The sequence below is a fragment of the Streptomyces sp. NRRL F-5122 genome, assembly GCF_001507435.1.
Taxonomy (GTDB): Bacteria; Actinomycetota; Actinomycetes; order Streptomycetales; family Streptomycetaceae; genus Streptomyces; species Streptomyces lannensis.
Genome location: NZ_LMWH01000278.1, coordinates 112,554 through 224,485, shown reverse-complemented (window position 1 = coordinate 224,485; position 111,932 = coordinate 112,554). Strand labels below are relative to the sequence as shown.

At 68.4% G+C, this 111,932-nt stretch carries 108 protein-coding genes and 8 pseudogenes (2 of these 116 cut by a window edge); 54 read left to right on the top strand and 62 right to left on the bottom strand.

Translation table 11 applies throughout. The features are described from left to right. Window positions 1-262 carry the 3' portion of a DUF3618 domain-containing protein gene (locus ADL25_RS39360; RefSeq protein WP_059132705.1) on the top strand. It extends 212 nt beyond the left edge of the window, so 262 of the gene's 474 nt are visible here — the last part of the coding sequence; its start codon lies off the left edge, out of view; its stop codon occupies window positions 260-262. Window positions 263-352: 90 nt separating this feature from the next. Further along, window positions 353-511, top strand: a pseudogene (locus tag ADL25_RS47305) (SDR family oxidoreductase); the annotation flags it as partial. 63 nt (window positions 512-574) lie between these two features. Here the strand turns inward: ADL25_RS47305 and ADL25_RS39355 are convergent. Both ADL25_RS39355 and ADL25_RS39350 read right to left on the bottom strand, forming a co-directional pair. Next, window positions 575-1,057, bottom strand: coding sequence for a nuclear transport factor 2 family protein (locus ADL25_RS39355; protein ID WP_059132704.1), 483 nt, complete (start codon window positions 1,055-1,057; stop codon window positions 575-577). 388 nt (window positions 1,058-1,445) lie between these two features. Next, the gene (locus tag ADL25_RS39350; protein WP_199839290.1) at window positions 1,446-2,456 is read right to left on the bottom strand and encodes an NADP-dependent oxidoreductase; all 1,011 of its coding nucleotides are present in this window, start codon (window positions 2,454-2,456) and stop codon (window positions 1,446-1,448) included. 111 nt (window positions 2,457-2,567) lie between these two features. Here ADL25_RS39350 and ADL25_RS39345 point away from each other — a divergent pair, with 111 nt between their 5' ends. Then, window positions 2,568-3,161 (top strand): TetR/AcrR family transcriptional regulator, encoded by a 594-nt coding sequence (locus tag ADL25_RS39345; RefSeq protein WP_059132703.1) that lies wholly within the window; start codon window positions 2,568-2,570, stop codon window positions 3,159-3,161. Window positions 3,162-3,319: 158 nt separating this feature from the next. Here the strand turns inward: ADL25_RS39345 and ADL25_RS39340 are convergent, their stop codons facing one another. After that, a complete protein-coding gene (locus tag ADL25_RS39340; protein WP_059132702.1) occupies window positions 3,320-3,907 on the bottom strand; it encodes a response regulator in 588 nt (195 codons plus the stop codon). Beyond that, window positions 3,904-8,073 carry a HAMP domain-containing protein gene (locus tag ADL25_RS39335; protein WP_234381230.1) on the bottom strand — a complete coding sequence of 1,390 codons (4,170 nt, stop codon included), beginning with the start codon at window positions 8,071-8,073 and terminating at the stop codon, window positions 3,904-3,906. The genes ADL25_RS39340 and ADL25_RS39335 overlap by 4 nt, the downstream gene beginning before the upstream one ends. Window positions 8,074-8,351: 278 nt before the next feature. Here ADL25_RS39335 and ADL25_RS39330 point away from each other — a divergent pair, with 278 nt between their 5' ends. Both ADL25_RS39330 and ADL25_RS39325 read left to right on the top strand, forming a co-directional pair. Next, window positions 8,352-10,229 (top strand): SpoIIE family protein phosphatase, encoded by a 1,878-nt coding sequence (locus ADL25_RS39330; RefSeq protein WP_059132700.1) that lies wholly within the window; start codon window positions 8,352-8,354, stop codon window positions 10,227-10,229. A gap of 147 nt (window positions 10,230-10,376) precedes the next feature. After that, on the top strand, window positions 10,377-10,958 hold the full coding sequence (locus ADL25_RS39325) for a TetR/AcrR family transcriptional regulator (protein ID WP_059132699.1): 582 nt from the start codon (window positions 10,377-10,379) through the stop codon (window positions 10,956-10,958). Window positions 10,959-11,057: 99 nt separating this feature from the next. Here the strand turns inward: ADL25_RS39325 and ADL25_RS39320 are convergent, their stop codons facing one another. The 4 genes and pseudogenes from ADL25_RS39320 to ADL25_RS39305 form a co-directional block, all read right to left on the bottom strand. Then, on the bottom strand, window positions 11,058-11,915 hold the full coding sequence (locus ADL25_RS39320) for an alpha/beta fold hydrolase (RefSeq protein ID WP_059132757.1): 858 nt from the start codon (window positions 11,913-11,915) through the stop codon (window positions 11,058-11,060). Between the two features lie 126 nt (window positions 11,916-12,041). Beyond that, window positions 12,042-12,746, bottom strand: a pseudogene (locus ADL25_RS39315) (alpha/beta hydrolase); the annotation flags it as partial. Between the two features lie 468 nt (window positions 12,747-13,214). Next, window positions 13,215-14,363, bottom strand: a complete 1,149-nt coding sequence (gene solA, locus ADL25_RS39310; RefSeq protein ID WP_059132698.1) for an N-methyl-L-tryptophan oxidase — start codon at window positions 14,361-14,363, stop codon at window positions 13,215-13,217. Window positions 14,364-14,624: 261 nt separating this feature from the next. Next, window positions 14,625-16,787, bottom strand: coding sequence for a phosphocholine-specific phospholipase C (locus ADL25_RS39305; protein WP_059132697.1), 2,163 nt, complete (start codon window positions 16,785-16,787; stop codon window positions 14,625-14,627). 293 nt (window positions 16,788-17,080) lie between these two features. Here ADL25_RS39305 and ADL25_RS39300 point away from each other — a divergent pair, with 293 nt between their 5' ends. Continuing rightward, window positions 17,081-17,530, top strand: a complete 450-nt coding sequence (locus ADL25_RS39300) for a hypothetical protein (protein WP_147317795.1) — start codon at window positions 17,081-17,083, stop codon at window positions 17,528-17,530. Between the two features lie 74 nt (window positions 17,531-17,604). Continuing rightward, a pseudogene (locus ADL25_RS52015) lies at window positions 17,605-18,120 on the top strand (hypothetical protein); the annotation flags it as partial. Window positions 18,121-18,420: 300 nt separating this feature from the next. Here ADL25_RS52015 and ADL25_RS39295 read toward each other — a convergent pair. From ADL25_RS39295 to ADL25_RS39275, 5 genes and pseudogenes are all read right to left on the bottom strand, one after another. Further along, a complete protein-coding gene (locus ADL25_RS39295) occupies window positions 18,421-18,753 on the bottom strand; it encodes an ANTAR domain-containing protein (protein ID WP_234381228.1) in 333 nt (110 codons plus the stop codon). A gap of 634 nt (window positions 18,754-19,387) precedes the next feature. Then, window positions 19,388-19,591, bottom strand: a complete 204-nt coding sequence (locus tag ADL25_RS39290; RefSeq protein ID WP_059132695.1) for a hypothetical protein — start codon at window positions 19,589-19,591, stop codon at window positions 19,388-19,390. A gap of 463 nt (window positions 19,592-20,054) precedes the next feature. Next, entirely contained in the window at window positions 20,055-21,314 is a 1,260-nt protein-coding gene (locus ADL25_RS39285; RefSeq protein ID WP_059132694.1) for a cation:proton antiporter, read from the bottom strand. 5 nt (window positions 21,315-21,319) lie between these two features. Next, complete coding sequence (locus ADL25_RS39280; RefSeq protein WP_059132693.1) at window positions 21,320-21,790, bottom strand: cation:proton antiporter regulatory subunit; 471 nt, start codon at window positions 21,788-21,790, stop codon at window positions 21,320-21,322. Between the two features lie 323 nt (window positions 21,791-22,113). After that, window positions 22,114-22,773: pseudogene (locus ADL25_RS39275) on the bottom strand (ion transporter); the annotation flags it as partial. Window positions 22,774-22,952: 179 nt separating this feature from the next. On the opposite strand from ADL25_RS39275, the gene ADL25_RS39270 reads away from it, so the two are divergent. The 3 genes from ADL25_RS39270 (at window position 22,953) to ADL25_RS39260 (ending at window position 24,621) form a co-directional block, all read left to right on the top strand. Beyond that, window positions 22,953-23,174 carry a twin-arginine translocase TatA/TatE family subunit gene (locus ADL25_RS39270; protein WP_059132692.1) on the top strand — a complete coding sequence of 74 codons (222 nt, stop codon included), beginning with the start codon at window positions 22,953-22,955 and terminating at the stop codon, window positions 23,172-23,174. A gap of 127 nt (window positions 23,175-23,301) precedes the next feature. Beyond that, on the top strand, window positions 23,302-23,682 hold the full coding sequence (locus ADL25_RS39265; protein WP_059132691.1) for a BlaI/MecI/CopY family transcriptional regulator: 381 nt from the start codon (window positions 23,302-23,304) through the stop codon (window positions 23,680-23,682). A gap of 6 nt (window positions 23,683-23,688) precedes the next feature. Continuing rightward, window positions 23,689-24,621 (top strand): M56 family metallopeptidase, encoded by a 933-nt coding sequence (locus ADL25_RS39260; RefSeq protein ID WP_059132690.1) that lies wholly within the window; start codon window positions 23,689-23,691, stop codon window positions 24,619-24,621. 54 nt (window positions 24,622-24,675) lie between these two features. Here the strand turns inward: ADL25_RS39260 and ADL25_RS39255 are convergent, their stop codons facing one another. The 4 genes from ADL25_RS39255 to ADL25_RS39240 all read right to left on the bottom strand — a co-directional run bounded on the left by ADL25_RS39255 (window position 24,676) and on the right by ADL25_RS39240 (window position 29,102). Further along, a complete protein-coding gene (locus tag ADL25_RS39255; protein WP_059132689.1) occupies window positions 24,676-25,131 on the bottom strand; it encodes a tellurite resistance TerB family protein in 456 nt (151 codons plus the stop codon). Window positions 25,132-25,340: 209 nt separating this feature from the next. After that, window positions 25,341-27,068 (bottom strand): ATP-binding cassette domain-containing protein, encoded by a 1,728-nt coding sequence (locus ADL25_RS39250; protein ID WP_234381235.1) that lies wholly within the window; start codon window positions 27,066-27,068, stop codon window positions 25,341-25,343. Between the two features lie 621 nt (window positions 27,069-27,689). After that, window positions 27,690-28,490 (bottom strand): GNAT family N-acetyltransferase, encoded by an 801-nt coding sequence (locus tag ADL25_RS39245; protein WP_059132687.1) that lies wholly within the window; start codon window positions 28,488-28,490, stop codon window positions 27,690-27,692. 117 nt (window positions 28,491-28,607) lie between these two features. After that, window positions 28,608-29,102, bottom strand: coding sequence for an inorganic diphosphatase (locus ADL25_RS39240; protein ID WP_059132686.1), 495 nt, complete (start codon window positions 29,100-29,102; stop codon window positions 28,608-28,610). Window positions 29,103-29,453: 351 nt separating this feature from the next. Here ADL25_RS39240 and crcB point away from each other — a divergent pair, with 351 nt between their 5' ends. The 7 genes from crcB (at window position 29,454) to ADL25_RS39205 (ending at window position 34,855) form a co-directional block, all read left to right on the top strand. Beyond that, entirely contained in the window at window positions 29,454-29,939 is a 486-nt protein-coding gene (gene crcB, locus ADL25_RS39235) for a fluoride efflux transporter CrcB (protein WP_059132685.1), read from the top strand. Then, a complete protein-coding gene (locus ADL25_RS39230; protein ID WP_059132684.1) occupies window positions 29,936-30,286 on the top strand; it encodes a DUF190 domain-containing protein in 351 nt (116 codons plus the stop codon). Before crcB ends, ADL25_RS39230 begins: the two co-directional genes overlap by 4 nt. Continuing rightward, window positions 30,283-30,657, top strand: a complete 375-nt coding sequence (locus tag ADL25_RS39225; RefSeq protein ID WP_059132683.1) for a fluoride efflux transporter FluC — start codon at window positions 30,283-30,285, stop codon at window positions 30,655-30,657. Before ADL25_RS39230 ends, ADL25_RS39225 begins: the two co-directional genes overlap by 4 nt. A 291-nt stretch (window positions 30,658-30,948) precedes the next feature. After that, complete coding sequence (locus ADL25_RS49435) at window positions 30,949-31,827, top strand: hypothetical protein (RefSeq protein ID WP_147317794.1); 879 nt, start codon at window positions 30,949-30,951, stop codon at window positions 31,825-31,827. Between the two features lie 40 nt (window positions 31,828-31,867). Further along, window positions 31,868-32,737: a hypothetical protein gene (locus tag ADL25_RS50080; protein WP_059132681.1), complete on the top strand. Its 870-nt coding sequence runs from the start codon at window positions 31,868-31,870 to the stop codon at window positions 32,735-32,737. 30 nt (window positions 32,738-32,767) lie between these two features. Beyond that, window positions 32,768-33,559 (top strand): hypothetical protein, encoded by a 792-nt coding sequence (locus tag ADL25_RS50075; RefSeq protein WP_059132680.1) that lies wholly within the window; start codon window positions 32,768-32,770, stop codon window positions 33,557-33,559. A 249-nt stretch (window positions 33,560-33,808) separates the two neighbouring features. Continuing rightward, window positions 33,809-34,855: a Gfo/Idh/MocA family protein gene (locus ADL25_RS39205; RefSeq protein WP_199839289.1), complete on the top strand. Its 1,047-nt coding sequence runs from the start codon at window positions 33,809-33,811 to the stop codon at window positions 34,853-34,855. A gap of 64 nt (window positions 34,856-34,919) precedes the next feature. On the opposite strand, the gene ADL25_RS39200 is transcribed toward ADL25_RS39205, so the two are convergent. Together ADL25_RS39200 and ADL25_RS39195 are read right to left on the bottom strand one after the other, a co-directional pair. Further along, window positions 34,920-36,017 (bottom strand): ornithine cyclodeaminase family protein, encoded by a 1,098-nt coding sequence (locus ADL25_RS39200; RefSeq protein WP_059132679.1) that lies wholly within the window; start codon window positions 36,015-36,017, stop codon window positions 34,920-34,922. Between the two features lie 63 nt (window positions 36,018-36,080). Continuing rightward, the gene (locus ADL25_RS39195; protein ID WP_323874558.1) at window positions 36,081-36,833 is read right to left on the bottom strand and encodes a class II aldolase/adducin family protein; all 753 of its coding nucleotides are present in this window, start codon (window positions 36,831-36,833) and stop codon (window positions 36,081-36,083) included. 112 nt (window positions 36,834-36,945) lie between these two features. Between ADL25_RS39195 and ADL25_RS39190 the strand changes: the two genes are divergently transcribed. Further along, the gene (locus ADL25_RS39190; RefSeq protein ID WP_079050888.1) at window positions 36,946-37,734 is read left to right on the top strand and encodes a FadR/GntR family transcriptional regulator; all 789 of its coding nucleotides are present in this window, start codon (window positions 36,946-36,948) and stop codon (window positions 37,732-37,734) included. Between the two features lie 120 nt (window positions 37,735-37,854). Next, on the top strand, window positions 37,855-38,865 hold the full coding sequence (locus ADL25_RS39185) for a cupin domain-containing protein (protein WP_059132677.1): 1,011 nt from the start codon (window positions 37,855-37,857) through the stop codon (window positions 38,863-38,865). A 71-nt stretch (window positions 38,866-38,936) separates the two neighbouring features. Here the strand turns inward: ADL25_RS39185 and ADL25_RS39180 are convergent, their stop codons facing one another. The 10 genes from ADL25_RS39180 to ADL25_RS39135 all read right to left on the bottom strand — a co-directional run bounded on the left by ADL25_RS39180 (window position 38,937) and on the right by ADL25_RS39135 (window position 51,277). Next, entirely contained in the window at window positions 38,937-39,824 is an 888-nt protein-coding gene (locus ADL25_RS39180; protein ID WP_059132676.1) for an AAA family ATPase, read from the bottom strand. Between the two features lie 16 nt (window positions 39,825-39,840). Continuing rightward, window positions 39,841-40,908: a cupin domain-containing protein gene (locus tag ADL25_RS39175; protein WP_059132675.1), complete on the bottom strand. Its 1,068-nt coding sequence runs from the start codon at window positions 40,906-40,908 to the stop codon at window positions 39,841-39,843. A 42-nt stretch (window positions 40,909-40,950) separates the two neighbouring features. After that, the gene (locus ADL25_RS39170; protein WP_059132674.1) at window positions 40,951-42,180 is read right to left on the bottom strand and encodes an MFS transporter; all 1,230 of its coding nucleotides are present in this window, start codon (window positions 42,178-42,180) and stop codon (window positions 40,951-40,953) included. A gap of 3 nt (window positions 42,181-42,183) precedes the next feature. After that, window positions 42,184-43,320 (bottom strand): ABC transporter ATP-binding protein, encoded by a 1,137-nt coding sequence (locus ADL25_RS39165; protein ID WP_059132673.1) that lies wholly within the window; start codon window positions 43,318-43,320, stop codon window positions 42,184-42,186. 18 nt (window positions 43,321-43,338) lie between these two features. Continuing rightward, window positions 43,339-45,144: an ABC transporter permease gene (locus ADL25_RS39160; protein ID WP_059132672.1), complete on the bottom strand. Its 1,806-nt coding sequence runs from the start codon at window positions 45,142-45,144 to the stop codon at window positions 43,339-43,341. Between the two features lie 6 nt (window positions 45,145-45,150). Beyond that, entirely contained in the window at window positions 45,151-46,260 is a 1,110-nt protein-coding gene (locus ADL25_RS39155; protein WP_059132671.1) for an ABC transporter substrate-binding protein, read from the bottom strand. A 40-nt stretch (window positions 46,261-46,300) separates the two neighbouring features. Continuing rightward, entirely contained in the window at window positions 46,301-47,404 is a 1,104-nt protein-coding gene (locus tag ADL25_RS39150; protein ID WP_059132670.1) for an ABC transporter substrate-binding protein, read from the bottom strand. 254 nt (window positions 47,405-47,658) lie between these two features. Then, window positions 47,659-49,254, bottom strand: a complete 1,596-nt coding sequence (locus tag ADL25_RS39145; RefSeq protein ID WP_059132669.1) for an ethanolamine ammonia-lyase reactivating factor EutA — start codon at window positions 49,252-49,254, stop codon at window positions 47,659-47,661. Between the two features lie 25 nt (window positions 49,255-49,279). Then, a complete protein-coding gene (locus ADL25_RS39140; protein ID WP_059132668.1) occupies window positions 49,280-50,413 on the bottom strand; it encodes a hypothetical protein in 1,134 nt (377 codons plus the stop codon). A gap of 99 nt (window positions 50,414-50,512) precedes the next feature. Beyond that, entirely contained in the window at window positions 50,513-51,277 is a 765-nt protein-coding gene (locus tag ADL25_RS39135) for a 2,3-bisphosphoglycerate-dependent phosphoglycerate mutase (protein ID WP_059132667.1), read from the bottom strand. Between the two features lie 143 nt (window positions 51,278-51,420). On the opposite strand from ADL25_RS39135, the gene ADL25_RS39130 reads away from it, so the two are divergent. From ADL25_RS39130 to ADL25_RS39110, 5 genes are all read left to right on the top strand, one after another. Beyond that, window positions 51,421-51,744 (top strand): 2Fe-2S iron-sulfur cluster-binding protein, encoded by a 324-nt coding sequence (locus ADL25_RS39130; protein ID WP_059132666.1) that lies wholly within the window; start codon window positions 51,421-51,423, stop codon window positions 51,742-51,744. Window positions 51,745-51,834: 90 nt separating this feature from the next. Further along, window positions 51,835-53,121, top strand: coding sequence for a Rieske 2Fe-2S domain-containing protein (locus ADL25_RS39125; RefSeq protein WP_059132753.1), 1,287 nt, complete (start codon window positions 51,835-51,837; stop codon window positions 53,119-53,121). 16 nt (window positions 53,122-53,137) lie between these two features. Continuing rightward, a complete protein-coding gene (locus ADL25_RS39120; RefSeq protein ID WP_234381226.1) occupies window positions 53,138-53,614 on the top strand; it encodes a 3-methyl-2-oxobutanoate hydroxymethyltransferase in 477 nt (158 codons plus the stop codon). A gap of 172 nt (window positions 53,615-53,786) precedes the next feature. Continuing rightward, the gene (locus ADL25_RS39115) at window positions 53,787-54,620 is read left to right on the top strand and encodes a 3-methyl-2-oxobutanoate hydroxymethyltransferase (protein ID WP_059132664.1); all 834 of its coding nucleotides are present in this window, start codon (window positions 53,787-53,789) and stop codon (window positions 54,618-54,620) included. Window positions 54,621-54,672: 52 nt separating this feature from the next. Beyond that, window positions 54,673-55,527 carry an alpha/beta fold hydrolase gene (locus ADL25_RS39110; protein WP_181922937.1) on the top strand — a complete coding sequence of 285 codons (855 nt, stop codon included), beginning with the start codon at window positions 54,673-54,675 and terminating at the stop codon, window positions 55,525-55,527. Window positions 55,528-55,575: 48 nt separating this feature from the next. Here the strand turns inward: ADL25_RS39110 and ADL25_RS39105 are convergent, their stop codons facing one another. Then, on the bottom strand, window positions 55,576-56,028 hold the full coding sequence (locus ADL25_RS39105) for an RpiB/LacA/LacB family sugar-phosphate isomerase (protein ID WP_199839288.1): 453 nt from the start codon (window positions 56,026-56,028) through the stop codon (window positions 55,576-55,578). 32 nt (window positions 56,029-56,060) lie between these two features. After that, the gene (locus ADL25_RS39100) at window positions 56,061-57,008 is read right to left on the bottom strand and encodes an ABC transporter substrate-binding protein (protein ID WP_079050887.1); all 948 of its coding nucleotides are present in this window, start codon (window positions 57,006-57,008) and stop codon (window positions 56,061-56,063) included. An 84-nt stretch (window positions 57,009-57,092) separates the two neighbouring features. Between ADL25_RS39100 and ADL25_RS39095 the strand changes: the two genes are divergently transcribed. Genes ADL25_RS39095 through ADL25_RS39080 form a run of 4 tightly spaced genes read left to right on the top strand, consistent with a single transcriptional unit; the run spans window position 57,093 to window position 60,915 of the window. Continuing rightward, window positions 57,093-58,208 carry a zinc-dependent alcohol dehydrogenase gene (locus ADL25_RS39095; protein ID WP_059132662.1) on the top strand — a complete coding sequence of 372 codons (1,116 nt, stop codon included), beginning with the start codon at window positions 57,093-57,095 and terminating at the stop codon, window positions 58,206-58,208. Further along, complete coding sequence (locus tag ADL25_RS39090) at window positions 58,205-58,900, top strand: 4-carboxy-4-hydroxy-2-oxoadipate aldolase/oxaloacetate decarboxylase (RefSeq protein WP_059132661.1); 696 nt, start codon at window positions 58,205-58,207, stop codon at window positions 58,898-58,900. Before ADL25_RS39095 ends, ADL25_RS39090 begins: the two co-directional genes overlap by 4 nt. Further along, the gene (locus ADL25_RS39085) at window positions 58,890-59,912 is read left to right on the top strand and encodes an amidohydrolase family protein (protein ID WP_059132660.1); all 1,023 of its coding nucleotides are present in this window, start codon (window positions 58,890-58,892) and stop codon (window positions 59,910-59,912) included. The genes ADL25_RS39090 and ADL25_RS39085 overlap by 11 nt, the downstream gene beginning before the upstream one ends. Window positions 59,913-59,922: 10 nt before the next feature. Further along, window positions 59,923-60,915, top strand: coding sequence for a hypothetical protein (locus ADL25_RS39080; RefSeq protein WP_059132659.1), 993 nt, complete (start codon window positions 59,923-59,925; stop codon window positions 60,913-60,915). An 89-nt stretch (window positions 60,916-61,004) separates the two neighbouring features. Here ADL25_RS39080 and ADL25_RS39075 read toward each other — a convergent pair whose 3' ends face one another. Then, entirely contained in the window at window positions 61,005-62,273 is a 1,269-nt protein-coding gene (locus ADL25_RS39075; RefSeq protein ID WP_059132658.1) for an NAD(P)/FAD-dependent oxidoreductase, read from the bottom strand. Between the two features lie 173 nt (window positions 62,274-62,446). Between ADL25_RS39075 and ADL25_RS39070 the strand changes: the two genes are divergently transcribed. Together ADL25_RS39070 and ADL25_RS47295 are read left to right on the top strand one after the other, a co-directional pair. Further along, the gene (locus ADL25_RS39070; protein ID WP_059132657.1) at window positions 62,447-62,866 is read left to right on the top strand and encodes an ester cyclase; all 420 of its coding nucleotides are present in this window, start codon (window positions 62,447-62,449) and stop codon (window positions 62,864-62,866) included. Between the two features lie 245 nt (window positions 62,867-63,111). Next, entirely contained in the window at window positions 63,112-63,576 is a 465-nt protein-coding gene (locus tag ADL25_RS47295) for an SUKH-4 family immunity protein (protein WP_234381225.1), read from the top strand. Window positions 63,577-63,729: 153 nt separating this feature from the next. Here ADL25_RS47295 and ADL25_RS39060 read toward each other — a convergent pair whose 3' ends face one another. After that, a complete protein-coding gene (locus tag ADL25_RS39060; protein ID WP_059132656.1) occupies window positions 63,730-64,536 on the bottom strand; it encodes an SDR family NAD(P)-dependent oxidoreductase in 807 nt (268 codons plus the stop codon). A gap of 251 nt (window positions 64,537-64,787) precedes the next feature. On the opposite strand from ADL25_RS39060, the gene ADL25_RS39055 reads away from it, so the two are divergent. Continuing rightward, entirely contained in the window at window positions 64,788-65,150 is a 363-nt protein-coding gene (locus ADL25_RS39055) for a DUF488 domain-containing protein (RefSeq protein WP_059132655.1), read from the top strand. A 206-nt stretch (window positions 65,151-65,356) separates the two neighbouring features. Here the strand turns inward: ADL25_RS39055 and ADL25_RS39050 are convergent, their stop codons facing one another. Next, on the bottom strand, window positions 65,357-66,283 hold the full coding sequence (locus ADL25_RS39050) for an alpha/beta hydrolase (RefSeq protein WP_059132654.1): 927 nt from the start codon (window positions 66,281-66,283) through the stop codon (window positions 65,357-65,359). A gap of 182 nt (window positions 66,284-66,465) precedes the next feature. Between ADL25_RS39050 and ADL25_RS39045 the strand changes: the two genes are divergently transcribed. The 4 genes from ADL25_RS39045 to ADL25_RS39030 all read left to right on the top strand — a co-directional run bounded on the left by ADL25_RS39045 (window position 66,466) and on the right by ADL25_RS39030 (window position 70,053). After that, window positions 66,466-67,344, top strand: a complete 879-nt coding sequence (locus ADL25_RS39045) for a helix-turn-helix domain-containing protein (RefSeq protein ID WP_059132653.1) — start codon at window positions 66,466-66,468, stop codon at window positions 67,342-67,344. A 514-nt stretch (window positions 67,345-67,858) separates the two neighbouring features. Then, on the top strand, window positions 67,859-68,869 hold the full coding sequence (locus tag ADL25_RS39040) for an aldo/keto reductase (protein ID WP_059132652.1): 1,011 nt from the start codon (window positions 67,859-67,861) through the stop codon (window positions 68,867-68,869). Window positions 68,870-68,931: 62 nt separating this feature from the next. Further along, window positions 68,932-69,351, top strand: coding sequence for an SRPBCC family protein (locus ADL25_RS39035; protein ID WP_059132651.1), 420 nt, complete (start codon window positions 68,932-68,934; stop codon window positions 69,349-69,351). A gap of 348 nt (window positions 69,352-69,699) precedes the next feature. Beyond that, window positions 69,700-70,053, top strand: coding sequence for a VOC family protein (locus tag ADL25_RS39030; protein ID WP_059132650.1), 354 nt, complete (start codon window positions 69,700-69,702; stop codon window positions 70,051-70,053). 185 nt (window positions 70,054-70,238) lie between these two features. On the opposite strand, the gene ADL25_RS39025 is transcribed toward ADL25_RS39030, so the two are convergent. Beyond that, entirely contained in the window at window positions 70,239-70,661 is a 423-nt protein-coding gene (locus tag ADL25_RS39025) for a MerR family transcriptional regulator (RefSeq protein ID WP_059132649.1), read from the bottom strand. 239 nt (window positions 70,662-70,900) lie between these two features. On the opposite strand from ADL25_RS39025, the gene ADL25_RS39020 reads away from it, so the two are divergent. Then, complete coding sequence (locus ADL25_RS39020) at window positions 70,901-71,464, top strand: SDR family NAD(P)-dependent oxidoreductase (protein ID WP_059132648.1); 564 nt, start codon at window positions 70,901-70,903, stop codon at window positions 71,462-71,464. Window positions 71,465-71,554: 90 nt separating this feature from the next. Then, window positions 71,555-72,496, top strand: coding sequence for a polysaccharide deacetylase family protein (locus ADL25_RS39015; protein ID WP_059132647.1), 942 nt, complete (start codon window positions 71,555-71,557; stop codon window positions 72,494-72,496). Window positions 72,497-72,724: 228 nt separating this feature from the next. On the opposite strand, the gene ADL25_RS39010 is transcribed toward ADL25_RS39015, so the two are convergent. The 6 genes from ADL25_RS39010 to ADL25_RS38985 form a co-directional block, all read right to left on the bottom strand. Further along, the gene (locus ADL25_RS39010) at window positions 72,725-73,498 is read right to left on the bottom strand and encodes an SDR family NAD(P)-dependent oxidoreductase (protein ID WP_059132646.1); all 774 of its coding nucleotides are present in this window, start codon (window positions 73,496-73,498) and stop codon (window positions 72,725-72,727) included. Window positions 73,499-74,022: 524 nt separating this feature from the next. Further along, window positions 74,023-74,883 carry an alpha/beta fold hydrolase gene (locus ADL25_RS39005; protein ID WP_059132645.1) on the bottom strand — a complete coding sequence of 287 codons (861 nt, stop codon included), beginning with the start codon at window positions 74,881-74,883 and terminating at the stop codon, window positions 74,023-74,025. Between the two features lie 9 nt (window positions 74,884-74,892). Beyond that, window positions 74,893-75,324, bottom strand: a complete 432-nt coding sequence (locus ADL25_RS39000) for a hypothetical protein (RefSeq protein ID WP_059132644.1) — start codon at window positions 75,322-75,324, stop codon at window positions 74,893-74,895. A 160-nt stretch (window positions 75,325-75,484) separates the two neighbouring features. Beyond that, a complete protein-coding gene (locus ADL25_RS38995) occupies window positions 75,485-76,531 on the bottom strand; it encodes an aldo/keto reductase (RefSeq protein WP_059132643.1) in 1,047 nt (348 codons plus the stop codon). A gap of 299 nt (window positions 76,532-76,830) precedes the next feature. After that, a complete protein-coding gene (locus tag ADL25_RS38990) occupies window positions 76,831-77,247 on the bottom strand; it encodes an SRPBCC family protein (RefSeq protein WP_059132642.1) in 417 nt (138 codons plus the stop codon). Between the two features lie 43 nt (window positions 77,248-77,290). Next, complete coding sequence (locus ADL25_RS38985; protein ID WP_059132641.1) at window positions 77,291-78,301, bottom strand: aldo/keto reductase; 1,011 nt, start codon at window positions 78,299-78,301, stop codon at window positions 77,291-77,293. 659 nt (window positions 78,302-78,960) lie between these two features. Between ADL25_RS38985 and ADL25_RS38980 the strand changes: the two genes are divergently transcribed. Continuing rightward, window positions 78,961-79,899 carry a tetratricopeptide repeat protein gene (locus tag ADL25_RS38980; protein ID WP_059132640.1) on the top strand — a complete coding sequence of 313 codons (939 nt, stop codon included), beginning with the start codon at window positions 78,961-78,963 and terminating at the stop codon, window positions 79,897-79,899. A gap of 170 nt (window positions 79,900-80,069) precedes the next feature. Here the strand turns inward: ADL25_RS38980 and ADL25_RS38975 are convergent, their stop codons facing one another. Beyond that, a complete protein-coding gene (locus ADL25_RS38975) occupies window positions 80,070-80,720 on the bottom strand; it encodes a hypothetical protein (protein WP_159045111.1) in 651 nt (216 codons plus the stop codon). Window positions 80,721-80,801: 81 nt separating this feature from the next. Then, complete coding sequence (locus tag ADL25_RS38970; protein WP_159045110.1) at window positions 80,802-81,482, bottom strand: class I SAM-dependent methyltransferase; 681 nt, start codon at window positions 81,480-81,482, stop codon at window positions 80,802-80,804. A gap of 70 nt (window positions 81,483-81,552) precedes the next feature. Between ADL25_RS38970 and ADL25_RS38965 the strand changes: the two genes are divergently transcribed. After that, window positions 81,553-82,485 (top strand): helix-turn-helix transcriptional regulator, encoded by a 933-nt coding sequence (locus ADL25_RS38965; RefSeq protein ID WP_159045109.1) that lies wholly within the window; start codon window positions 81,553-81,555, stop codon window positions 82,483-82,485. A gap of 93 nt (window positions 82,486-82,578) precedes the next feature. On the opposite strand, the gene ADL25_RS38960 is transcribed toward ADL25_RS38965, so the two are convergent. Then, window positions 82,579-84,114, bottom strand: a complete 1,536-nt coding sequence (locus tag ADL25_RS38960) for a CYTH and CHAD domain-containing protein (protein WP_059132636.1) — start codon at window positions 84,112-84,114, stop codon at window positions 82,579-82,581. 308 nt (window positions 84,115-84,422) lie between these two features. Beyond that, window positions 84,423-84,827: a hypothetical protein gene (locus ADL25_RS38955; protein ID WP_059132749.1), complete on the bottom strand. Its 405-nt coding sequence runs from the start codon at window positions 84,825-84,827 to the stop codon at window positions 84,423-84,425. Between the two features lie 501 nt (window positions 84,828-85,328). On the opposite strand from ADL25_RS38955, the gene ADL25_RS38950 reads away from it, so the two are divergent. From ADL25_RS38950 to ADL25_RS38930, 5 genes and pseudogenes are all read left to right on the top strand, one after another. Then, window positions 85,329-85,781: a DUF5707 domain-containing protein gene (locus ADL25_RS38950; RefSeq protein WP_059132635.1), complete on the top strand. Its 453-nt coding sequence runs from the start codon at window positions 85,329-85,331 to the stop codon at window positions 85,779-85,781. A 600-nt stretch (window positions 85,782-86,381) separates the two neighbouring features. Next, window positions 86,382-86,897: a hypothetical protein gene (locus ADL25_RS38945; RefSeq protein WP_199839287.1), complete on the top strand. Its 516-nt coding sequence runs from the start codon at window positions 86,382-86,384 to the stop codon at window positions 86,895-86,897. 4 nt (window positions 86,898-86,901) lie between these two features. Next, window positions 86,902-87,930 (top strand): peptidase, encoded by a 1,029-nt coding sequence (locus ADL25_RS38940; protein ID WP_199839286.1) that lies wholly within the window; start codon window positions 86,902-86,904, stop codon window positions 87,928-87,930. A 326-nt stretch (window positions 87,931-88,256) separates the two neighbouring features. After that, entirely contained in the window at window positions 88,257-88,976 is a 720-nt protein-coding gene (locus tag ADL25_RS38935) for a DUF11 domain-containing protein (protein ID WP_159045108.1), read from the top strand. Window positions 88,977-89,014: 38 nt separating this feature from the next. Beyond that, window positions 89,015-89,268: pseudogene (locus ADL25_RS38930) on the top strand (IS982 family transposase); the annotation flags it as partial. Between the two features lie 65 nt (window positions 89,269-89,333). On the opposite strand, the gene ADL25_RS38925 reads toward ADL25_RS38930, so the two are convergent. From ADL25_RS38925 to ADL25_RS51185, 3 genes and pseudogenes are all read right to left on the bottom strand, one after another. Then, on the bottom strand, window positions 89,334-90,275 hold the full coding sequence (locus ADL25_RS38925) for an NAD(P)-dependent oxidoreductase (protein ID WP_059132631.1): 942 nt from the start codon (window positions 90,273-90,275) through the stop codon (window positions 89,334-89,336). A gap of 31 nt (window positions 90,276-90,306) precedes the next feature. Next, a complete protein-coding gene (locus ADL25_RS38920) occupies window positions 90,307-90,885 on the bottom strand; it encodes a suppressor of fused domain protein (RefSeq protein ID WP_059132630.1) in 579 nt (192 codons plus the stop codon). Window positions 90,886-91,115: 230 nt separating this feature from the next. Next, window positions 91,116-91,721, bottom strand: a pseudogene (locus ADL25_RS51185) (TetR/AcrR family transcriptional regulator C-terminal domain-containing protein); the annotation flags it as partial. Here ADL25_RS51185 and ADL25_RS38910 point away from each other — a divergent pair. The 4 genes and pseudogenes from ADL25_RS38910 to ADL25_RS38895 all read left to right on the top strand — a co-directional run. After that, window positions 91,718-92,261, top strand: a pseudogene (locus ADL25_RS38910) (FAD-dependent oxidoreductase); the annotation flags it as partial. The pseudogenes ADL25_RS51185 and ADL25_RS38910 sit on opposite strands and share 4 nt — an antisense overlap. 274 nt (window positions 92,262-92,535) lie before the next feature. Next, window positions 92,536-92,721 carry a hypothetical protein gene (locus ADL25_RS38905; RefSeq protein ID WP_059132629.1) on the top strand — a complete coding sequence of 62 codons (186 nt, stop codon included), beginning with the start codon at window positions 92,536-92,538 and terminating at the stop codon, window positions 92,719-92,721. Then, a complete protein-coding gene (locus ADL25_RS38900) occupies window positions 92,718-93,029 on the top strand; it encodes a hypothetical protein (protein ID WP_107116822.1) in 312 nt (103 codons plus the stop codon). The genes ADL25_RS38905 and ADL25_RS38900 overlap by 4 nt, the downstream gene beginning before the upstream one ends. 243 nt (window positions 93,030-93,272) lie before the next feature. Next, window positions 93,273-93,725 (top strand): MarR family winged helix-turn-helix transcriptional regulator, encoded by a 453-nt coding sequence (locus ADL25_RS38895; RefSeq protein ID WP_059132628.1) that lies wholly within the window; start codon window positions 93,273-93,275, stop codon window positions 93,723-93,725. 158 nt (window positions 93,726-93,883) lie between these two features. Here the strand turns inward: ADL25_RS38895 and ADL25_RS38890 are convergent, their stop codons facing one another. The 4 genes from ADL25_RS38890 to ADL25_RS38875 form a co-directional block, all read right to left on the bottom strand. Then, a complete protein-coding gene (locus tag ADL25_RS38890) occupies window positions 93,884-94,651 on the bottom strand; it encodes a GNAT family N-acetyltransferase (RefSeq protein ID WP_115974370.1) in 768 nt (255 codons plus the stop codon). 75 nt (window positions 94,652-94,726) lie between these two features. Further along, complete coding sequence (locus tag ADL25_RS38885; protein WP_234381224.1) at window positions 94,727-95,221, bottom strand: TetR/AcrR family transcriptional regulator; 495 nt, start codon at window positions 95,219-95,221, stop codon at window positions 94,727-94,729. Window positions 95,222-95,409: 188 nt separating this feature from the next. Next, a complete protein-coding gene (locus ADL25_RS38880; RefSeq protein ID WP_059132625.1) occupies window positions 95,410-95,973 on the bottom strand; it encodes a carboxymuconolactone decarboxylase family protein in 564 nt (187 codons plus the stop codon). Between the two features lies 1 nt (window position 95,974). Further along, a complete protein-coding gene (locus ADL25_RS38875; protein ID WP_059132624.1) occupies window positions 95,975-96,367 on the bottom strand; it encodes a nuclear transport factor 2 family protein in 393 nt (130 codons plus the stop codon). 447 nt (window positions 96,368-96,814) lie between these two features. On the opposite strand from ADL25_RS38875, the gene ADL25_RS38870 reads away from it, so the two are divergent. The 3 genes from ADL25_RS38870 (at window position 96,815) to ADL25_RS38865 (ending at window position 97,999) form a co-directional block, all read left to right on the top strand. Next, a complete protein-coding gene (locus ADL25_RS38870; protein ID WP_234381223.1) occupies window positions 96,815-97,345 on the top strand; it encodes a hemerythrin domain-containing protein in 531 nt (176 codons plus the stop codon). Continuing rightward, window positions 97,297-97,500, top strand: a complete 204-nt coding sequence (locus ADL25_RS51180; protein ID WP_234381222.1) for a hypothetical protein — start codon at window positions 97,297-97,299, stop codon at window positions 97,498-97,500. The genes ADL25_RS38870 and ADL25_RS51180 overlap by 49 nt, the downstream gene beginning before the upstream one ends. 121 nt (window positions 97,501-97,621) lie before the next feature. Beyond that, window positions 97,622-97,999: a hypothetical protein gene (locus ADL25_RS38865; RefSeq protein WP_234381221.1), complete on the top strand. Its 378-nt coding sequence runs from the start codon at window positions 97,622-97,624 to the stop codon at window positions 97,997-97,999. A 31-nt stretch (window positions 98,000-98,030) separates the two neighbouring features. On the opposite strand, the gene ADL25_RS38860 is transcribed toward ADL25_RS38865, so the two are convergent. Both ADL25_RS38860 and ADL25_RS38855 read right to left on the bottom strand, forming a co-directional pair. Next, window positions 98,031-98,357, bottom strand: coding sequence for a hypothetical protein (locus ADL25_RS38860; protein WP_059132623.1), 327 nt, complete (start codon window positions 98,355-98,357; stop codon window positions 98,031-98,033). Beyond that, window positions 98,354-98,587: pseudogene (locus ADL25_RS38855) on the bottom strand (sugar ABC transporter permease); the annotation flags it as partial. The pseudogene ADL25_RS38855 and the gene ADL25_RS38860, both read right to left, overlap by 4 nt. A gap of 39 nt (window positions 98,588-98,626) precedes the next feature. Between ADL25_RS38855 and ADL25_RS38850 the strand changes: the two are divergent. Continuing rightward, window positions 98,627-99,658 carry an aldo/keto reductase gene (locus tag ADL25_RS38850; protein WP_063805830.1) on the top strand — a complete coding sequence of 344 codons (1,032 nt, stop codon included), beginning with the start codon at window positions 98,627-98,629 and terminating at the stop codon, window positions 99,656-99,658. A gap of 50 nt (window positions 99,659-99,708) precedes the next feature. Here the strand turns inward: ADL25_RS38850 and ADL25_RS38845 are convergent, their stop codons facing one another. From ADL25_RS38845 to ADL25_RS45455, 4 genes are all read right to left on the bottom strand, one after another. Beyond that, window positions 99,709-100,632 carry a LysR family transcriptional regulator gene (locus tag ADL25_RS38845; protein ID WP_059132621.1) on the bottom strand — a complete coding sequence of 308 codons (924 nt, stop codon included), beginning with the start codon at window positions 100,630-100,632 and terminating at the stop codon, window positions 99,709-99,711. Between the two features lie 10 nt (window positions 100,633-100,642). Next, a complete protein-coding gene (locus ADL25_RS38840) occupies window positions 100,643-102,409 on the bottom strand; it encodes an FUSC family protein (protein WP_234381220.1) in 1,767 nt (588 codons plus the stop codon). Window positions 102,410-102,546: 137 nt separating this feature from the next. Continuing rightward, window positions 102,547-104,250, bottom strand: a complete 1,704-nt coding sequence (locus ADL25_RS38835; protein WP_059132620.1) for an NAD-dependent malic enzyme — start codon at window positions 104,248-104,250, stop codon at window positions 102,547-102,549. A gap of 205 nt (window positions 104,251-104,455) precedes the next feature. Next, window positions 104,456-106,336 carry a PP2C family protein-serine/threonine phosphatase gene (locus ADL25_RS45455; RefSeq protein WP_416070680.1) on the bottom strand — a complete coding sequence of 627 codons (1,881 nt, stop codon included), beginning with the start codon at window positions 106,334-106,336 and terminating at the stop codon, window positions 104,456-104,458. On the opposite strand from ADL25_RS45455, the gene ADL25_RS51175 reads away from it, so the two are divergent. Then, complete coding sequence (locus ADL25_RS51175) at window positions 106,232-106,588, top strand: hypothetical protein (RefSeq protein WP_234381218.1); 357 nt, start codon at window positions 106,232-106,234, stop codon at window positions 106,586-106,588. The two genes, ADL25_RS45455 and ADL25_RS51175, sit on opposite strands and share 105 nt — an antisense overlap. A 67-nt stretch (window positions 106,589-106,655) precedes the next feature. On the opposite strand, the gene ADL25_RS38825 is transcribed toward ADL25_RS51175, so the two are convergent. Then, complete coding sequence (locus ADL25_RS38825) at window positions 106,656-109,097, bottom strand: SpoIIE family protein phosphatase (protein ID WP_059132743.1); 2,442 nt, start codon at window positions 109,095-109,097, stop codon at window positions 106,656-106,658. Window positions 109,098-109,592: 495 nt separating this feature from the next. Here ADL25_RS38825 and ADL25_RS38820 point away from each other — a divergent pair, with 495 nt between their 5' ends. Continuing rightward, window positions 109,593-110,861, top strand: coding sequence for a PucR family transcriptional regulator (locus tag ADL25_RS38820; RefSeq protein ID WP_115974363.1), 1,269 nt, complete (start codon window positions 109,593-109,595; stop codon window positions 110,859-110,861). Between the two features lie 166 nt (window positions 110,862-111,027). Here the strand turns inward: ADL25_RS38820 and ADL25_RS38815 are convergent, their stop codons facing one another. The 3 genes in view from ADL25_RS38815 to ADL25_RS38805 are tightly spaced (at most 50 nt apart) and all read right to left on the bottom strand, a layout consistent with a single transcriptional unit that may run on beyond the window. Next, window positions 111,028-111,492, bottom strand: coding sequence for a hypothetical protein (locus ADL25_RS38815; RefSeq protein ID WP_063805827.1), 465 nt, complete (start codon window positions 111,490-111,492; stop codon window positions 111,028-111,030). A gap of 50 nt (window positions 111,493-111,542) precedes the next feature. Further along, entirely contained in the window at window positions 111,543-111,827 is a 285-nt protein-coding gene (locus ADL25_RS38810) for a hypothetical protein (protein WP_059132618.1), read from the bottom strand. 11 nt (window positions 111,828-111,838) lie between these two features. Beyond that, window positions 111,839-111,932 carry the final stretch of a quinone oxidoreductase family protein gene (locus ADL25_RS38805; protein WP_059132617.1) on the bottom strand. 869 nt of this gene lie beyond the right edge of the window, so only the last 94 of its 963 coding nucleotides appear in the window; the start codon falls outside the window, past its right edge — the gene reads right to left on this strand; its stop codon occupies window positions 111,839-111,841.

Below are 111,932 nucleotides of genomic sequence, written 5' to 3'. Positions count from 1 at the left end.
CGGGGAGCTGAAGGAAAGGGCAGCGCAGGCCGCCCAGCACCTTGAGGACAAGCTGCCCGCTCCGGTGAAGGACAGGACTGCACAGGCCGTCGGTCAGTCCCGCGCGGTGGCCACCGATCTGTGGCAGCACAAGGCCCCCGAACCGGTGCAGCAGAAGACCGCTCAGGGCGCACGGATGGCGCGGGACAACCGCAACCTGCTGCTGGCGACCGCAGGTGTGGCCCTCACGGCGTGGTTGGTCGGCCGCGGTCGCAAGGGGTGAGCCGTCTCGCGATGCCGTTGTCGTCGGCGGGGCCGCCCTGGGAGTGCGCGTCGCAGAGGCGTACGGCGACGGAGCCGAAGGGGCGCGCAGCCCCTCCGAGATCGCCTCAGTTCCCTCGCCGCCTTCGGTCGCCCCGGCCGACCGGACGAGATCGCAGAGGGTGCCGCCTGGTTCCTGAGCGACCGCGCCGGCTACGTCACCGGCATGACCCTCGGTGTCGACGGCGGCACCGCCCCCTGGCCGCACTGAGTCATCCTGTGCGGCGCCGCCACCTTGGGCCGAGGGCCCGTCGCGCGCACCAGCCGATGCACTTCATACGGCGTTGTCCAGGCCGACGAACAGCTTCTTGATGCGCCACATGTCTTCGGTGTGTCGCAGCGTGCACGTGTAGAAGCCGGTCGATATGACGGTCGGGCTCCCACCTGCGTTCGACGTCAGCATCAGGTAGGCCCACACCACTGCCGTGTCGGTGTCCGCACGGTGGAAGACCATGTTGGTGAGGTTGTGCCTTCGCTGCTCGATTTGTTCTTTCGTCGCACTCCGCACGAGGTCGAGAATCGCCGCGCGTCCTACGAAGGGGCCTTGCTCGACCTCATCGGCGATCGTGGCCGTCCAGGTGGCGTCTTCTGTCAGGATGCCCTCCAACGCCACCAGATCTCCGTGATCCAGGGCGAAGGCGTAGCGGGCCAGGGTCTGCTGGACGGCGAGCCGCTCTGCAGGGTCGAGATCCACCTCGTCCGCAGGTGTTGTCTTGAGGTGGCTGCTTCCCCAGGCGAAAGCCGCAGTTGTCGTCATGTCAAACCTCGCACGTGCTCGGTTGTCGGGTGAAGGATGTGGCGCAGTCAGCAAAAGCGGCCGCGTGGCGTGCGATGAGAGGGCGGAGCGTGCGGCGTGCGGGTCTGCGATCGGCCGCTTGACCGTCAGAACGCCGTAGGGCTGCCGCCGGCGACGGTGGTGTGGTGGCCGGTGATGGACGGGGCGCCGTCGGGCGCCAGGATTGCGACCCTCTCGGCGATTTCCGGCGGCGAGCCGAACCGAATCGACAGAACGGCCTGCTCGGTTCTTCGCTACCAGCATCGCGGTCACTGGCCCGGAGACGCGCCCCAAGGTCTCCGCGTCGGCGTCTCCGCAGCTGCAAGTGCCCCGGGACGAGTGCCGGACGCATCGATGACACGGGTCGTCCCTATGCGACCGTGAGCACGATCTTGCCTTGGATATGTCCTTGGGCGGCGCGTTCGTGCGCCGCCCGGGCGTCCGCCAGCGCAAACGTGCTGTCGATCGCGACGTGCACCGTGCCTGCGTCGAGCAGGCGTCCCAGTTCGGCAAGCTGCGCGCCGTTCGAGCGGACCTGAGTGCCCGAGACCGTGACGCCCAGCTTCGCGATCTCTTCGTCGTCGTATTCGCCGAAGAAGACGGGGAACAGGGCGCCGCCGCGCTTGAGTGTGCGCAGGAAGTGTTTGCTGTCGCGGCCACCGACGGCGTCGAGAACAAGATCGATGTTGTGTACGACTTCCTCGGGACGAACCTTGGTGTAGTCGACGAACTCGTCGGCGCCCAGCTCGTGCAGGAACGACTCGTGCGCGCCCGATGCCACCGCGATGACATGCGCGTCCTTCCACTTCGCCAGCTGCACCGCGAAGTGCCCCACGCCGCCCGCGGCGCCGTTGACGAGCACCGTCGTGTCCGCGGCGAGGGCCACCGGACGATGCTGCGACGCCTGGAACGGCGACGGGTGATCGTGTCCGAGTTCGATCAGGAACTGCCACGCCGTCAGCAGGGCCATGGGTGCCCCGGCGGCGTGTACGTGATCGATGCCGGCCGGCTTGTGTGCGAGGTCCGACGCGGGCGCGGCCACGTACTCGGCGTATGCGCTGCCGTCGAAGCTGGGAAAGCGAAGGAGACCGAAGACCTCGTCACCGACGGAGAAGCCCTCCACATCCGCGGCGACGGCGTCGACGACCCCTGACACATCCGTCCCCGGGATCACGGGCAAGTGGAAGTTCGGCCTCGTCTCCGGAGGTATGTTGGTCAGCCCGTCGCGCAGGTACCAGTCCGGGGGATTGATGCCGACCGCGTGTACGCGGACAAGTACCTCGCCCGGCCCCGGCTCGGGAATCGGCACCTCGTCGTAGCGCAGAACCTCAGGGCCGCCGTGTGCATGGATCCGGACTGCCCTCATCGTGTGTGTCGGCATCGTTTTCTCCTGCCCGCGCTGCGGGATACGCTGATCTGGACCAGCGATCCACATAAATGGACCACTGATCCGAATATATGGACCACTGATCCGGATAGTCAAGAGGGACACATGAGGGCCGACGCCAGGAAGAACCGCGACCACCTGCTCGCTGTAGCGGACACCGCCATCACCGAGCAAGGGGTGGACGTGTCACTGCGCGACATCGCGCGCCGGGCCGACGTCGGGCTTGCGACCCTGCTGCGTCACTTCCCGACACGCGAGGCACTGCTCGACGCCCTGCTCCGCACGAGCTTCGACGACCTGACGGCACAGGCGAGCGCGCTCGAGACATCGGGCTCGCCCGAGTTTGCTCTCGTTACGTGGTTGCGCGACTGCGTGGCGTGGACAACCGAGTACCGTGGCGTGACCGTGTTGATGGCAGCCGCCATCGAGGACACCGAATCCGCGCTCCACGCTTCGTGCGTCACCCTGCGCGCAGCCGGTGCGCGGCTGCTCACCCGCGCCCAGGCCGCGGGCATGGCGCGGAGCGACATCGATGGCGCCGATCTGTTTGCGCTGGTGGCCATGCTTGCTTGGCTCGGCGATCAACCCTCGCTGGCACCGCGCGCCGATCACCTCTTCGAGGTCGTCGTGAGCGCGATCCTGGCGGGCGAAGGGGGCAGCGATTCCGAGGCCGAACGCCCGCTTCGGGCCCGTAGCTGACATCGGACACGTGGACCCGGCCGCGCGCCCGCCAGGGGGCAACGCCAAGTTCGCCCTTGATCGCTTGCGGTTGCGGCAGCGGCACGGCAGACGGTGGAGGCTTCCGGACGCCCGGGGCCGGTTACAGGCAGGCGGTCTCCCGAGCCGACCGGGTGGGCCTACTCGGTTTCCACGGGGCCGGGCAGGAGGCCCCCCACCGTTCGCTCCAGTTCCCCGATGCGGTCGGCGAGGCCGTCGGTGTCGGCTTCCGTCCGGTTGCGCAGCAGCAGTTCGATCTGGGTCAGTCGCTCGGTGATGTCCGTGAGTCGATCGGTGTCGGCCGCCACTGCGCGCAGGGCCAACTGGCGGTTCTTGCGGTGCAGATCGAGAAAAACGCTGATCTTGGTGCGCAGTACCCAGGGGTCGATGGGCTTGGTGATGAAGTCGGCGGCGCCGATGGCGTATCCCCGGTAGGCGTAGTCCGTACCAGCCTCGGTTCCGGTCACCAGGATGATGGGCACGTCCTTGGTCTGGTCGAGACGCTTGATGTTGGCAGCCGTCTCGAAGCCGTCCATGTCGGGCATCCGGACGTCCAGGAGAACCACCGCGAACTCCTGGCGCAGCATGGCCTTGAGTGCTTGCTCACCCGACCGTGCGCGCACGAGGCGCTGGTGCAGAGGGCCGAGTACGGCCTCGAACGCGACGAGGTTCTCCTCCATGTCGTCCACGATGAGGATGCTGCACTGGTCGGCCGGATTGATGCTCATGATGCGTCCCTCGGTGGGTCGTCGGTACGGTCGTCCGTGGCCTCCGGTTCATCGTCGGCACCGGGATCCCGCGCCGACTGCGGGGCGTCGTCCTGCGGGTCGAACAGATCACAGATGACGGACAGCAGGCGGTCGACGTTCACCGGCTTGGTTACGTAGTCGTCGGCACCGCTGTTGATCGCCTTGTCACGGTCTCCGGGCATCGCCTTGGCGGTGATCGCGATGATCGGCAGATGGGAGAGACGTGGCGTGTTCCTGATGCAATGGATGGTCTCGTATCCATCCATCTCGGGCATCATGATGTCCATGAGGACCAGGGACACCTCAGGAGACCTTTCCAGGACCTCGAGGCCTTCCCGGCCGTTCTCCGCGTACTTCACGGTGATGCCGACCCGTCCCAGCACATGGGTCAGGGCGAAGACGTTGCGGATGTCGTCGTCGACGATGAGGATGTGACGACCCCCGAGGACGCGGCCCGGGCGTCCGCTGAGCCATTCCTTGAGCCGGTTCGTCTTGGGCCAGGAGTCCTCGCGTCCGTCGAGGGCTGCGGTGACGCCCAATCCCGCCAGGTCTTCTGCGAGGGGCTCCGGAACCGGCAAACCGGCGTCGATGTCCTCCGCACGATCGAGGGCCTTCTCGGTCGATGTGTCGTCGTCGGTGACCGCCGCTTCTGCCCGGGCTTCTGCGGGGAGCACCGGCGTGACGCCGGCAGCACGCAGTTCCGTCAGGGCCTGCGTGGCGGCGGCGCCGGGGTAGTGCGAGGGGACGTACAGGGTGAATCGGGAGCCCGCGCCCGGCTCGCTCTCGGCGACGATCTTGCCGCCGAGCATCCCGGCGATCTCCCGGCTGATCGACAGGCCCAGTCCGGTGCCGCCGTACTTGCGGTTGGTGGTGCCCTCGGACTGCTGGAACGCTTCGAAGATGATCGGAAGCTTCTCGGGCGCGATGCCGATCCCGGTGTCCTTCACGGAGAACGCGACGACGGCTTCCGCGTCCCTGAGGGTCTCCTCGCTGAACTGCTCGGTCGGCACCCGGGTGACACGAAGCTCCACACTGCCCGAGTGAGTGAACTTCACCGCGTTGGACAGCAGGTTGCGCAGGATCTGCTGCAGCCTCTGCTCGTCGGAGTACAACTCGGCCGGCACGTCCTCGCCGACCCCGATCTCGAAGCCCAGACCGCGGTCGATGGTCATCGGCCGGAAGGTGGCATGAACGTAGTCGAGCAACTTGATCAGTGGCAGTGTCTTGGGACGTACATCCATGCGTCCGGCCTCGATCTTCGACAGGTCGAGGATGTCGCTGATCAGCTGGAGCAGGTCCGAGCCCGAGCGGTGGATGGTGGTCGCGAACTGCACTTCCTGGTCGTTGAGATGCCCGTCCGGGTTGTCGGCGAGCAGCCTGGCCAGGATCAGCAGCGAGTTGAGCGGCGTACGCAGCTCATGGGACATGTTCGCGAGGAACTCGGACTTGTACTGCGAGGCGGTGGCGAGCAGTGCGGCCTTCTCCTCCAGCTCCGCGTTGGAGCGCTGGAGCTCGTCCGACCGTTCACGCAACTCGGAGGTGAGCCGTTGGGACTCCGACAGCAGTGACTCCGTACGGGAGTTGGCGATGATCGTGTTGATCGACACGCCGATCGTGTTGGCGAACTGGTCGATGAAGGCCAGGTGCACATCGCTGAACTTGCTGAGTGAAGCCAGCTCGATCACTCCGAGCACCTGGTCCTCGAACAGGATGGGGATGATGACGATGCTGGCCGGACGGGCCGTGCCCAGTCCGGAGTTGATGGTGATGTAGTCGGGGGGCACGTCCGTGATGGAGATGCGCTGCTGCTCCTGCGCAGCCTGAGCGATCAGTCCGCGCCCCGGGGTGCCGGTGCCGGGCAGTGGACTGCCTCCGCCGGGCTGGTCGGTGCCGTACCCGGCGATGAACTGCAGGCCCTCCCCGGGAGGTGCACCTGCCTCGGAGAGGAAGAACGCGCCGTACTGCGCGTTCACCAGTGGGGTCAGCTCCCGCAGGATCAGGTCGGCGACCTCCACCAGGTCGCGGTGGCCCTGCATCAGCGCGGCCATACGGGTGAGGTTCGACTCCAGCCAGTCCTTGGCCCGGGTGGTCTCGCGGAGGTTGGAGACCATGAGGTTGATGTTGTTCTTCAGTTCGGCGACCTCGCCCTGTGCCTCGACCGTGATCGAGCGGGACATGTCGCCCTGGGTGACCGCGGAGGCGACCTCGGCGATCGCGCGGACCTGGGTCGTGAGGTTGAGGGCCAGTTCGTTGACGTTGGTCGTCAGGCGCTTCCAGGTGCCGTAGACGCCCTCGACGCGTGCCTGGCCGCCGAGCTGGCCTTCGCTGCCGACCTCGCGGGCCACGCGGGTGACCTCGGAGGAGAAGGACGAGAGGGTGTCGACCATCGTGTTGATGGTGGTCTTCAGCTCCAGGATCTCTCCGCGGGCGTCCACGTCGATCTTCTTCGACAGGTCGCCCTGGGCGACGGCGGTGGCGACCTGGGCGATGTTGCGGACCTGGGAAGTGAGGTTGTCCGCCATGTAGTTGACGTTGTCGGTGAGGTCCTTCCAGACCCCGCTGACGCCGCGCACCTGCGCACGGCCGCCCAGCCGCCCCTCGGTTCCGACCTCGCGGGCCACGCGGGTGACCTCGTCTGCGAAGGCCCGCAGCTGTTCCACCATGGTGTTGACGGTGTCCTTGAGCTCGAGGATCTCACCGCGGGCGTCGACGGTGATCTTCTTGGAGAGGTCGCCGTTTGCGACCGATGTGGTCACCTGGGCGATGTTGCGGACCTGCGAGGTCAGGTTCGACGCCATGAAGTTGACGTTGTCCGTCAACTCCTTCCACACGCCCGAGACACCGCGCACCTGGGCCTGCCCGCCCAGGTTGCCCTCGGTGCCGACCTCGCGGGCGACCCGGGTCACCTCGTCGGCGAACGCGGAGAGCTGGTCGACCATCGTGTTGATGGTCGACTTCAGCTCCAGGATCTCGCCCTTCGCCTCGACCGTGATCGTCTTGCCGAGGTCGCCCTGGGCGACGGCGGTGGCGACTTGGGCGATGTTGCGGACCTGCGAGGTCAGGTTGTCCGCCATGAAGTTGACGTTCTCCGTCAGGTCCTTCCACACCCCCGACACGCCCCGGACCTGGGCCCGGCCGCCGAGCCGTCCCTCGGTGCCGACCTCGCGGGCGACCCGGGTCACCTCGTCGGCGAACGCGGAGAGCTGGTCGACCATCGTGTTCACGGTGCTCTTGAGCTGAAGGATCTCGCCCCGGGCATCCACCGTGATCTTCTGGCTGAGGTCGCCGTTGGCGACCGCCGTGGTGACCTGGGCGATGTTGCGGACCTGCGAGGTCAGGTTCGAGGCCATGAAGTTGACGTTGTCGGTGAGGTCCTTCCAGACCCCGGATACCCCCGGTACCTGCGCCCGTCCGCCGAGCTGGCCTTCCGTGCCGACCTCGCGGGACACCCTCGTCACTTCGTCCGCGAACGCACGCAACTGGTCGACCATCGTGTTCACGGTGAGCTTCAGCTCCAGCAGCTCGCCACCCGCCTCGACGGTGACCTGTCGCGTCAGATCGCCGCGAGCGACCGCAGTGGTCACCATCGCGATGTCGCGCACCTGCGCGGTCAGCCGGGAGCCCATGGTGTTGACGGCCTCGGTCACATAGCGCCAGTCGCCGGCCAGCCCCTGCACCGTGGCACGCCCGCCGAGGCGGCCCTCGATGCCTTCCCGGGCGACGCGGTTCAGCTCGCCGGTGAACAGCGACAGCTGCTCCACCATGCGGTTCGCCCCACGTCCCAGGCGCCGTAGATCACCGCGGAGCTGGCGCTTGCCGTCGTGCAATTCGGCCCGCTGGGTCAGATCGCCGTCCGCCACGGCATTGAGTACGCGGGTGGCATTGACGACCGGGACAGCCAGTGCTTCCAGCAGAGTGTTGGCCGCCTCCACACTCGCGGTCCACCCTCCCTGCCCGGGACTGGCCGCCAGGCGCTCATCGAGCCGTCCCTGCCGGACCACTTCCCGGCGCACCCTGTCCAGCTCCGAGGCCAGGTGGGCATTTCGCGTGACGATCTGGTTGAACACCCCCGCCATTTCGGCGAGGACCCCCTCAGGGAGTTTCCCGGCACGGACGGTGAAATCGCCGTCACACAGGGAATTCATGGCTGCGAGCAGCGGGCGCAATTCGGCTACGCGTATCCACTCGCCGTCCCGAGCGGGGGCGGGCGGTGCGGCCTCGGGTTTGGTCTCAGTGGGCTGCTCCCGGAGCTCGGGCCCAAGATGAGCGAGATCAGGGTGGGTGGCAGATTCCATGGCAACCCACTTCCAGGCAGACGATTACCTCCCGTTTAGACTACATTCGTCTTATATGCCTCGATAGCGAGCTTGATCTGGAGTCGCCAGTGAGGTCGTCCCCTGATCCACGTCTGGCCGTCGCACGGATGCGCATTCCTGCCAACGAGCTAGCGGCCTCGGCAGCACGCAAATTTGTGCGCGCCGTACTCGCCGAGCGGACCGCTCTGCAGTTCCCCGGGGCGCCGACCGTCAACGACCGGCTGGTGGATGACGCCGTCCTGCTCGCCGACGAACTGGTGACCAGCGCCGTTACGCACACGGGTTACGAGGTCGAGGTGGCATGCCGCCTGGAAGCGGGCCACTGCTCCCTGGCCGACTTCTCCGAGGGCGCCACCGGGCGTGTGGGCCTTGTGGTCGAAGTGCTGGAGCACGACCCCTCTGCTCCCCCCGGCGACCCGGCCTCCGCCTCCTCTGGCGAAGGAATGAGCGTGCAAAGCCACGTACGAGGCTATGGCCGGCAGCTCGTGCGATCGCTCGCCGAGTCGTGGGGCGTGACATACCGGTGCTCGGGGAAGGCCGCCTGGTTCCGTCTGGAGTGCGCCCTGGCGAGCCCGCTCGCCACCATGGGTCAGACGGACATCGAGTCCCTCACCGAGGCCGTCCGGCGCGAGCCGTCGGCCTTCGAGCCCCTTTCGGCCGGACCGCCCCCCGACCGCCGGGCCCGCAGCACCGACTGGGCAGAGCGCGAGGGCCAGTCGTTCCTCGCCGAGGCCGGAGAACTTCTGGCCGGGCAGTTGGACGAGGACATGGTCGCCGCGCTCGCCGGGCAATTGCTGGTCCCCCGGCTTGCCGACTGGTGCGCTGTCTGGCTGACCACGGAGACCGACGACATTCGGATGTCCCATGTCTGGCACTCGGACGAACGCCGGATCCGCGAGCTGCGCCGGTCGCTGGAGAAGGAACGCCCGCCCATCCGGCTGAGCACCACCGGTGTCCCATGGCCGTGGCCCGACTGTCTGGGCACCGAGAACGCGGCCGGTTCGGCTTTGGCGTTTCCACTGGTGGTGGGAGGGCGCTGCCAGGGCGCTCTGCTGATCGGCCGGGCAGGTCGGACCCGGATGACCGACGCCGTCGTACGACTCGTCGAGGACGTGGCCCGGCGCGTCGCCCAGGCGGTCGTCACGGCGCGCCACTACACCCGGCAGGCGAGCATCAGCCGGACCCTCCAGCGCGGTCAGCTCCCCACCTGCCTCGCCCCGATTCCGGGCGTGGACACGGCGCTCGTCTACGAGCCCTGGGGCGAGGGGCAGACCGTGGGCGGTGACTTCTACGACCTGTTCCCGCTGGGAGAGCGGCGGTGGTGCTTCCTGCTCGGCGACGTGTGCGGCCACGACCTGGAAGCGATGTCGGTCACCGGCCTGGCACGGCACCTCGTACGACTGCTGGCGCGCGAGGGCCACGGCATCGAGTCCTTGCTGAACCGGCTGAACCTGGCCATGGCAGAGGAGGCCGCCGAAGCCGTGACGTATCGCGGCGAGCGGGAGGGATCACGGTTCCTGAGCCTCCTGTACGGGGAGCTGGAACCCGATCTGGCCGCAGGTGGCGCGCGCTGCACGATAGCGAGCGCCGGGCACCCGCCCCCGCTGCGGCTGGCGACCGACGGCTCGGTCACACCGGCCACGAACCCGCAGATGCTGCTCGGCGTCGATGAGCACGCGGAGTTCCGCGCCAACACCTTCACCTTCGCACCGGGCGAGACGCTGCTGTGCGTGACCGACGGAGTCACCGAACGCCGCAGGGGATCACGGCAGCTGGACGACAACGACGGCCTGGCGGAGGTCCTGCGGGGATGCATGGGACTGGGCGCGAAGGCGGTGGCGGAACGGGTCAGGCAGGCCGCGCACGACTTCAGCACCGAGCCCCTGGGCGACGATCTGGCCGTGCTGGTCCTGGAGGCCGTGCCCGTGCTGAGGAGTGCGGGGTTCAGAAGGGCGACGTCGTTGCGCGAGGATCGGGCCTGTTGATGTCAGGAGGCCTTTTACAGGGGGCGACTGAGTCGATTACGGGGTGGCGCCCCGCTCAGCGGGCACGCACATACCCGAAGTCGCCGTCCCGGATGCGCGCACATACCGCCGGGATTGTGTAGAAGGAACGTTCCATATAATGGGTATGTGTCAAAGCCAACGTCTGCATCGGGTCGCCGCTCGGAAGCGCGTGAGCGGCTGTTGAACACCGCGAGCCGGCTCTTCTACACCGAGGGCATCCGGGCCGTCGGCGTCGACCGGGTCATGGCGGAAGCGGATGTCGCCCGGGGGACCTTCTACCGGCACTTCGAGGGCAAGGACGATCTCGTACGGGCCTACCTCGAGGCAACCGATCAGCAGATCCGCGCCCGCATCGCCGCCGCCCAGAAGGAGATCGACGACCCGGCGGTCTTCCTGCAGGCCGTCGCCCAGGGCGTTGGGGAGGAACTGTGCGGTGTGGGCTTCCGCGGTTGCCCGTTCATCAACGCCGCCGCCGAATACCCGGACCAGGACAGTGCCATCCATCAGGCGGTGCTGACGCACCGCTCCTGGTTCCATCAAGTGCTGCGGGACGCCTTCGCACAGACGGGCGCGGCCGACGCCGTGCGGTCGGCGGACGTCATGGTGGCGCTGCGGGACGGCGCCATGGTGGCCGGCTATCTCAGCGATCCGCAGAAGGCGAACGACACCCTGGTGCACGGCGTCGCATCCCTCGTGGCCGCGGGCTGAATACGGGCGCTTCGCCCTCGGAACCGGAGGCCGGCCCCGCGTCATGGGTCCGGCCTCCGCCCCGTTGAGCAGTCGGGCGGAGGCCGGTGGGAAGTGATGTCACTTGGCGGTCGCGGCGCGCTCCACGAGCTTCGTCACCGTGCCGGGGTTGGTCAACTGGACGCCGTGGGGGGCGTCGATCTCGGTGGTGTGGGCGTGGGCGCGCGATGCCATGAACCGTTCGGCGGCGGCAGGGATGGCATGGTCGGCGCGGGCGACGAGGTACCAGGAGGGAATGGTCTTCCAGGCAGGCGTGCCGGAGGGCTCGCCCAGGCCCTCTGCGCTGGCGGGGCGCTGGGTGGCGGAGAGTTCGGCGGCCTCGGCCTTGCCGAGCCGGTTGCTGAGGAAGACGTCGCGGAATTTGTCGGACTTCAGGTACAGGTCGGTGCCCGTGCTGCCGTCGGGCTGAGTGAACGGAACGGCGTTGAGAGCCGTGGGTACCGGCGCGTCGGGGTCGTCGCTGAGGTGGCTGCCCGGGAACTTCACGCTGAGAGCCGTGGCGCTCTCGCCCTTGTCGGGTGCGAAGGCGGCGATGTAGACGAGCGCCTTGACGTTCGGGTTGCCGGTGGCGGCGTTGGTGATGACCGCGCCACCGTACGAGTGGCCGACCAGGATGATCGGGCCGTGGATCGACTTGAGGTAGTCGGCGAGGTAGGCGGAGTCACTGGTGAGACCGCGCAGCGGGTTGGCCGGTGCAGTGACCGGATAACCGTCGGCCTGAAGTCGCTTGACGACACCACTCCATCCGGCCGAGTCGGCCCAGGCGCCGTGGACGAGGACGACGGTCGGCTTGGCTGCGGTGTGGTGGCCGGCGTGGTGGGTCGGGTCGGCTGAGGCGGTCGTGGCGAGGCCTGCGGCGAGTGCGAGGCCGGTGGCACCGAGCACGGCAAGTCGGACGGGGCGTTTGAACACCGGGATTCTCCTTGGATCGTTGGGCGACGGACGGCTGGTGCTGTCCGTCGAAGGTGGGCGCGGGGCGGTATCGGTCACGGGAGGGGGAACCGCCCCGTGCAGTTCGAGGGCGGCAGCGCGGACAGTGGTCGGTCAGGTACGGCTGTGGCGCGTCGCCCAGTCGAGGGCGTGGTCGGCGACTTCTTCCCATCCGTTCTGACCGACGATGAAGTGCGAGCGGCCGGGGAACTCGTGGTATTCGGTGACGGCCGGGGACTTCCGGTAGAGGCGCCAGTTGGCCTTGTTGACCTTCGGCGGCACGATGTGGTCCTTCTCGCCGGCGATCAACAGCAGGGGAGCACGCCGCGGGTTGCGGGCGTCGATCTTCGTGACGGCTCGGGGGTTGAAATTGGCGAACGCCCCCTGGAAGAGCACACGGGCCGATCCCGGCACCTGGTAGCGCTCATGGACGGCGGCGGACTCCTCCTCACTGAGGGTGTTGGCGAAGGCGTAGTGGAACTGCCGCGGTGTCAGGGCGATGGCCTTGTTCCTGTTGGCGGGGTTGCCCAGGACCGGCCAGGCCGATTTCAGCGTCGAGTACGGCAACGGAAGGACCCCCTTGACGGGTGCCGAGTCGATGGCCACACCGGCACTGCCGAGGCCGCGGTCCAGCAGGATCTGCGTGATGGCCCCGCCGAAGGAGTGCCCGATGATGACGGGCGCCTCATCCAGGCTGCGGACGACCTCCTCGTAGCGGGCGATCACTTCACCCAGACCCACCCCGGCGATACGGGAGGGGTTGCGCCGCATCTCCTCGACCTCGCCGTCGAGCCCGGGCCAGGCGGGTGCGATGACCCGATGTCCCTGCGCCTGTTAGCGCTCGGTCCATCGCTCCCAGCTGCGCGGGGTCATCCAGAGCCCGTGGATCAGCACGACAGTGCGGGCGGGTGAGGTGCCAGTCATCGCCACTCCGTTAGATAGAACGTTCTGTTCACTTGGAACGATATGGGGGACTCGTTGCCCGGGGCAAGCGAGCCGGGGGACGGCTGCGTCACATTCGAGGGCGCCGGGCACACGGCCGCGCGCGGTGCCGGAGCCGGCCCGGCGTGGATGGAGGGCGGATGTGCTCTGGCGGACCGGGGCCACCGAGCTTCCTGAGCCGATGGGCAATGGTGCGCGGGCGCCCCGGGGATTCCGCCCGTGGCGCACGCGGGAGCGTGCAGCGCGCGCCGCAGCGCATGGCATGCCGCTACTCGGAGCGGGGGAGTGGTCCAGTTCCGCGATCGGCCCTCGCCGGTGCCGCCGCTCCCGGGCGGTCCGAACCGACTACCTGGCGAAGCGGCTGAGCGCGAAAGGCGTGAGGTCGAGGGTGGAGGTGCCGTCCGTGACCGATTCGGCGAGCGCCTCGCCGATCGCCGCGGAGTGCTTGAAGCCGTGGCCCGAGCAGGGGGAGGCGATCAGTACCCGCTCACGGCCCGGCAGGCGGTCGATGACAAAAGCCTCGTCCGGTGTGACGGTGTACATACACACTTCCGAGCGCGCGGCGCGAGCGGACATCTGCGGCAGCCGACCGTCGATCATGGTCCGGTGGAAGGCAGCCGCCTCCCCGGGAGCGACGCTGCGATCGAGCCGGTCCGGGCCGGGCGTGCGGTGATCGAGTTGCCCGGTGGCCACCTTGAGCGTCGCGCCGTCGACGGACGGGAACCCGTAGAAGTACTCCTCCGGACGGCTCACCCCTTCCCAGATGTAGGTGGGAAGACGCTCGGGGGCGAAGTCCTGCCCGGAGCCCTCGAGCTCGAACCAGTGCAGGACCTGGCGGTAGACACCGAAGAGCGCGGCGAGGCCGGGATCGTCGAGTAGGCCCGCCAGCCAGCCACCCGCGCACAGCACGACCTGGTCGGCGGTGTACGTGGCCGCGTCGGTGCGGACGGTGACGGCCGACCCCGTGGCCTCGACCCCGAGGACCCGTTCCCCGCGACGAAGCTGGGCGCCGTACCGCTCCGCCAGGTCCAGTTGCGCGCCGATCGCCGCCTCGGGCCGGACGAAACCGCCGCCGGGCTCCAGCAGACCCACGCGGCTGGCCTCCACACGGAACTGCGGGAACCGGTCCCGCAACGCGGCCGCGTCCAGGAGTTCGTAGTCGATGCCGAAGGCGGCCGCAGCCCTTTCGTGGACGGCGAAAGCGCCCGGGGCGACGGCAAGGTCGGACAGGCTCAGTACGCCGCACTCGGTGAGCACCGAGGCTCCGGCCTCCGCCTCGATCCGCCGCCACCACTCGTGGGAGCGCACCGCCAGTGGCACGTACTCCGTGCCCTCCAGGGTCAACCGGCGGGTGATCCGCGTCTCGCCGTGACTGGAGCCGAACGAGTGCGGCGGGCTGTGGCGGTCGATACCCAGCACCTCTACACCGCGACGCGCAAGCTGATGGATCGTGGCGCTGCCCATGGCCCCCAGGCCGACCACGATCACGTCCATGTCGCACTGCCTCCGGCGCTCGCTCCCCAGCCTTGCGTTCACCCTACACATCGGGGTCAACGGCAAGATCGGCGACGGTGCGGGCTTTGATCAGCCGCTCCGGACGCGGGCAATGGAGGGTCGTCGAGGGCGTGGGAGCCGTTCGCGCGCGGATCGGCGGGCGCCACCGCCCCGGCCACGATCTGCTCGTGGTCCGGGGCGGTGGGGACGGCCGCCGTCACCGAAATCGGCGGCAAGCACGGGTGCTCGCCGCGGGACGGGTCAGCCGGTGATGCTGGCCCGGCCCGTCTCCAGGTGACCGGTGAACCGCTGGGACCAGCCGTGGTCGCAGTCGGCCGTGACGGTCACGTCGTACCAGCCGTTGCTGATCTCCAGCGCATCGACGGCCCACGCCTCGCTGCTGCGGGAGGCCACCCGCACCTTCTTCGGTGCGCCGGAGATGTAGTGGTTGTGGGTGATGGTGAACGTCACCGGCTTGTGGCCGTTGTTCCGCAGCGACAGCTTCAGCTTCGGGTGCGCAGTCGACCGGCCCTCGTAGTAGCTCGCCACGACGACGAGGTCCTTGCCGGCGCTGCCCGCGTCACCGATGAAACGGCGCAGGAACCGGTTCGGGCCCGTGATGGTGAGGTCGTACGCGGTGTCGCTCTCGGAGGAGCCCACCGGGCCGACGCCGTTGACCGTGCCCTTGGCCTCGACGGTGTACTGACCCGGGAACTTGGCCGGGTACTCGGCCAGCGTCGGAAGGCCGCCCAGGTTGTTGTAGACGGCGAAGTGGCTCGCCTTGGTGACGAACTGAGCCTCGTTGGAGAACTCCAGCTTGGCCGTGCCGTGGGCGAACCCGGTCAGGTTGGCGTTCGGCTGGTACGGCAGCGGGCGGGCCGGCTTGGTGCCCTTCTCCTGCGTGGGCATCGTGTTGTCGCCCGGCAGCGGGGTGTAGCGGGTCTCGGGGATCAGATCTCCGGTGTCGGGCAGGTGGGGCAGCCCGTAGACCGGTGAGGTGAAGTCGAAGGCGCCGGTGAGGTCACCGCAGACCTTGCGGCGCCACTTGCTGATGTTGGGGCTGACGGCCGGCTTGCCGATCGCGGTGGTCCACTTCTCCATGAACTGGATCACCGAGGTGTGGTCGGAGACCTCGGAGGTGACCCAACCGCCACGGGTCCACGGCGATATGAGGACCAGCGGCACGCGGAAGCCGAGACCGACCGGCAGCGGCTCCGTCACTCCGTACTGGCTCATGGTGCCGGCGACGAACTCGTCCTCCTCGCCCGGCGCCGGCAGCGGCGGCGGGACGTGGTCGAACTGGCCGTCGTTCTCGTCGTAGTTGATGACCACCAGGGTCGAGTTGAAGACCTCCGGGTCAGCGTTCAGCGCCTCGAGAACGCCGCGCAGGAAGTACGCGCCGTTGCTCGGGGAGGTGACGGGGTGCTCCGAGAAGAACTGGTTGTTGACGACCCAGCTGACCTGCGGCAGCGTGCCGTTCACCACGTCCTGGCGGATCGCGGCGTTGATGTTGTCGGCGTTGCCCGCGAGGCCGGTGGCCGGCTCGGGGACGTTCTTGACACCGTTGTCGTAGTAGACGTTGCCCGGAGCTGCCGTGCCGCCCTGGCTCGGATCGAGCTTGGCGAAGGTGTTGAAGTACTCCAGGCCGTTGTCGCCGTAGTCGTCGGCGCACTGGTAGACCCGCCAGCTGACGCCCGCATGCTGGAGCGTCTCGGCGTAGGACTCCCAGGGCAGGAACTTGCCGAGCTCGTCACCGCCGTCGTTGGCCGTGAAGGTGCCGTGCTTCTTGGCGGCGTTGATCGTGCCGCTCCACAGGTAGGTGCGGTTCGGACCGGTCGCACTGAGCACCGAGCAGTGGTACGCGTCACCGACCGTGTAGGCGTCGGCGAGGGCGTAGTGGAACGGAAGGTCCTTGCGGTCCAGGTAACCGAGCGTGGTCGGGCCGCCCTTGGCGTAGTACCAGCCGTTCATCAGGCCGCCGTACCAGGCACCGTGCTGGTCGGTCCAACCGTGACTGGTGCCGCCGTAGTTGGCCGCACCCATCTCCGGGCTCGGCGGTGTGGCGCCGTCCCAGGACTTCGCACCGCTCAGCCGCCACGGGTACTGCGTCTCGGAACCCTCGGTCAAGGTCTTCGGCTGCTCCCAGACGGACTTGCCGCCGGGAAGCTGGATCGTCGCGTGGTCGCCGAAGCCGCGCACACCCTTGAGCGCACCGAAGTAGTGGTCGAAGCTGCGGTTCTCCTGCATGATCACGACGATGTGCTTGATGTCGCGGATGTCACCGTGCTTGGGGCCGTGATGACCGTGCTCGTGGCCGTGCTCGGGGCTCGCGGCGGCGACGCCGGGCATCGCGGCACCCATGGCGGCCGCACCGGTGACGGTGGCGGCGGTGCCCAGGAATTTTCTACGGGACAGTGCGGACATTCTCGATTCCTCCAGATCCGGTGGCAATCGAGACACTGGTGGCGCGATCTTGCGGTAGGGCGTCCGGAATCCGACATCCGAGTAGCTGGACGCCCAAGAACGACTGTGTGTTACACAGACTTCTCGACGAGCCGGGCGCATGCCGAGGGGCCCTCTGCGGTCCGCATGGCCCCCGGCCGGTCCTGATCGGGGCTGTGTGGTGTGGTGAGCGCGAGAGCGGATTGTCCGCCGGTGAGAAGCGGAGGCTCGCCAAGGCCCGGCAGAAGTCATCCACTCCGTTGTTCCAGCGCCGTATGGACAGCCTCGCCAACCAGGCCCGCACCGTGTCCCGCCTGCTGTCCGTACGGGCCGTGTCGATCGCCGTGATGGTCGGCCCGCTGCAGAGCGGCATGCATATCCGCCTCAACACCATTCGGATCGTTTCGGCCGAGGACCTGTGCGACGTCCTCCGCCTCCTCGACCGCCAGTACCTCCCGCACGGGGGACAGGCTCGGCTCGTCGATACCGCGACCCGCCTGCTGCCGCCCACCCCGTTCGCTACGCCCCCTGTCCTGTCCGCGCTGCCCGTCGACCCCGATCCTGAAGACGACGAGCGAACGGTGACGGCCGCGGTGGAGGAGGTGACCACCTGGTACGCCGTCGTGCGGGTGTGGCGGACGCGCCCGCGACGCGGCCAGGGCGTCGCCTCCCCGGCCGGCGACGTCGTGCGGGTGCACCTGGTCGCGGTCGACGCCGCCTCCTGACGCCCGGCTACCCTGCTAGGTGTCGCCGCTGGTTGTGGGCCGGGCCGAAGTCTCCTCCAAGGAGCGGCCCAGCCATGGCCAGTTCAGTTTGTGTCTGCGACGACTACGGTTCGCTCTGCCTCATCCCCGGACAGCAGGGCCTGCGAGAGGTCCTGTACTTCAAGACGGCGGGTACCTTCCAGTTCAAGAAGGCCGACTACCCGTGGCTCGCCCGCGTGCGGGTCAAGGTCCAGGTCGGTGGCGGCGGGGCTCCGGGCGCGGCATCCGCCGCGAACCAGCTGGTGGCGCAGATCGGCGGCGCTGCAGGCAGCCACTCCGAGTCCCTCATCGACGTCTCCGCCCTCGGCGCGGTCGAGACCATCGTGGTCGGCGCAGGCGGCGCCGCCGGATCGGCCAACACGGACGGCGGCGCAGGCGGCAACTCGAGCTTCGGCGGCCTCGTCTCCGCCAACGGAGGAGGCGGCGCCCCCCAGACCATGGAGTCCGGCACGGACGCCGGCGCGTTCTCCGGTATCGCCGGTGCCCAGCCCGGGACCGGGCAGCTCACCATCGGAGGCGGCCCGGGCGGCGGCTCGCTCCGCCTCTCCGGCTTCCAAGGTCAGTCCGGCGAGGGGGCGACAGCCAGCTCGGGCACGGCGGCCAGCAGCGGTTGTCGTCCAACGCCGGTGGAGCTCCGCGCGGATACGGGGCCGGTGCGGCGGGAGCGCTGGCGCGTGCCGGGGACAGCGTGGGCGGAACCGCGGGCAGCGGAGGCATCGTCATCATCGAGCTGCACGGATGATCCGGACACTGTCCTTGCAGGTCCGAGGCTGTGTAGCCGAGCCGCCCGGACACGGCCGGATCGCTGTCCGGGCGGTGTCCGGACAGCGATCCGTGGCGTGCCGAACGGGTCACCAGACGATTCGGTCGTTCAGTCTTCGGTAGATTTCCTCACGGATGTCGGCCGCGAGGGCGCCGGTCGTGCCCCAGGCGACGATCAGCTCGGCTACGTGGCGCAGCTTGATGTTGGTGCACATGGATGTCTCGCGAATCAGGTCCCAGGCCTGGGCCGGTGTCATGCGTGCCACTGCAACGATGACTCCGATTGCCTGGTCGATCACGGCATGCGAGTCCACTGCCCGCTCTAGCTGGGCGACCTTGGTCTCTAGCTGCTTGATGTGATCAACGGTGTCGGTTTCCGGCTCCTGGACCGCGCCAGGGAGCCCATCCTCGTGGATTTCCACGACATCTCCATGGTGGTGGGTCGTTTTCCCGTGGGTTCGTCTGTCCTGCTTTGGGACATGCACGCACGCGGGTTGCAGTCCTTGATCCGGCGCTGGCCGGTAATCGCCGCCCAGGTCGGGAGAACGCCCGCATAGCGGCCTGACGAGCGCCTATGTCAGCGTGACGCGGCCAGCCTGCGTCCGCAATGTCGATCGTGCGAGCCCGCCTCTCACCCGCTCCTCATGGCGACGGTCTACCAGGTGAGAGGCGTGCTCTGCGTGGACGCAGCCTGGTCTGAGAGGGGACCCCAGGCAGTGCGGCTCCGAGGTCAGATTGGCTCGAAGGGACGGCGACGGCCACCCGAAGCCGCCATACGTGTGGACAAGGCATGCCGTCCATGGACCCGCATTCGGCCGGGCAGCTCCTAGACTCGATGGCGCGCTGCTGGTTGTGGGCCGGGCCAAGGCACCCTCTGAGGACGGTGGGCACTCTGGCCAGATGCGGATGCGGCGGCGGGCAGTGCAACTGCTCGATCGCCGCCGGGGACAACGTGACGCTCAGCGGTTCCGGTAGCGTCGCCAACCCCTACGTGCTCTCCGCCACGCTCGGCTGTGAGGACGTACGCCCGTGCCTGTCCGGTACGGGCGGGATCGACTACAACCCGGCCACCGGCGCCATCATCGCGGATCTGTCCGAGCAGGCCGGGAACAACCTGACCCTCGGCCCGGACGGCGGCCTGTTCGTTCCGACCAGTGCCGCCACGGTGAGCGTGGGATGCGGTCTGACGGGCAACGGCTCCGGGGCCAGCCCGCTGAAGGTGGCGACGGGCAGTTGGCCGTACTCGTCCAGCGCGGACATCAACGGCGGGGTCGTCGTCTGCGACAGCAGCGGCCGGCTCCGCTCCGAGCCCCGGGGAAAGGTCTTTTACCAGCAGTTTTTTGATTCGCGGGACTACGCGGACATCACGGTTCCTGCCGCGCAGAACTCGACCGCGGACAGCTTCCAGATGACGGTGACCAACCCGGACCCGTCCCGGGACGCCTTCGTTCTGGTCGAGCGGGAAGCCGACGTGTATTTCGTCCTGCCCGCCGGGGCCGGTGCTGGGTTCGGCTACGAGGGCGACGAGATGTACTACACCCGCAACACCGGCTCTTCCAGCACCGCGGGCACGTCCTCCTGCGTCGCCTCGCCCTACCGTGCCCTCGCGGAAGCCGAGGCCGCCGAGGTGGACGAGGGCCTGCCACTGAGGCCCAAGCCCGTCAGCATCCGCCGGGCCGAGGACCCGTTCACTCGCCGAGGAGATCGACGTCCGCGACCGCCTTCAGCGCGTGCCGGCCGTGTCCTGTCCGGCCACCGCTTCCCGCAGCTCCTCGCGTGCTTCGGCGACTTCGGCCGGTGTCCTCTCCCTTGGTGCCGACCGGCCCAGCCGGGCCGTCAGACCCAGGGCCACCGGTTCGGTGTAGCGGGCGGTGAGCGGGCCGAGGATCACCAGAATGAGCACATACGCGGTGGCCAGCGGGCCGAGCGAGGGCTCGATCCCCGCGGTGACCGCAAGTCCCGCGATGACGATGGAGAATTCACCGCGTGCCACCAGGGTGCCGCCCGCGCGCCAGCGACCCTTGGCGGAGATCCCGGCTCGCTTCGCGGCCCAGTATCCGGTGGCGATCTTCGTGAGCGCGGTGACTGCGGCCAGGACGAGAGCGGGCAGCAGCACCGGTGGAATGCTGGACGGATCGGTGTGCAGTCCGAAGAAGACGAAGAACACCGCGGCGAACAGATCCCGCAGCGGCGCCAGCAGGTTGTGCGCCCCCTCGGCGACCTCGCCGGACAGGGCGATACCGACGAGGAACGCGCCGACGGCGGCGGAGACCTGGAGTTGCTGGGCCACGCCCGCGACCAGGAGGGTCAGACCCAGCACCACCAACAGCAGCTTCTCGGGGTCCTCGTTGGAGACGAACCGGGAGATGTGCCGTCCATAGCGCACGGCCAGCAGCAGCACCAACCCTGCGACGCCGAGGGCGATGGCCAGTGTGAAGCCACCTGCGGCGAGTCCGGTCCCGGCCAGCAGCGCGGTGATGATCGGCAGATAGACCGCCATGGACAGGTCTTCCAATACGAGGATGCTCAGGATCACCGGAGTCTCACGGTTGCCGAGTCGCCCGAGATCGCCGAGTACCTTGGCGATCACGCCGGACGAGGACACCCAGGTGACACCGGCCAGGACGACCGCCGCGACCGGGCCCCAGCCGAGCAACAGTGCCATCGCGGCGCCGGGTAGCGCGTTGAACGCCATGTCGACCAGCCCGGCCGGGTACTGGGTCTTGAGGTTGGAGACCAGATCGCTGGCCGTGTACTCCAGGCCCAACATCAGCAACAGCAGGATCACGCCGATCTCGGCGCCGGTCGCCACGAACTCCTCGCTCGTGTTCAGTGGGAGCAGCCCGCCCTCACCGAAGGCCAGACCGGCCAGTAGATACAGAGGGATCGGCGAGAACCGGAAGCGCGCGGCGAATCGGCCCAGCAGGCCGAGACCGAGGATGATCGCGCCGAACTCCGTCAGGAACACCGCAGAGGAGTGCACCGCGATCAGTCCCGTCCGAGGATCGCGGCCGCGGCATCCACACCTTCGCGCGTGCCGATCACGATGAGCGTGTCACCGCCGGCCAACCGGAAGTCCGGCCCGGGAGAGGGGATCGCCTCGGCGCGGCGCAGCACGGCCACGATCGACACTCCGGTCTCCGTGCGCATCCGCGTCTCGCCCAGCACCCGTCCGTTCCAGTACGACGTCGCCGCCAACTCGATCCGCTCGGCGACCAGTCCGAGCTCGGTGGTCGACAGCAGACTCGAGCTGTGATGCTGGGGCATCATCGCGTCGATGAGCGTCTCCGCCTCTCCGGAGGTCAGTCGCACCGACAAAGCACACGCGTCCGGATCGTCATCCTGGTAGGCACTCAGCGTTCGTGAACCGTCTCGGTGGGCCACCACCGACAGGCGACGCTGTTCCCGCGTGGTGAGGTCGTAACGCACGCCGATCCCCGGCAACGGCGTACTGCTCATTCGCGTGGTGCCCACGGTTGCCCCTCCTGTCCGAGCGGATGTTCTTGACCGTCTCTTTGGAAAATCTTGATGCCACCTTAACGGCTGCCTCGGAAACCACCGAAGGTGCCCACCCGCAGACCGTCGGCCGGCAGCGGGCTCCGCGGCCCATGAGCGAGAGGGCCGGAGGAGGTGCCGCTTCGTCGTCGACACCTTGGTACGGCGGTTTCCGGCGCTGCCGATCGATCAACGCGGCTCGGGCTCCCGGAAGCTGTGGCGTCGACATTGGAGTGATCTATCTCACCCGGCCCGAGTCGCGGTCTCCGCGGATCTGCCCGCACGGGCTACGTGTGCCCGCGAGGGGACGGGGCGGCCCGGTCCGCAGCGGGTGAGGGCGGCGATGTACCGGCGAGCTCGCGTTCGAGGTCGTTCAGGGCGCGGCGGGCGATTATGACGCGCTCGAGCAGCGCCTGCTGCCCGATGGGGGCGGATTCCGGGCGAGGCGCCGGCGGTGAAGGGTCCTGTTCCATGTCGCGGGCTTCCTCGAGGGAGGTCAGTACGACTCCTACGAGGACGTTGACGAGGACGAAGGAAGCGAGCAGGACGTAGGAGGCGTAGTAGAGGAGGCTCCAGCGGGAGACCTCGAGGCCCGCGTGCACGGCGTCGGTGATGCCGTCGAGGGTCATGAGCAGGAACAGGGTGAGTGCTGCATGGCCGACTGAGCCGTAGTGCTCCGGGTCGTGGTGGGCGAAGAAGACCCAGCCGACCATCGCGTACAGATACAGCAGCAGGGCGCCGACGAGGAGGAAGCTGACGGTGCCGGGCAGGCTGCGGGCGGCCGCGACGAGGACGATGCGGAGCTGGGGCAGGAACCGGGCCGTCCGCAGCACGCGGGCCAGTCGCAGCAGCCGCAGGACCGTGGTGTTCTCGCGGACGACGGGCAGGAAGGTGCTCAGTACGACGGCGAGGTCGAAGAGGTTCCACGGGTCGCGGAAGAAGTCTCGGAGCACCGTCCGTCATCCCGCTGTGTTCCTCCGTGCAGCAAACTGTTCCCGGCCATCCGGGCGGAAGGCGGGCTTGTTGAGAGATCACGCTCTGCGCAAGACTTCTACAGTAATGTAGTAGGCAGCGGTCCGTGTCGATGTGCTGGCCGGTCGCCGTTCGCGGAGAGGGAGTTGATCTGATGTTCGGCCTGAGTGAGCTGGCGCTTGTGCTCCTCGTGGTGGTCGTCGTACTCGGGGTGAAGAAGCTGCCCGAATTGACGCGTTCCGCGGGCAAGGCCACACGGATCTTCAAGAGCGAAGCCAGGGCGCTGAAGGAACAGGAGCCCGCTGAAGCGTCGGACGCCGGACGGGTCGTCGAAGGCACCGTTCTGCGCCGCGACGACCGGCCCACTCGGGACTGACACTGCGGCCGACTGGACCGACGCGGCCGGATGACGTGGAGTTGGTTCCTGTTGCTCGGCGGAAGGTGCGCCCGGGGGCTCTACGATCTACAGCCTGTGGCGTGGTGACCGGCGGAAGGGAGAGGACGTGAGCGACCGGCGACAGCGTCCCCGGCGGCGGGGGCAGGGTGAGCTGGAAGGGCTGGTCCTGTCGGCCCTGCGTGAGGCGCGCGGCCCGGCGCCCGCAGGCTGGGTGCAGGAGCGTCTCGGCGGAGACCTGGCCTACACGACCGTGGTGACCATCCTGACGCGATTGCTGGACAAGGGGGCGGTGACCCGGGAACGGGCGGGGCGGTCCTTTGTGTGGACGCCGGTCTCGGACCAGGCCGGGCTCGCCGCACGCAAGATGCGCAAGCTGCTCGACGGCGAGAGCGACCGGGAGGCCGTGCTGGCCCGCTTCGTGACCTCCCTGGAGCCCGATGACGAGCGTCTCCTGCGGCAGTTGCTGGGTCCGGAAGGAGAAGTCTGAAGCCTCATGGGGGTGTTCGTCTTCCTGCCCCTGGTGCTGCCGTTGACGGCCTGGCCGGTGGCGCGGTTGGCCGAGCAGCATCTGCATCCGCGGACCGCGACATGGCTGTTGTCGGTGGCGGCGGGGGTCCTGGCCCTGTGCAGCACGGTGTGCCTCGCGCTGCTGATGGTGGTGGGCACCGCCCAACTGCCGGGCAACCCGCTGCCGGACGGCTGGTCGGACGAGGAGGTCCGTGATGCCGTCCCCTGTGACGAAGTCGCGGGAACGGCCGCCATTCCCGCCCTGTTCGTCGTCATGGCCGCCTGTTCGCGAGTGCTCTGGCGCCACCACCGGGTCCGGCGGCGGGCCGAAGAGGCGCTCGCCGGGCTGCCGAGGAAGTCGGTGGCGGTGCTGCCGGACGAGGTGCCCTATGCGTATGCGCTGCCCGGGGGCCGGCGGGGCCGGGTCGTGGTGTCCACGGCCATGCTCGCCACCCTGAACGGGCAGCAGCGGCGAGCGCTCTTCGCCCACGAGCGGGTACATCTGACCGGTCACCATCACCGGTTCCTGCTGGTGGTGCAGTTGGCGGCGCAGGCGAACCGGTTTCTTCGGCCGCTGTGTACGGCGGTGTCCTACACCGTGGAGCGGTGGGCGGACGAGGAAGCTGCGGCCCGGCTGGGAAGTCGTCGGGTGATGGCGCAGACGATCGGCAGGGCGGCGCTGGTCTCGCGGGGTGCCCCTGCGCCGACTCTGGCCGGAGTGGCCTCGGCCGGTCCCGTCCCGCGCCGGGTGGCCGCGCTGCTCGGGCCGCCTCCCACCGTGCATGCCTGGCCGCCCGTCTTCACCGCGGTGGGCCTGGCGGTGTGGACCGCCGCAGCGGGCACCATGGCGTCCGCGCTGTCGTCGGCGAACTCCGCCGTCACCCTGTTCCTCGTGCTCAAGGCGGCCACGCCCTTGTAGCAGACGAGCCGTGCCGCTCGAGGCGGCACGGCTCATGTCGAGGACGCCTCGCGGCTACAGATCGAACTCGTGCGGCGGAAGGTCGAGGGTGAAGCACGCCTCGCGGACGATGGCCTGCTCGTCCTTGTCGAAGTCGCCGTCGGCGCCGCCGATGACGATGCCGATCTGGATGACGGCACGGGCCTCGGCGGGCTTCTTCTTCGCCTTGGCGATCTCCTGCAGCACGCTGACCTTGCCCAAGGCGAAGTCGGCGGTGAGCTTGGCGAGGTTGTCCTCGAAACGACGGCGCAGGTCGTCGGCGGGGAAGTTCTGCAGCACCTCGTTGCTGGCGATGAGCTGGGCGACGCGCTGCCGCTCCGACGGGTCGATGGTGCCGTCCGCGGCCGCGACGAGCGCGCACATCGCCATGGATGCGTCGCGGAAGGCGCCACTCTTCAGATCGTTCTTCTTCGCCACCAGTTGGGTCTGCATGGTGGCAGCGGATTCCTTGATGCGGTCCCACAGGGCCATGAGCGCTCCAGGTCTCGAACGGGAGTCCGTGCCGCATGCGCAGCCCGGACTCCCGTGATTCTACATTTTTGTAGAAGCTTGCAAGGGGCGACAGGTCGATTCCGGGTCCGCCTTCGCTCTCGGTATGTCTTTCGGGAAGTCGCCCACTGCGTCGACGATTTCGGCCGCGACCGCGCCGCCTCCGGCACCGGCCGCGGTGGTGCCGAGGGTCAGCGATCGCTGGACAGGGCGAGGAGTTCGGCGAAGAGGCCTCCGGCGTGGACGAGGTCGTCGTAGCGGCCTTGTTCGGTGATGCGGCCGTGTTCGAGGACGACGATGTGGTCGGCGAGTTTGGTGTTCTCCAGGCGGTGTGTGACGACGATGGTGATGCGGTCGGAGGCGATCTCCTTGATCCGCTCGAAGACGCGGTGCTCTCCACGCGGGTCCATCTGTGAGGTGGGCTCGTCCAGGATGAGCAGGGGCGGACGCCGGTACAGCGCACGGGAGCAGGCGATGCGCTGCCACTGCCCGCCGGAGAGTTCGGCACCGCCGAAGATCTCGCGGGCGAGGAGGGTGTCCAGGCCGGTGGGGAGATCCTGGATCGCCTCGCGCAGGCCGACGGCGTCGACGGCTTCCCATACGGGGTCGTCGTGGTGGGTGCGGGGTTGTCCCAGGGTGATGTTCTCCCGCACACGCAGCGGCCACTGCGCGAAGATCTGCGGGACGAGCCCGGTCTGTGTCCAGACGGATTGCGGGTCGACCTCGGCGAGGTCCATGCCGTTCCAGGTGACACGGCCCTTGTCGGCCAGGTAGATCCCGGTGATCAGTCGCGTGAGCGTGGACTTGCCGGAGCCGTTGGCGCCGACGACCGCGAGGATGTCACCGCGGCGCAGCGTGAGCGAGACGCCGGCGACGGCGGGTTTGTCCTTGCCCGGGTACCGGTAGACGGCCTCCTCCAGGCGGATCTCGGCCACCGGCGCGTCGACTTGGGACGAGCCGCGCCTCGGGGCGCGTGCGGACGCGTCGTCGAGGAAGGCCTGCATGTCGGTCAGGTAGAGGCTGGTGTGGAAGAGGGCAGCGCCGTTGATGATCACTTGGGAGAGGGCGGCCAGTGTCGTCTGTACGGCGACGACCGCGGTCGCGGCCAGGGCGAGTGCGATCCTGCCCGTCACCGCCAGCCACGCCAGCGCGCCCCATGTGGCGACGAGGAACACCCCGGCGGCCAGCGAGGACAGCAGGCCGATGCGCAGGGTGCGGGGCGCGGCGGCCAGTGTGCGGGTGTCGCAGCGCTCGGACAGGGACCGGTACCAGAACACGAGATAGTCCGTCATCGAGTTCGCACGGACCTCGTCGCCGTACTTCGGGGTGGTGGACCACCAGCGCATCATGCCGCGCACGTTGCGGTCGGCCACGTTGGCGTAGTGGATCTCGTAGTCCACCCGCGCGGTCAGGATCGCGCCGACACCGGCGGGGAGCACGGCGAGCAGGAGCAGCGGAAGCAGCAGGGGGTTGAGCACGGAGATCGCCGCTGAGGCGGTGACCATCTTCACGAGCGCGGACAGGAAGCGCTGAGCGTCGGTGACCATGACGTGGGTGCGGATGACGCCCATCTCCGCGGCTTCCTGACGATCGGAGAAGCCGTCGACGGTGTGTGCGGAGGCCTCGACACGGCAGACCGCTTCCACCAGGGCCGTGTCCGTCTCGGTCGTCAGACGCGGCGTGATGCGTCGTTCGGCATAGGTCGCGACGGTGCCGGCGATGCGCGCGAGGCCCGCGGCGACCCCGACGACCATGAGTGCGGGGGCTGCCTGGTGCAATCGGTCGGTGACCGTTCCGTCCGTGAGGAGGGGGTGCATGGCCCGAGCGGTCGCAGCCAGGAGGACCGCGGCGGCGACGCCGACGAGTACCGGGCAGGCCAGCAGCAGGGCCACGGCTGTGCGGTCGATGCGCCAGGCCATACGTACGATGCGGCGCAGCACGGTCGGGATCTGCGCGCACAGTTTGCCGAACGATGCCTCACCGAGCGGGTTGATCGAGTACTCACCGGTGTATGTGATCTCGGCGGGCGGTGGTGGGGGGACACTGCCGGCCTGGTCGTGTGCGGTTTCTGTCGAGGCCAATGGGGCTCCTCCGGATCGATGTCGAGGACGCGCTGCGGCGACATCGAGGTCAACGAAACCGGCCCTCGACTCGAACACACGTATTTCGGTCGGCTCGAAATCCGCATGGAGAAGCGAAAACGGGCCCGTGTAGGCGGCATGGACCCAGGATCCGACGGGGAGTTGCCGCACGAGGGGGTGGCCGAAACGCCGGAGCGATGCCCAGGGGACCAGTGGGGCCGTGGCGGAGTGTTCCGGCGGGCCGGAGGTCCACCGGACGCGGACCGCACCCGGCTCTTCAACCCCCGGTGCGGATACAGGTACTTGGCGAGGAGTGGTCGCCGGCCGAACGGACGGTGGTGAGGACCCGAGCCGAGCCGCCACGTTCGCTCGCCGCCTCGAGTTCCTTGTCACCGTCGGCCGTCGAAGAACGTACTCGGTGACCGAGCTCTTGAGTCGCCGGGATCCGGCGCCCGTCGGTCAGGGTGCGGTGAGGTACGTCCAGTGTTCGGCGACGGTGAAGCCGAGCGATGCGTACACGGACACCGCCATGTCGCTGGCGCGCAGGTATGCGGTGCGCGCGCCCTGGTGATGGCCCTGGCGCACCACGTGCTCGGTGATCAGGGCCCCGTACCCCCGCTTGCGGTGCGCCGCCGCGGTCGAGATGTTGAAGACGCCGATATGGCCGTCGAGGAGGATGCCCATCCCCGTGGCCACGGGGATGCCGTCGACCTCGCCGAGGTAGGCGGTGATCCCGGGGGCGTCCAGCACGGCCGCTGTGAACAGGGGGGTGAAGATCTCCTTGGGTGCCTGGAAGCCTGCGCCCAGCGTGGCGGCATAGAGGTCGGCTTCCGTACCGTTGACGGCTCGTATCCGCAGCGGAGAGTCGGACGGTGCGCTGTGCGGTGCGGCCTCGAGGTCGCGCACCATGAAGGGCTCCCAGGACTGCGCCGTGAGACCGTGTGTGGCTGCCGTCCTCACGATCGCCTCTGCGGGGTGGGACCGCACCTGGACCGACCAGGACACCGGTCCCGCGTACTGCGCCGCCGTCCTCGCCGCCCGGTCGGCGAGGAGTTCGACCTGGTCAGGCGCCGGGACACGGGCGAGGCAGAAGACTCCGTTGACGGAGGGCGCGGGGCTGCCCGTGACGACCATCCATGTCTCGTCCCGGCCGGCCTCCCGGCGCATGCGGGGGTCGGCGCCGGCGATGTGCAGCAGTGCGGCGCCCCAGGCCCGCGCTGCGGCGTCCACACGCGACGGCTCGAGGAGATCGGCGTTCATGTGCAGATCCTATGGTCGGGCCCGTCGTGGTCGCTTCGGGCACCGCCGGTGGGCACACCCGAGGTCGATCGTGAGCATCCGGTTCACAGCGGGGACACGCCGGCACCAGGAGGGCTCTCATTCGAGGCAGCCGGTGAGCCGCAGGTAGCAGTGGCGGGCCGCGGAGAGCAGTTCCTCGGTTTCCCGGGCCGGCCCGCATCCGGCTACCTGATAGGTGCGGCCAGGAGTGAGCCGGGCGAGCGCCTCGGCCCATGCTCCGGGTTCCGCGTGCCAGCGAGGAAGGTCGTGGGTGTCCGCGAGGTCACCGAAGCAGGGGGCTTCGGCGACACAGAGCACCTCGTTCACCGCGCGCCCCGGCGTCGAGAGGTGGAGTGTCGCGACAGGCCGGGCTTGAAGGTCGTCATCAGGGAGCGCCGGTTCGCACATCAGCACCAGCGCTTCGAGGGGTCGGCCGTCGTCACCGAGTGTGTTCACGACGGAACCGTGTCCCACCGGCCAGCCGCCTGTTCCGTGCGCCTGCGGCTCGAGGTCCGCGGAAGGCCCGGAGATCCCCTCGTCGCGCCGGATCGTGCTCGCGACGGTCGCGTCCACCGTTATGGCGATCCTGGGCATCGCCACCTCCTCCGGTCACCAGGTCCTGGTCCGCGTAGAGGCCGTCAGTGCTTCGGGGACGCGATTGCGGCAGGCCTTCGTCACGATCCACGTCCTACGGCCAGTGTCCCGCGCCGACGCGATCCCCTCAAAGGGCGCCGGTCGTGGCCCAAGGCATCTCCGCGGCGGGATTCGGGGGTCCTGTCGAGCGACGCCGCCACGTCACGTTACCCTGGTGGCAACAGCGGCCCCATGGGCCGCACGGCGGTGGGGCCCGCCGTACCCAACCGCGGTGACGTCGCTGCCAACGGTCCCTGCTTGCAATCGAGTGCGTCCTGGGCATGCCCGGCGCTGTGCGAGTAGGAGACCTGTATGGGAGAGGCCCGATCCGACGTGATCAACGAACCCACCGATCCGGACGTCGATCTACGTGTGCCCGCGCAGCGGCGTGAGCTGCGCCGAGGACAGTGGCCGGTCATCGCGGCCGTAGCCGTCGGCGGTGCCATCGGCGCCTGCGCCCGCTACGGGGCGGCTCTGCTGTGGCCGACCGCGCCGGGGGCGTTTCCCTGGACGACGTTCTGGGTGAACGTCATCGGCTGCGCCGTCATCGGTGTCTTCATGGTGATCATCACTGATGTGTGGGCGGCTCACCGGCTGGTCAGGCCCTTCTTCGGCACCGGCGTCCTGGGCGGCTTCACCACCTTTTCCACCTACGCGGTGGACATCCAGCGCCTGGTCGACGGCGGCCATGCTCCCCTCGGGCTTCTCTACCTGGCCGCCACCATGCTGGCGGCGCTGGCGGCTGTGTGGAGCGGGGCCAACCTGACCCGCCGCGTCGTCGAGTGGAGGCAGTCATGACGAGGCTGACCGGAACCGCCCTGCGGATGACGATTCTCATCGGCGAGAACGACACCTGGCATCACAAGCCCCTCTTCTCGGAGATCGTGCACCGGGCGCACGCCGCCGGTCTCGCCGGCGCCAGTGTGTTCCGCGGAATCGAAGGATTCGGTGCCTGCTCCCTGATCCACACCTCGCGGCTGCTGTCGATGAGCGAGGACCTGCCCGTCGCGGTCGTCATCGTGGATTCCGAGGACCGTGTGCGCGCCTTCGTGCCCGAGCTGGACGAACTGGTCGGTGAGGGCCTGGTGATCCTCGACGAGTGCGAGGTCATCCGCTACAGCCGTGACAGGAAGGAGAGCGCGTGAACTGGCTCCTGGTCGTCGCGGGCGCCCTCGTCGGGGCACCGATGCGGTATCTGACCGACCGGGCCGTTCAGTCGAGGCACGACACCGTCTTCCCGTGGGGCACCTTCACCGTCAACGTGGTCGGCTCCACGACCCTCGGATTCATCACCGGGGCGGTCCTCGCCGGCGGTATCTCGTCCAATCTCCAACTCCTGATCGGTACCGGTCTGTGCGGGGCGCTGACCACGTACTCCACCCTGTCCTACGAGACGCTGCGGCTCGCCGAGGAGGGCGCCCGCTTCTTCGCCGCGGCGAACGCCGTGGCCAGCATCGTGGCGGGCCTCGGCGCCGCCTTCACCGGCGCCGCACTGGCCCAGTCGATCTGGGCCTGACCGCGGCGCGGTGGGCGACGCCCTGCTGCGAGGCCTCGGCTCGGCATCCCCATCCCGGCGAAGGTGCCGGCGGCGCACGCACGGTCGCACGGGAGCGGAGACGGAGACCTGGCGCGGGACAGGCTGGTGATCGTCACCTCCTTCTCCGGCCGGTTGTACGGCTCCAGGTCAGCGCAGGCGCGTCTGCTGACGGGGCGGTCGAGTCGGCCGTTGAGGATGGAGATTTGTTAGTGAGGTTTGGTCATATGTACTGTTTAGGCAGCGAGTTGCGATTTGATGAAGGAGGCTTCCTTGCCTCAGGGCCGCGCAACGATCGGGGAGATCCGCAAGGCGCTCGGTGGCGACTGCGAGTGGGTTACTCGGCGGCTACTCAAGCGGAAGGGAAAGCAGTTTCCTGCCCGGGAGGACATAGCGCGGTGGCATGAGGAACCACCAGGCTGGTTCCTGCTGGAGAAGCAGAAGCGGTCCAGTGCCAGGGCCAAGAATCAGGCCGGTAAGGTCGCTATCGTCTGCCCCGGCTGCGGATTCTCGATCGAGGTCAAGCCCACGACAGCGCGTCACCGGAAGGGCTGGGAGGGCCTGTACTGTGGGCGCGGTGCCTGCGATTACGAGCCGCCCCGCAGCGCGGGCATGGTAACCGTGATCGGCCACAACGCGGTCGGATCGTTCACCGGTTGGCGGCACGAATTCCCCAGCGACGAGCAGATCGCCTCGTTCACCAAGGCCCGGGATCTTGCTGCTGCCGCGCTCGCCATCCAACCCGGCAGCCCCATCCAGCTCACGCTCAACAACCTGGTCGCTCCCGCCGGCACGGGTCATCACCTGGTGACCTTCAGCAATGGCTGGAGCACCGGCGTGACCATCGGCAAGGACGGCTCCGTCGAGATCGAAAACCCTCTGGTTGCTGCCGGACTGCACCGTACGGTCCAGGACAGAGACGAACTGGGCATCACCGTCCGCACCTTCACTCACGCGATCTCGCACACGGCTGCGAACGGGACGAAGATCCCCGTCAAGGAGCTTCGCTGCTGGTACCTGGTGGACGGCACATTCCACCCGTTAACCGAGGAGCAGACCTTCGAGGCTCACTGCATCGACCACGAGAGCGGAGAACCGATCCCGCCCGAGCAGGGTGTCCGCTACCTCGACGCCTATCCCGTCGACAACTGACACCGATCCCTGACAAGACGCCGAAGGGAGGGCCGCGATCATGCCGCGACGTCGTAAGAACAAGCGCGTGCTGCGCCCGCTCGCGGCCCCTTTCACCATCGCCGCACCGACCGGTGCCCGTATCCGGGACCGGCTGTGCGTCACCACCGAAGAGGCCGAGGTTCTGTGGCGCGTCGGTGAGCATCTCGGGCACCACCAGCGGGCCGACCTCGCCGAGCGTGTATCGGTCGGCAGGGTGAAGGCGAAGGACAACCAGCGCGCTGCCCGGAAGAAGAACCTCACCGCTGTGTCGTCGTCCCGCTGGGCGGGGGCCATGACCCGCGCCTCGCAGGACCAGTACCAGCTCAGCATGCGCGTCCTGTTCGATGAGCGCGCCTGCCCGCGCCGCGCTATCCGCACGATCTCCCGCCGTCTTGCCGCGCCCTGCGGCAAACGCGCGGGCAAGACGCGAGGCTACGCCGACCAGGCAGAGCGCTACGAGAAGCAGCGCCGCTTACAGATCCTCACCGCCCGGCTAACCGTGGTGGAGGACCGTATCGAATCCGGGCGCCCGTCGATCGTGGTGGGTGGCCGCCGCCTGGCTCAACTGCGGCACAACCTGGAGAAGGCCGAACTCACCGTCGAGGAGTGGCGGCAGCGGTGGGTGGCTGAGCGACTGTTCCTCACCGCCGACGGAGAATCCGGAGCCCCCTTCGGGAACTACACCATCAGCGTCCATCCGGAGACCGGCCAGGTGTCGATCGTGTTGCCCGAGCCGCTGCGGCAGTTGGCCAACGCCCCCCGGGGCCGGTACAACCTGGCCTGCACCGTGGCCTTCTCGCACCGCCGTGAGGAGTGGCTGGACCGGGCGATGGCCAACCGGGCCGTCCGCTACGACATCGTGTATGACCCCGCGCGTGACCGCTGGTAGCTGGATGCCTCGTGGTCCTGCGGTCCTGTCGTGCTGCCGACGCCCAAGGAGATCCAGGCATCCGGCGAACGCCTGCTCGGTATCGACCTGAACGCCGATCACCTGGCTGCCTACCTGCTCGACCCGCACGGCAACCCCGTCGGCGACCCCATCACCGTACCGCTGGAGATGTCCGGCCCCGCCTCGACACGGGACGGACGGCTCCGCGCCGCGGTCACCGAGCTAATCCGCATCGCCAAAGAGCACAGCTGCGCCGGGATCGCGGTGGAGAACCTGGGCTTCGATGACGCCCGCGCTGTGGGCCGGGAGACCATGGGCCGAGGCGCACGCGGGAAGACGTTCCGCCGCACCGTGGCCGGTGTCCCCACCGCCCGCTTCCGTGAACGACTGCGAGCCATGGCCTTCCACCAGGGCCTTGTGGTGATCGCAGTAGATCCCGCCTACACCTCGATCTGGGGCAGCCAGCACTGGCAGCATCCACTCCAGCAGCAGAAGATCACCGTCACGCGGCATCACGGCGCCAGCGTGACGATTGGACGACGCGCACTCGGGCACCGAGCACGGCGACGGCCAGGTGTGACCGCTCCCGACCAGAGGATCGGACAGCGGAGAGCTACCGGCCAGACCGTGCACGTCCCAAGGACGCGTGGGACCGTGAGCCCACCCAGGACAGCGGGCACGCCAAACGGAGGCGACAAGACCCGACTGCGCCAAGGTGACCAGCTCACGCTGTTCCCCGACCTCGAAGACCGTTCGCGAGGTCACCGGACCACCTCATGTCCGGATTCAGGCGAGTTAGCCACCACAGGCCAACCACGCTAAGAACGGTGCTTCGGCCCTGCGGACAGGGACCGGCATGCGATGCGGACAGTGAAGCATAAATCGCTGAAAATAGGCGGAGTCGTAGGCTCGTACGTCGGACGGGCAGGAATGGACGGCCGGACGTGCGCTCTCCCGCGACGGCCTTGTCGGGGAGGGCTGTTGGCCGTCGCCTGCCGTCCCGTTGCCGGAGTGCTTTCGACGCCGGCGGGCGCTTCTGCATCCACCGGCACGGCTGGCACACTGGTCGCCGTGTCCAGGGACCTTCGGATCGGCCTGCTCGGTGCGGCCGCCATCGCGCCGAGCGCGCTGATCAAGCCCGCACGTCTGATGCGGCGCGTCACCGTGACCGCCGTCGCGGCTCGGGACCGGCAACGCGCCGAGACGTTCGCCCGCAAGCACGGCATCCCGGTGGTCCACGCCGACTACGACGCACTGCTTGCCGACCCGCGGGTGGACGCCGTGTACGTGCCCCTCCCCAACGGGTTGCACGCCCAGTGGACCCTGAAAGCCCTCGAGGCCGGCAAGCACGTGCTGTGCGAGAAGCCGTTCGCCGCCGACCGCGCCGAAGCCGAACGCGTCGCGGACGCCGCCGACGCCGCGTTCGCGCGCAGCGGCCTGGTGGTGATGGAGGCCTTCCACTACCGCCATCACTCGCTCGCCGAACGGATGCGAGCGATCGTGGCGGGCGGCGAGCTGGGAAAGCTGCGTCACGTCGAAGCCGAAGTGTGCTTTCCGCTACCCCGGTTCAGTGACATCCGGTACGACTACGCACTTGCGGGCGGCGCGACGATGGACGCAGGCTGCTACGCCGTGCACGTCGCCCGGCTGCTCGGCAACGGCGACCCCGCGGTGACCTCGGCCAGGATGCTGACGTTGCGCAAGGACCCGCGCATCGACCGTGCCATGAGTGCCGAACTCGAATTCCCGGACGGGGTGACCGGACGGGTCAGGGCGTCCATGTGGTCGCGTCATGTGCTGTCGATCCGGGCCCGGGCGGTCGGCTCGAGCGGCGAGCTGAGGGTGACCAACTTCCTGATGCCCCAGCTCTACCACCGGTTGACGATCCGTGCGCCACGCGGCGGGGGAGGGCGCACGGTGCGGCGTGAGCGTGTGCCGCGGAACCCGTCGAGCTACGCCTGCCAACTGGAGGCGTTCGCCGCCGCCGTCCTGGACGGCGGCCCGGTCCTCACGTCCGCCAGGGACGCGGTGACGAACATGGGCGTCCTCGACAGCATTTACCGTGCCTCCGGGCTGCCGCTGCGCGGTGGATCGAAGGATCAGGCCGCGGCCGGGTGACCCGTTCCGGCTACCGCCGGGAGCCGGGAAACAGGCGTGCGGCCGAAGGCTCGTGGGGGAGCCCTCAGTCCCGGATGTCCTGCAACAGCCAGTCGCGGGGGATCTCGTGGCCCAGGCCGCGTTCACGGGCGCGCTCGTAGACGATCGCCGCGAGGGCGTGGAACTGGGCGCCCTGGATGTTGCCGCGTTCGGAGAACGTCACCTGGCGGTCGTCGTCCCGGGCCCGGGCACGTCCGGCCAATACGTCCTCGAGGTGGACGACCCGTGTGTCGCTCGGCGGCCGGCGCGATCCTCTGCCGTGCTGATGGCGGTCCCAGACGGCGGCCTCCGGGCGGGCACGGTAGGTCACGTACTCGTCGTCGGTTGCCCAGTCGGGCGCCGACGACGGCACGCTGGCGCTGCCGAGCCGCAGCCACACGTCGAAGCGCTCTCGTGCGTCGGAGTCCGGGCGTCCGCCGATGCAGGTGACGTGCGTGCCCGGGCGAAGCCGGCGGCCCAGGACGACGTCGCCGACCGCGTCGGTACAGCCGGCCACGAGGTCGGCGCCGTGATGGGCGCTCTCGGGGTCGTCGACCGCCACCACCTCAAGGCCGTGCAATTCCCGCATCCGGGCGGCGAAGCGCTCGCGGTGGGAACGGGTGGGGCTGTAGACCTGCACCCGTTCCAGAGGGCGGACGGTCAGGAGGGCTTCGATGTGGCTGCGCGCCATGCCGCCGGAACCGAGCAGGCCCAGCACGCGGGCGTCCTCCCGGGCACCGAGACGCACGCCGATGGCCGAGTCTGCACCCACGCGCAGGTGCTGCAACAGCCCGTCGTTGAGCAGTGCGACGGGCTCTCCCGTGCGGGCGTCCAGCAGGAGCACCAGCCCGCAGAACATCCCGGGGCGCACACAGTACTTCTCCTGGGTGCGACTGCCGGGGGGACCGGCTTCGGTGAGCACGTCCGACTTCATCCGGATGGCCACATAGCCGCTGCGCGCCGAGCCGCCCTCCATCGTCCCCCACTGGTAGACGCGCTCGTCGTCCACCGGCAGGGCCAGATCGATGCGTGGGCGGCACACACCGATTCCCTCGGCCAGGTCCCGGTACGACTCCTCGAGGGCGCGCACCACGTCGGGCATTGTGAGTACGGCGGCAGTGACCTCGTTGTTCAGGACGAGCATGATCCTCCGTTCGGCCGTGCGGGGGAGGGGGCGCGCCGGGCCCGGTGAGTACGGAGGGGCCGCTCAGGGACGCAGGGGCACGCTCGGGCCCTCGTGCTCCGCCCGGGCCGCTAGATGGCGCCACATTGCCGATACGTTGAACGCCGGGCCGAGGTCGGGCAGTTCGTCGATGTCCTCGACGGGAATCGGGCGCAGAGGCGCCCCGGTGGCCGCCACGGCCAGGGTCGTGCGCGCCAGGGAGTCCACCGCCAGGGCCCGGGTGACGGCCTCGGCGACGGCGTGGGCGGGATCGCCGGTGCCGACGGCCACGAGTCCGTGCCCCCGCAGTACGACCACGGGGCGGTCCCCGAGGTGGTCCGCCATCTCCTCGGCCAGGTCCCGCCTGCGGATCAGGGCCGAGCGGGGCCAGACAGGGATCCCGTCCTGGGCGAGCCGGGCGGCCGGGATGTCGTACGAGCCGATGAGGGGGAGCCAGGGCAGGTCCGCCACGGACGCGGCGACCACAGCGGGCGGATGGGCGTGCACCACGGCCGTGATCTCCGGCCGTGACCGCAGGATCTCGGTGTGGATGGGCAGTTCGCTCGGCGCCTTCCATCCGGAGGGGGTCGAGCCGGTGCCGGCGAGGTCGACCTGCTGCACGTCTTCGACGACCGTGAAGGCGAGCCCGCGCTCGGCGGGTCCGCGTCCGCGTATCAGCAGGGTGTCCGGGCCGGTCCGGGCGCTCACGTGACCCAGGATGTGTTCGACGAGGCCCGTGACGGCGAGTACACGGCAGGCGATGGCGACGCGGTCACGAAGTGCTTCGTAGGACTCCACCTGGATTCGCACACCCCTTGGATTGCGTCCACTGTATTGGCCTGTTGGTATGACTTTAAGCCATTGCGACGAAGGGCGTCAATGAAGCTCCTGGTCATGGGACAATGCGCACATGCCATCGCGACCCAGCCAGGCTCAGCGTGCTGACACCGAAGCCGAGAACCCCGTCAAGGCGGCCGCCCCGGCCGAGGGGCTGTTCAAGGCGGTCTCCTCCAGTCGTGTCTCGCAGCTGATCGTCGACCAGATCCGGATGCTCCTGAAGGAGGAGCGCCTGCAGCCCGGTGACCGGCTGCCCAGTGAGCGCGAGCTGTGTACGCAGTTCGGGGTGAGCCGGGTGACCGTGCGTGAGGCGCTGCGCAGCCTGGAGGCCAGCGGCCTTGTCGAGATCCGGCTCGGTGCCCGCGGCGGCGCGTTCGTGACGGCTCCGTCGTCGCGGCGCGTGGGTGAGGGGCTCGCCGATCTGCTGTCGCTGTCGCCGCTGACCGCCACCGAGGTCACCGAGGCCCGGCTCGTCTTCGAGCTCGGCATCGTGCCCCTCATCATCGAGCGCGCCACGGAGGAGGACCTCGACGCACTGCGCGCCCTGTGCGACGAGCATGCGGAGGCCGTCAAGCAGGGCACCTACGACATGGAGATGTCGGCGGACTTCCACACCAGGGTCGCCGCATGCACGCACAACGGCGCGATCGAGATGCTCGTCCAGTCATTCCACGGCCCGCTGCTGATGAGTCTGCGTGAGGCGCAGAGCATCGAACCGCAGATGGGGCACCGCGGATCGAAGGAGCACCGCAAGTTCGTCGAGGCCATCGCGGCACGTGACGCCGAGGCCGCGACGGAGATCATGCGTACGCACCTGCAGCGGACCGCTTCCCGGGTGAAGGGCGACGGCCGGAGCAGGTGACCCCGAAGTTGCCATGCCCCGGGTCCGGTTGGGCCCGGGGCTCTTTTGTGCTCCCGGCGAAGGCATTATGGTTAGACCATAAGGCGATTGAAAGAGGCTTCGGCCATCACAGGAGGCACCATGGGCAAGAAGGGACGAGTCTTCGTCCGCGGCCTGACCTCGGAGACGTACGGGCTCGGCGAGTACCGTCGCAGGCAGCTCGCCGTCCAGCGGGTCCGCGACGACTCCGTGGTCGTCGACGACGCGAAGGTGGCGCACTCGGGCGACAGCGAGAAGTCCCGGACGTGGTGGAGGGTCGGACCCGGGGACGAGGACTTCCTCACCCAGACGATCCAGGTCCACTTCGTCGAACTGCCGCCCGAGTCAAGCAATCACGGACACGGACACCAGAACGAGGCGGCCTTCTACATCCTCCAGGGCCGGGGCTACGAGATCCACGACGACCAGCGCTACGACTGGACCAAGGACGACCTCGTCTTCGTCCACACCGACTCGGTGCACCGCCACTTCAACCCCTACGACGAGACGGCCACCGCCCTGGTGGTCAAGGCCAAGAGCACCTGGATGTTCATGGGCCTGTGGCAGCAGGGCCGCAGCGGCCCGGTCGAGCGCGAGGCCGAGTTCGGACCCCGTGAGGACTGGTCCCGGATCTGGACACCCGGCGTCACGGACCGCAAGAAGGTCATCTCCCTGGCCGACACCACCTGGGAGAACACCCCGCTCGGCCGCGTCCGGGTGATGTCCTCGCCCGAACGCACCGACGCCCGCATCTTCTCCATCGACGCCTTCGAGCTCGACATCCCCGCCGGCAGCCGCTCGGGCAAGTACTGGAAGATGGCCGACGAGGTGTACTACGTGCTCGACGGCAGCGGGTACGCCCTCCAGTGGGAGGTCGAGGCGGAGATCGCCGAGAAGTACTACGCGCGGGTCGCCCTGGAGCCGACCCGGCACGAGATCACCAAGGGCGACACGCTGTATGTGCCGCAGAACCACGTGTGCCAGCTCTTCTCCTACGACGGCACGCCGCTGCGGCTGCTGTCGGCGCAGAACCGCGTCTTCAAGCACCTCGGGTACGACACGGTGCACTTCATGGAGGACGCTCCCGAGTACCAGGCCGGGCAGAACGCCTGACCGACCGGAACACTTCGGCCCCACACCGTGCCACTGGGTGTGGGGCCGAAGCCACTCCTTGCACATGCCTGTCACGGGCGCGCCGTCGCGGCCTCCTCCGCGGCGGCGACGAGGTCGTCGACGCTCAACAGGGCGGGCTCCCGGGCCGTCTCCAGGCGCAGAGCGAGCGCCCCGTGCACGGTCTTGCGGATCCGGCGCCCGTCCAGACCGGTCAGAAGCTTGCCCACCCGCTGGTGCACGGCCGTGTCCTCGGCCAGCGCGGCCAGTTCGGGCCACTGCGCCGCCAGACCGCGCAGCGAGTCGGCCACGATCAGCGGGACCACCGACTCGTCGGGCAGTTCGGTGTGCACCACGAGGTCGGCGCGCGAGAGGAACGCCTCGTCGACGGCCTCGGCGAAGTTCGTCGTGACGACGAGCAGGGTGCCGGGGCGCTGCGCCCGCAACGAGTCCAGACCACTGAGCACGGCGTCGGTGGCCCGGTGGACGTCGACCGGGTTGGTGTCGAAGGACGCCGCGTGGCGCCGAACCGCGAGCGCCTCGACCTCGTCGACGAGGACCAGGGTGTGGGGCCGGCGGGCGGCCAGCTCCGGGAGCGTCTCGCGGAACAGCCGTGAGACGGCGCGCTGGCTCTCGCCCAGCATCTCGCTGGGGAAGGCGTGCGGATCGACCTCGACGAGCGTCGTCGCACCGTGCGGGGCCAGAGTGCGGGCGGCGGCCTGCGCAAGCCCCTGGGCCAGCGTCGTCTTGCCGGTGCCCGGCGGTCCGGCCAACACGACCAGACCGTGCGGTGCGACGGGCGAACCGGCGAGCCGCCGCCCGTGCCTGAGCACGAGGACGGCGGTCGCGAGCAGCCTCTCCTTGACCCGCGGGTCGATGATCACCGAGTCCCACGGCCCGTCATGATGGTCGGCGGGCAGCGCATGGATCCCGGCGACACCGTGCGGCAGTGCAGTGCTCACCGCTTGCGGCCCCCGTTCACGGCCAGGTGGGGCGCGTGAGCGCCGGCCACTGGACGGTCGTGGGGTCACCGGCCTGCGCGTCCCGGATGTGCTCCGGCGGCTCCTCGAACAGCACCAGCGGATCGCACAGGGCGCGCATCGTCTCCAGCAGACTGTCGAACATGTGGATCCGCACCACCTTCGCCGTGCGGTCCTTCGCGGAGTTGATGTGCTGGTGCCACAGGAAGTGGTCGACGACGATGATGTCGCCCTTCTTCCAGGGGTGCCGCTCGCCGCCTTCCGGCTCTGTGCCCAGATAGCTCTCGCCGCTGCCCTCGACGACATACAGCCAGGCCTCGCCGGGATGCCGGTGCATGGACTGGGCCCGGCCCGGGGCGATCTCGAACATCGCCATCGTGATGCCGGAGGCCTGGTAGCCGATGGCGCGGTCCAGCAGGAACGTGGTGCGTGTGCCGCGCGGGGTGTTGCGCAGCTCCAGTTCGTCCCAGCTGGTGTGCAGTCGGCCCGAGCGGCGTGCCTCCTGGTCGCGGGCGAGTCGCCGCAGCCGCGTCGCGTACGGGTCGGCACCGTCACGGCCCGGCGAGAACGGCGGGCGCGGCGGCAGTTCGGACACGGGGGTGTGGCCCGCGTCCTCGAGGACGGCCATGCCCATCGTCTCCAGCAGCGGCGCGCTGGAGAAGGTGAGGTAGCGCGTCGTGGTCTCGCTCTCGTTGCCGCTGCGGTGCCAGGACCAGGCAGGCAGGTGCAGCGAGTCGCCCGGCCCCCAGTCGATGCGCTTGCCGTCGATCTCGGTCCAGCCCCGGCCGGCCACCACGAACACCATGGCATCCCATGAGTGCCGGTGCAGCGTGGTCACGGTGCCCGGGTCCAGTTCATGGGCCAGCGCGTCCATGGTGCGGGTGGGCCGGTCACCGTCGGCTCCAACGTAGACGCCCACGCGGCTGCCCCGCTCGGTGGGGTGCATCTCGACGTCCTCGAGGGCGACGACGGTGCGCTGGTTCTTGCGCCACTCCTCGATGAAGGCGGCTCGTCGGCGCTTCTGTACGTGGTAGTGAGTGACCTCGGTCGTGGTGTGCGTACTCAAGCGTGTCTCCCAACAGAACGAAATGCACACGGAGTCGGAGGATCAGGAGGTGGCCGGCTGGGCCGTGGGCACGCTGTACTCGCGTACCGTGCGGCTGCGGGCCGCGCTTGCGCCCGACACGGCGGCAGGGACCAGACCGCCGAGGGTCAGTGCCAGAACCGGGCCGAGCGCGCCGGCGGCCAGGCCCATCACCGAGTCGCCGATCGCCGGACCGCCGCGTGAACACATCTGGTAGATGGCGGAGACCCGGCCGCGCAGCTCGTCCGGCGTCTCCACCTGGACCGCGGCGTGGCGGACGGTGGTCGCGACGGCGTCCGCCGCCCCCAGGGCGAGGGCCATGGCGATCGCCACCGGGAACGTGCGCGACTGGGCCAGGCCCACCACGGCCAGGCCGTAGGCCGCCGTGCCCCAGAGCACGATCCGGCCGGCGCGCGCCGTGCGCACCAGCCGGAACACCCATACCGAGCCGATAAGCGCGCCTGCCGAGGGGGCCGCGGACAGCAGTCCGTAGCCGGTGGCGCCCACATGCAGGACGTCTGCGGCGAAGGCGGGCAGCAGCACCCGGTAGGCGCCGAAGACCGTGGCGGTCATGTCCAGGCCCATCAACTGCCAGACGACGGGCCGTTCCGCCACGTAGCGAACGCCCTCGCGCAGGCTTCCCAGCAGGGACCGCCGCTCGCCGCCGCCCGCCAGGGGAGGCACCCGCAACAGGGCGAGGACGACGACGAGCGCGGCGTAGGTGACGGCGTCGAAGACGTACACCGCCCCCGGGCCGCCGACGGCGATCAACACACCCGCGAACGCGGGGCCCACCAAAATGGCCAGTTCGCGCGACGGGTTGAGCAGTGCGAACGCCTCGACGAGCCGTTCGCGCGGCACCATCGCCGGGATCAGCGCCTGCCGCGCAGGCTGGTCGAACGTCGCGGCCGCCGTTGCCAGCAGCGAGGAGACCACGACCGACCACACCGTGGCGGCGCCCGCCAGGGTGATCGCGGCGAGGGCCGCCGACACCAGCAGTGCGACGCCCTGGGTGACCTGGACCAGGCGCCGGCGGTCCAGCCGGTCGGCGTAGATCCCGCCGACCGGTGACAGCACCAGCAGGGCCACCGCTTGGGCCAGACCGACGAGTCCCACCTGCGCGGTCGAGCCGGTGAGCTGGTAGACCTGGTAGAGGTTGGCGGCGACGGCGCCCCTGGTCCCGATCTGGGAGAAGACGACGCCGCCCCAGTAGAGGTCGAAGTCCCTGTTGCGCAGTACCTCGGGTATCGCCATCGGTCAGTCGACCGGGACGAGGGTCACCTTGTCCGGGGCGACCGAGAAGTGCACTTCGGTTCCCGGCGGGATCGACAGATTGGGATTGGAACGGTTGCGGACCTCCAGATCGCCCACACCCACGATGTGGTCCACGACGTCGCCCATGAAGGCGCGGGTGAGGACCGTGCCCGACCACTCGTTGGGCACATCGCCCCGCCGCTCGCGGGACAGGTCGACGCACTCGGGGCGGATCGAGATGAGCACCGTGTCACCGACCGCGGGCGCCGTCTCCACCCCATGTGCCACGAGGCGGCCCTGTGCCGCGTCCACCTGGACCTCACCGCCCGACACCGAGACGACCTTCGCCTCGATGAAGTTGGAGGTGCCGATGAACTCGGCGACGAACCTCGTGGCCGGCTTGGTGTAGATCTCGCGGGGCTTGCCGATCTGCTCGATACGGCCCTGGTTCATCACCGCGATGCGGTTCGACATCACCAGCGCCTCGGACTGGTCGTGGGTGACGTAGATCGCGGTGAGATTCAGCTCCCGCTGAAGGCGCTTGAGTTCGAAACGCATGGTCTCGCGCAGCTTGGCGTCCAGATTGGACAGTGGTTCGTCCAGGAGCATCAGCTCCGGCCGGGTCACCAGGGCGCGGGCCAGAGCCAGGCGCTGCTGCTGGCCGCCGGAGAGCTTGGTGGCGGCCCGGGCCGCGTAGGCTCCGAGTTCGGTGACCTCGAGGACCTGGCCGACGCGGTCCTCGATCTCCTTGCGGCCGGGGCGCTTGGCGCGGGGCATCACCTCCAGCGGGAACGACACGTTCTTGAAGACCGACATGTGCGGCCAGATGGCGTACGACTGGAAGACCATGCCGAGTCCGCGCTGGTTGGCGCGCATGTTGACACCGTGCTTGGAGTCGAACAGCACGCGCCCGCCCAGTGTCACCCGGCCCTCCGTCGGGCGTTCCAGTCCGGCGACGGAGCGCAGGGTGGTGGTCTTTCCGCAGCCGGAGGGGCCGAGGAGCGTGAACAGCTCGCCGTCGTGCACCTCGAAGTCGACCCCGCCGACGGCGAACACACGCGTGCCCGCGTCGGATCGCCGCCCGGAAGCGCGCCCGGAGGTGTCGTCGTAACTCTTCTTGAGGGATTCGACCGTCAACATCGCTGAAGGTCCCTTCGATCAGTTCGCGGAGTCGCTCTGCAGCCCGAAACGGGCACCCAGGCGGTAGGCAATGGAGACGAGGACGACGAGCAGGACGACCATGCAGACGCCCAGGGCGGCCAGGGTGGTGAACTGGCCGTTCTCGAACTGCTCCCAGATCAGCACCGACAACACCTCTTTGCCGGGGCTGTACAGGAGGATCGTGCTGGACAGCTCGCGGAAGGACACGACGAGGATGTAGACCCAGCCGGCCAGGATGCCGCCGCTCATCAGCGGCAGCAGCACACGGCGGAAGGTCTGGAACCACGAGGCGCCGGAGACCGCCGCCGACTCCTCGAGCTCGGGTGACATCTGCGCCATCGCGGACGAGGAGTACCGCATGCCGTACGGCAGGTACCGCGTGCAGTACGACACCAGAAGGATGAGGAGCGTGCCGTAGATCGGCAGCGACATGCGCAGATAGACGAACGACAGCGCCAGACCGAGAACGAGACCGGGGATCACGATGGGGGTGAAGGCCAGCAGGTCGAGCAGCCGTCGGCCCGGGGCCCTGGTGCGCAGGACCACCCAGGAGACGATCGCGGTCAGGAGCATCACCGCTGTCGCGGCACCCACGCCCACGATGAGCGAGTTCTTCAGCGCCGTGAAGGCCAGCGGCATGTCGAAGACGGCACGGTAGTTGGCCAGGCTCATCTGGCTGAGGGTCTTGCGGGTCGGTGCGGCGTAGTACTTCAGCAACGAGGCGTACACGAGGACGGCGACCGGCAGGACCACCGTGAGCAGGAAGTAGAGGATCACTCCGGCGCCCACGAACGGTCGCGCCCTGCCCAGCTCGACCGGGCGAGGCCGGAACGCCTTGCCCGTCACCGTCTGGAAGTTGCGCGAGGAGCGCTGGAGCCAGCTGGAGACCAGCACGCCGACCGCCGCGATGACCAGCAGTCCGATGGCGTAGGCGCCGGCGGCTCCGTAGTCGATGGGGTAGGCGCGCAGGACGAAGTAGATCCGGCTCGTGAACACATAGATGCCGTTCTGCAGTCCGAGCAGTCCGGGCACCTCGAAGCTCTCCAGGGACTGCACGAACATCAGCAGTGCCGCGGAGATCATGGCGGGCCGCAGCAGCGGAACCGTGACCCGGCGCAGGACCGTGAGGCGGTTGGCCCCCGACATGGCGGCGGATTCCTCCAGCGAGGGATCCATCGCCCGGAAGGCGGCCACCATCAGCAGGAACGCCACCGGGGCGAGGTGCAGCCCCTGTACCCAGATCATGCCCCAGACGCTGTAGATGTTGATCGGGGAGGAGCCGAACAGGGGCTTGAAGACGAGTGAGTTGAGGAGCCCGCTCGAGGGATCCCCGAGGAAGATCCACGAGGTGGCGTACAGGATGCCCGGCACGATGAGCGGCACGAGCGAGGCCGCGAAGAACAGTCCCTTGAACGGGGTGTCCGTCCTTACCTGCACATACGCCAGGGCCGTGCCGAGGACGAGCGCGAGTGCGGCCGAACCGAGGGCGAACCACAGCGAGTTCAGCATCATCTCGCCGGACTGCGAGTTGCCGCCGTAGGCACGTGCGAACGCGTTGAAGGAGAGGCCGCTGCCGTCGGCGCTGAGGAAGGTGTCGTGGATCAGGTAGCCCAGGGGCACGATCGCCAGGTATCCGACCACGACGACGGCGCCGCCGACCAGCAGGCCCTGCAGGGACAGCGGGCGCCGCAGCAGGCGCAGCAGCCGGTGCGCCCTGCGGTCCTCCGCGGGCTGTGGTGTGCGTCCGGGACGGGCTTCGGGGTCGTCGTCCCGAGCGGTGGTGGACGTGGGTGCGAGGGTCATCGGTGGTCAGCTCCCCGTCGTGGCGGCGCCGCGCAGCAGCGCGTCGTACTTCTTGTCCCAGGAGCCGTCGTCCTTGCTGAGGCCCTTGACGTCGAAGGGGACGAGGGTGAGGCCGGTGAGGCTCTTGTCCCCGGGGACCTTCGTCGACGGCGTGAGCCCGAGCTTGACGAGTTCCTTCTGCCCGTCGGTCAGCAGCCAGTTGTAGAAGAGCCAGGCGCCGGCCGGATGCTGCGCGTTCTTGATCATGCCGACGCCATTGGGCCGGGCGAAGGCGGGTATCTTCGACACCCCGCCCTGCGGCAGGTGGGTGACGGGGGCGCCCTTCTCGGCCGCGCGGTCCGTGATGTAGGTGTAGTTCATCGCCTCCATCGGCGACTGGCCGGCGGAGAGGAACTGCATCATCGTCGTGTGACCCTTGGACACCTTGGAGTTGGCGACGATGGCCTTCCAGAGCTTGTCCACCTCGGCCTGCGACTTGCCTTGGTCCAGCCAGTACTTGGTGACGTTCTCGAACCAGTCGCTGTCGCTGACCTCGAGCGTCAGCTTGCCCTTGTACTTGGGCAGGGCGAGGTCCTCCCAGCTGTGCGGCTCGTCGGCGGGCTTGATCAGATCGGTGTTCCACGCGGGCTGGAAGACGTTCAGCCGACTCGCCGTCCAGTGCGCGAACTTGCCGGCCGGCTCGACCTTGTCGAGCGAGGAGCCGTTGAAGTCCGCCAGGAGGTTGTTGTCGGACAGGGCCGTCATCTCCAGGAAGTTGGTCTCCACCGTGTCCGCGCCGGCCTTGCCGGCCTGCGCCTCCTGCAGCGCCCGCTGCAGGACCGTCTCGGAGTTGCCGCGGAAGACGCTGACGTGGATGCCGTACTGCTTCTCGAAGGCCTGCGCGATCGGGGTCGCGATGTCCGCGGTCATCGAGGTGTAGAGGGAGAGAGTTCTGCCCTCCTTCTGGGCGAGCTCCTTGGCTTTGGCGACCTGTTGGTCCTTGGGGAGGGCGGCGATCTGCGCGTAGGTGCCGTCCGCCTTGGCGTTGGACGCCGTGGTGACGGCGCCGCCGCATCCGGTGGTGGCGGCCGCGACCAGTAGTCCGGCCAGGGCGAGGGTGGTGTTACGGGTCCTCATGCGGTGCTCTCCTGGAGAAGGGCGTGAAGGGGGAGTGCGGTCAGCCCGCCGTGGGGACGCCGCGCAGCAGCGCGTCGTAGGCGGTGTTCCATTTCTTGGTGTCGGTCTCGGCCGTCTTCGAGAGGCTGTAGGTGGTGGTGCCGGCGGGGATCGGGTCCTTGAAGCCGGGCACGCTCTTGGCCGCCGGGATCCGCAGCGACTCGGCGATGATCTTCTGGCCCTCGGTGAGCACCCAGTCGGTCCACAGCAGGGCCGCGGCCGGGTGACGTGGACGGGCCATCAGCGCGATGCCGTTCGGGCGGAGGATCACCGGTTCGACGGCGGGCCGCCAGGCCACGGGCGCGCCCTTTTTGGCCGCCTTGTCGACGGTGTGACTGTAGACCGAGAGGGCCACGGCGAACTGGCCGGCGCTGAGCAATTCACCCTGCACAGTGTGGCCCTTGACGACCTTGATGTTCGCGGCGATCTTCTTGAACAGGGCGTCCACGGCGGAGGGGCTCATGCCCTTCTCCTCGGTCAGATACGTGTGCATCGACGCGTACCAGTCCCAGTCGCCGACCTCGACGGAGAGCTTGCCCTTCCACTTCGGGTCGGCGAAGTCGGCGAAGTCCTTCGGTTCCTGGCCCGCCTTGACCTTGTCGGTGTTCCAGCCGACGACGAAGGCGTTGAACCGTTCGGCCGTCCATCCTCCGAGGTTCTTCGCGGTGTCCTTCAGACCCGCTTCGGCGGGCCCCTTGTAGGCGTGGAGCAGGTGCTGGCCGTCGAGGGCCCGCAGTTCGAGGTCATTGGTGTCCATGACGTCGTTCTGCGGCTTGTTCGCCTGGTTCTCCTGCAGCGCGCGCTGCAGAACCGTCTCGGAGTTGGCCCGGAACGCGTGGACCTTTATTCCCGGGTAGGCCTTCTGGAACCCGTCGACGAGGTCCTGGATGTCGGTGTTGGAGGTGTACAGGTCCAGTACGCCGCCCTCGCTCTTGGCGTCGGCGAGAAGCTTGTCCGTGCGCTCCTTGCCGGTGAGGGACTCGTACGCGGCGTAGGGGTTCTTGTCGGGGGCGGAGCCGGCGGTTCCCGTCGTCGGCGAAGCGCCGCAGCCGGTGAGGATGAGGCCGCCGACCAGGAGGCCGACGGGGAGAGCACCTTGACGCATCGCACACTCCTTGGACGAAGCGGATGGCTCGAGGGCGGACGGGAAGGGCACAGAGTGTGGGGGAGCGGTGCGGTCGCGCCGACGGCGGGTGGTGAGTCGTCGGCGGAGCGGCTTGCGGCTGCGGTTCGCGTCCGTCCGAGTGCCGGGTTCCTGCATAAAACAGCAGGGTCGGTCTTATGGTCTAACCATCGGACAAGAGCTTTACTCTATTGTTACGGCCCGGGGACGAGGAGTTCACACCCCTGGGCTTCGGGTCATGGGGAGTCGGGAGTTCGGCCGGGATCCGGTCCGAAGACGAGCGACTTGATCGTGACCGGCACCGTGCGGGACGGGAAGCGCACCCGTCCGATGTCGACGTAGTCGAAGTCCCGCAGGCTCAGTCCGTCGATGACGAGCAGATCGGCGGTGACGTCCAGCTCGTCCCGCAACAGCCGGCCGAGCGTGAGTGCCACATCGCCGTCGAGCACGACGTACAACGGCTTTCCCTGGGCGAGCCGTTCGGCGAGCGCGTCCCGGATGCCGCGTGCGAAGGGCAGCAGCCGGTCGTAGCTCGGCGGCCCGCTCCACGTCAGGGCGAGGGCGATGTCCGCACCCGTCTGCGCGACGTCCAGGGCGACCAGATGCCGGCGGACCGCCGACTCGACCGCGCCGCTGTCGACCCTCTCGCCGAGCTCGTACGCCGGTCTGAGCACCTGCAGGTTGCGGCGCGGCAGCAATGCGTCCGGGTCCGAGATGAACCCGGTGTTGCCGCTGAGCTGGACGCTGTACTCCGATGCGCCCACCGCCGTCGCGCGGATGCACTCGCCCGGCGGAAGCAAGGGATACGGCAGTGCACCGTCGTCCAGCCGCCGGCGCAGCGCGCGTCCCAGCCGGCGACCGAGGTCTCCGAAGTCCGTACGCTCCCTGTCGTAGACGTACTCGGCGACCCCGCCCGAGAACATCACCCCGTCGACCGGGGCGAGTTCGGGCAGCGGCTCGGTGAGGAACAGGTCCCGGACGTGTGCGCCGGGCGCCGCCGCGGTGAGGGCCTCGACCAGCGTGTCCGCCATCGCCTCGGCCACGCGGTCCAGTTCCTCGCCCCGGACGGTGCCACCGTACGTCCAGCCCGCGAACCCGGCCCGCTCGGCGTGCACACGGCCGGCCGGATCGAGCCGGATGATACGTCCCTCGGCGTTGACCACCTGGAGTCTGCCACCGATGTGCACGGCGGCGGTGGCGACGACCCGCCCCCGGTCCAGCATGGCGAGCTTGGTGGTCCCGCCTCCGATGTCGACGTTGAGGATGCGCCGCCCGGTGTCGTACGACGCCTTCGCGGCTCCCGATCCGTAGGCGGCCAGCATGGCCTCCATGTGGTGGCCCGCGCTCGCGTTGACCAGCTCGCCCCCGCGCTCGGCGAGGACGGCGGCGATCGCCTCCGCATTGCGCCGGCGCAACGCCTCGCCGGTGAGGATCACGACACCGGTGTCGACGTCGGCCGGATCGACGGCCGCCTCCTTGTACGCCACGTCGATGATCGCGCCGAGGGCCTCGGCGTCGATGTACTCGTCGCTCGCGTAGGGCGTGAGTTCCACCGGGGAGCGGTGCAGGGTGTCCCGCCGCACCACGAGGTACCGGCTCGTCAGATCCTCGCCGATGCGCCGTAGATGCAGGCGGGAGAAGACGACCTGGGTGCCGGAGGACCCGATGTCGATGCCCACGCTGTGCAGGGTGACGTTGTCCTGCTGCCAGATCGGGTTGTCCTCGAGCGCCCCGGCCACGTCGTCGTCGTGCACATGGTCGTGGTCGGGGAGGTACGCCGAATGAACCGTGCGCACCCCGTCGTCATGGTTGTGGTCTTCGGCGTGCCGCACGGTTCCCGCTCCTCAACTTCCTGTGTCAGACGGTGGCCGACTGCTCCGGGCTCGGCGGGAGCGTGGAGAGCTCCGCTTCGTACACGGCATCCATCCTGGGCTCCATCCCGTGCTTGGCCAGGGCCTCACGGAACGTCTCACGCACATAGGACGACTCGTCGGCGTAGTCGATCTGGTCGCCGCCGATGCGCCGGCTGATCCAGGCCTTCGGCACGCCCTGCGCGTTGCGTACGGACACGACCTCGTGCTTGAAGGCCAGATAACGGCTCGGCTCCGAACCGGTGTTGAAGTGCTGGTGGAACCACATGTTCGGCGGGACGATCAACGCGCCCGGTCCCCACTCGTAGCGGCGGGGCTCCTCGCCCTCCGGCCACATGAGGCTGTAGCCCTCGCCGGAGAGGATGATGACGTGGGCGCCCGGTCCATGCCGGTGCCCCTTCTTGTACGTCGCGGTCGGGAACTGGGAGATGTGGCTGTTCATCGACCCCTTGGCCATCGCGAAGCGGATGTGCCCACCACCCGCGCCCCGCTCCTTCGCCTCGACCAGCGGAAGGTTGACCGCGTCCGCGACGAAGTTCGTGTCGAGCAGCAGGCCCTTCTGCTCGCCCCTGGGGGAGAAGTAGTCGGGCTCGCCGTCGAAGCGGTCCGGGAAGTCCCTCGGGGTGTTGAAGACGAAGTCCGGGTCGCCGTAGAGGTTGATGACGGGAGGCAGGTTCGTCGAGGAGACGAAGCGCGCCGCCTTGCGGCCGGAGCCGTTGAAGTGCTGGTGATGGGCGTTGAGCGGAATGGCGAAGATCGATCCGGCCTGCCACTCGAAGGTGACCTCGGCGCCGGAGTCGTTCCAGACCTTCGTCGACCCCTGGCCGTCGAGGACCAGGATCATCTCCTCGAACAGCTGCCGCTGGGGGGCGAGTGCACCGCCGGCCGGGATCTCGCACACGTAGCAGTCGTTGGAGGTGCGGGTGGCCTCGTGATTGATGAAGACGCCCCGGCCACCGCGTCGTTCCCACGGCTTCAGCTCGACGGTACGCAGATCTGGGATGTAGTGGGCCGCGATGATGTCGAGTCCCTCGGCGGCGACCCAGCGGGTGTAGGGGGATTCCTTCTCCGTGGCGAACTTCGCCGCCAGGGAGTCGTTGACGAGCGCATCCTTGGCCATTCAGCGGCCCTTCCTGGTCGGCTCTTGCGACATGACGTGCGCTGACAGGGATATAGGGGGTGTGGATTGGTAGAACCATAAGTCCACTACTGGAGGGCGTCAACGAGTCGCGCGCGATGATCGGAATCCCTCTGCGGCCACTTCCGCGGCCGCCGTCGCGGCGGCCGCCGGTTCCAGGTAGCGGCCGCCCCGGACGCGCGGCTTCAAGTCCTCGCCGAGGTCGTACCACAGGGGCATGGCGGTGGGGATGTTGAGGCCCGGCACCTCCTCGCGGCCCATTCGGTCCAGGTGGGCGACCAGGGCCCGCAGCGAATTGCTGTGCGCGACGAGCAACGTGGTGCGGCCCGCACGCAGATCCGGTACGACGACCTGATGCCAGTACGGCAGCAGCCGCGCCGTGACGTCCCCGAGCGACTCCGTGCGCGGCAGAAGGGAACGGGGGACGTCCGCGTAGCGCGGGTCGTCCGACACGTCTCCCGGGGCGCCTTCGGCGACCGGCGGCGGGGCGGCGTCGTAGGAGCGGCGCCAGAGCCGGAAGCGTTCCTCGCCGAACTCCTCGAGGACGTCGCCCTTCTCCCGGCCCTGCAAGGCTCCGTAGTGGCGTTCGTTGAGCCGCCAGTGTGCGGTGACCCGCGCCCCGTGGGCGCCGGCGCTCCCCGCTACCAGGTCTGCGGTTCGCACCGCCCGGGTCAGGACCGAGCTGTGTACCGCGTCGGGCACGAGACCCGCCTCGCGCAGCAACTCACCACACCGTTCGGCCTGTTGTTCTCCGTGTGAGGTCAGTCCGACATCGGTCCAGCCGGTGAACAGCTGCCTGGCGTTCCAGGCGCTCTCGCCGTGGCGGAGCAGGATCAGTGTTCCCATGCCGCCGATTGTGATCCCTCGTCCCGTCTCTTGTTCCCCCTTTCAGCATTCTGGTCTAATGGACAGACCACCGAACGGAGTGCGGCCCCAGCGGCATGCCCGTTCGCAGTGGATTCCGCCGATCGCGAGAGGAAACAGGGACCTTGCCCAAGGTGATCTTCGTCGGCAGCGACGGTCCCGAGTACACCGTCGATGCGACGGTCGGGGACTCGGTCATGGCGGCTGCGGTGAAGAACGGTGTTCCCGGGATCGTCGCCGAATGCGGCGGCAACCAGTCCTGCGCCACCTGCCATGTGTGGGTGCGCGAGGCGTTCGCGCCGCTGGTCGGACCGCCGGGCGACATGGAGGACGACCTGCTCGACCTGGCCGTGGCAGAGCGCCGGGAGACCAGCCGTCTGTCGTGCCAGATCCGTCTCACCCGGGAACTCGACGGGATCACCGTCGACATCCCCCCGGAACAGCCGTGAGCGCCGGGCGGCCGACGCACCGTTCCACACCGAGCTCAGCACCGATGTCCACGACCCGCCGGCGGGTCAGTACCTGAAAGGGATATGGCCGTGCTCAGAAAAGACATCAACGAGCTGCTCACCCAGACCGGACCCGGAACACCGATGGGCGAACTGTTCCGCCAGTACTGGATCCCCGCGCTGCTCGCGGAGGAACTCCCGGAGGACGACTGCCCGCCGGTACGCGTCAAGCTTCTGTCCGAACGCATGGTGGCCTTCCGCGACAGCGAAGGGCGCTACGGCCTCATCGACGAGTTCTGCGCCCACCGCGGCGCCTCCCTGTGGTTCGGCCGCAACGAGGGATCCGGGCTGCGCTGCCCGTACCACGGCTGGAAGTACGACGTGACCGGCCAGTGCATCGAGGTCCCCTCGGAGGCCGACAACAGCAGCTTCTGCCAGAACGTCCAGTTGACGTCGTACCCCCTGGTGAAGATAGGCGACGTGCTGTGGACCCACATGGGAGACGCGGCCACCCGGCCCCCGCTTCCGGAGTTCGAGTGGGTCCACGTCCCGGCCGAGCAGACCTACACCTCCAAGCGCTGGCAGCAGTGCAACTGGCTCCAGGCCTTCGAAGGCGGCATCGACTCCAGCCACGTCACCTTCCTGCACTCCGGAGGCCTGAAGACCGACCCGCTGTTCAAGGGCGCGAAGGGCAACGAGTACAACCTGAACGACACCAAACCCTTCTTCGAGGTCGCCGACAGCGTGGGCGGACTGTTCGTGGGCGCCCGGCGCAACGCCGAGGAGGGGCAGTACTACTGGCGGATCACGCCCTGGGTCATGCCCGCCTTCACGATGGTCCCGCCGCGCGGTGACCACCCGGTGCACGGCCACTTCTGGGTGCCGATCGACGACGAGAACTGCTGGACGTACTCCTTCGACTACCACCCCGTGCGAGCCCTCACCGAGACCGAACGGCAGGCCATGATCGACGGCCATGGCGTCCACAGCAAGAACATCCCCGGCACGTACCGGCCCATGGCCAACATGGACAACGACTATCTGATCGACCGCGAGGCGCAGAAGCGCGGTGAGACCTATTCCGGCGTGGCGGGCATCGCCATGCAGGACGCGTCCCTCCAGGAGAGCATGGGGCCCATCGTCGACCGCTCCAAGGAGCGGCTCGTCCCTGCCGACAGCGGGATCATCAAGGCCCGGCAGAAGCTGCGCAAGGCCGCCATCGCACTGCGGGACGAGGGCGTCACGCCGCCCGGTGTGGATCCGGCGCACCAAAGGGTGCGGTCGGCGGCGGTGGTACTGCCGCAGGCCGAGTCCTTCCTGGACTCCTGCCGTGACGCGGTGAAGGTCACCCCCGGCGTCGCTCAGACCTCGGTGTGACATGACGACCGCGTCGATGCATCTGAGTGAGAGCGCCCGAGCGGCCTCGGCGAGCGAGTCCCGGTTCAGGATCGACGTACCCATCGCCCCGGCCCGGGCCGCACGGGTCGTGGCGCTGGACGATCGGGCCGCGTCGGTGGTGCGCCGTCTCGCCCAGCGGTCCTGGGCCCATGCCCGCTTCTACACCAGCCGCGAGGTCCGGGACGGCGACGGCCTGCTGCACGAGCTGGACGGCCCCACCGTCCCGCTCGACGAGGTTCTCGCCGGCACCGACGTGGTCGTCGTCCTCGCCACGGAGGACGGCGGCCGGGCCGCGGCGGCCGCGATCGGCAGGATCTGCGGCCGGCGGGGGATCACCACGGCGGGCGTGATCCTGGGCGACGGTTTCGAGGCCGACGACGCCGTCGCGGCTCTGCGTCCCTATGCCCGCGTGCTGCTGCTGTCCGCCGACGAGGGCGACGCCTTCGAACTGCTCACGGCCCTCAGGGTCTAGATCCTGTCGTTGGATCGGGTCGGCTGAGAGAGGCTGCGCCTTTCGGTCGGCCCGAGCGGGGCGTGGTGCGTGCAGCTGCTAGGCGGAGGAGGGCGGCGACAACGCGGCAGATGCGCGTGCCACGGCCCGCGACGCCGGCGTGATCCGAACGACAGGCCCTAGGAGGACCCGTATGCCCGAGAAGGTCACCCTGCGCGGGTTGCAGCGCATGAAGGACGAGAAACGCAAGATCGTGGGTGTCGTGGCCTGGGACTACCAGATCGCGCGCATCGTCGACCGGGCCGGCGTCGACGTGGTCTCCGTCGGCGACACCGTCGGCGTGAACCTGTGGGGGCAGAGCAACCCCTTCGAGGTGACGATGGATCAGATGATCACCGTCACCCAGGCGGTACGCCGTGGTGTGCGACGTGCCCTGGTGAGCGCCGACTTCCCCTTCGGCCCGTTGCAGGAGGGAACGGACAGCGCGGTCAGGGCGGCCATCCGGTTCGTCAAGGAGGCCGGAGTCGACATGGTCAAGGTGGACGCGGCCTCTGATTTCCCCGATGCCGTCACCGCGATCACCCGCGCGGGCATCCCGGTGTTCGCCCAGTTCGGGATCACCCCGCAGACGGCACTGCGGTACGGAGTCGAGTACAGCGCCATTCCTTCGAGTGCCGACCAGGTGCCGGTGGAGATGAAGGACGCCCTCGTCGCGGAGGCCGAACGGCTTCAGGAGGCGGGTGCCGCCCTGCTGAACTTCACCAACTCCGGGCCGGTGGTGGGGGCGGCCGTGGCCGAGGCCGTCTCCATCCCGGTGCTCGGCGGCTTCGGCGGCGGTCCCTGGCTCGACGGGCGGATGCGCATGGCCCACGCGGCCATCGGCTATGCCGCGTCCGCCCTCGACGATCCCCCGGACACCTACGCCAACGTCGCCCGGATCACGCTCGACGCGATCACCGCCTACACCGCGGACGTGCGAGCGGCACGCCAGGTCGCCGGCGGTGTGCCCGTCCCGCCGGCGACCTGACAACCGGCCGGCCATCGGGTCGGCCGGCATGACGCGAAAGGAGCGAACGACCGTGCCCACCGCCGTCATCGACGGAATCCCCACACGCTACGAGGTCACCGGTTCGGGACCGCCGCTGCTGATGTTCTCCCCCGGAGGCTTCGACTCCAGCCTGGAGGGCTGGCGGACCGTGGGGGTCTACCGGCGCCTGCGACTGCTCGACCACCTCACCCAGAGCTACACCTGTGTGACCTTCGACCGGCGTGAGTCGGGTCGGTCGGGGGGACGGTTGGAGCGGATCTCCTGGGCCGACTACGTCCGCCAGAGTGTAGGCCTGCTCGACCACCTCGGCATCGAGCGGGCACACCTGATGGGGGGATGCGTCGGCTGCTCCACCGTCGCCGCATTCGCGGTCGCCCACCCCGAGCGGGTGCTGAGCATGGTGCTGTACTCGCCCGCGGGCGGGGTGAAGTACCGGATGAAACAGCACGATCGGTTCCGGAGCCACGCGGTGTACGCCGACGAGCACGGGCTGGCGCAGGTGGTGTCCCTCGCGCGCGGCTCGGACGCAGGCTTCACGAAGGATCCCCGGGTCGGCCCCTGGGCCCGGGTGATCCGGACCGACGCCGGGTTCGCCGACGCCTACGCTCGGACCGACCTCGACCGTTACCGGGCGACGGTCACCGGCATGGCGCGGCTGCTGTTCGACCGGGACACCGTGCCGGGTCCCGAGCCGGAGGACCTGCTCGGGCTGGACGTACCGGCGCTGATCGTCCCCGGCGAGGACACGTCGCACGCGCCGTCGGCCGCCAGGTATCTGCAGGAATGCCTGCCCGACAACGAGTACTGGGACGTGCCGGTGGCCGAGCAGACCGAGGAGTCGGCGCCGGCACGGGTGCTGAAGTTCCTGGCGGCAGTGCGGACGTAAGGGATGACGGGGCCCGGCCGGGAGGGGAGGCGCGGCCGGGCCCCTGGCTCAGGTGCGCGCCGAGTCCCTTTCCAGCGCGGCGATCTGCTCGAGCCGCCGTGCGTGCACCCCACCCTTGAAGGGCGTCGTCAGCCATGTCCCGACGATGTCCTCGGCGTTCTCGGGTGCCAGGATCTTGGCGGCCAGGACAAGGACGTTGGAGTCGTTGTTGCCGCGGGAGATGCGGGTGCTCCACAGGTCGTGGCACAGCCCCGCCCGGATCCCCCGGATCTTGTTGCAGGCGACGGTCTCTCCGAGTCCGCTTCCACCGAGGACGATCCCGCGTTCGGCGTGGCCCTCGGTCACCTGCCGGCACACGTTCGCGCACAGCGGCGGGTAGTCGACCGTCTCCTCGCTGTGGCTGCCGCGGTCGTCGACGGTGTGCCCCTGCGCGGTGAGCCAGGCGGTGAGCCGGACTTTGAGGGCGTAGCCGTTGTGGTCGGCGGCGATGGCGATGCGCATACGGGTCCCTTCGGCTGACGGTGAGCGTGTGGTCAGGCGATCAGCGTGCGCGTGCTCTCGGCGAACAACCCCTCCAACGGAAGGGGCCGTTCGAGGATGTGCTGGTCCACGGCATGCCGCATGAGCTGTTCCAGCACGGCGCGGTTCGGCTCCAGGCCGTACGGCAGCGGATCCATGCCGGTCACCTCCAGGACCCGCTGGTACATGCGGTCCGTGGCGGTGGGGGAGTGGAGGCCTCCGCTGTGCAGCCGGTCCACGTAGAGCTGCTTGGCCCGGGCGAAGGCGTCGAAGACCAGAGCACCCAACTCGGGTTGTTCGGCGAGCAGTTCGTCACGGATGACGATCAGGTGGTTGATCGGGTAGAGGGCGCGTTCATGCAGGGCGGTGAAGCCCGCCTCCTCGGGCTCCGGGATCAGCGGAGCGAGGGCCGAGGGCGACGGCCTGGGGCCGATCACCGCGGCGAGGTCCCCGGCGAGCAGCGCGTCCTCAAGCGATCCACCGGAGTCCAGGGGAACGACGTTCGCCGGGGGCCGGTACGCCGCGACGTGCTCGTCGCCCGACAGCACCCAGGTGACCTTGTCGAGGTCCACGCCGTACTCCTCCTGGAGGACCGCGCGCGCCCAGACGCCGGTGGTCACCGTGTAGCCCCGGCTGACGCCGACCCTGCGGCCCTCGAGGTCCTTGGGGCTGCGCACATCCGATGCCGGGTCATGGAAGAGCGCCCCGTGGTGGAAACCGCGCACCAGGAAGACGGGCACGGCGGTGAACGGTGCGCCGTGCGCCTTGGCGACGAGATACGTGGTCAGTGCCATCTCGCTGACGTCGAACTCCAGCCCGCGCACCATGCGCCGGAAGGCGTCTACGAGAACGGGGACTTCCTCGAACTCGAAGCGGAAGCCGCGGGGCGTGACCGCCCCCGTCTTGAGCGCCTCGTTGTTGCCCTGCGTCCGGGTCACGGTCCTGAGTTGAGGTACGGCCATGAGTCGAAAAGGTAGCATGGTTAGTCCATAAGTCCATAGACTGTCGTTCCGGCGGGACATCCCCGAACGTGAGGAGACGACGTCATGGCGGAACAGGTGCTGGCGGCGGTCAGAACGGCGCCCGGCCGGACCGAGCTGCGGGAGTTCCCGATGCCGGACATACCCGATGACGGAGCCCTGTTGAAGGTCGAGGTGGCGGGCATCTGCGGCACCGACGTGAAGATGTACGCAAAGCCGCCGTTCACCGACCCCGTGATCATGGGACACGAGAACGTGGGCGTCATCGCGAAGGCCGGCCGCACCTTCACCGAACGCAAGGGCCTGGCCGAAGGGGACCGGGTGTTCGTCGAGCACTATGTCGGCTGCTATCGCTGCGAGTGGTGCCACCGGGGCGAGTACCGCCACTGCGAGGCCACCGACTGGCGCACCAACCCCGACGCCCGCCGGTACGGCTACACATCGGCGAACCACCCGTACCACCTGTGGGGCGGCTTCGCCCAGTACCTCTATCTGCCGTGGAACTCGGTCACCCACCGCGTGCCCGACGGGGTGTCGGCCGAACTCGCGGGGCTTGTCACACCGTTGTCGAACGGCATCGAGTGGGCGCTGGTCACCGCGGGCGTCGGCTACGCCTCCACCGTCCTCATCCAGGGCCCCGGACAGCAGGGGCTGTCCCAAGTCGTCGCCTGTAAGCAGGCCGGTGCCTCCCTCATCATCGTCACCGGCACCACCCGGGACGCGGCGCGCCTGTCCCTGGCCCGCGAGCTGGGTGCCGACCACGTCATCGACATCACCCAGGAGGACGCCCTCTCCCGCGTCCTGGACATCACCGGCGGCCGCGGGGTCGACGTGGTCCTGGACTGCACCGCGGGCGCGGGCACCGCACCCGTGCTGCTCGGCATCGACGCGCTCAAGCGACGTGAGGGCACGATGGTGGTCCAGGGCGAACTGGCCGCGTTCCCCGACTTCCCCATGAAGAAGCTGACGGAGAAGTCGATCGCGCTGAAAAGCGCTCGCGGCCACAGCTACCGCTCCTGCGAACTAGCCCTGGAGCAGCTCGCATCGGGCCGCTTCCCCCTGGAGAAACTCAGCACACACAGCTTCCCCCTCACCGATGTCGACCGTGCCATCCGCACGGTCGGCGGCGAGAGCGGCGAGGACGCCGTGCACGTCTCGCTCCTGCCCTGGGCGGCCGCATGAGCATCGTCGTCCGTGACCCACTTCGTGCCGAGCGGGCCACGGTCGAGGCCCTGGCGGCGTTCGGCGTGGCCACCGTCCACGAAGCCCAGCACCGCACCGGGCTCCTCGACCCCGCACTGCGTCCTGTGTGGCCGGGCGCGCACATCGCGGGCACCGCCGTGACCGTGAGCGTGCCGCCCGGCGACAACTGGATGATCCATGTCGCCGTGGAGCAGTGCCGGGACGGCGACATCCTCGTGGTCTCCCCGACGTCGCCCTCCCAGGCCGGCTACTTCGGTGACCTGTTGGCCACCGCGGTCGCCGCGCGCGGTGTGCGCGGAGTGGTCATCGACGCCGGCTGCCGTGATGTGGCGGAGCTGCAGCGAATGGGATTCCCCGTATGGGCGCGGCACATCAGCGCGTTCGGCACGGTCAAGGAGACCCTCGGTGACGTCAACACACCGATCGTCTGCGCCGGACAGCACATCCGGCCCGGCGACGTCGTCGTCGCCGACGACGACGGTGTGGTCGTCGTGCCGCGGCACGACGCCCGGGCCGTGCTCGACAGCTGCCGGGCGCGGGAGGAGAAGGAGGCCGTCAGCCGCAAACGCTATGCGAACGGCGAGCTGAGCCTCGACGTCAACTCGATGCGTGAGCGCTTGGCCCACAAGGGCCTGACCTACGTCGACCGGGAGGCCACGGATGATCATTGATGTACATGGCCACTACACCACGGCACCCCGGCCCCATCAGGCCTTTCGCAACGCACAGCTGGCCCGTCTCGCCGATCCGTCGCTGCCTGTCCCCGAACCCGCCGCGATCAGCGACGACGCCATCCGTGAGAGCGTCGAGACCAACCAGCTGAAGCTGCTGCGGGAACGCGGCGGCGACCTGATGCTCTTCTCGCCGAAGGCATCCGGCATGGAACACCATGTCCCGGACCCGGCGACCGCGCGTACCTGGGCGCGGGTGAACAACGACCTCGTCCACCGGGCCGTCGAACTGTTCCCGCGGAACTTCGCCGCCGTGTGCCAGTTGCCCCAGACGCCGGGCGGTGCCCTCGACGACGCCATCGCCGAACTGCGCCGCTGTGTGGGGGACCTCGGGTTTGTCGGCTGCAACCTCAACCCGGACCCGTCCGGCGGCCATTGGACCTCGCCCCCGCTCACCGACCCGTACTGGTACCCCCTGTACGAGACGATGGTCGAACTGGACGTCCCCGCGATGATCCATGTCTCGGCGTCCTGCAACCCCAACTTCCATGCCCTGGGCGCCCATTACCTCAACGCCGACACCTCGGCGTTCATGCAGTTCGTCGAGGGCGACCTGTTCACCCGCTTCCCCGCGCTGCGCTTCGTTATCCCGCACGGCGGCGGTGCCGTGCCGTACCACTGGGGACGCTACCGCGGTCTGGCCGTCCGCCTGGGCCGGCCGGACCCCTCCGACCACCTGATGAACAACGTCTTCTTCGACACCTGCGTGTACCACCAGCCGGGCATCGACCTACTGCACCAGGTGATCGGAGCCGACAACATCCTGTTCGCCTCGGAGATGCTGGGCGCCGTGCGCGGTGCGGACCCGCAGACCGGCATCGCCTGGGACGACACCAAGAGCTACGTCGACCGGGCGGGACTCGACGACGAGCAGCGGCACAAGGTCTACGAGGCCAACGCCCGGCGCGTGTACCCGCGTCTGGACGCTCGCCTGACAGCGGAAGGCAGGTGACGACCACCCCATGTCCCGACTGCAACTCACCTTCGCCTGCGGCGACTACGACCGCACGCGCGCCCTGGAGGAGGGCACCGTCCGTCCCGACGGCATCGATCTGACCTATCTGCGGCTGCCCGTCGAGGAGACCTTCTTCCGCATGATGCGCCACCAGGAGTTCGAGGTGGCCGAGCTGTCGCTGTCCTCGTACGTGCTGTCGTTGCGCGCCGATCCGGCACCCTTCGTGGCGCTGCCCGTCTACACCTCGCGCATGTTCCGCCATGGCTCGCTGTACTGCCACACCGACGCGGGCATCTCGGCCCCCGAGGACCTGCGGGGCAAGCGCATCGGGACGCCGGAGTACCAGTTGACGGCCTGCGTGTGGATGCGGGGGATCCTGGCCGACCGGTACGGGGTGCCCTTCGACTCGGTGAGTTACCTGACCGGCGGGCAGGAGACTCCCGGCCGCATCGAGAAGGCGGGCGTGGAACTGCCGGTCTCGCTGCGTATCAGCCGCATCCCCGAGGGCAGGACCCTGGCGGAGATGCTTGCCGAGGGCGAGATCGACGCGCTGTGCACGCCGCGGGTCCCGAGCCCGTTCGTCGCCGGGGACCCGCGTGTACGGAGGGTGTTCGGGGACGTCGTCGCCGCCGAGAAGGACTACTACGCCGACACCGGGATCTTCCCGATCATGCATGTGGTGGTGATCAGGCGGGATGTCTACGACCGCCACCCCTGGGTCGCGCAGTCCCTCTACAAGGCCATGCTGGCGGCCAAGGACGCGGCGTACCGCAACCTTTACGACACCTCCGCCCTCCGCTTCATGCTGCCCTGGCTCACCCCCCAACTGGAGGAGGCGCGCACCTTGCTGGGCCAGGACTACTGGTCCTACGGCCTGGAGAGCAACCGCGAGACGCTGACGACGTTCCTGCGCTACCACCACGAGCAAGGGCTCTCGGAGCGGTTGTGGCGCCCGGAGGAGCTCTTCGCCCCCGAGTCGCTCGAATCCGCGGTGATCTGACGGCCGTCGTTCGAGCAGAAGAGGCGTGAGGCAATCAGCCTCACGCCTCTTCGCATGCCCTCTCCTCGGGAAGGCGAGGTGTGTGGTGCTCAGGAGGACGGCACCACGGCCGGTCCGGTGGTCAGCAGTGCCTTCAGAGGAGTGCCGCTGTCACCGGCAACACTCGCCGCGATGGTCGTGCCCTGGGTGAGGGCCTTGCGTACCGCCATGTAGTCGGCCGGGCTGTTCACCGCGTCGATCGCGAGGAGTTCGTCCTGCCGGTAGTACAGGACGGAGAACCTCTCGCTGTCCGGGTCACCGCGCACCACGTGCTGGTCGTAACCGCCCGACAGGCCAGCGATCTGCAGTTTGAGATCGCCCTGATACGACCAGAACCAGGGCACCGCCCGCTGCGGCGCCGGAGTGCCGAGGAGCGTTGCCGCGGCGGTCGCGGCCTGGGCCACGGCGTTCTGCACGGACTCCAGCCGTACCCGGCCGAGGCCCGTCATGGGGTGCGGCTGCACGGTGCAGTCCCCGGCGGCGACGACATGGGGATCGCTGGTCCGGGCCCCGCCGTCGACGACGATGCCGCGGTCGCACTCGAGCCCGAGGCGCTCGGCGAGCTCGGTGCGCGGGAGCACCCCGACCCCGATCAGCACGAGATCGGCCGGCAGTCGAGTGCCGTCGGCGAGCCGCACCCCGGTGACGCGCCCGCGTTCGCCGTCGAATCCCGCCACGGCTGCGGACAGCAACACCCTGGTGCCGCGCCGGACATGTGCCCGTCGGTAGAACTCCGAGACGACGGGCGCCACCGCCCGCGAGATCAGCCGATCGGCGGCCTCGACGACGGTGACGTCCTTGCCGAAGCCGCGGGCGACCGCCGCCGCCTCCAGTCCGATGAAGCCGCCACCCACGACCACGACCCGTGGCGCGGTGGTCAGTCGCTGCCTGAGGTGCGCGGCGTCGTCACGATCGCGCAGATAGCGGATTCCGTCGAGGTCGGCGCCGGGCACGGCGAGCCGCCGGGGTCCGGCCCCGACGGTGAGGGCGAGCCGGTCGAAGGAGAAGACACGTCCGCTCGGGGTCCTCGCGGTACCGGATCCGGGGCGGCCGGAAGGGGAGAGGTCGACCTCGGTGACACGCTCGCCGGGGACGAGGTTGATGCCGGCATCGGTGTAGTAGGACGGTGTGCGAAGGGCGAGCGATTCCAGGTCCGTCTGCCCGGTCAGGAACTCCTTGGACAGGGGCGGTCGCTGGTACGGCGGATGGATCTCCTCACCCACCAGGGTGATCGGTTCGGTGTCTCCCAACTGCCTGAGTGACGCGGCAAGTTGGAGACCGGCCTGGCTGGCGCCGACGATGAGCGTTCCGCCCGACATTGCGTGGCCCCTCTCGACTCCCTTTAATGTCAGACCATTATACCAAGAGCGCTGGGCTGGTGGGGTGCCGTCTGTCGGAGGCCGGTGCCGCCCGTTTGCCGTGCGCGGCGCCGCAAGCTATGTTTGACGGGTCTGTCAAACATCTCGACGGTGCAGCGCAACTGGAGGTTTTCGTGGGCTACTCGAGCTCCACCGAGGTGGTGGAAGCCTTCTGGAACGAGGTATGGAAGGCCCGGAACCCGGACAGGGTCGACGATTTCGTGGTCGAGGACTTCGTCATCACGAGCGGTGGCGAGCGCATCGAGGGCCGGGAGAACTTCAAGGCGTGGGTACGGGACTTCCTCGACAGGATCGATGACTTCAGGTTCGACGTCATCGAGACCTTCCAGAACCAGGACGGGAGCCGGGTCGCATCACGGTGGCGAGTGAGCGGCAGGAACAACGGCGTCCTGGGCACACAACCCGACCAGCGCCCGATCGCCTTCACCGGAACGGCCGTCTGGGCCGTGCGCGAGGACGGAAAGCTGCTGCACAACTGGGTGGAACGCGCCGCCTGGGAGCTGTACCAGCGATTGACGGCCCCTCAGGTCTAGGGTTCGCCGAGGGCTCGGGTACTACGGGAGCCGCGGAGAGCCGAAGCAACGGTGGCCGTCCGGTCAGGAACGAGGCCCGACAAGTGGATGTAGCCGGGACGGCCCGACAGGGTCGTGTCGCCGCAAGCGACCGACGAGGGGTGCGCGATGGTGACGCATGACGGGCTCACGAGGTGGGCCGGCGGGGGCCATGTCATACGGGCGGTAACCCGGAGGCCGTGGCAGGGTGGCGCATCCCCGAGCGCATGAAGGCGCTGCTTATCGAAGTGGGTGTCCCGGTGGCTCCCCGCCTGATCGAGCGAGTCGTGATTCAGACCGAGGACGATCCGGTTCTCCAGACGTCTCGCGGCCCGTTCTACCGTCTGACGGAGCATGCCGACCTTGATGTGCCGGCCGAGCGGTCGTCGTTCGGTGTCGAGCCGGAGAGCGGAGCGGTCTACTACGTGGGGCGAGACGGCGCGGCTTGTTTCGCCAACTCAACTGTCGATCTATGGCTTCAGGCTCTCCACTGCTACGGCGGCCACGTCACGACCTCTGAACTCCTGAGCGAGCCGGACGACCCCGAGGGGGACTTCACCGAGGACGAGGAAGAACGGGCCTTGGCCGAGTTGAGCCACCTTGGTCGAGCGCTCGAAGAGATCGACCCGGCCGCCTTCGAGGGCTACACGGGGTTTCTCTGGCCGGCGCACCTCGACCGGTGGCTCTACTGACCACTGGTCGACCCCGACGCCACACGTCATGGGGGGACATCTCTCAGGAGAACAACTCGTCCGCCGGAGGCAGGGCACGACGCCGACGTGAGTGGCGGTTCCACTCGCGCGCACCCGATTTCCGGCTCTCGGCAAGCGGGGGGGCAGCACAGGTCAGCCGCTGCGCCGCGGCGCGTAGCGATCGGCGATGACTCCGCGCAGCCCGGCTGCATCCCGCAGAGCGAACTGAAGTGTGGCCACTTCCTCCCACGAAGCCATATCGGGAAGCGTCGGAATACAGACGAGCTCCCCCCGGTCCAGCCCGTCGAGCGCGGCTCGCACGAGATCCTCCGCATCGACGAACGACTCGTCGGGAAACATGGACGAGGTCCCCGCGGCTTCGAAGAACTCGGTGCGCACGGGGCCGGGCAGCACGACCTGGACACGGATGCCGGTGGCCGCCACCTCCTGCTGCAGGGCGAGGGAGAAGTGCAGGACGTAGGCCTTGGACGCTCCGTAGGCGGCACCGCGGGGCGGCGGACGGAAAGCGCCGATCGAGGACACATTGATGAGCGATCCGGAGCCGTTCTCGCCGAAGGTGAGCAGCGCGGCGCGGGAAAGACGCGTCAGGGCCGTCACGTTGACCGCGATGAGGTCGTCCAGCGTCCCGGGGTCCGCCGCGCGCAGCGGCGCCAGCCCGCCGAGGCCGGCGGCATTGACCACGAAGGCGAGGCCCTCGTGTTCAAGTACGGCCGTCTCGACGCGGGCAAGGTCGCTCGAGTCCGCCAGGTCGGCCCGCAGGACGGTGGCCCGCCGACCCGTGTCACGGTGGATGGTCTCTGCCAACCGGGCGAGCCGGTCGGCTCGACGGGCGACCAGTACGGGGTCGTAACCCCGCCGCGCCAAGTGTTCGGCGTACGCGCGGCCGATTCCCGAGGAGGCACCGGTGACCAGCGCGGCCTGTCCGTGGTGGGTGTGCATGGTGACCTTTCGGACCGCGTCTTCATACGCTGGCTGAGAGTAGTCATACGGCTCGGCTCGTTGTCGGACGTCGACGGGTGCCCTCCCCGTGGTGTCGGGGAGAGGTCTCGCCGTCCGTCCGGCGTCCACGCGCGCCGAACGATCGGCGACCGCAGGGGCCGAAGCCCCACCGGGAGCAACGGCCGACTTCGATAAAATGGACACGTCGGACAGACGCATTGTGCGGCCCGAGGTGATGTGGAGGGCGCGTCATGACCGAACGGATCGCCTATCGGCGGGTCTACGAAGAGACGTCCCCGAAAGACGGCAAGCGCGTTCTCGTCGACCGTGTCTGGCCGCGGGGCATGCGCAAGGAGGACGCTCACCTGGACGAGTGGCTGCGCGATGTGGCCCCGTCGAGCGATCTGCGCCATTGGTACGGCCACGATCCCGACCGGTTCACCGAGTTCCGCCGACGCTATCTGGCGGAACTGCGCGACGCCGGACACCGCGAGGCGGCCGCACACCTGCGAGACCTGGCGGCTCACGACAGGCTGACGCTGCTCACCGCCACCAAGGACGTCCACCACAGTCAAGCCGCCGTACTCGCCGAATGGCTGGGCCACAAGCGCTGACACGGACCCATTCGGTCACTCCGACCGATCCCGGCCGAACCGGGTGCCCTGCCCGGTAGCCAGGTGCCTCCGGCCGAACCGGGCCGAGCAGCCTCGCCGGATGTGGGCGACTGCCGAGCGGCTGCGCGTCGACCGAGGTGAGGTCCACCGCGATTGCAGCCGCCGACAGATCCGCCGTCAACTCCCGCAGATGTCGGCCCCGCCCGCTAGGCGGCCGGGCCGAGGCCCTCGGCGAAGAACCCGTCGAGTTTGTCGATGGCGAGGTCCACGTACTGCTTCTTGTCGTAGAGGTCGACATGGCCGGCACCGTCGAGCCACAGCAATTCCTTGGGCCCAGTGGCGAGTTGGAACGCCTCGATGCTCATCCAAGCAGTGACTGCGCGGGTCCCGGCGATCATGAGCATGGGCCGCCGACCGATCAGGGGGACCGGGGCGAAGGCGTCGAAGGCTGCCATCCTGTCGATGCTGGACCACGTGAAGAAGCTCGCGGAGCGGGCGTGCTGGGCACGTGGTGTGCGGTAGTAGTCGAAGCCCTCGACGCCGTGCTCGCCGCCGAGCGCGCGAGCCTGTTCAGCGGTCTCGGGGAACAGAGTCAGGACCGGCGGTTCCTCACCACGGGCCTCCGCGGTGCGCGCATGGGCGGCGGCATCCAGCATGGACTGGAAAACGGCCGGGTCCTGGGTGCCGTCGGCTCCGAGGCGGAACTGTCGGGCGACGTCGACGGCGCTGACGGTGCCGACGGCCTTGATGCGCTGGTCACTGGCTGTGGCGGCCAGCACGTATCCCCCGGAGGCGCAGATGCCGAGCGCGCCGATGCGATCCGTGTCCACTTCACTACGAGTGGTGAGGAAGGACACGGCGGCCTTCAGATCCTCCACTCGGTGGGCGGGGTCTTCCAGACCGCGGGGCTCGCCACCGCTCTCGCCCTGGTAGGCCGCGTCGAAGGCCAGCGTCACGAAACCCCGCTCCGCAAGGCGCCGGGCGTACAGGCCGGCCGCCTGCTCCTTCACGCCGCTGCCGGGGTGACCGACGACGATCGCGGGACGCGGACCCGCCGTCGGTGTGTCGGGGAGGTAGAGATGGCCGGCGAGCGGGATGCCGGCGCTGTCGAAGGTGACATCGGTCTTCGTCACAGGATTCTCCGAGGTGCAGTTTCAGGACCGGCCGTACCCATGTGGTCGGCCGTGGTGCCCGGCACCGCGCCGGGCACGTCTCCACCGTCGCTGAGGGCAGGGGCGCGCAAAAGAGGCGAGTTCGTGCCTGGGAAGGAACCTGCCCCCCTTGTCCCCGCGCCGCTCGCGCGACAATGAGGAGCATGACTTCGGCATCCGACCCGCGTGCTCTCGGAGCCTTCCTCAAAGCCCGCCGCGCACAGTTGGCACCGCTCGACTTCGGCCTGCCGCAGGCGGACTCCACCCGCAAGGTCGCGGGACTGCGCCGCGAGGAGGTCGCCCAGCTCGCGGCGATCAGTGTGGACTACTACACGCGGCTGGAACAGGGCCGGGTCCGGGCGTCCGCCTCGGTGCTCGCCACCCTGGCGCGGGCGTTGCGCCTCGACGACGATCAACAGAGGTATCTGTACGAACTCGCGGGCAGGACCGACGCGCGGCCGCGCCGCCGGCGGACGGTGCAGCGGGTACGCCCCGCCATGCAGCGCCTGCTCGACCAGCTCACGGGAACACCTGCCGTCGTGCTCGGCAAGCGTATGGACATCCTGGCCTGGAACGTCGCCGCCGCGGCCCTGTACAGGGACTTCTCGTCGATTCCGGCTAGCCGGCGCAACTACGTGCGCCTGCTGTTCACGGACCCGATCGTCCGAGACATGCACCTGGAATGGGCGCATGACGCCCGCGACGCGGTCGCCGCACTGCGTATGGAGGCTGCGGCAGACCCGGACGACCCCGAGCTCGCCCGGCTCGTCGGTGAGTTGTCCGTGCAGGACGCCGACTTCCGCTCCTGGTGGGCCGAACACCGCGTCATCGGCTCCAGCTACGGCACCAAGCGCTACCGGCATCGCCTGGTCGGTGAACTCACTCTCGACTGCGACACGTGGAGCAGCCCGGACGGATCGGGGCAGCGCCTGATGGTGTTGACCGCCGAGCCGGGCAGTCCGTCGTACGACGCCTTGCGCATCCTCACCTCGTGGACGGCCGAGGAGCCGAGCGAGAACGTGAAGGAAGGCCGGAACCAGTGACCGCTGGGTCGCCTCGGGAGTAGATCACCGCATCGGCCTCGCTCGCGACTGCAGTGCCGGATGCCGGGACCGCCCCGGCGTGGGGATCGGCGAGGGTCCTGGTGCAGGGCGACCCCTACGTCCGTTCCTACCAGCGCAGCCGCAGACGACACCGCCCCGCAGGCCCTGTCTCTTGCATTATGTGACCAACCACATACGGACTGTAGTAATCGGGCGTCGGGCGCCGATAGTTCCGCTTAGCCATTATGCAGCGTTTGCAATAGAGCGCGTCTGCAATTAATGTCGTCTGCAGTAAGACGTTGGCGTCCACTCCGAAGGGGGCGGAGAGCCGAGCGGCCCTCTGATGGGGACCTTCGGAGAGGTAGGGGACCACCCGTGTCCGTCCTGACGACGGAGCGGTCCGGCGAATCGCTGGCAGTCACCGGCTCCGACGGGCGCCCAAGGTCGAACGATCAGTTTCACAACCGTCCCAGGGGCGTTCGCGCTCTGGGCAGTCACCCGAAAGGGCATCACCATGCCGCTCAAGGACATCCTCCCGGGCCGGATCGGCTACGGCGCCGCTCCTCTTGGCAACATGTTCCGCGCCGTCCCCGACGATCAGGCCCGCGCCACCCTTCAGGCCGCCTGGGACCAGGGCGTCCGCTACTACGACACGGCCCCGTTCTACGGCGCCGGCCTTTCCGAGCTGCGTCTTGGCGAGTTTCTGGCGGACAAGCCGCGTGACTCCTATGTGCTGTCCACCAAGGTCGGCCGTGTCATCCTCGACGAACTGGAGGAAGGGGCTCGCGAACTGGGTGAGAAGGGCGGCGTCTTCGAGGACGGTCTGAAGAACAAGATCGTCCATGAATGGACCGCAGAGGCCACCGAGCGTTCCATCGAGGACTCCCTGAAGCGTCTGCGCACCGACCGGCTCGATGTCGTGTGGGTGCATGACATTGCTCAGGACTTCCACGGTGACCTGTGGCTCCAGAAGTTCGAGGAGGCCCGCACGGGCGCCTTCCGCGTCCTGGACCGGCTGCGTGACGAGGGAGTCATCAAGGCCTGGGGTCTGGGCGTCAACAAGACCGAGCCGATCGAGCTGACGCTGGGACTGGACGAGCCCCGCCCCGACGGGTTCCTCCTCGCCGGCCGCTTCACCCTCCTCGACCACGAGCACGCCCTGGAACGCGTTCTCCCCATGGCTCAGGAGGCGGGCGTCGGCATGGTCGTCGGCGGCCCCTACAGCTCGGGAGTCCTCGCCGGTGGCAAGCACTTCGAGTACCAGCCCGCCTCACAGGAGATCCTCGCGAAGGTCGACACCCTGAAGACGCTGGCCGACAAGCACGGAGTGAGCCTCAAGGCCGTGGCCCTGCAGTTCTCCCTGGCCCACCCGGTGACCGCTGCGGTCGTCGCGGGTGCCACCCAGCCGAGTCGCATCGCCGAGGACCGCGCCGCCCTCAACGAGACGATTCCCGCGGAGCTCTGGTCCGAGCTGCGCGCCACGCGCCTGGTCTCCGACAAGGCCCCCCTGCCGCATGGCGCCTGACCACGCGTCAGCGTCACCATCCCACTGCCCACAAGGCAGTACGAGCCAAGACAAGGAAGCACATGGCATCCACTTCGGTCAGCCGGATCGTCCCGGCGTCCGTGGAACGCGTCTGGGCCCTCATCGGCGGCTTTCACGCCCTGCCGGACTGGCTCCCGTACATCACCGAGAGCACCGCACTGCAGGGCGGCCGCGTCCGCCGACTGACCAACCCCGACGGCGAGGTGATCGTCGAACGGCTGCTGAACGCCAACGAGCGGGAGCGGCACTACAGTTACGCCATCCTGGAGGCGCCCTTCCCGGTGACGGGTTACCTGTCCACCCTGCGCGTCTTCGACATCCCAGGACGGCCGGACAGCGCCGAGGTCGTCTGGAGTGGCCGTTTTGTGCCCGAGGGTGTCCACGACGCCGAGGCCGTTGAGCTGTTCACCGGCATCTACCGTGACGGACTGGACGCTCTGCACAAGGCTCTCTCCGGCTGACAGCCGGTGGGTGCCAGTGTGCCTCGCCGACTCGCCATGGACCGCACCCGACGTCCCCACCGAGCACCGGTCGATGTGGGGGAGTCAAGCCAGGACAGGACCGTGACGGTGATTTCCCAGCCGGCGCCGACTCGATGTGGAGCCCTGTCGCTGTGCCCCTGGAGCAGCGACAGGGCCTCCGGATGACCGATCGCCGCGGGACTCCCACGGTCCGCGTGTCTGCACCGCCAGGACAACGCTGACGCCGTGGGCTGAGAGCGGGGACTTCCTCACGATCGATACGGGGTTGTGAAGCGGGCGATGGTGTGGTGTCTGCCCGCACGATCACCGTCCTGGCATGATGGCGACATGGAACGTGTGCTTGGAATCGGCGGATACTTCGTGCGGGCCACCGACCCGGGGGCCCTGGGCGCGTGGTACCGGGACTGCCTAGGTCTGGACGCCGATGAGCAGGGCATCTGGCATCAGGAACCAGGGATGACGGTGTTCGCGACGTTCGAGTCCGAGACCGACTACTTCGGGTCCCGCGCCCAGCAGAGCATGCTCAACTTCCGGGTCCGTGACCTGGACGCGATGCTCGCGCAATTGCGTGCCAAGGGAGCGGACGTGGCCGAGGAGACCCAGGACATGGAAGGCGTCGGTCGATTCGGCTGGGTCACCGATCCCGCGGGCAATCGGCTGGAGTTGTGGCAGCCCGCCTGACGGCGTCCTCACGCAGGCGGTATCAGGGCCGGTGACCATCCGGGTCGGTGAAGTGCGGGCATGTGCCGAGCCCGGCGCAAAGGTCCCCACTTCACCTTCTGCGGATTGTCTCGGGACACCCACGGACGTTCTGGTCTCCGTCGGTCATCGGGTATCGCCCCGCTCAACACGCCATATCCACGGTGCTATCGACGGACTTCAGCCTCTTGCGGACCAGCGCTCGCTGCGGGCGAAGCGACCCCGGCTTTCTCCCAGGCGCGGATATACGACTTGATCGCACGCTGGTTGCGTTGCAGCACGTCGATGCGTCGTTCGATGCTGATGAGCTGACGCCGCAGGCCGTCCAGATCCTTGTCGTCCACCGGGCACGCCTGAGCTTCCGTTTCTTCCTTCGCGGCGTCGAGACAGGGCAGGACCTCTCGGATCATCTCCGTCGTCAGGCCGGCTTCGAGAAGCTCACGAATCTGCAGGACCCGGTCGATGGCGGGCTCGCCGTAGGTGCGGTAACCGTTGCCGCTCCGGAACGGATGCAGGATGCCGACCTCTTCGTAGTAGCGAAGCAGTCGCGGCGCGACACCCGTCTTCTCGGCTAGCTCTCCGATCTTCATTTCGCTCTCCTCGACCAGCCATCCATACCGACGGTGCGCCCCTCTGGGACGCTGATGGGCGACCTCGTCGTCGGCCGCTTGACCTTCACACTAATGGAAAGGTTTAGCTTTCTCGACATTCCAAGACCTGCGGAAGCGGGTCGATCGAGATCGTCTCCAGGAATGTGAGATCAAGAGAGACCACGGGTTCCACAACGAAAGGAGGCAGGCGCAGCGGCGGTGGGTGGACCGCGGAGCGCATGGCCGATCAGCAGGGGCGTACCTTCGTCGTCACGGGTGCGACCAGTGGTCTCGGTCGGGTGACCGCGCGTGAGCTCGCGGCGCGCGGGGGCCGGGTACTGCTCGCAGTGCGTGACGCGGCCCGGGGAGACGAGGTGGCGTCCTCGCTGCGCAGGGCGTATCCGGGCGCCGAGGTGGAGGTACGCCAGGTCGATCTGCTGAATCTCAGGTCGATCCGCCGGGCGGCCGAGGAAATCGGCGAGGAAGAGGCCGTCGACGTGCTGATCAACAACGCGGGCATCTCCATGGTCGAGCACTCCGTGACCGAGCAGGGTGCCGAGCGCCATTTCGCCGCGAACCACCTCGGCCACTTCGCGCTCACGGCGCTGCTGGAACCGGCGCTGCGCAGGTCGCCGGCCCCGCGGGTGGTCACGCGAGGCCCTTCGACCGGGCCGTGCCGCTCATCAAGGCGGGTGTGGGCGCTTCCGTCGGCGGCGTCGAAACATCGCCGACGGACGGGAGGAGACGCCAAACGCCTGTGGAGCGTCAGCGAGAGGGGTACATGTGTCCGCAGTGCGCGTTGAAACAGGGAGCCGCCCGAGAGGTTGGATGCTCCAGGCCGGAGTCCTGGGACTCCGGACCAGGGAGCACGTCAAAGGAAACGGGAGTTGGTCATGGCGGAGAAGCACGCAGGGCCGGCGGACGCGGGCGGGGACCCGTGGCAGTGGACCGAGGACACCTGGCGGGGGCATGTGGAACGGGTGCGAGCCGGACGCTCCCTTGCTCCCGCCGTGTGGCCGCAGGGTGCGCGTATGGCCGTAGCCCTCTCCTTCGACTCCGACCACGAGACCCCCGCACTCCGCGACGGGGAGACACGCCCCGGCAGGCTCGCCCAGGGCGAGTACGGATCCCGGGTGGCCGCACCCAAGATCCTCCGTCTGCTCGGCCGACACGCGGCCCCTGCCACGTTCTTCATGCCGGCCGTCTCCGCCCTGCTCCATCCGGAAGAGGCCCGAGCATATGTGTCAGAGGGCCACGAGGTCGGAATCCACGGGTGGATCCACGAGCGCAACATGCTGCTGACGGCCGAGGACGAAAGGGAGTTGCAACAGCGCAGTGCCGACACTCTGGAGCAGATCACCGGTGTCCGTCCGGTCGGGATTCGCACCCCGTCGTGGGACTTCTCCGACAACACCCTGCGCATCACCCGCGACATGGGGCTGCTGTACGACTCGTCCCTCATGGCGGACGACGATCCGTACGAACTGCTGGAGGACGGTCGGCCGACCGGGGTCGTGGAGATTCCCGTGGAGTGGATTCGCGACGACGCGCCCTACTTCATGATGGAGCGCTACGCTGGCCTGCGCCCCTACACACCGCCCCGGTCGGTCCTGGGCATCTGGCGGGACGAGTTCGACCAGGCATACCGCGAAGGTGGCGTCTTCCAGCTCACGATGCATCCCCACATCATCGGCCACCGCTCACGCCTGGTCGTGCTGGCCGAACTCCTCGACCACATCACCGCGCATCCCGGTGTCTGGTTCGCCACCCACGCCGACATCGCCCGGTACGTCGCGACCCAGGCAGGCATGGACATCCGGCACGACCCCGCATAGGACGCGGCACCCGCACGGTTCCTTCCCCGCTTCTCGGAGAGGACCACCGACAGCGCATCGTGCCTCTTCGCCACTGTCGGCGATCGGCGTGTTGGCACCGGCCACCCGGCGCCCCGAGCGGCAGGGCGGAACACTTCGCCCGCCGTCGTGGCACCGGCTGACCCGGCCCGGTCGGCGTCACCGTTGAGCATCTCGACCGGGCGACTGCGGCACCTGGTCGCAGTGCGCTCAGGGGAAGATGGTGGGGACCAAGCCGCCGTCGACGCTCAGTGCCGCACCCGTGGTCGCCGTCGACTGCTCCGATGCGACATAGGCGATCAGGTTCGCCACTTCCTCCGGCCGGATCAGCCGGCGGAGCAGCGACGTCGCGGCGCGCCCGTCGGCGACGAACCGCCGTTCCTGCTCGGCGGGATCCAGGCCGGGGTACAGCTCTGCCCACATCTCCAGGACACCGGAGCTGAGGGTCGGACCCGGCAACACGCAGTTGACGGTGACCCCGGTGCCTGCCAGCTCCTGGGCCATTCCGCGCGAGACCGCCAACTGGGCCGTCTTGGTCATGCCGTAATGGACCATGGTCGTGGGGGTCTGGATTCCGGCTTCACTGCTGACGAAGATCACCCTGCCCCAGCCGCGGTCCTTCATGCGCGGCGCGTAGTGCCGCGCCAGGCGCACCCCGGAGAGCACATTGATCCGGAAGTACCGCAGCCACTCCTCATCGGGGATCTCGAACACCGGTTGGGTGGAGAAGATGCCTGTGTTGTTGACGAGGACGTCCACATCGGGCAGTTCCTCGATCAGGGCAGCGGCACCTTCGCCGGTACTGACGTCTGCTGCGATCCCACGGGCTCCGAGTCGTTTGGCCGTCTCACTGACGTGGTCCGCGTTCCGACCGTTGACCACGACGTCGGCTCCAGCGAATGCCAGCGCTTGCGCGGCGGCCTCGCCGATACCGGCGGTCGAGCCGGTGACCAGTGCGATGCGTCCACTCAGATCGATCTTCATCAACCGGGCTTCCCTTCGATGGCGGCGCGGCCCTCGGCGCTGCGGGCTGGTGGTGTGGAGCGCGGGCCGGTGATGGAAGGCGAGGGATCAGACGTGGGGGAGACGGATGGGCGGCACGCTCGCCGATGGCGGCGGCGCCTGGTCGGGCCGCGTGTACACCCCCGGCACATCGAGTCGCCCCGCCAAGGGTGCGGGAGTGTGGCGCGGTCCCGTTTTCACCAAATACCTCCGAGGACGCCCCGGCCTTCAGGCCGGGGCGGAATCGGCCCCCTGCGGAGCAGGGCGGGAACGGGGTTTCGCCCCTAGGGCGAAAGACCGCCCACATGATCGGGTAGGGTGTGCGGCGTGCGTTGCGAGAACCAAGCGCGCACACCGTGCCGATCGAGAACCAAGGCACCTCCAAGCTTTGCCGTACCAAACCGGGCTGGTCTCAACCCGGCTGGTGTTGATCGTGTAAGAGCTGCTGGTCGCTGACCTGCAGCCAACGTGAGCCAGGAATCCCCCCGCTTCAGCTGGGGGAGGATTCAAGTGTCTGTTCGTTCGTGGATGTGGTGGAGTGCCAGGTTGAGGTACTGGGCGAAGCGCGGGTAGTTCTCGCTCATCGGGAAGTGGCCGATCTTCTTCATCTCGATGAACTCCGCTCCGGGGATGGCGTTTGCGGTACGGCGACCGTCCTCGGGTGTGGTGAGGTAGTCGTACTCACCGGTGAGCATGATCACGGGACAGCGCTCGCCGTCGATCTCGCTCAGGCAGTGCCGTAGATCGTGGTCGACGGAGTAGAAGTACAGGTCGCCCTTGAACGCCTCGGATCCCTGGGTGTAGTAGAACCAGGTGGCCCAGCGGTCGTGATCAGGGGACTGCGGAGCCATGAGGTCCCAGACGCCGCTGGCGCACACCTGGGCGGCGTTGGCGTGGGGGTGCTGCCACCAGTCGAGGTAGAAGCCGGGGGAGTAGTCGGCTCCTTCGACAGGGATGACCGCCTTGAACCGGTCCGGATGTCGCAGGGCCAGTTGCAGAGCGACGTTCCCTCCGAACGACGAGCCCATGAAGATCGGGTTCTCCAGCTCGAGGGCGTCGCAGAAGGCGACGACGAACGCCGTGAAATGGTCTGCGGTGAGCCGGTATTCGTGCTTCCACCACTCCTGGTTCAGCGGAGGGTCGGACTTGCCGTGACGGGCGAGGTCGTAGGCGATCACCCGGTACCGGCCGGTGATCTGCTCGTCCTCGAGCAGGCCCCGCCATTGGTGGTTGTGGCAGCCCGCGGTGTGCTGGCAGACGAGCGGCTGACCTTGCCCGTTCTCCAGGTAGAAGACCTTGTACTCGGCGTCCTCCACATCGATGGTGACGTAATGGCCGGTCACCGGGGAGATCCTGCCGCTGGCCATGGGAACTCCTCACCTTCGTGCGTCTCGGCGGGCCGTGTCCCGGCCTGCGCCGCCGAGTGGGCCTGTGATCCGGAGCAGCTCGAGCTGGCGGGTCACGCAGCGCAGGTTCTGCATGAGGACGAGCAGGTCGCCCTCCAGACGCATGCCGCGCCGGAACGTGGCCGCCCAGATGCCGTGACACATGGGTGGGGGGACTTCCTGGCAGAAGCCGTGCCAGGTCTCGGCATCGGCGCGGATCGCGAAGTCGTACGACGAGAGAGGTTCGGGATCGGTGACCAGCTCTTCGACCGTGCCCTTGTGCATCCGCACCAGGAACCGATGGTGCTCCATGTCCAGCAGGAAACTGCAGGAGTAGTACTTGCCGTGCGCCTGCAGCTCCGGGTCGCCATTGCTCAGCCTGCGGAACTCGCCCACCGCATCCGACGTGGTTGGTGATGTCATGCCCATCCCTCGGGGTGTTGTCGCTCGGGCCTCGGGGCGAGCCCGGCGCTGTGAAATGGGGCGTTCCTTTTCTCAGCTTGCACGCTGCCTCCCGCTCCGCAATCCGAGCGTGTGCCGTGCGGGATACCGAGGGATGCCGAGCGCTTCGGCATGGACTCGATCATCTGGCGGGCCGATGCAGGGCGAGGTCGGCCTCGCTGAACCGGCCCGCGACCAAGTCGGCCTGGTGCCAATGCGGATAGATCAGGTCCGGCGCGCTGACCCTGTCGAGCCGGTCGACATCCTCGTCCGTCAACCGCACATGGAGGGCGCCGAGGTTGTCGGCCAACTGCTCGTCCTTGCGGGCACCGACGACGACGCTGGTGACGCCCGGCTTTGCGAGCAGGTAGGCAAGGGAGACCTGGGCGGGGGAGGCGTCATGCGCGGACGCGATGTCGACAACGGTCTCGATGGTGTCGTACAGCTTGTCCTCGTTGCGCACGGGGGGCTCGGACCATTCCGTGAGATGCCGGCCTTCGGTGGTGTCCTGCCCACGCCGGTACTTGCCCGAGAGCAGTCCGCCCGCCAGCGGGCTCCACACCATGATGCCCAGTCCTTGATCCAGAGAGAGCGGCACCAGCTCGTATTCGGCGTCACGCGACTCGAGCGAGTAGTAGATCTGATTGCTGACGAAGCGCTGACAGCCGTGCGTGTCGGCGACACAGAGCGCCTTCATGAGCTGCCAGCCCGAGTAGTTGGAGACCCCGAGGTAGCGGACCTTGCCGGAACGCACCAGCAAGTCGAGCGTCCCCAACGTCTCTTCGAGCGGCGTCAGTCCGTCCCACTGGTGCACATGGTAGATGTCCACATGGTCGGTCCTCAGTCGACGCAGAGTTCCCTCGATCTGCTCGAGGATGTGATACCGGGACAGGCCTTCGTCATTGGGCCCCTCACCCATCGGCAGGCGCACCTTCGAGGACAGCAGCACACGATCCCGCCGACCCGCGATCGCCTGACCCAGGATGTTCTCTGCGGCGCCCGCCGAATACATGTTGGCGGTATCGACGAGGTTCACGCCCGCATCGAGACACATGTCGATCTGGCGCCTGGCGCCGGATACATCGGTGTGGCCGACATTTCCGAAGACGTCGCTGCCGCCGAAGGTCATGGTTCCCATGGCGAGCACCGACACCCGCAGGCCGGACCGGCCCAGTTGCCTGAATTCCATTACGATCCTCTCCGCTGTGTTGCGTGAGCGCCACGGCGGATCCGTGCCCGTGGGCTCCGAGCGGATCCGGTGAGGTCGTCATCAGACGACCGGGCTGGACCCGTCAGTTCCTCGGTTGATGGATGACTTCGGATGCGCTGTCGGCTTGGAGATGATTGGGCAGGCGCCGGGTCAGGGCCGGATCCCGGTCCCGCGCGGGGCTGCGGCGCCGGATCTCCGAGAAGTCGGTGTGCACGGGCCCTCGGCCGGGGGTGGTTTGGTGGGACAGGGGTACCGGGGGGCAGGACCGTCACACAGCTTCAGCCGAGTGCCTTGTGAAGGGAGTCGAGGCCGTCGCGGTAGATGTCGGTGAAGAGGGTGACGACTTCTTCGTCGGTGGCTCCGTCGGGGACGAAGCGTCCCGACCACTGCACTTCGGCAGTGTCGTCCCGGCCGGTGATCGAATGTACCCGCAGTGTGGAGATGTAGTCGACCACGGGAAAGGGTGCTTGTGCGATGGCGTAGCTGTAGCGGCGTTCGGTGTCGTCGAAGTCCACCAGACGCTCGATGATGACGTCACCGTCGGGGTTCTTCAGCTGCCGGACGCGGCCTCCCTCCAGGAGAGTGCTCTCGCAGATGTAGGGGAGCCAGTCCGGCAGGGAACCGAAACCGCCGATCAGTTTCCATACGCGTTCGGGAGACGCGGGTACGAGTCGGCTTACTGATGTGGATGCCATGGTGTTTCCCTCGGGCTTGTCGGTCGACTCTGACGGGTGTCCTTCAGGCACCCTCCGGGAGCGGCGCCTGAGGGCTGACCAGACCGGACTGACGAAGGTCGACCCAGAAGCCGGCAGGGATCTTCTCCTGGACGGCAGCGATGTCCTCGGCGATACGACTGGGCTTCGTGGCGCCGGGAACGGCGGCGACGGAGACGGGGTGGGCGAGGGAGAACTGCAGGGCGGCACCTTTGATGCTCACCGCGTACCGGTCGGTGATCTCCCTGATGCGCCGCACCTTTTCGACGATCTCCGGTGAGGCGTCCGCGTACTCGAAGTGAGTGCCACCCGCGAGTATCCCCGAGCTGTAGGGACCTCCGACGACCATGCCCACCTCTTGCTCGGCGGCCATGGGCAGCAGTCGTTGCAGTGCGTGTTCATGGTCGAGCAGGGTGTAACGTCCGGCCAGCAGGAAGCCGTCGGGCTGGGGCTCGTCCAGGGCAAGGGTCAACTCGATGGGTTCGGTGCGGTTGACGCCGAGTCCCCAGGCTCTGATGACACCCTCGTCGCGCAGGCGGGACAGCACGCGGAACGCGCCGGTACGCGCCTCCTCGAACTTCTGCAGCCACGCATCACCGTGGAAGTCCTGTGCGATGTCGTGGACCCATACGATGTCGAGCCGGTCGACGCCCAGTCGTGTCAGGCTTCCTTCGAGGGAGCGCTCGGTGGCCTCTGCCGTCCACTCGTGCACGATCTTGTTCTTGCGGCCGTGCTCGAAGAGGGCCCCCTTCTCGCCCAGGTCCCGGGCGCCGACTTCCTCCTCGTCGAGGATGACTCGACCGACCTTGCTGGACAACACGTACGCGTCGCGGGGCTGCTGCGAGATCACCTCGCCCAGTCGTAGCTCGGCCAGACCGGCACCGTAGAGCGGGGCCGTGTCGAAGTAGCGGATGCCCTCGTCCCATGCTGCCTGCACGGTGGCGCGCGCCTCGTCGTCCGGGACCGCGCGGAACATGTTGCCCAGTGGTGCGGTGCCGAAGCCGATCCGGTCGGGGACGATCTCTCGGAGCTTCACGGCGGTGTCCTTTCGAAGCTGCTTCGTGGTGGTGTCCGGGGTCCGGGGTGTGTCGAGAGCTCTGCGACCGGAGGGTTGTCCGCCGGGCCGGGATTTCCGATGTGCGGATGTTTGTGCATGAGCCCGAGGACGGGGAGAGCGACGAGACTCGGCACGCGCCCCGGCCAGACGGCCCGGACCGCCCGCCGCCCGCCACGACCGTGGTGACGCCGACCTGGGCGCCGGCGCATTGCCCGCGCGACACCAAAGTTCAGGGCAGCCGTCGCTGAGGGAGCCGTAAGGCCGGCGCGGCCGACGTGTGTGGGTGGTCGGCCACCCGCATCGCGGCGTACCGGGACTGAGGGGTGCAGGGCAACGACCCGGAGCGGTTGGACGCCACAACAGGCCGTGACGGCGAGTACCACCAGGGCGCCACGGCAAACGCCAGTGGGCTGTCTGGGAGGCGCGCTCGTGATGTCGGTCGCAGGTCCGAGGGCGGGTCGGCCTGGGGAACATCGATTCGAGCAGACCAGGCGTGTCGAACCATCGTTCGTCATCGATCGTGATCATGGAATCGCGTCCGGCAAGCCCAAGTGGGGCCGACAGTCGGCCCGAGCAGGGGATACTCTCTTACGGTGTCGAATCGGTCAGGAGCAGCCGGACTGGGCATCGCACGGGTGATGGCGCACTGCGGAGGCAACCCGGCGACTGCCCTGCATTACCTGACGGGCGCCATGGCCTCCGCGCCGGACAATCCGGAGCCGTACACGGTCCTTGCCGAGCTGTGGAGAGACAAGCCCGCGGAGCTGGCCGAGATCGTTCGGGACGCCGACTCCTGGCGGGCGGTACCGGCGCACGCCTACGTCAGTTTCCTCGAGGGCGACATGGACGCCGCGGCGCTCGCAATCGGATCGGTGACGGGCGCGCAACCCGACATCGCCTGGGCAAAAGCCCCGTGGTTCAACGATGAACGGTTTCTCGGTTGGGTGAGTGCCGAGGCGCTGGCCGAGGCCGCGATGCGCACGATGGACTACGGCCATGATCTGGACACCGAGGCCATGCGGGAGCGTTTCCGGCCCTGGTTCCGGGCCATCGACGTGGTCTCTTTCCGGCGGCCCGTGCCGGAGGCCTTGGCCAAGATGGCGATTCTGCTCCGGGCTTGTGGACTCACCGATGCCTCGCTGGCCCTCTGCAATCGGGCGGATTCCGTTCAGCGGATCATGCTGACGGAAGTTGTGCGAGCGGGCACGTGGCGCAAGCTGGGTTCCCTCGAACAGACCGCGGCGGCGTTCGAGCGTGCACTGGCCCTGGACCCTGCCAACTGGTCGCTGTGTCTGGACCTGGCGGACGTGCGTGCCGAACAGGGGGATTTCCTTGCCGCGATTCGGCTGACCGAACACGGAATGAAATTCGGGCCGACCGAACCCACTCTCCGCGCGGCGGCCGCCGCCTACCGGGCACGGCTCACCGGCTCGCCTGCCGATCTGAACGAGCTCATCGAACTGGCCCCCCACCTGCCGAACGGCTCCTACAGGGACCTGCTGATCGACCACGCATGTGCGGGACCCGCTCTGCCTGCCGAGCTCGTGGCCGAGGCCCGGCGCATCCGGAACAGCTGAGTCGTCCTCGAGGACACGGCCGCCGTCGGGAGCGGGTCTCTCGTCACTTCTCCGGGGCCGAGACGTTCAACCCCGCCTGCGGCCGCAACGGCTACCGGTCGTGAGAGCGGCGCCCCCGCGCACGTCCGGAGTCCCGGGCGCTCACCACCGGCCACCGCTCCCGTCCCGCTTCAGCGGCACGACGCCTTGTGTTGGAGGTGCCCGCCCAACAGCTCCACGTGTTCCGTGGCCGTGGCACGACCGCGGACGACGGTGACGGTGACCCGTCCGGCCGTCGGTTCCGAGAGGGCGAAGGCGTAGAGCGCACGCCGACCGTCCAGGACGGGTGGCAGTCGGCGGACCGCGAGAGGTCTGCCGTTGCACGTCACCGCCCGGACGATCTCACGGTCCGCGCCGAACACATGGACCTCGGCGAACGTGTACGTGCTGAGCAGGGGAACGAGCATGGGACGGACGGAGAAGGGGGTGTCGCGGCGGTCGGAGACGCACAACGACGAGATGAACCCGCCGTCCGTGGCGGCCGAACCGGAGCAGAAGCGCCCGTCGGCCGTCTCCCAGGCGAACGTGGCAGCGCTCTGGCCGACAGCGGCGGTGAACATCCCGTGCGGGCCCGGAAGGTCCTTGACGGACAGTTTTGCTGTGAGGGCGGATCTGGACGCGTCGACCACCCGGCCCGGGTCGGCTGTAGCGGCCCGCGGCAACGCCGTGCGCGTCGAGGAGGTCCTCGATGACGGCTTCACCCTTGACGGGCCACCCCCTGCGGTACAGGCCACCGCCGAGAGCAGCACCGCACCGGCCACACATACGAGAAGCCTGTTCATGTTCCCCCCCCCGTCGCCCATGTCAGTCCGGAGGGTAGCGCCGGGGCCAGGGTATGCGCATCGCTGAGTACTTCCGGCGGCTCAGGAGTTGCCGTCAAGGCGCGCCGACACGATGCCGATCGAGCCGCCGATCCGCAGTGACACGGTACGGGTCGGCTCCACGGTGAAGCCGGCATCGGCGATCCTCTGCGCCACGGCATCGCCCACGTTGTCCTGCAGTTGCTCGCGCATCCGGCCGCGCATCCCGCCCTGCCGGTGCCCGCGGTGGTGCCCCTGCTCGTCGAGGACCGCGTCGGCCAGGACCAGCTGCCCGTCGGACCGCAGCACCCGCCGCACCTCGGCGAGCAGCGCGTCCTTCGATGCGCGGTCCAGATGGTGCAGCATCAGGCTGGAGAAGACCCGGTCGAACGAGCCGTCCTCATAGGGCAGTTCCTGCGCAAAGCCCCGGTCCAGGCGAATGGTGAGGCCCGCACGTCGCGCCTTGCGTTCGGCGCGGGTCAGCGCCTTCGGGTCCGGGTCAAGACCTACGAGTTCCACGCTCCGATGACGTCGACCGGTCGCCCTCAGCAGGTTTCCGGTTCCGCAGCCGACATCCAGTACCCGGTGCCCGCCCCTCAACTCCGCAAGCTCGATCATCTCGTTGTGGACGGAGTGCAGCCCGAACACTCGGTGCGCCACGTCGTAGAGCGGCGTCAGGAAGTGCCGGCCCAAGCCCGGAATGTAGTCGCGCTCGGAACGCGACTGAGACAGTTTTTCGGTCATGTCGTCATTCTGACCGCGCCCGGGGCTGCGGACCTGTACCGATATGCGGCTTCCATGGGACGATTCGACGGTGCGGACCGTACGAAGGGCGCCCGCCGGGGACCGGCCGGCGACGTACTCGATGCTGCCGGCACCCGGCGAACTGCCCGTGGCGACCAGGCGGCTGGACCACAGCTGGGAGAACACCGGTACCTTCGAGGAACACGCCCACGACTTCCCGGGACTGGCGTACTTCCCGACCGCCGGCGGGGTGTTGCGCACCGGCCGGCAGTCCTGGTCGATCGAAGCCGGCGACCTGTTCGTCGTCGCGCCCGGCGACGTGATGGGCCACATCACCGCCACCGACCTCGCCCAGGCCCACGGCTGGGGAGTCTTCTTCACCGCGGACGCCTTCGGTCCGGACGTGCCCGGCGCCCATCTGGCCTGGCGCACGCACCCCTTGCTGTTCCCCTTCGTCCGCGGTGGGGCGATCGGCGCCCTGCGCTTGCGGGTGCCCGAGCCGGAGCAGCCCGATTGGACCGCCCGCCTCGGGGCACTTCACAACGAGCTGACACAACGCCAGGAAGGCTATCGGGAGGCGGCCCTGGCCCACCTGACCCTGTTGCTGGTCGGAGTGTCCCGGCTTGCCGCAGATGTTGTGGGCGACCTCCGTGAGAACCGCGAACCACTGCTCGCGGAGGTGTTCCAGGTCATCGAAGAGCGCTATCCGCAACCGCTGTCCCTGCGTGACGTCGCCGCGGCGGTGAACATCTCCCCGGGCCACCTCACCTCGACGGTGCGCCGTCGCACCGGGCGTACGGTGCAGGAGTGGATCACCGAGCGCCGGATGGTCCAGGCCCGGCGGCTGCTTGCGGCGAGTGATCTGCAGATCGGCGAGATCGGCAGGCGGGTGGGTTTCCCGGACGCCGGGTACTTCGCCCGTACCTTCGGCAAGGTGCACGGAATGAGCCCCGCCCGGTGGCGGCGGGCCGGCGCCGATCCCGCAGGCAGCCCAAGGCCCTGAGGGAGCCGTTTCGTTCCCGTTCCCAGGGCGCAGAGCCCACCGGCACCTCTGCCCGCCCTCGCACCGTGCCGCACCGAGTTCTTACGGAAGCCGTCAGCGAAGAAGGACCTTTCGGCGGGCCGCCGCGCGGGCATCAGCCCACGTTCCGGGAAGCTGCCGCTCGCGGGCATCGGCCGCGGCCCTCTCCTGGCCGTAGAGCACGCCCCAGGTGAAGCCGGCCTCGCCCGCCGAGTGTGCGGAGACGGCCAGTTGCCGCAGAGCGTCGCAAGCCACAACGCCGTCGTGCTGCGAACCGCTCACCTGCTGGACGGCCTTGACGCGCTTGCCGACACGCCGCGCGGGCTTTCCCAGGGCGGGGCGGGCCGCCTCCGCGGCGTAGCGGAGCCTCTTCGCGGCCTTACGGGCGTGATGGACGGCGGCGTCCCCTTCGGTGCCGGAGGGCATCTGCAGCACACGGCTCATACGCCTCTCCAGCCGGCCGTACTCCTTGAGGAGCGCCTTGGCCAGCACCTTCTCGGGCTTATGGGCCGCCTTGGCGCGCAGCGGCGGAGCGTCCGTCAGCGCCTTCAACTTGTCCAGCAGATCCAGGTAGCGTGGCGAAGCGAGGGCGTCGAGGGTACGTCGACGGCACTCGGCCCGCCGCCCCACATCCCAGGCCTGCAACCGTGCGGTCACAGGGCCGAGGACCAGCTCGCCGGACAGTTCCCGCACGCCCGAGGCCAGCCGCTCCCGGAGCACCTCATGATCGCGTTCCGCCCCGAGCTCCCCGGCGAGCCACCTGAGATCCCGCCGTACGGGGTCGGTGAACTCGCGGTCGAGGACGGAACGGTAGGACCGCAGGCAGCCGCGAAGACGGCGGGCCGTCGTACGCATCCGGTGCACCGCGTCGGGCAGGTCGCGACGGACGGCCGGGTCGAGATCCATCAGGTCGCCGACCAGCCGGTCCACATAGGCGAGCACATGAGCGCCGGCCGATCCCGGTGCGGACTGGACGCGCGCGTCCGCCGTGCGTTTCAGGAGCCCCGTCGTCTCCGTCAGAGCATGCACCACCTTGGACGGGTTCTGCGCGCGGTCCACTCCGTTTTTCCGCAGCACCTTCTCGATGCCGTCCAGAAGGGCGGGGCCGCCCTCACCAGCCAGTTCCACCTCCATCTCCGTCCACACCCCGTGGCCGCCGCCGTCGACCAGCGCGTCGGCGCGCACAGCATCCATGCTCAGCTCGGCCAGGACGTGGCCCTCGGCGTCCAGGAGATGGCGCAGGGAACGGGTGGAACGGATCCGCATCACCGGCCGCAGTGGTGCTCCGCGAGTGCGGGAGAGGGTGAGCTCCCGCAGTTCGCCCGGGGGGACGCTTTCCGACGACAGCGGGGTCTGAATCTCCTCCCGGCTGTCGTCCGGCAACGGCAGCTTCAGGTGCCAGCCGGCGTCCGTGCCGCCCGTCCTGCGCCGCAAAGACGCCCCGGTACGGGTCAATCGCAGATCATCGGTGTCGTAGTAGACGGCGTCCAGCTCCTGCACTCCACTCTCGGCGAGCGTGGCGACCGGCTCCACTGCGGTCAGATCGGGCAGCCAAGAGATGTCCGTGGGCGCCGCGTACTTGCGTTCTGTCTCTCGTGTCGACTGGGCCATACAGTGCCCGTAGACGAAATCCCCGGCCTCAAACCTCCACGTACGCCGCTTTTGGTCACCCCGTGGGGGTGTTTTGCCATGAGCGGCGAGAGCGGGCAACGGGGCGCATCTCTTCGACTCCGTTCAGGATTGAGCCGCCTCTCGACGCCAAGGGCGTCGGACGGGGCACGGGTGACACCCGGTGTCGGCTGCCCCCGACTACCCCGCCCCCGAATGCGAGCCCTATCCAGTCGCGCGGAATCCGGTGCTGCCGAAGTCCCCTCTTGGAACGTCCATGATGTGCTGTCCGCCGACTGATCATTTCGTGGCTACAACTCGCACCATTCACCCAGGTCGCGAGGCTCCCCGGTTTCGATGAAGTGCCACATGACGCCCCATGCATGATCGGCACTCAGGACAAAACGTCCGGTGAACTCAGCCTGCTCGTCCATGATCGGGACGTCGATCACGGTATTCGCGGCGACCGAGCCGTCCCCGACCAGAAGTGACGCCGTTTCGACGTCCTGGAACAGATGGAGGACTGCGTGATTGCCTCGGAAGCCCATGGTCAGGAGAGGGAACTCGCCCGTCGACAGCCGGACTTCGATGTATCCCTGGCCACGCGCGCGCAATTCGTCGTGAAGATCCGACAGACCCAGCATGTCCGAACCCCTCTCCACTGCGCAGAATCGCCCCGATCGCGGTGACGTCGCCGCCCACTTCACGCTGCTCATCACTGCACCTCCCGATCTGGCTCTGAGCCGGTGGTTCCACGGGCTTCCGCGAAGTCTTCGCCGCGGCACCCCAACACCGCGCATGACCACTCCAGGCCGAGCCACTGAACCGGACGCCAAGCATGGAGGAGTCTGGCACGCTCGCGTGGACCGGCCCAGACGGAGCCGAAGGACCTTGCGTTTCCTCGCTCCGGACGCGCTGTCGACGTTTCTCGCCGATGCCGGAATGGCGGTCGTAGAACAATTCGGAGACTGGGATCGCAGCCCGCTGACGGACGCCGGCCCGTAGACCATCACCTTCGCGCGTCGCCGGTGATGTACCACTCATCGCGCTCGGAAACGGGACACACGTCAGCTGGATGTGACCGCTCAGGTCGATGCCCTAGGTCGAGTTGAGTACGTGTGCTCACGTGTGAGGCCTCTCGCGTTGCCAGTATCGGTGCAGGCGCTCGACCGACGGCGCCGGTTCGATCCAGCGGAGACAGTTACGGAGAACACGCCATGGCCCGACGTATCGCCTTGTCAGTGACAGCCGGTGTCGTCGTCCTCGGTGGCGTCGGAGCCTTCGCCCTGGCCAACACCGAGGAACAACCCCCCACCCTGGCGCACAGCGTCGCCCACTACACCGCCCCCGAAGGCGACGGCCAAGGCACCTTCTCCTTCACCACCGAGGTGACGGCGTCCTCGGGTCTAAGGAGCCTGAAGGTGATGGCCTGGCCGGCGGATTCGTCCCTCGCCAAGATGGAGCCGACGGCCAAGGAGATGGCCGGAGCCGAGCCGGCGACCTGTGAGCCCGCCGGTGCGGACACGGTGCGATGCACCTACAAGACCGGTGTGGCAGGTGCGGAGGCCGCGGCGTCCCCGCACGGTGCCTGGTACGTTGCCGTACTCGCCACCGCCAAGGACGGCACAACGACCCTGGACGACAAGGCTGCGGCGTTCACCGTCGACTGAACACGACACTCTGGGGAACGACCGCTCGACCCGGGTGACTGGACACGCACTGAATCGGGTTCCGCCCGGAAGATCATGTGACTACCGGGCTGCACCGATGGAACGCGGCAGACGCACGACTACGACACCTTCGCCGAAGCGTACGCGGCGGAAACCGAGAACAACCTGGCTGCCCCGCTTGTGACGTGTGCGGGAGTGGTGGGGTGTGATGGAGTCGGAACCGTCGGAGCGGGCGTCGCCCGTACGGAACTCCGTGTCGCCGGGTGAATTCCTCGCGGCCGCGGCGGTCGCGGCTCGAGGGCCCATGGCCGGCGTATGGAGAGGCTGAGGTCGAGATGACGGACTTCGAGATGGCGGACTTCGAGCCTCAGCTCCCAAAGCCGTTCGCTGCCATCCTTCGTCATCGCGGCCAGGCGATCTGAGGCTGCCGGCGAGGCGCACCGGGCTTCGCTGCGGCTGAAATGTGGTCATTCGTACGGCGGAGTGCGGCGCGCGTCGCCTTGTGTGAACAGGCCACGCCCGATTGTCTGCGTCGCGTCAACCAGCATGTCCGCCGTCAGCCGGTATTTCCACTGACAGGCGGCTACTTCGGGAGTTATCGTGCGTGCACGAAGCCTATCTGTCGCGGCCGCAGCCGCTGCTCTCGTCCTGGTCCAGCCGGGCCCCGCCGTGGCGGCGGACGACCCCAGCACCACAGTCAACTTCACCGTCTCGTCCGGCGACTTGTCGTTGTCGGCACCGGTCAGCGCCAACCTCGGCTCCGGAGCGCCCGGCACCGCGATCAGCGGGGCGATCGGCGTCGTGACCGTCACCGACGACCGCGCCCTCGCCTTCGCCTCCTGGACGGCAACCGCGGCGGAGACGGACTTCACGAACGGGGCGTCGACGATCCCCGCCACCAACGCCAACTACGATCCCGGGTCGATTACGACGACCGGTACCATTACCGCCACCGGAACGCCCGTGACGCTGAGCCACACCGCGACGCCGGTAGTCACCGGGACCGAAGGCGTCGGAGACAACACCGCGACCTGGAACCCGACTGTCACCGTCAACGTGCCCGCCGGCGCCATCGGCGGGACCTACACCGGAACGCTGACCCAGTCCGTTGCCTGACGGAATGAAGGGTGCGCGCCGGTACTGGGTCCTACTGCTGGTGCTGGCCTTCGTACAAGCGGCCGGGGTGATGCCGGCAGCGGGACACGAGGCCCCCGGAGCGCCCTCCGGCCGGCACCCGGCTGCGAACAGGACCATCGGTATCAAGCTGCTCGACGCTCCGGAAAGCCGACGTGCCGATCCCAGGGCGCATGCCTACATCGTCGACCACCTCGCGCCCGGCTCGACCATCGAGCGGCGGGTGGAGGTCACCAACGAGTCGTCCACACCGATGCACGTCAGCGTCTACGCTGCGGCGGCCGCCATCGCGAAGGGTAAGTTCACCTTCGCGCCGCAGCGCACCCCCAACGAGCTGACCGGCTGGACGTCACTCGACACGGCGGACCTTGAGCTGGCGGCCTCCGAAACGGCGCGGGTACGGACCACCATCCGGGTTCCCAGGGACGCCGCCGCCGGTGAGCGATACGGCGTCATCTGGGCGCAGACGGGCACCGGTACGGACCGCTCGCACAATCTGACGATGCTGGGCCGGGTGGGCCTCCGGATGTACATCGACGTCGGTCCCGGTGGTGAGCCACCGTCGGACTTCAAGATCGAGCGGCTTTATCCGACCCGAGCCCGCGACGGTCGGGGTGAGCTTCGCGCCCGCATCCACAACACGGGGGGTCGTGCCCTGGACGTCAGCGGGGCACTCTCCCTCTTCGACGGACCGGGTGGACTGCGCGCTGGACCGTTCGCCGCCAAGACGGGCACCACACTGGCTCCGAGCGACCGTGCGGAAGCGGTCGTCCCGTTGGACGCACGGTTGCCGGACGGCCCATGGACCGTGAAGCTCACGCTCAAAAGCGGCCTGGTCGAGCACACCACGCGCGCCACCATCACCTTCCCGACGACTTTGGGTAGCGCAGGGGCGGTCGCCGCGTCGGCCGCCCAGCAAGGGCACTTGCCTACCTCTGTGGTCGCCGGGTTTTCAGCCCTCGTCCTCATCGCTTTGTGCCTTCTGCTCTCCAAGTTCCTCCGGCGCCGCCGGTGACGACTCCGACCGAGCCCCGCCCCCGCAGCCTGCTGATCTGCTCCGCGGGCGACGCATGACGTCGTCATCGAGCACGCCACTTTTTTGCGCCGACGGCATCCTCGCCGGCGCTGCGACCTGGGCGTACCCCGCGCCCACCCGATGTGTTTGTCGAGTCTCGTGTGCTCGCCGCGATCACGGTCGTGTCGTAATCACGAGCCCACTCGCGGAAGCGTAAAGATGAGTATCTACGGCTCGTTATGGACGGTTTGGAAACGGAGATGTCGGTGTTCAGGCAGGGGAGAGGGCGGGCTGGAGCAAGCTGCGGCACGGGAGGTAGCGGCGGCATGTCTCGATCGTCGCTGAGGGTGCGGGCCCGCAAGACGGGGGCGGTGGTGGCTGCCGGGCTAGCCATTCCGCCGATTGTCCTGGCCACAGCCTGGACCGCCACGGATCAGAGTTCCTACGTCGACCAGGCCAACGAGCGGACGGTGTCGGTGGTCGACACCGTCACCACCACAGGCCTCACCGAACCCAGTGGCACCGCCACCGCTGACCCCGGCGGCACCGACAGCAATGCCGGCACCGGCCTCACATTTACGGTCATCTCAGTCGGCCAACCGTCTCTGACCATCGCCAAGAATCACGCGAACACCTTCATCCAAGGCGAGGACGGCGTTTACACCATCACTGTGGGTTCCGCCGCCGCGGCCGGCCCGACCAATGGCACCACGGTCACCGTCCATGACATCCTCCCCGCAGGTCTTCGGGCCGGCAGGATCACGGGCGGGGGATGGCACTGCATTCTGGCCACCCTCACCTGTACCCGCAGCGACGTGTTGCCTGCCGGACACAGCTACCCGCCCGTTTCGTTGAAGGTCCACGTCCCCTGTAACGCCCGTGCACGGCTCACCAATATCGCTACCGTCACTGGAGGCGGTGACACCACCACCCACACCGCCACCGACACCACCACGATCAAGCACTACGAGCACCACGGGCGTGACGGCGGCGGGCACGACGGCCACGACAGGCGCCATGACCAGTGCGAGGGCCACGACCGCTGACAACGCTCAGCCCACGTCGGCGTAGCTGAAGGCGCGGAGCCGCCAACACCTCGATGTGCAGCGACGACATGTGCACAGTGGACTCCACCAGTGGATTGCCGCCGCTCCCGTGAAACCGTCAAGTGCGCACCAGGCCGGCTGGGCCGAGTACGGGTACTGCGCCGACTGCAACCGCTTCCAGTGGGGCCTGCGGTGGCACATGGCGTGCACTCTGCAGGGCCCGCCGACCGCCTTCGCCCTGACCGCGTCGCGGACCGACGAGCGCGAGACGCTGCTGGACCTCCGTCCGGCTCCGATGGTCGGCGACGGACCTCCTTGCGGTCCCTAGCCGCTGCTAGACGGTCGGCGGAAGGCCCTTCACGGGAGCGCCGGCCCTGGGGTCGCGGGCGTGTCATCTCCCTTTCGGGTGGACGGGGTTCGAAGGAGCAGACCCGCTTGTTCTTCCAGCAGAGCCACCGCGAGCAACTCGCCGTCGGCAGGCCCGAAGCGCTCACCCGCCTGCACATAGAGGCGTCGGACAGCCTCGGTCACGGTATGGGGCGTCGAGTTGTCCCGCGCGAGTGACACCACCATCGCCAGCTGCTCCTCGATGTGGTCGAGCCCGAAGGACGCCAAGTAGTCCCCGGCGAACAGCGCGGACAGATCAGTATGGATGAACGCACTGGAAGCAGGGCTGTCGGCGAGGACGTCGCGCAGTACGCCCACGTCGATCCCCATGCGGCTGCCTACCAGCAGTGCCTCCGCCGTGGCGACGGCTTGTCCGAACCACAGCAGATTGACCAGGAGTTTCGCCGTGTAGCCGGCGCCGTGACCCCCGACATGCACGATCCGGCCGGGATCGGCTACGGCTTCCAGGACTCGTCGGTGCCGGGCAAGCAGGGCGGGATCACCACCTACGAAAAGCCGCAGGGAACCCGCCTCGGCGTCCTTCGGGCCCCCGCCTATCGGGGCCTCGAGCACACCGACCCCGCGTTTGAGGACGCGCTCCCGGATGCGTGCCGACGCCGTCGGCGAATTGCTTGTCATGTCGATCCAGGTCGCCCCCGGCGCGAGGGCGTCCACCACGCGATCGTCCATCACGGCCGCGGCTTCGGAAGGACCCGGCACCACGGTGAGGAGTACCTCGGCCTCGGCGGCGGCCGCCGCCGAGGAGGGTGACCAACGTGCTCCCATGGCCAAGGCGGTCTCGGCTCGCCCTGGGTCGATGTCGTGCGCCACCACCTCGTGCCCCGCAGTGACCAGGTTGTCGCACATAGGGGCACCCATGCGCCCCAGTCCTATGAGCCCGATTTTCGACACGCCCTGAGCCTACGGGTCGTGCGGCCAATGATCACGCGACCGATTCCCTGAAGGGATCCGTGGGGATGATCTCCATCTTGTCGAAGAGTTGCTCCAGCGCCTCGTGTCCGTGACGTCTGCGGAACTCGATCTCGGCTGTCGTCACGGGCAGGGTCCACAGGATCCGGGCGTGACCCTCGGGCAGCGGACAGTGTTCAAGGTCGGGGCCGTACAGAAAAGGCAGGCTGATCAGCAGGTGATCGCAGGTCGAACCCGGCACCCATGATTCACCGATCGGCATGCTGTGCTTGATGTCGAGTTGATGCCTTCCACAGTGGTAAAAGGCGATCATCGCCGTGAGTTCGATGAACCGCTGATCACGGGTGCCCGCGGTCATGACGAACTCAAGTCCATGGCCGTGTTTGTTCATCGAGGCCCAGCATCCGGCGGTCACATAGGCCCAACTGTCGCTACGGGGGCCGGGACCCACGACGAGAACTCGTAGATCGGGCACTGACTCCCGTCGCTCCGGACCGAGATCGAAGTCGACAGCCTCCACGCTGTGCCCCATGAAGAACGCCCGGACATGCGACTCGACGGCCTTCGTGGCCAGCAGCCTTGCCTCGCTCACCGAACCATCATCGCAGATCGTGATCGGCTGCTCGTCGCTGACACAGCGTCATGACGCCGCGGGTATCGGCGTGTGGACCTGGCCGGCTGCTCGCGCTGACCGGACGACCTCTGCGGGCAGGCATTCGCTCGGGTCGTACTTCCCGGGAGTGTGGGCACAAGCCTGTGCGGCTCGGAGTTGACGACCGCGGCTGAGCTCACGTCGCAGGTGGCACCGTGGGCTTGCCCGAATCAGGCGGGCGGAGAGGTGTGCGGCTGTCGACTTGCCGGTTGAAGGGCGGTGATGCCGCTGAGGACGAGATCGATTCCTGCGAGGAACTGCTCGCGATCGTTGTGCTCGCGCAACTGGTCCGCGACGGCCCGGGTGAACGGGTATTCGTCGGGGTCGAGCGCTTCCCAGGCCTTCGACACGGTGTCGAGGAACTCGGTGCGGTCCATTTCGGGCCCGAGACCGTCGGCGTACGCGGAGTTCGCGGCGTTCTGGCCGGCGGCGCCGAGAATGTAGTGCACCAACACCGAGGTCGACGTGAACCAACTGCGCTCGGGTACCCCCAGCGCGCGGACCTGCCGACCGATGCTTTCGAAGATCCGCGGCGTCACCGACCCCGAGGAGTTGCTGGAGAGCTGGGTCGAGAGCTGTGTGGCGAGCCATGGGTGTTCATCGATCGCGTGGAACAGACCGAGCGCGACGGCGCGGATCTCGTCCTGCGGCGAGTCCGCCGACTCGGCGCGCTCGATGGCCAGAGCGGCGGCGACAACGGCTTCGGTCGCGGCACCGAGCAGCTCGCTCTTGTTCGCCACATGCCAGTAGATCGCCCCGGGCCCGGTGGCGAGGCGGGGCGCTGTTCGCCAACGCGCCGGGGAAGGCGATCCAGGCCCATCGGGAGAGCGGCGGGACCCTTCACGCCTATGTGGCGCTCTCCAGGCCCCAGGACTGGTTCTCCGGCATCGACTTCACCGATCCCGCGGCGGCCACCGCCCGGATTGCGCAGGAGTTCGACAGCTGGGCGCCGGAGCTCACCGCTCTGATCACCGACAGTGACACCGCACCGGTGTTGCGTCCCCTCAACGCCCTTGCCGATCGGGCACCGGTGGGATCGCGTGCCCGGGGTGACCCTGCTGGGCGACGCCGCCCACCTCTCCCCGCCGAACGGCGAGGGCGCAAACCTGGCCATGTACGACGGTGCGGAGCTGGGAACGGCCATCGCCGCGCACCCCGATGACGCCGAGGCCGCGTTCGTCCAGTACGAGCGGGCCCTCTTCCTCCGCAGCGCCGAAGCCGCCGCCGAGGCCGCCCGTGACTTCGAGCTCTGCTTCGGCGGCGACGCGCCCCGCAGCCTCATCCGACTGCTTTCCGGACACGAGCAGACCCGGTGAGCCGGACCAGGGGGTCGTGTGGGCGCGTGGGCTTCGAGGATTCGGCCGGCGTGCGCGGATGGGGCCGACGCTCCTTCGGGGAGGTGGACCGGCGTCATTGCAGGTGGATCCGGGCCCTCCTTGCAGGGGCTGAACGTGTCCGGGGAACCGGCACTGCACTGGTCGCGTGACGAGCCCTGTCAAGCACCGCCGCCGTTCTGTGCCAGGCCGGGAATCTGTGCCCGGGGGAGGGAGATGCTCCACTGGTGGCTCCAGTGATGCTAAATTTGGTGTCATGAGTGCCATCACATTGCGGATCCCCGACGCCATGGACAAGCAGCTGCGTGACGCTGCTGCGGACGCTCCGTCACTGAACGACTACATCCTCAAGGCGGTGCGTCGGCAGATGACCCTTGACGCGGGACGCAAGCTGGCGGCTGTCGAACCCCTCGACCTCGAGGGTGAGGGCGACGCCCTGTGACCATCCGCAAGGGCGACGTCTTTGACGTCGACACCGGCAAGGGCGTGCGCACGGTACTCGTCGTCAGCCTCGACGGGCTTGCGGAGGCGTACGGAGCAGTGGTCGCGCTCGTCCTCCATGCCCCGGCCGCGCACCCCGACACAGCGATGAGCGTGCGGCTGACCTCCCCCCTTGAAGCCTCGGTTGTCGCCGTCAACCTGCTCCAGCTCGCCGCCTCGCGGTTCGACACCGCCACGCTGCACGGCAATGTGGGCCCCGAACAGCGGGCGCTTGTGGACAACGCGTTGCGCGCTGTACTCGACCTGTAGCGCGCCAGGCATCGACAGCGCCCCGAGGGGCTACAGCACCCGACGGGCATCGTCCTCGACGACAGAGCACGCGACGGCACAGGGCATCACTGGCGCATGTGCGGCTTTGTCCCCGCACTGTCACTGCTTCAGGTGACTTTCGCCTTGGGCCTGTTCGCGACGCCCCGTGGCCGTCAACGGGACCAGCGACGGGGGCGCCGTCAGGCAGCGTCGACGGGCGCCTGGGGGAGGTAGTCTGCACAAGTGACATCGGATGTTCCCTTGAACCCCGTAGAAGAGCGCTTCTGGCGTGCGCTGATGCGGGTGATGGTTGCGCTGCCGAAGGCCTTGGACGACGACCTCCTGAAAGCAACCGGACTGACGATGTCCGAGTATGCGGTCCTGGTACACCTGTCCGAGGCCGCCGAACGGGAGATGCGGATGACAGATCTCGCGGCGGCGACGGCTCTGTCTGTCAGTCGTATCTCGCGAGTGGTGAACGCGATGCAGGCACGGGGCTGGGTGGAGAAGCGACGCGATGTGCACGACGCCCGGGGCAGCATGGCAAGCCTGACGGCCGAAGGCTGGCGGAGACTTTCGGCTGCCTATCCGACAAACCTGGCGAGCGCGCGCAAGCGCGTCGTCGACCATCTGGACAAGAACTCGATGGCAGCCCTGGCCGAGCAGCTCGAGACCGTCGCCGCGCGGCTCGACTGAGTTCCCTTCAGGACGACGTGCGCAGCCGTCGGCTGCCCGTGCTGCTCCGCCCGGGTGCCGTTGCCCAGCCCGACCGCGTCGGCTCGCCCGCGGTCGGCGAACGCGTGAACGTCAGCCCTTCTGGAGCCCCTGAGCAGACGGCCCCTCCAGAGCGAAGGTCAGGCGGGGACGGTGAAGATGCGGTACTCGGAAACCGTCGTGAAGCCGAAACGTCGATACAGCGGTTCACCCGCGGGGCTCGCCACGAGCGCGGCGAGTCGCATCCCGCGTTCACGGCCCACTTGAAGCGCTGCCGAGGTCAATGCTCCGCCGATGCCTCGCCGGCGATGGGCTTCGGCCACATGGACGAGGAAGATCCCCGCCACCTCCTGCGCCGTGATCACCACGGTTGTACCCACAACTCGGCCGTCCAGCACAGCGGCCAGTCGGACGATGTCCGCGTTGTCCTCGCGCTTCGACTCGATCCGCACCATGTCGGCTTCAAGCCCGGGTGGGATGCCCATGGAAGTGCTGTATGTGCGTACGAGTTCCGTCAACCGGTCCAGGTCCCTGACCTCCTCAATACGAAGGTCGGTCGGTGCGTCGCTCAGTTGGGTGACTCGGTCGAGCGGTCGCACCATCACCGGAACAGCGGTCAACTCCGCCGCACCACTCTGCTCAAGGGCGGTCGGAGTGTCTTCGGGGCTGTCGGGGCCGACCCACCACCACCAGGGCACTCCGGCGAGGTGAGCTCGAGTCGTGGCCACCGCCCCTTCGATGGTGCTCAAGGAACGGACACGGACCACACCGTTGAACTGGGGGGTGGTGAGCCCGCTGCGGAAGTAGTCGACTTCACCCTCGTGGGGCCGACCCTCGTCCCATCCCGTGAGGTACTGACGAAAGTTGGCGAATACTCGCGCCGATTCGGCGGCGTCCCATATGTTCACTTCTGTGTGTTTCCGTTTCTCGTCGACCGGGTGGATGCCGTCCGCGGACCCCTGAGCGACACTCTGGGGCCGGGGTCAGCGACGGAATGCGCGGAGCACCATGTCCCCGTAGCGACGCCAGGTCTGCGGATCGTGCTCGTTGTACCGGACCAATTGCAGCGCTGCGCCGCACAGCAGCACGCGGAGGTCCTGCTCTTCGACATCGTCGCGAAGTGCGCCGGCGGCCCGCGCGCTCGCCATCAGGTGCACCAACTTCTCCAGGACGGAAGCGGCCGCCGGAGACGAGGCGTCCGCCAGTCGCTCCGCCAGGAGCCGGTCACCGGCCAGGGTCTCGAAGAGTTCGGTGACGTAGCGGCGGAAGCCTTCGTAGGGATCGGCCTCGCGCTGTGCTTCCGCCGCGCGCAGCTCGAACTCCTGAAGGCACAACTGTGTGATCGTCTCGACCAGGCCTTCCTTGGTGGGGAAGCTGCGGTAGACCGTCGCCTTACCGACCTGCGCCCTTGCCGCGATCTGCGGGACGGTCGCTTGAGTGCCACATTCGCGGAACACCTCCACGGCGGCGGCGATCACCCGCTCATGGTTGCGGCGGGCGTCCGCCCGCTTCGGGGACGTGGCGGCTTGTTGTGCCATGGAAGCCTTCGAAGGTTTCATCGGTCGGGCTGTCTGTGCAGGATCCCGGTGCTCCGACCCTCGTGGCCGACCGGTGGTCCGCGGGCTCCGCAGGGCCGGGGAGGGGGCCGCCGGGGAGCCTGCCGGAGTCAGCCGGAAGTGCCGTTGTCGGGGGTGTCCAGTATCGGTTCGTCACCATATATTTTGGTCACCTCGACGTCCAGCACGGTGGAGATGCGGCCGAACGTCCAGTAGTACCCGATCACCTGGAGTACCTCGACCAGTTCCCGCTCGCTGGGAAACTGTCGTGCGGTGTCGAAAACGGCGTCGGCGGTACGCGGGCGCTGCACGATTTCGGCTGTGAAACGGAGCAGTGCGCTGTCTCGCGGAGACAATTCGGCGTCGTCGAGTTGTCTGGAACGTATGAGTTGCCGGGTCCCTTCGCCGACACCGGCCGCTTGTGACATGGGGTTGTGCTGGGCCGCGACGAAAGTGCTTTCGGTGTATTCGGCCACCGTGAGAATCACCAGCTCTCGCGAACGGGCCGACAGTTGGAGTGCTGTGAATTGTGCCTTCGCGAGCTCGATGAACGGCTTCACTGTGCCTGCCGAGTGCGACAGCATCTTGACCATCGGGTCGGGCGGCAGGGTGGTGAGAAAGTCGCGGATCTCCTCTGGGAATGAGGCAGCGTTTGGATCGTTCAGGCGGGGCATGTCACTCTCCGATGGTGTAGCCGGTTTCGTCCGGGTCGATGCTGAACCCGGTCTCGCTCAGGTGACGGAACCGTCCGTCCTCGGTGAACGTGCCGAATATGGTGACTTCCCGGTGCTGTGTGGAGCCGTCTTTCAGGGTGATGTGGAAAGTGTGCCGTTCGGCGTAGGTGTCGCCGCTGCGTATTTCGTCGAGCACCGTCACCGTGCCCTCGGTGACCTCGCCGCGGATGCGGGCGACCATCTCCGTGAACTCGTCACGTTGCTGCGTTTTTCCGTCACTGCGGTGTGTGTAGTCGGGGGCGTAGTACCGATCGAGGATCTGCTGCAGATCGAGCCCCGGTTCTGGTTCGAAGACCAGGGCCCGGAGGGCTTCGCTGATACGGGCGTGACTCATCAGGGGTTCCTCAGGGGGAGTGGGCAGTAACGGACTCCAGGGTCCGGTTCTGGTCGGATGCTACCGGACTCCCGAGTCCGTTTGAGGGGTGAGCGTCGTCACACGTCGGCGAGGTCCGCCGGCCCCTCGCAGGTCGGTGTTCGCTTGCTCGCCCGCGGTCGCCAGGTGAGCTTCGAGTCTCCCCGGAGCGACGCGGCATCCATGGCGGCGGCGGGCCCGAATGGGAAAGTAGTTGCTTGCGTAGGCATCTATGTATGATGGCGCCGCCCTGGGAACAGGTGCGATCGCGTTGTCCCACGGTGGCTCCGTCCGCGCAGGTGCCGGAGCGGTGCCAGTGGTCGATCGCGTCCCGGACTTCGGGGGAGTGCACGGCAGTTCGCCACCGCAGCGGCGCGAGTGACGGCTCCGCCGATCTGTTTTCACCACATCCAATCGATAGGAACTTCAGTGAAGTCAGCGGTCAGTGAGCGCATGGCGGATGTGCGCGACATGTACATGGCGCACACCATGATGCGTCGGGAATTCCGGCTGCTCCCGCAGCTGGTGCGTGATGTGGCATCGGGTGACGTCAGGCGGGCGGAGGTCGTCGGCGCCCATGCGGAGCTGATGTGCCTGCTCCTGCACCTGCACCACGAGGGGGAGGACGTGGTGCTGTGGCCGCTGCTGCTCGAGCGTGGTGGCCAGGAGGCCCTGGCGATCGTTCCCACCATGGAGGAGCAGCACCATGCGATCGAGCAGGCGCACGCGGAGGTGACGTCCCTGCTGTCCGACTGGCGTTTCACAGCGCAGGGAGGGGGCCGACTCGCCGATGCCCTCGAAGGTCTGCTGACGGTGCTCCTGGACCATATGGCGCTGGAGGAGAAGGAGATCCCCCCCCGGCCGCGCAGCACGTCACGGCGGCGGAGTGGGAGCAGTTGGGGCAGCACGGGATGGCCGAGAGCCCGAAGAAGACCCTCCCGCTCGCCTTCGGCATGGTGATGTACGAGGGTGACCCCGAGGTCGTCAAGGCGGTACTGGCCCATGCCCCGCTTCCGGCCCGCGTCCTCATGCCGATCATCGGCCCGCGCCTTTACGCCTCGCATGCCAAGCGGGTCCACGGCACGTCCAACCCGCCCCGTGTGGGGACCAACTGATCAAGCCGGCCCGTTCCGTCCGACCGCATCACGCTGTAACCCGGCTGCGGCGCAGCCTGCCGTTGTGCCGCAGCCGTCCTGAGCTCTCAGGTTCGACATGCCGTTCAGGAGGCGTCCGAGAGTGGACGGATCCGGGGTCCGTCGTTCGACGTGGGTCGGTAGGCTCGTGTGGGCCGACCTTGAGCAGATTGTGAGCCGCAGCGTGATTCGAGACCTCTACAACGTCCGGGTGCGGCATGTGGAGGACGCCGACGCTTCACTCACCGAAGAAGAAGAGCGACGCTTCCGGGCTGTGTTGTTCAGCGAACTCGGCAACAAGATCGCTGACCAGGGTTGGGCACGTTTTCCGGCGTACACCCCGGAGGACCGCCGACGCCTGGTCGAGGTCGCACACCGCCTCAGTGGCTATTGGGGGCAGCAGGTGTTCGTCGAAGCCGAGGACCAATGCCGTATGAGGCACTGTCTCGCCGGATACGAAGTGCTGCCGGAACGCTCCTGAGTTCGGTGCCACCTCAGGACAGCTCGGCTCCTCAGGTGCCGGTCACCGCCAGGCGCGGGGTGAGGAGCCCGCGCTGCCCCTCCCACGAGACGGCCGAGTTGCACAGCCAGGTCAGAACGGCGCCGTTCTCGAAGGAGAACAGGTGCCGCCAGGCGTCCCCGATCCGGCCGAACGAGCCGAAGGACAGCGGATTGTCGTGGACGATCTGGCCGGCCGTCTTGCTCGGTGCGAGGAGCAGCCAGATCACGGGCAGCACGAAGAAGACCAGCAGGACGGCGAGCAGCAGGCCGATGATCACGGCGGATGCGGCTCTGGAGGGTGTGGTGCGGAGGCGCATGGGCGCCGGGTTCCAGGTCATTTCTCATCCAAGGTGAACATGTTCGAACGCCACACCAGCAGCCCGGCGCACAGCAGGCCCAGCACCAGGAGGAAGACGGAGATGGCGGCGGCGCCGTTGAAGTCGCCCTGCTGGAAGGCGTAGACGTAGGCGAGCTGGTTGGGGGACCAGGTCGGGCTGACCCTGCCCAGGCTGGCGGTCTGCAGCAGCCGCGGCTCGACGAACAGCTGGGTGCCGGCGGCGAAGGCGGTGTACGGCGGCACCGCGGCACGCTGGTACGGAACGGACACATGAACGTGCGCACGATCGGCCGCACCCCGGTTCGCGTCAGCCGACTCGGCTTCGGTGCGGCCCCCTTGGGCAACCTCTACCGCGCCGCCGACGACGACGCGGCACTCACCACCATCGAGGCCGCGTGGGCGGAGGGAGTGCGGCACTTCGACACGGCCCCGCACTACGGGCTCGGACTGTCCGAACTCCGGCTGGGTCGGGCACTCGCGCATCGGCCACGGGACGAGTTCACACTCGCCACCAAGGTGGGCCGGCTGCTGGTGCCGAATCCGCACCCCACCGGCTCCGATCTGTCGGCAGGCGGCTTTGCCGTGCCCGACACGTTGACCCGGCGCGCCGACTACTCCCGCGACGCTGTTCTGCGCAGTCTGGAGGCGAGCCGTGCTCGGCTCGGGGTCGACCGCATCAACATCGTCTACCTCCACGATCCGGACGAGCACATGGACACCGCCGTCGCACAGGCGCTGCCCGCCCTCGCGGAACTGCGACGACAGGGAGTCATCGGTGCCGTCGGCGTGGGCATGAACTCGGTCGCACCTCTGATGCGCTTCGTCATCGAGACCGACGTGGACGTGGTGATGGTGGCCGGCCGCTGGACCCTCGCCGACCGGACCGTGCTGCCGCTCCTGATCGAGTGCGCCGACCGGGGGGTGTCCGTCGTCGCTGCCGCACCCTTCAACTCCGGTCTCCTCAGTGACCCCGATCCTTCGGACGGCGCCTGTTTCGACTACCGATCGGCACCTCCGGACCTGCTGGCCCGAGCCCGCGCCCTGGCACAGGTCTGCCGCCGCCATGCGACGGTGCTGCCGCACGCGGCCATCCGCTTTCCGCTGCGGCACCCCGCCGTGGCGAGTGTCGTCGCCGGATTCCGTACGCCGCAGGAAGTACGCTCCGCGGTCCGCTGGGCTGAGCGGGACCTTCCCTCCCGGGCCTGGGAGGATTTGGAAGCCGTCGCCACCGACCCTCCGGAGCCCGGAACGGTGTACACGGGCGAGGGCACATCCCGGCAAGGCCGCAAGCATGGTGCATGACGGCATGCTCGACGTTCCGATGCCGCGCCGGGGGCCGAGGGCCGCGCCCGTCACACCCCGGGCGCGAGCGATCCGCGGCTGTCGGCGGTGGCACTCAGCGCGTGGTCCATGAATCGCCGTGGAGCCGGTGGGAGGCTGCGGGAGGCAAGCCAGGCGATGCCGATGTCGCGGGCGGCGTCGACGTCGGTCACCTCCAAGTAGCGGATGGGCAGAATCGGGTTGTCTTCCCCAGCCGTGGTTCCGGACGAGGCGGGGATCAAAGAGACGCCGAGGCCGGCCGCGACCAGCCCGCGCAGGGTCTCGACCTCCTCGCCCTCGAAGCCGACCACAGGCGTGAAGCCCGCCTGACGGCACAAGGTCTCGGTGACGCTGCGCAGCCCGTAGCCGGTCTTGAGCACGATGAAGGGCTCGTCGGCGACCTCGGCCAGACGGACCCGGCGGCGCTGAGCCATGCGGTGGCGTGCGGGGACGGCGAGCCGCAGGGGTTCGACGAGCAGGCGACGCCACGCGATCAACGGGTGGCCGGGATCCTTGCTGGTGATGGTCAGATCCGCGGTGGAGTCGAGGAGGTGCTGCGCCAGGCCGATCTCACCGTCCTGATGGAGTTCGAACCGGACCTTCGGGGCTGACTCGCGGAAGCCGGTGACCAGTCTCGGGACGAGCCATGTGCCCAGAGTGTGCAGAAAGGCGACCGACACGACCCCTGCGTCGGGGTCGACGACCTCGGCGACGGCCCGCAGGCCGCGGTCGTAGCTGTCCAGCACGGAGCCGACGTACTCCTTGAACACACGTCCTGCCTGGGTGAGTTGGAGGACACGGCCGACACGCTGGAAGAGTTCGGCACCGGCCTCCTTCTCCAGCCGGTTCAAGGCCCGTGACAGGGCCGGCTGGGTGATGTGCGCCTCCGCCGCTGCATCGGTCACCGTCGCACCCTCGGCCACGGCCTGGAAGGAGCGCAGTACCTGGAGATCCATTTCCACATTCTCACATCGCGTGGCTCGAAGCGACGCTCACGGTGGTCTGCGGCGCAGGACCGGGTGCGGCATGGAGAGCGCGCGCGGTCACGGCGTCGCAGAGTTCTTCCGCCGATGTGATGGCCCTCTCCCAGTCCGGCAGTTCCGTTCCGCGCAGGACCGGCTCACGGCGGGCTTGTACTGCGGCTCTGCGCGCGTCGGCCAGTTGGCGGTAGGCGTCGCGGCGCAGGGCCTGGCGTCGATCGGGGCCGACGGTGGGGGAGAGGTCCCGGTAGCGGTGGGCGGCGGCGAGCGCCGCCTGGGTCCGGCTGTCCGCACGGCTGAGGGCGGAGCGGGGCCAGGCGACGAAGTGGACGACGAGTACCAGGGCGGCGGCCAGCGTGGTGTCCAGGATGCGCGCACCGTAGAGCGCGCGGTGATCACCCAGCAGGTCGACGAGGACGAACACCACGGCCGTCAGACCCGTGGTGGCGAGCGCATAGTGATGGCGCACCCCGACGGCCATCAGCGCACCGAAGAACGCCACCACGCCGATGAACGCGTACGTGCTGTGGATCGCCATCGACACCGCCCCGATGGCCGCCACGCCGACGACGGTTCCGACACATCGGTGCAACGCCCGGCGGAACACCGGTCCGAAGTCCGGCTTGTACACGAAGGCAACGGTCATGGGCAGCCAGTAGGCGCGAGGGCTGTGCAGGAGGCCGGCGCACACCTGCGCGGCCAGCACGCACAGGGCGAGCAGCAGGGCGTACCGAAGATGTGCCTGCCGGGCCGGGCGTGGAGAGGCCGGGGCGTCCAGGGCGGTGTCCACGCGTTCCGCGTCGGCCGTCACGCTCAGACGCGCGAGGGCACGCAGCCCCGGTGAGTCCGGCGCGAAGTCCTGCGCCACGGGGACGGCCCCGTCGTTGCGGACCGGCAGCAGCCGAGCGGACATCACCAGCGGCACCCGGCTGACGACCGCCGGGAGCGGGCGTGCTTCCCACTGGAGCGTGGTCACTGCCTCGCCCAGCCGGACGGCGAGCCGGAACGCCCGAAGCAGCGGCTCGACCCGTGCGTCGGGCGGCTGTCGCCGAGCGGCCGTCAGGTGTCGGTCCATTGCCTGGTGGGCGTTGTCGAGGGCGTCCGTGAGGTGCCGCCGGGTCTCGGCGGCACCGGGAGTACCGGCCGCCGCCAACGCCGTGGACGCCGCACGGAATACGGCGAGGAGAGCGGCACGCTCGATTTGGTGCCGCCGCAACAGCCAAGGGGCCGCCGACAGGACCAGGACGAAGCCCACACCCGCGAACAGCGCGAGAGGCGCCTGCCACCAGGGCCCCGGAACCGGGATCCCGCTGCCGATCGTCACGCCGAGCAGGAGGTGCATGCCCGCCACCGACCAGATCCGCCCGCGCAGACCGATCGCCCCCGCGACCAGCGCCGCCACGACCAGACAGGCCGTCACAACCGCCGACGGCCCGTTGCGCAGCGCGAGTTCACCGCCGACCAGGCCCAGTGAGGCGGACAAGCCCAGCGCGACGAACCGCCCGACCCGCGACCGATAGGGGTCCGAACCGTCCTGTCCCACGGCCCACAGGGCACCGATGGCCGCGATCACGGAAGGGACGACCCAACCCGTCAGTACGCCTATGAGCAGCGGTGTGGCGAGTGCGACGGCTCCCCGCACCGCCGCCGCGAGCGGCAACGAGGAGAGCGGCCGGCCGACGGCGCGCAGCAGTCGTGCCGGCGCCGGCGTTCCCGAAGAGGGGCCGGGGCCGGTCCGCATCGCCGGTGTCATGCGGCTGTTCCACCTTTCAAGGTGCGATGGCGAGGGAGTGTCCGTGGCCTCGGCCGCGGGAAAGGCCCGCTCCCGCAGCGGGCCCGTTCGCCACCCAGAGGCTTTTCGGGAGCCCGTCGCAGTACGGAGGAGCGCAGTCAGACGGCTTTGAGCGGCGGGTATGCCGGGACCCACATGGCGGCACGCACGCGCTGCTCGATGGTGTCGTCGACTGGACGATGCGCCACATCGTCGTGCGCCGCGGCACGTGCCACGGCCACCGCCACGGCCACCGACGTCTCGTGCAGCTCGTCCATGGGGGGCAGGATGGGCGCACCGGGGCCGATGTCGTCGATCTGCCCGGCCACGGCGTCGGCAGCCGCGGTGAGCATGCGATCGGTGACACGATCGGCGCCGGCGACGATGGCGCCCAGCCCCAGACCGGGGAAGACAAGGGCGTTGTTGGCCTGCCCGATCCGGTAGGTGACTCCGTCGTGCTCAACCGGGTCGAAAGGACTGCCGGTGGCGATCAGGGCGCGGCCGTCGGTCCAGGCGAGCAGGTCACCGGGGACGGCCTCGGCCAGGCGGGTCGGGTTGGACATGGGCAGGATGATCGGGCGCCGTGTATGTGCGGCCATGGTGCGGACGATGTCCTCGGTGAAGGCGCCGCCCTGGCCGGAGGTGCCGATCAGGACGGTCGGGCGCACCCGACTGACCACTTCGGCGAGCGGGATCCCGCCCGGGTCGTCGGCGCCCCGCCAGTCGGCCACCTCGACCGCCGGGCGGGCATAGCGGGTCTGGAAGTCGCGCATGCCATGCTGGCCTTGGGTCAGCAGTCCGTATCGGTCGACGGCCCAGATGCGGGCGGCGGCTTGTTCGGGTGAGAGACCGTGGGCGACGAGGGCGTCGCGCAACTGGTCGGCGACGCCGATACCGGCGGTGCCCGCACCGAAGACGACGACGCGATGGTCCGTCAGGGGGATGCCGCTGGCCTTGACGCCGGCGAGCAGGGCGGCGAGGTTGACGGCACCGGTGCCCTGGATGTCGTCGTTGAACGTGAAGACCGTCTCCCGGTAACGGTCCAGGACACGACGGGCGTTGGCCGGGCCGAAGTCCTCCCAGTGCAGCATGGCGCCAGGAAAGAGCTTCGTCGCCGTGGTGACGTAGGAGTCGATGAAGGCGTCGTAGGCCGCCTGGTCGACGCGTTCATGCCGGTTTCCGAGGTACAGCGGGTCCTCGAGGAGCTCCCGGCGATTGGTGCCGACGTCCAGCATCACCGCCAGTGTGCGGCGCGGATCGATGCCTGCGGCGGCGGTGTAGACGGCGAGCTTGCCGACGGCGATGTCGATGCCGCCCACACCCCAGTCGCCGATCCCGAGAACGGCCTCGCCGTCGGTGGCCACGATCAGGTCCACGTCGCCCGGACCGAGCCCCGTCGCCGTCAGCGACCGCTCGATGTCCTCGGGTGTGTCGACCGACAGGTAGACGCCGGCGGGGCGGCGGTATTCGTAGCTGTAGCGCTCGATGGCGGTGCCGACGGTGGGGGTGTACACGATGGGGAGCATCTCGGCGAGATGATCGCCGAGGAGCCGGTAGAACAGCACCTCGTTTCGGTCGTGAAGTGCGGTCAGGTAGACGTTCTTCGCCAGGTCGCTCGGCTGTGCCCGGTACTGCTGATAGGCGCGCACGGCCTGCTGGTCCTGCGTGAGGACCTGTGGCGGCATCAGCCCCACGAGATCCAGCTCTCGCCGCTGCTGCTGGGTGAACGCCGTACCGCGGTTCAGCCGGGGATCGGCCAGGACGGCACGCCCGCGGGCCTTCGTCTCCAGCCGCCCTTCCACGGCGTTCCACCTCGTTTTCATTCTCGACTCCCTGTCGGATCTCCGAATGGATGCAACCAGAGTCGACGCAGACGAAGCATGCGTCCAATGCCTAAAGCTCGCATGATTCATGCGCGTGGAGCATTTCTTCTCCCGACGTGCACGGCTTCGAAGCGACAGGCTGGACCGACCGCGATCATGATCAAGGTTTTGGAGCTTGTCGTCCTTGCCGGCCGGCGTGACGCGGTCACGTGCGTCGGATGACCAGCACCGCCACATCGTCGAGGTGGTCCTCCGCGACGGCGGCGTCGAGGATGCGGTCGGCGGTCTCCTCGGCGTTCAATCCGTCGTGAAGGGCCGCGCCGGCCAGTGCTCCGGCTCGCTCCAGTCCGGCTTCGAGCGTGAGGCGCGGTCCTTCGACCACGCCGTCCGTGACCATGACCAGCACACTGCCCTCGTCCAGGGTGAAGGTCTCCTCGCGGTAGTCGGTGTCGGGCACGACTCCCAGGACGGGCCCGCCCGGCAGTTCGCGGATGCTGTGGCTGCCGTCGCTGCACGCGTACAGCACCGGCACATGGCCGGCGCTGGCGCCCGTGACCCGTCCGTCGTGTGGGTCGAGATGCAGCATCGTGCAGCTGGCGAATCGTGCCGCGCCCATCGTGACGAGCAGCTCGTTGGTGCGGGTCAGTACCGCTGCGGGATCCGGTTCGCGGGCGGCGATAGCGCGTATCGAGGCGCGCACCTGTCCCATGGCTGCGGCGGCGTCGACGTCATGGCCTTGAGCGTCGCCGATCTCCATGGCGACCGTGCCGTCGGGCATCACGAAGGCGTCGTACCAGTCTCCGCCGATGTCCAGCCCGTCGCGGCTGGGCCGGTAGCGGGCGGCGACCTCCAGGCCCGGAAGGTGCTCGGGCAGCGTGGGGAGCATCGTCTGCTGCAGTGCCGTGGCCAGCTCGACTCGTGCCTGCTGCAACCTGATGCGCCTCAGCGCCTGGCCTGCCAGGTCGGCCAGGGTACCCATGAGGGTCCGCTGGTCCAAGGACGGCCGATGTCCGCTGCCGTGAAACACCATCCAGGCCCCGAGCGGTTGATTGCCGGTCTCGCTGAGGGGCGTGATGGAGGTGGTGTAGTCGAAGCCGAGCCGCGCGAGCCAAGGAAAGCCGGCCCCGTCCGGCCAGCGGCGAAAGTAGTCCTCCCGGTCGAGGATGAACTGCGGTTCCCCGGTGCGGATTGCCTCGGGCAGCGGGCTCGGCTCGTCCAGCCGCAGGCCGTCCAGGGTTTCGACCTCCCGCATGGCTACCCCGGCATCGGTGGAGACGCGCAGGCGGCCTTCGTCGACGAGTGCGAAGAGGGCACCGGTGCCGCCGAAGGTCGCGGCGAGCCGGGTCAGCGCCACCTGGCGCAGTTCCTGCTCAGTGGCTGCGGTGATCAAGGCGGAGGAGAAGTCGGCGACCTCCTTTGCGCGCTGCCGCTCGGCCATCAGTGCGGCCTGCGTCTTCTTCTTCCGCTTCTCCTGCTTGGTGTCGTCGCGGACCACCCCGAAGATCCGCTCGGGGCCGTCGCAGCCCAGCTGGATCCGACGGGTCTGAATGGCCAGTTGGTGCCAGCCGTCGTGCTGGGTGAGGTACCGCAGCCGCACCCAGGGGGACGGGCCGCGGGGCGGGCGCAGGAGCTGCCGGAAGGCCTCATGGTCGTCAGGGTGTACTGCCGAGATCACTGTGGCCAGGTAAGTCTTGGGATCCGGGAAGGTCGCGGCCAGGGCGGGTGCGCCACCGAGCCACTCCAGCTGGTGCTCTTGGGCTGAATACATCCACAGGCCGAGGTCAGCGGCCTTGGCGGCCAGCCGGAACGGGATCAGCAGGCTTGCCAGGTCGTTGCGCGTATCCAGTGCGTGTACCCAGACCAGTTGCTCGTCACCGGCTGGATCCTTCACGTGCCGCGCTTCGATCAAGCAGGCTACCGGTGCTCCGCCTAGCCCGGCGAACTCCAGCACCCGCATTGCGACCGACTTCGTCCTGGCGGCGTGGATCACGAGGCTTTCGGCCGAGATCCGCTGGCTTACGGGACACAGTTCCTTGAAGTCACGTCCCAGGCACTGGTCCGCCGGCCTGCCCAGCGCTGTGGCCATCGCAGCGTTGACACCGTTGATGACACCGTCGAGCGTCAGGAGAGCGGCCGGGTCAGCCCTTCGGAGGAGTTCGTCCGAGACGTCCATCTGTGGCCCCCTGGCGAATACCAAAACAGCCTCTACAGCCATATTCGCGCATTTCGCCGCGATGTCTCGGTGAAGGACGCCTTTGACCGCAGTATTGAGGGACGACGGCAGGGAGCTCGCTGGGAACGGCGGACGGACGGCCGTAAAGAGGTCTTGATGGGGTGATCCCGGTCCGTGCCGTCACCCTCGCCGACGGTCCGATGATCGAGCGATATTCGTCGCACTTCCTGTCTCAGATACCGGAGTCGAGTTCCTGTTCGGCCCAGACGGTCTTGCCGCCGCTTGTCAGGCATCTGGCACCCTGGCGCTGGCAGAGCTGGGCGACGATGTAGAGGCCGCGGCCGCCTTCGTCGCCGGCGCAGGCGTGGCGCAGTCGAGGGAGGGTGTTGCTGGTGTCGGACACTTCGCATGTCAGGACCTGGTGCCGAATCAGGCGGAGACGGATCGGGCCGGCGGCGTGGCGGACGGCGTTGGTGACCAGTTCGCTGATGATCAGCTCGGTGGAGGCCTCCAGTCGTTGCAGTCCCCACTGAGTCAGTCGTCGGGTGACCAGGGTGCGGGCGTGGCGGACGATTGCCGGGTCGTTGGGCAGTTCCCAGTACGTGGTCTGGCTCGGGCTCAGCGCATGGGTCCGCGCGACCAGCAATGTCACATCGTCGCCCGGTGATTTGGTCTGCACCGTCTCGATCACCGAGGAGCAGAGGCCTTCCAGGGACCTGCCGGGACGGGTCAGGGCGTCGCCGAGTCGCTTCATGCCGGTGTCGATGTCGTGGTCGCGGCTCTCGATCAGGCCGTCGGTGTACAGGGCGAACCGGCTGCCTTCGGGCAGTTCCAGCTCGACCGCTTCGAAGGGCGTTCCCAGCCCGATGCCGAGCGGTCTTCCCGTGGGCAGGTGGGGGAAGGTGACCGTGCCGTGGGGGTCGACGATCGCCGGCGGGGGGTGTCCGGCCCGTGCCATGGTGCACTTGCGGGTGACGGGGTCGTAGATGGCATACAAGCAGGTCGCGCCGGTGACGCGGGTCGGGTCGTGAGAGTGGGCGTCTTCCTCGGCCATCCGCCGGACGGTGTCGTCGAGATGGGTCAGCAACTCGTCGGGGGCCAGGTCCAGGTCGGCGAGCGTGTGTACTGCGGTGCGGAGCCGGCCCATGGTCGCCGCGGCGTTGATGCCGTGGCCCACAACATCGCCCACGACCAGGGCCGTCCGGGCGCCGGACAGCGGGATGACGTCGAACCAGTCGCCCCCCACGCCGTTGTCGATGTCGGCCGGCAGATAGCGCGAGGCCGTCTCGATAGCCGTGCCCTGCACCGAACGCGGGGGGAGCAGGTTGCGTTGGAGAGTCAGGGCCGCGCTTCGTTCGCGTGCGTACCGGCGGGCGTTGTCCAGCGACAGAGCCGTCCGGCTGACGAGTTCCTCAGCCAGAAGCAGGTCGTCCTCCTGGAACGGCGTGGGTTCCTCGGTCCTGATGAACACCGCCGTCCCCAGGAAGGAGCGCCGCGTACAAATGGGTACGACCATCAGGGAATGCATGCCGCTCTCACGCATGGTCCGTGCCCGGTCGGGGTCATGGTCGAACCAGGTGCCGGGAGAACCGTCCAGGACTGGTTCCAAATGGGAGCGGCCGGACGACAGCACCTTGGTGAACGGCGAGCCCGGTGGCAGAGGGACCAGCTCACCGCGCACCCACGGGGACTCGGGGATCCCGGGGTGGATCGAGGCCAGTCCAGCGCGCCGCAAGACGGGACGGCGGTTGTCCAACGGGCCGATGCGGGCGAAGGGTGCTTCGCCGAACTCGATCGACTCGGCCAGGTCGACGTTGACGTAGTCCGCCAGCAAGGGCACCGCGATGTCGGCCAGCTCCTGGCCGATCTGCATCACGTCCAGACTGTTGCCAATGCGCGTGCCGGCTTCGCTGAGGATGGCCAGGCGCTCGCGTGCCCGCTGAGCGGCGGTGATGTCCACACTCATGCAGCACACCCCCATGGCCCGGCCGTCCGCGTCCCGGAGGCAGAAGTACGAGGCCGCGATCGCGTGCTCACGGCACGGATCAGTCGGCGGCCACGCACGGTACTCGTGGACCGCGGTGACATCGCTGTCCAGGACCTGCCGCATCACCCCCTCAAGCCTTTCGGTGTCGGTGCCTGGCAGCGCATCCGTCGGACGGCGTCCCAGCCGCTGATCGCAGCAGATGCCGTCCTGCTGCTCCATCGCGTCGTTTGCCCAGGCACAGTGCAGGTCCCGGTCACGAACGACGATGCCGATCGGCGTGCGGGTGAGGAGCGAGTCCCGGACCCATCCGGTGGTCGCCACCGGGGAGAGCGAGGTGATGTCGGTGCCGGAGACGAGCCAATGAATTTCCCGGTCCTGGCCCCGCAGCAGCGAGATCCGCATGCTCGCCTTGAGGGCATGGCCGTCACGGTGGCGGACGGTCGAGGTGCCGGACCAGCCGCCCCGGGCGAGGCACTGCTCGGTCGACGACCACTCCCGCAGCGTTCGGCGGGTGAGGGGCAGGACGGTGGAGACCGGCCGGCCTACCACTTCGGCGGCCGGGTAGCCGACCAGCCGTTGCGCCGTGGTCGTCCACCCCACCACCGTCCCCTCGGCGTCGATCATCGCGATGGCGGCGTTGGGCGTCTCCCGGGGGTCGAGTCGCTCACAGAGACTGCCTTGAAGCATCTCGGTCACCGGATCTCTCCCATCACGCGGATTGCTAAGAATCGGGCCGGCAGGCAGCGGGTGAATCGTCGCACCAGCCCACGGTCGGACCGTCCTCCCAGCGGTTACCTCCTGGCGATCCGGCGGCTCTCAGCCGATGCGCGACGCCTTCGCTCCTCGCCGTCCGCGGGGATCGGGGCCGTACTGTCAGGATCGCGACAGTAAGCACGAGGGTAGGAGCGGAAAGCGGGACAGGCGTCGGTCGCAGGGCACCATCTTCTGGTTGTAGTTTGTGTCGTAGAAACAAATCGCTCACCGCTTGGCGGTGCCGAAGTACGGCGGACGAGGCCAGTGCGTGCATGGCACTGGTCCCATCGGCAAGGTGTGGAAGCCGGATCCAATCCCCGTTTCCCGCACCACTTGATTCCCGGCAGGTGCCATGCAATTTGGTGGTGCCTGTCTTACAGCCTTTAGGGCGTGGGTGTGGAGAGTCTGGAGCCTGCACGGGAACTGTCCGTGAGTGCAGCAAACGTAGAGTCACAGTTCACGGAGGTGTGTCGTGACGTATGGGAACACCTACTTATAGAAATCCCGGAGATCAGCGGGGACGGCGTCGTCGAGAAGATCCTTCTCGCGAGCGTCAAGGAAAATGTCGCCACTTTGCTGCACATCTTTGAGAATGACATTCCGCTGGAAAGTCTTGAGGGGCTTTCCGCGCCCGATGAATATGCCAGGAGATTGGCTCAGAGAGATATCTCCGTCAGTGCATTGATCCGGGCCTACAGGATCGGACACTGGCGTTTCCTGCAATGGTGCCTGGACGAGCTCGCAGGCCGGCAGGTTGATGACGTTGTCTCTGCCGCCGTCAACCGTCGCATGCTGAAAGTGAGCTTCGCTTACATCGACAACATCACCGAGCATGTGATTCAGGTGTACCACCAGGAGAGGGAACACTGGTTGCTGGGCCGAACTGCCGTATGTGGCGCGCGTGTGCGGGACATCCTCGCCGAGAAGGCGGTAGACCTCGACTCGGCGGAAGCTGCTCTCGGCTACCGCCTGCAGCAGAATCACCTCGGGCTCCTGGCCTGGCTGCCGGTGCTGACGGACGGCGGCGCCGGACTGGCCCGGCTCGCCCGGCTCGCCCACGAGATCGCAAAGGAACTCGACTGTCCCGCCAGGCCGTTGTTCATCCCCCGGGACGAAGGACTGGCATGGGCCTGGCTGCCCTTCGGTTCACACAGCGACGTCGCTTGGGAGCGGTTGTCGAGTGTGGTCGAAAGCGCCGAACCCGCCGTGCAGGTGTGCGCCGGAAGCGTGCAGCGCGGGATCGAGGGGTTCCGAAGAACGAACCGGGAGGCGTTGCGCGCACAGGAGCTTGCTACGGCGGCGAGCCCCGGCCACCGGCTCACCGCGTACTCTCAGGTCGCTCCGGTCGCCTTGATGTGCAAGAACCTCCCAGATCTCCGCGCCTGGGTGTGGAGCGTCCTCGGACCGCTGGCCGTGGACGACGAGCAGTACTCACAGTTGCGAGAGACATTGCAGGATTTCCTGACGACCGGATGCAGTTACACCGCTACGGCGAGAACCGAAATCCTGCACAAGAACACTGTGCATTACCGCATCCGCAAGGCGGAGAAGATCATGGGTCACTCGGTCGAGGCAGGCCATGCAGATCTTGAGGTCGCCCTGCTCGCCGTCCAGTACCTCGGCTCCACGGTCATGCGGGCGTCAGGAGAGGGCACAGAAGCGGGCCGGCGCAGTGGGAGTCCTGGGCGTCGCCGCTAAGAAGTCCTGCCACTGCGCAGGACAGGGGACCGCCTCGCGAGTACCGGGACAGTCCCGCCGCGAGCGCCACGGAGACCGGGATCGCAGTACCGAGGGCGAGGCATTACCCGCGGGCGTGGATGAGCCCCCCGGGGATCGAACGCATCACATGCACGCCGATGCGGAGTCAGCGATCTCCGGAGGTGCTTCCGACGGAGGGCTTACGAGACTCCTCCCGCATCACTTCTCCCTCGGGCCGTCTCGCGAAGAGAGCGACCGTGATCAGAACAAGCAGGCTGAGCGCCACCACGTTGAGGATCTTGTCCATGGTGTTGTAGACCGACAGATGGCGCATGTGGAAGGTGAAGTGCAGGACGTTGAAGACGAGCCAGGTGCAGGCCGTGATCTGCACTACCGGCATGTTGTTTGCGTACCGGACGGCGAAAAGGCTCAGGACCGCCATGGCAAGGAACATGGCGCCGTCGTCCATGGCGAGATGCATGTTGTACGGACCGAGCTGCGGCAGCCAGCTGAGCCCGAAGCCCGGGAAATTGGCGTACCAGTTCTCCGGCGCGAAGTAGGCCCATCCTCCTGTGTAGGTGGCCACGAAAGCCAGGACCGCCAGCAGTGCCCGTCGAAGTTTGATGCTCATACCGTTACGACGAGACGGACGGATGATTCGTGATGCGCTCAAGACCGCTCTCAACTCACGGAGTGGCAGGCGATGGCGTCGGGTGGCGGCGCCGGCATCATGGCGGCGGTCCGCTCGGCCGGCCCGTCGTCGGTGCGGAGTCTCCCGACGGGGCACGCCCGCCCGGAGACGGCGATCTTGTCGATCACGCCGAGATTCTCGATCACCCCTTGTCGGCGGGGCTGGATCCGCCTGCCGTGCGAACCGATGACCGGGTGCGGAGCCGTGTCGATCAGCGGTAAGTCGGTGTGGCGGCGGGCGGGATCGACGGCGAGGGCCAGCTCGAAGGTCCTCATGTCCGCGACGCTCAGGCGGTGATGGTGAGGACAACACGCTGCCCGGGCTCGGTGGGAGCGGTCCATGCCTCTTCCACCTGCGCCAGCGGACGCGGCAACGCGGCG

Bases quoted from the DNA above. Each gene is read 5' to 3' on its own strand.
- ADL25_RS39355 (WP_059132704.1), bottom strand. From the start codon at position 1,057: ATGACGACAACTGCGGCTTTCGCCTGGGGAAGCAGCCACCTCAAGACA.
- ADL25_RS39350 (WP_199839290.1), bottom strand. From the start codon at position 2,456: ATGCCGACACACACGATGAGGGCAGTCCGGATCCATGCACACGGCGGC.
- ADL25_RS39345 (WP_059132703.1), top strand. From the start codon at position 2,568: ATGAGGGCCGACGCCAGGAAGAACCGCGACCACCTGCTCGCTGTAGCG.
- ADL25_RS39340 (WP_059132702.1), bottom strand. From the start codon at position 3,907: ATGAGCATCAATCCGGCCGACCAGTGCAGCATCCTCATCGTGGACGAC.
- ADL25_RS39335 (WP_234381230.1), bottom strand. From the start codon at position 8,073: ATGAATTCCCTGTGTGACGGCGATTTCACCGTCCGTGCCGGGAAACTC.
- ADL25_RS39330 (WP_059132700.1), top strand. From the start codon at position 8,352: ATGCGCATTCCTGCCAACGAGCTAGCGGCCTCGGCAGCACGCAAATTT.
- solA (WP_059132698.1), bottom strand. From the start codon at position 14,363: ATGGACGTGATCGTGGTCGGCCTGGGGGCCATGGGCAGCGCCACGATC.
- ADL25_RS39305 (WP_059132697.1), bottom strand. From the start codon at position 16,787: ATGTCCGCACTGTCCCGTAGAAAATTCCTGGGCACCGCCGCCACCGTC.
- ADL25_RS39300 (WP_147317795.1), top strand. From the start codon at position 17,081: ATGGACAGCCTCGCCAACCAGGCCCGCACCGTGTCCCGCCTGCTGTCC.
- ADL25_RS39290 (WP_059132695.1), bottom strand. From the start codon at position 19,591: ATGTCCGCGCTGGACGAGTACGGCCAACTGCCCGTCGCCACCTTCAGC.
- ADL25_RS39280 (WP_059132693.1), bottom strand. From the start codon at position 21,790: ATGAGCAGTACGCCGTTGCCGGGGATCGGCGTGCGTTACGACCTCACC.
- ADL25_RS39270 (WP_059132692.1), top strand. From the start codon at position 22,953: ATGTTCGGCCTGAGTGAGCTGGCGCTTGTGCTCCTCGTGGTGGTCGTC.
- ADL25_RS39260 (WP_059132690.1), top strand. From the start codon at position 23,689: ATGGGGGTGTTCGTCTTCCTGCCCCTGGTGCTGCCGTTGACGGCCTGG.
- ADL25_RS39255 (WP_059132689.1), bottom strand. From the start codon at position 25,131: ATGGCCCTGTGGGACCGCATCAAGGAATCCGCTGCCACCATGCAGACC.
- ADL25_RS39250 (WP_234381235.1), bottom strand. From the start codon at position 27,068: ATGGCCTGGCGCATCGACCGCACAGCCGTGGCCCTGCTGCTGGCCTGC.
- ADL25_RS39245 (WP_059132687.1), bottom strand. From the start codon at position 28,490: ATGAACGCCGATCTCCTCGAGCCGTCGCGTGTGGACGCCGCAGCGCGG.
- ADL25_RS39240 (WP_059132686.1), bottom strand. From the start codon at position 29,102: ATGCCCAGGATCGCCATAACGGTGGACGCGACCGTCGCGAGCACGATC.
- crcB (WP_059132685.1), top strand. From the start codon at position 29,454: ATGGGAGAGGCCCGATCCGACGTGATCAACGAACCCACCGATCCGGAC.
- ADL25_RS39230 (WP_059132684.1), top strand. From the start codon at position 29,936: ATGACGAGGCTGACCGGAACCGCCCTGCGGATGACGATTCTCATCGGC.
- ADL25_RS50080 (WP_059132681.1), top strand. From the start codon at position 31,868: ATGCCGCGACGTCGTAAGAACAAGCGCGTGCTGCGCCCGCTCGCGGCC.
- ADL25_RS39200 (WP_059132679.1), bottom strand. From the start codon at position 36,017: ATGCTCGTCCTGAACAACGAGGTCACTGCCGCCGTACTCACAATGCCC.
- ADL25_RS39190 (WP_079050888.1), top strand. From the start codon at position 36,946: ATGCCATCGCGACCCAGCCAGGCTCAGCGTGCTGACACCGAAGCCGAG.
- ADL25_RS39185 (WP_059132677.1), top strand. From the start codon at position 37,855: ATGGGCAAGAAGGGACGAGTCTTCGTCCGCGGCCTGACCTCGGAGACG.
- ADL25_RS39170 (WP_059132674.1), bottom strand. From the start codon at position 42,180: ATGGCGATACCCGAGGTACTGCGCAACAGGGACTTCGACCTCTACTGG.
- ADL25_RS39165 (WP_059132673.1), bottom strand. From the start codon at position 43,320: ATGTTGACGGTCGAATCCCTCAAGAAGAGTTACGACGACACCTCCGGG.
- ADL25_RS39160 (WP_059132672.1), bottom strand. From the start codon at position 45,144: ATGACCCTCGCACCCACGTCCACCACCGCTCGGGACGACGACCCCGAA.
- ADL25_RS39155 (WP_059132671.1), bottom strand. From the start codon at position 46,260: ATGAGGACCCGTAACACCACCCTCGCCCTGGCCGGACTACTGGTCGCG.
- ADL25_RS39150 (WP_059132670.1), bottom strand. From the start codon at position 47,404: ATGCGTCAAGGTGCTCTCCCCGTCGGCCTCCTGGTCGGCGGCCTCATC.
- ADL25_RS39140 (WP_059132668.1), bottom strand. From the start codon at position 50,413: ATGGCCAAGGATGCGCTCGTCAACGACTCCCTGGCGGCGAAGTTCGCC.
- ADL25_RS39135 (WP_059132667.1), bottom strand. From the start codon at position 51,277: ATGGGAACACTGATCCTGCTCCGCCACGGCGAGAGCGCCTGGAACGCC.
- ADL25_RS39120 (WP_234381226.1), top strand. From the start codon at position 53,138: ATGCATCTGAGTGAGAGCGCCCGAGCGGCCTCGGCGAGCGAGTCCCGG.
- ADL25_RS39115 (WP_059132664.1), top strand. From the start codon at position 53,787: ATGCCCGAGAAGGTCACCCTGCGCGGGTTGCAGCGCATGAAGGACGAG.
- ADL25_RS39105 (WP_199839288.1), bottom strand. From the start codon at position 56,028: ATGCGCATCGCCATCGCCGCCGACCACAACGGCTACGCCCTCAAAGTC.
- ADL25_RS39100 (WP_079050887.1), bottom strand. From the start codon at position 57,008: ATGGCCGTACCTCAACTCAGGACCGTGACCCGGACGCAGGGCAACAAC.
- ADL25_RS39095 (WP_059132662.1), top strand. From the start codon at position 57,093: ATGGCGGAACAGGTGCTGGCGGCGGTCAGAACGGCGCCCGGCCGGACC.
- ADL25_RS39090 (WP_059132661.1), top strand. From the start codon at position 58,205: ATGAGCATCGTCGTCCGTGACCCACTTCGTGCCGAGCGGGCCACGGTC.
- ADL25_RS39085 (WP_059132660.1), top strand. From the start codon at position 58,890: ATGATCATTGATGTACATGGCCACTACACCACGGCACCCCGGCCCCAT.
- ADL25_RS39080 (WP_059132659.1), top strand. From the start codon at position 59,923: ATGTCCCGACTGCAACTCACCTTCGCCTGCGGCGACTACGACCGCACG.
- ADL25_RS39075 (WP_059132658.1), bottom strand. From the start codon at position 62,273: ATGTCGGGCGGAACGCTCATCGTCGGCGCCAGCCAGGCCGGTCTCCAA.
- ADL25_RS47295 (WP_234381225.1), top strand. From the start codon at position 63,112: ATGAAGGCGCTGCTTATCGAAGTGGGTGTCCCGGTGGCTCCCCGCCTG.
- ADL25_RS39060 (WP_059132656.1), bottom strand. From the start codon at position 64,536: ATGCACACCCACCACGGACAGGCCGCGCTGGTCACCGGTGCCTCCTCG.
- ADL25_RS39055 (WP_059132655.1), top strand. From the start codon at position 64,788: ATGACCGAACGGATCGCCTATCGGCGGGTCTACGAAGAGACGTCCCCG.
- ADL25_RS39045 (WP_059132653.1), top strand. From the start codon at position 66,466: ATGACTTCGGCATCCGACCCGCGTGCTCTCGGAGCCTTCCTCAAAGCC.
- ADL25_RS39040 (WP_059132652.1), top strand. From the start codon at position 67,859: ATGCCGCTCAAGGACATCCTCCCGGGCCGGATCGGCTACGGCGCCGCT.
- ADL25_RS39035 (WP_059132651.1), top strand. From the start codon at position 68,932: ATGGCATCCACTTCGGTCAGCCGGATCGTCCCGGCGTCCGTGGAACGC.
- ADL25_RS39030 (WP_059132650.1), top strand. From the start codon at position 69,700: ATGGAACGTGTGCTTGGAATCGGCGGATACTTCGTGCGGGCCACCGAC.
- ADL25_RS39025 (WP_059132649.1), bottom strand. From the start codon at position 70,661: ATGAAGATCGGAGAGCTAGCCGAGAAGACGGGTGTCGCGCCGCGACTG.
- ADL25_RS39020 (WP_059132648.1), top strand. From the start codon at position 70,901: ATGGCCGATCAGCAGGGGCGTACCTTCGTCGTCACGGGTGCGACCAGT.
- ADL25_RS39015 (WP_059132647.1), top strand. From the start codon at position 71,555: ATGGCGGAGAAGCACGCAGGGCCGGCGGACGCGGGCGGGGACCCGTGG.
- ADL25_RS39010 (WP_059132646.1), bottom strand. From the start codon at position 73,498: ATGAAGATCGATCTGAGTGGACGCATCGCACTGGTCACCGGCTCGACC.
- ADL25_RS39005 (WP_059132645.1), bottom strand. From the start codon at position 74,883: ATGGCCAGCGGCAGGATCTCCCCGGTGACCGGCCATTACGTCACCATC.
- ADL25_RS39000 (WP_059132644.1), bottom strand. From the start codon at position 75,324: ATGACATCACCAACCACGTCGGATGCGGTGGGCGAGTTCCGCAGGCTG.
- ADL25_RS38995 (WP_059132643.1), bottom strand. From the start codon at position 76,531: ATGGAATTCAGGCAACTGGGCCGGTCCGGCCTGCGGGTGTCGGTGCTC.
- ADL25_RS38990 (WP_059132642.1), bottom strand. From the start codon at position 77,247: ATGGCATCCACATCAGTAAGCCGACTCGTACCCGCGTCTCCCGAACGC.
- ADL25_RS38980 (WP_059132640.1), top strand. From the start codon at position 78,961: ATGGCGCACTGCGGAGGCAACCCGGCGACTGCCCTGCATTACCTGACG.
- ADL25_RS38975 (WP_159045111.1), bottom strand. From the start codon at position 80,720: ATGAACAGGCTTCTCGTATGTGTGGCCGGTGCGGTGCTGCTCTCGGCG.
- ADL25_RS38970 (WP_159045110.1), bottom strand. From the start codon at position 81,482: ATGACCGAAAAACTGTCTCAGTCGCGTTCCGAGCGCGACTACATTCCG.
- ADL25_RS38960 (WP_059132636.1), bottom strand. From the start codon at position 84,114: ATGGCCCAGTCGACACGAGAGACAGAACGCAAGTACGCGGCGCCCACG.
- ADL25_RS38955 (WP_059132749.1), bottom strand. From the start codon at position 84,827: ATGAGCAGCGTGAAGTGGGCGGCGACGTCACCGCGATCGGGGCGATTC.
- ADL25_RS38950 (WP_059132635.1), top strand. From the start codon at position 85,329: ATGGCCCGACGTATCGCCTTGTCAGTGACAGCCGGTGTCGTCGTCCTC.
- ADL25_RS38940 (WP_199839286.1), top strand. From the start codon at position 86,902: ATGAAGGGTGCGCGCCGGTACTGGGTCCTACTGCTGGTGCTGGCCTTC.
- ADL25_RS38935 (WP_159045108.1), top strand. From the start codon at position 88,257: ATGTCTCGATCGTCGCTGAGGGTGCGGGCCCGCAAGACGGGGGCGGTG.
- ADL25_RS38905 (WP_059132629.1), top strand. From the start codon at position 92,536: ATGAGTGCCATCACATTGCGGATCCCCGACGCCATGGACAAGCAGCTG.
- ADL25_RS38880 (WP_059132625.1), bottom strand. From the start codon at position 95,973: ATGCCCCGCCTGAACGATCCAAACGCTGCCTCATTCCCAGAGGAGATC.
- ADL25_RS38875 (WP_059132624.1), bottom strand. From the start codon at position 96,367: ATGAGTCACGCCCGTATCAGCGAAGCCCTCCGGGCCCTGGTCTTCGAA.
- ADL25_RS51180 (WP_234381222.1), top strand. From the start codon at position 97,297: ATGGCCGAGAGCCCGAAGAAGACCCTCCCGCTCGCCTTCGGCATGGTG.
- ADL25_RS38860 (WP_059132623.1), bottom strand. From the start codon at position 98,357: ATGACCTGGAACCCGGCGCCCATGCGCCTCCGCACCACACCCTCCAGA.
- ADL25_RS38850 (WP_063805830.1), top strand. From the start codon at position 98,627: ATGAACGTGCGCACGATCGGCCGCACCCCGGTTCGCGTCAGCCGACTC.
- ADL25_RS38845 (WP_059132621.1), bottom strand. From the start codon at position 100,632: ATGGATCTCCAGGTACTGCGCTCCTTCCAGGCCGTGGCCGAGGGTGCG.
- ADL25_RS38840 (WP_234381220.1), bottom strand. From the start codon at position 102,409: ATGACACCGGCGATGCGGACCGGCCCCGGCCCCTCTTCGGGAACGCCG.
- ADL25_RS38835 (WP_059132620.1), bottom strand. From the start codon at position 104,250: ATGAAAACGAGGTGGAACGCCGTGGAAGGGCGGCTGGAGACGAAGGCC.
- ADL25_RS45455 (WP_416070680.1), bottom strand. From the start codon at position 106,336: ATGGCCACAGCGCTGGGCAGGCCGGCGGACCAGTGCCTGGGACGTGAC.
- ADL25_RS38825 (WP_059132743.1), bottom strand. From the start codon at position 109,097: ATGCTTCAAGGCAGTCTCTGTGAGCGACTCGACCCCCGGGAGACGCCC.
- ADL25_RS38815 (WP_063805827.1), bottom strand. From the start codon at position 111,492: ATGAGCATCAAACTTCGACGGGCACTGCTGGCGGTCCTGGCTTTCGTG.
- ADL25_RS38810 (WP_059132618.1), bottom strand. From the start codon at position 111,827: ATGAGGACCTTCGAGCTGGCCCTCGCCGTCGATCCCGCCCGCCGCCAC.